General features: G+C 52.2%; 96 protein-coding genes, 1 tRNA gene and 5 pseudogenes (1 of these 102 running past the window's edge). 49 read left to right on the forward strand and 53 right to left on the reverse strand.

What is annotated here, in order from left to right; all coding sequences use genetic code 11:
- Positions 1–222 precede the first annotated feature (222 nt).
- From GO013_RS02345 to GO013_RS17490, 8 genes and pseudogenes are all read right to left on the reverse strand, one after another.
- Positions 223–4,965, reverse strand: coding sequence for a glycosyltransferase (locus GO013_RS02345; protein WP_203529344.1), 4,743 nt, complete (start codon positions 4,963–4,965; stop codon positions 223–225).
- Positions 4,958–6,268: an ABC transporter ATP-binding protein gene (locus tag GO013_RS02350; RefSeq protein WP_163808447.1), complete on the reverse strand. Its 1,311-nt coding sequence runs from the start codon at positions 6,266–6,268 to the stop codon at positions 4,958–4,960. Before GO013_RS02350 ends, GO013_RS02345 begins: the two co-directional genes overlap by 8 nt.
- The gene (locus GO013_RS02355; RefSeq protein WP_163808448.1) at positions 6,258–7,076 is read right to left on the reverse strand and encodes an ABC transporter permease; all 819 of its coding nucleotides are present in this window, start codon (positions 7,074–7,076) and stop codon (positions 6,258–6,260) included. Before GO013_RS02355 ends, GO013_RS02350 begins: the two co-directional genes overlap by 11 nt.
- A 95-nt stretch (positions 7,077–7,171) precedes the next feature.
- A pseudogene (gene rfbC / locus GO013_RS02360) lies at positions 7,172–7,615 on the reverse strand (dTDP-4-dehydrorhamnose 3,5-epimerase).
- A 107-nt stretch (positions 7,616–7,722) separates the two neighbouring features.
- Positions 7,723–8,635 (reverse strand): annotated as a pseudogene (rfbA, locus tag GO013_RS02365) (glucose-1-phosphate thymidylyltransferase RfbA).
- A 99-nt stretch (positions 8,636–8,734) separates the two neighbouring features.
- Positions 8,735–9,193, reverse strand: a complete 459-nt coding sequence (locus GO013_RS17480; RefSeq protein WP_343219523.1) for a GDP-mannose 4,6-dehydratase — start codon at positions 9,191–9,193, stop codon at positions 8,735–8,737.
- A pseudogene (locus tag GO013_RS17485) lies at positions 9,154–9,270 on the reverse strand (hypothetical protein); the annotation flags it as partial. The pseudogene GO013_RS17485 and the gene GO013_RS17480, both read right to left, overlap by 40 nt.
- A pseudogene (locus GO013_RS17490) lies at positions 9,233–9,710 on the reverse strand (GDP-mannose 4,6-dehydratase). The pseudogenes GO013_RS17485 and GO013_RS17490, both read right to left, overlap by 38 nt.
- Positions 9,711–9,860: 150 nt before the next feature.
- On the opposite strand from GO013_RS17490, the gene GO013_RS02375 reads away from it, so the two are divergent.
- On the forward strand, positions 9,861–10,856 hold the full coding sequence (locus GO013_RS02375) for a glycosyltransferase family 2 protein (protein WP_163808449.1): 996 nt from the start codon (positions 9,861–9,863) through the stop codon (positions 10,854–10,856).
- Positions 10,857–11,014: 158 nt separating this feature from the next.
- On the opposite strand, the pseudogene tnpA (GO013_RS02380) reads toward GO013_RS02375, so the two are convergent.
- Positions 11,015–11,440, reverse strand: a pseudogene (tnpA, locus tag GO013_RS02380) (IS200/IS605 family transposase).
- Between the two features lie 172 nt (positions 11,441–11,612).
- On the opposite strand from tnpA (GO013_RS02380), the gene GO013_RS02385 reads away from it, so the two are divergent.
- A protein-coding gene (locus GO013_RS02385) for an IS3 family transposase (protein ID WP_163808450.1) occupies positions 11,613–12,700 on the forward strand; the annotation gives its coding sequence in 2 pieces (ribosomal slippage) (positions 11,613–11,865 and positions 11,865–12,700; 1,089 coding nt in all).
- Between the two features lie 186 nt (positions 12,701–12,886).
- Here GO013_RS02385 and tnpA (GO013_RS02390) read toward each other — a convergent pair.
- A complete protein-coding gene (gene tnpA, locus GO013_RS02390; RefSeq protein ID WP_163808451.1) occupies positions 12,887–13,318 on the reverse strand; it encodes an IS200/IS605 family transposase in 432 nt (143 codons plus the stop codon).
- Positions 13,319–13,396: 78 nt separating this feature from the next.
- On the opposite strand from tnpA (GO013_RS02390), the gene GO013_RS02395 reads away from it, so the two are divergent.
- The 12 genes from GO013_RS02395 to GO013_RS02445 all read left to right on the forward strand — a co-directional run bounded on the left by GO013_RS02395 (position 13,397) and on the right by GO013_RS02445 (position 23,630).
- Positions 13,397–13,678 (forward strand): phage virion morphogenesis protein, encoded by a 282-nt coding sequence (locus tag GO013_RS02395; protein ID WP_163808452.1) that lies wholly within the window; start codon positions 13,397–13,399, stop codon positions 13,676–13,678.
- On the forward strand, positions 13,675–14,214 hold the full coding sequence (locus tag GO013_RS02400) for a hypothetical protein (RefSeq protein ID WP_163808453.1): 540 nt from the start codon (positions 13,675–13,677) through the stop codon (positions 14,212–14,214). Before GO013_RS02395 ends, GO013_RS02400 begins: the two co-directional genes overlap by 4 nt.
- Entirely contained in the window at positions 14,195–14,389 is a 195-nt protein-coding gene (locus GO013_RS02405; protein ID WP_163808454.1) for a hypothetical protein, read from the forward strand. The genes GO013_RS02400 and GO013_RS02405 overlap by 20 nt, the downstream gene beginning before the upstream one ends.
- A gap of 9 nt (positions 14,390–14,398) precedes the next feature.
- Positions 14,399–16,090 (forward strand): DUF2586 domain-containing protein, encoded by a 1,692-nt coding sequence (locus tag GO013_RS02410; protein ID WP_163808455.1) that lies wholly within the window; start codon positions 14,399–14,401, stop codon positions 16,088–16,090.
- Entirely contained in the window at positions 16,090–16,518 is a 429-nt protein-coding gene (locus GO013_RS02415; protein WP_163808456.1) for a hypothetical protein, read from the forward strand. Before GO013_RS02410 ends, GO013_RS02415 begins: the two co-directional genes overlap by 1 nt.
- 33 nt (positions 16,519–16,551) lie before the next feature.
- A complete protein-coding gene (locus tag GO013_RS02420) occupies positions 16,552–16,854 on the forward strand; it encodes a hypothetical protein (protein ID WP_163808457.1) in 303 nt (100 codons plus the stop codon).
- A gap of 35 nt (positions 16,855–16,889) precedes the next feature.
- Entirely contained in the window at positions 16,890–17,015 is a 126-nt protein-coding gene (locus GO013_RS17340) for a hypothetical protein (RefSeq protein WP_275406315.1), read from the forward strand.
- Positions 17,016–17,400: 385 nt separating this feature from the next.
- Positions 17,401–19,008 carry an AAA family ATPase gene (locus GO013_RS02425; RefSeq protein ID WP_163808458.1) on the forward strand — a complete coding sequence of 536 codons (1,608 nt, stop codon included), beginning with the start codon at positions 17,401–17,403 and terminating at the stop codon, positions 19,006–19,008.
- A gap of 7 nt (positions 19,009–19,015) precedes the next feature.
- Positions 19,016–20,065, forward strand: coding sequence for a hypothetical protein (locus tag GO013_RS02430; RefSeq protein WP_163808459.1), 1,050 nt, complete (start codon positions 19,016–19,018; stop codon positions 20,063–20,065).
- Between the two features lie 228 nt (positions 20,066–20,293).
- Positions 20,294–22,342, forward strand: a complete 2,049-nt coding sequence (locus GO013_RS02435) for a phage tail tape measure protein (protein WP_163808460.1) — start codon at positions 20,294–20,296, stop codon at positions 22,340–22,342.
- The gene (locus GO013_RS02440) at positions 22,342–22,845 is read left to right on the forward strand and encodes a hypothetical protein (RefSeq protein WP_163808461.1); all 504 of its coding nucleotides are present in this window, start codon (positions 22,342–22,344) and stop codon (positions 22,843–22,845) included. Before GO013_RS02435 ends, GO013_RS02440 begins: the two co-directional genes overlap by 1 nt.
- Positions 22,842–23,630: a hypothetical protein gene (locus tag GO013_RS02445; RefSeq protein WP_163808462.1), complete on the forward strand. Its 789-nt coding sequence runs from the start codon at positions 22,842–22,844 to the stop codon at positions 23,628–23,630. Before GO013_RS02440 ends, GO013_RS02445 begins: the two co-directional genes overlap by 4 nt.
- Positions 23,631–23,632: 2 nt before the next feature.
- Here the strand turns inward: GO013_RS02445 and GO013_RS02450 are convergent, their stop codons facing one another.
- The gene (locus GO013_RS02450) at positions 23,633–23,959 is read right to left on the reverse strand and encodes a hypothetical protein (protein ID WP_163808463.1); all 327 of its coding nucleotides are present in this window, start codon (positions 23,957–23,959) and stop codon (positions 23,633–23,635) included.
- Between the two features lie 25 nt (positions 23,960–23,984).
- Here GO013_RS02450 and GO013_RS02455 point away from each other — a divergent pair, with 25 nt between their 5' ends.
- Positions 23,985–24,707, forward strand: a complete 723-nt coding sequence (locus GO013_RS02455) for a baseplate assembly protein (protein WP_163808464.1) — start codon at positions 23,985–23,987, stop codon at positions 24,705–24,707.
- A 2-nt stretch (positions 24,708–24,709) separates the two neighbouring features.
- Here the strand turns inward: GO013_RS02455 and GO013_RS02460 are convergent, their stop codons facing one another.
- A complete protein-coding gene (locus GO013_RS02460) occupies positions 24,710–25,339 on the reverse strand; it encodes a hypothetical protein (protein ID WP_163808465.1) in 630 nt (209 codons plus the stop codon).
- Between GO013_RS02460 and GO013_RS02465 the strand changes: the two genes are divergently transcribed.
- From GO013_RS02465 to GO013_RS02495, 7 genes are all read left to right on the forward strand, one after another.
- A complete protein-coding gene (locus tag GO013_RS02465) occupies positions 25,338–25,772 on the forward strand; it encodes a baseplate assembly protein (protein WP_163808466.1) in 435 nt (144 codons plus the stop codon). The genes GO013_RS02460 and GO013_RS02465 overlap by 2 nt on opposite strands.
- Positions 25,750–26,940 (forward strand): baseplate J/gp47 family protein, encoded by a 1,191-nt coding sequence (locus tag GO013_RS02470; protein ID WP_163808467.1) that lies wholly within the window; start codon positions 25,750–25,752, stop codon positions 26,938–26,940. Before GO013_RS02465 ends, GO013_RS02470 begins: the two co-directional genes overlap by 23 nt.
- A complete protein-coding gene (locus GO013_RS02475; protein ID WP_163808468.1) occupies positions 26,940–27,581 on the forward strand; it encodes a phage tail protein in 642 nt (213 codons plus the stop codon). Before GO013_RS02470 ends, GO013_RS02475 begins: the two co-directional genes overlap by 1 nt.
- Before the next feature lie 9 nt (positions 27,582–27,590).
- On the forward strand, positions 27,591–29,546 hold the full coding sequence (locus GO013_RS02480; RefSeq protein ID WP_163808469.1) for a phage tail protein: 1,956 nt from the start codon (positions 27,591–27,593) through the stop codon (positions 29,544–29,546).
- Positions 29,546–29,896 carry a phage tail assembly chaperone gene (locus GO013_RS02485; protein ID WP_163808470.1) on the forward strand — a complete coding sequence of 117 codons (351 nt, stop codon included), beginning with the start codon at positions 29,546–29,548 and terminating at the stop codon, positions 29,894–29,896. The genes GO013_RS02480 and GO013_RS02485 overlap by 1 nt, the downstream gene beginning before the upstream one ends.
- A gap of 247 nt (positions 29,897–30,143) precedes the next feature.
- Positions 30,144–30,371 carry a Com family DNA-binding transcriptional regulator gene (locus GO013_RS02490; protein ID WP_163808471.1) on the forward strand — a complete coding sequence of 76 codons (228 nt, stop codon included), beginning with the start codon at positions 30,144–30,146 and terminating at the stop codon, positions 30,369–30,371.
- The gene (locus GO013_RS02495; RefSeq protein ID WP_163808472.1) at positions 30,301–31,038 is read left to right on the forward strand and encodes a site-specific DNA-methyltransferase; all 738 of its coding nucleotides are present in this window, start codon (positions 30,301–30,303) and stop codon (positions 31,036–31,038) included. The genes GO013_RS02490 and GO013_RS02495 overlap by 71 nt, the downstream gene beginning before the upstream one ends.
- 230 nt (positions 31,039–31,268) lie before the next feature.
- On the opposite strand, the gene GO013_RS02500 is transcribed toward GO013_RS02495, so the two are convergent.
- Positions 31,269–31,344, reverse strand: a tRNA-Ala gene (locus tag GO013_RS02500).
- 173 nt (positions 31,345–31,517) lie between these two features.
- On the opposite strand from GO013_RS02500, the gene GO013_RS02505 reads away from it, so the two are divergent.
- The 4 genes from GO013_RS02505 to GO013_RS02520 all read left to right on the forward strand — a co-directional run bounded on the left by GO013_RS02505 (position 31,518) and on the right by GO013_RS02520 (position 46,985).
- Positions 31,518–31,919, forward strand: a complete 402-nt coding sequence (locus GO013_RS02505; RefSeq protein WP_163808473.1) for a GNAT family N-acetyltransferase — start codon at positions 31,518–31,520, stop codon at positions 31,917–31,919.
- Positions 31,920–32,576: 657 nt separating this feature from the next.
- On the forward strand, positions 32,577–44,510 hold the full coding sequence (locus GO013_RS02510; protein WP_163808474.1) for a VCBS domain-containing protein: 11,934 nt from the start codon (positions 32,577–32,579) through the stop codon (positions 44,508–44,510).
- A gap of 88 nt (positions 44,511–44,598) precedes the next feature.
- A complete protein-coding gene (locus GO013_RS02515) occupies positions 44,599–45,384 on the forward strand; it encodes a hypothetical protein (protein ID WP_163808475.1) in 786 nt (261 codons plus the stop codon).
- A 266-nt stretch (positions 45,385–45,650) separates the two neighbouring features.
- The gene (locus tag GO013_RS02520) at positions 45,651–46,985 is read left to right on the forward strand and encodes a TolC family outer membrane protein (RefSeq protein ID WP_163808476.1); all 1,335 of its coding nucleotides are present in this window, start codon (positions 45,651–45,653) and stop codon (positions 46,983–46,985) included.
- Between the two features lie 419 nt (positions 46,986–47,404).
- On the opposite strand, the gene GO013_RS02525 is transcribed toward GO013_RS02520, so the two are convergent.
- Genes GO013_RS02525 through GO013_RS02540 form a run of 4 tightly spaced genes read right to left on the reverse strand, consistent with a single transcriptional unit; the run spans position 47,405 to position 53,869 of the window.
- Entirely contained in the window at positions 47,405–49,507 is a 2,103-nt protein-coding gene (locus tag GO013_RS02525; protein WP_163808477.1) for an HD domain-containing phosphohydrolase, read from the reverse strand.
- Positions 49,508–49,526: 19 nt separating this feature from the next.
- Positions 49,527–50,261, reverse strand: coding sequence for a transglutaminase-like cysteine peptidase (locus GO013_RS02530; RefSeq protein ID WP_163808478.1), 735 nt, complete (start codon positions 50,259–50,261; stop codon positions 49,527–49,529).
- Positions 50,262–50,268: 7 nt separating this feature from the next.
- Complete coding sequence (locus tag GO013_RS02535; RefSeq protein ID WP_163808479.1) at positions 50,269–51,597, reverse strand: HlyD family type I secretion periplasmic adaptor subunit; 1,329 nt, start codon at positions 51,595–51,597, stop codon at positions 50,269–50,271.
- A 7-nt stretch (positions 51,598–51,604) separates the two neighbouring features.
- A complete protein-coding gene (locus GO013_RS02540; protein WP_239057709.1) occupies positions 51,605–53,869 on the reverse strand; it encodes a type I secretion system permease/ATPase in 2,265 nt (754 codons plus the stop codon).
- A 469-nt stretch (positions 53,870–54,338) separates the two neighbouring features.
- Here GO013_RS02540 and GO013_RS02545 point away from each other — a divergent pair, with 469 nt between their 5' ends.
- Positions 54,339–56,168 carry a YgiQ family radical SAM protein gene (locus GO013_RS02545; RefSeq protein ID WP_163808480.1) on the forward strand — a complete coding sequence of 610 codons (1,830 nt, stop codon included), beginning with the start codon at positions 54,339–54,341 and terminating at the stop codon, positions 56,166–56,168.
- A gap of 7 nt (positions 56,169–56,175) precedes the next feature.
- Here GO013_RS02545 and GO013_RS02550 read toward each other — a convergent pair whose 3' ends face one another.
- Genes GO013_RS02550 through GO013_RS02570 form a run of 5 tightly spaced genes read right to left on the reverse strand, consistent with a single transcriptional unit; the run spans position 56,176 to position 63,005 of the window.
- Positions 56,176–57,243 carry a dual specificity protein phosphatase family protein gene (locus tag GO013_RS02550; protein ID WP_163808481.1) on the reverse strand — a complete coding sequence of 356 codons (1,068 nt, stop codon included), beginning with the start codon at positions 57,241–57,243 and terminating at the stop codon, positions 56,176–56,178.
- Positions 57,236–59,683, reverse strand: a complete 2,448-nt coding sequence (locus GO013_RS02555) for a PEP/pyruvate-binding domain-containing protein (protein ID WP_163808482.1) — start codon at positions 59,681–59,683, stop codon at positions 57,236–57,238. The genes GO013_RS02550 and GO013_RS02555 overlap by 8 nt, the downstream gene beginning before the upstream one ends.
- A 1-nt stretch (position 59,684) precedes the next feature.
- A complete protein-coding gene (locus tag GO013_RS02560) occupies positions 59,685–60,044 on the reverse strand; it encodes a response regulator (protein WP_163808483.1) in 360 nt (119 codons plus the stop codon).
- A 10-nt stretch (positions 60,045–60,054) separates the two neighbouring features.
- On the reverse strand, positions 60,055–62,109 hold the full coding sequence (locus GO013_RS02565; protein ID WP_163808484.1) for an ATP-binding protein: 2,055 nt from the start codon (positions 62,107–62,109) through the stop codon (positions 60,055–60,057).
- Between the two features lie 11 nt (positions 62,110–62,120).
- The gene (locus GO013_RS02570; RefSeq protein ID WP_163808629.1) at positions 62,121–63,005 is read right to left on the reverse strand and encodes a phosphate/phosphite/phosphonate ABC transporter substrate-binding protein; all 885 of its coding nucleotides are present in this window, start codon (positions 63,003–63,005) and stop codon (positions 62,121–62,123) included.
- A gap of 232 nt (positions 63,006–63,237) precedes the next feature.
- On the opposite strand from GO013_RS02570, the gene GO013_RS02575 reads away from it, so the two are divergent.
- Positions 63,238–63,750 carry a PH domain-containing protein gene (locus GO013_RS02575; RefSeq protein WP_163808485.1) on the forward strand — a complete coding sequence of 171 codons (513 nt, stop codon included), beginning with the start codon at positions 63,238–63,240 and terminating at the stop codon, positions 63,748–63,750.
- Positions 63,751–63,820: 70 nt separating this feature from the next.
- On the opposite strand, the gene GO013_RS02580 is transcribed toward GO013_RS02575, so the two are convergent.
- The 3 genes from GO013_RS02580 to GO013_RS02590 all read right to left on the reverse strand — a co-directional run bounded on the left by GO013_RS02580 (position 63,821) and on the right by GO013_RS02590 (position 66,165).
- Entirely contained in the window at positions 63,821–64,429 is a 609-nt protein-coding gene (locus GO013_RS02580; protein ID WP_163808486.1) for a hypothetical protein, read from the reverse strand.
- Positions 64,430–64,505: 76 nt separating this feature from the next.
- Positions 64,506–65,633, reverse strand: coding sequence for a sulfite exporter TauE/SafE family protein (locus GO013_RS02585; RefSeq protein ID WP_163808487.1), 1,128 nt, complete (start codon positions 65,631–65,633; stop codon positions 64,506–64,508).
- An 82-nt stretch (positions 65,634–65,715) separates the two neighbouring features.
- Positions 65,716–66,165, reverse strand: coding sequence for a 4Fe-4S dicluster domain-containing protein (locus GO013_RS02590; protein WP_163808488.1), 450 nt, complete (start codon positions 66,163–66,165; stop codon positions 65,716–65,718).
- A 271-nt stretch (positions 66,166–66,436) separates the two neighbouring features.
- Here GO013_RS02590 and GO013_RS02595 point away from each other — a divergent pair, with 271 nt between their 5' ends.
- Complete coding sequence (locus tag GO013_RS02595; RefSeq protein ID WP_163808489.1) at positions 66,437–68,524, forward strand: molybdopterin-dependent oxidoreductase; 2,088 nt, start codon at positions 66,437–66,439, stop codon at positions 68,522–68,524.
- Positions 68,525–68,617: 93 nt separating this feature from the next.
- On the opposite strand, the gene GO013_RS02600 is transcribed toward GO013_RS02595, so the two are convergent.
- The 4 genes from GO013_RS02600 to yedE are packed head-to-tail and all read right to left on the reverse strand — an operon-like array spanning position 68,618 to position 71,317.
- Positions 68,618–69,487, reverse strand: a complete 870-nt coding sequence (locus tag GO013_RS02600; protein ID WP_163808490.1) for an NAD(P)H-hydrate dehydratase — start codon at positions 69,485–69,487, stop codon at positions 68,618–68,620.
- On the reverse strand, positions 69,475–69,996 hold the full coding sequence (locus tag GO013_RS02605) for a DUF3343 domain-containing protein (RefSeq protein ID WP_163808491.1): 522 nt from the start codon (positions 69,994–69,996) through the stop codon (positions 69,475–69,477). Before GO013_RS02605 ends, GO013_RS02600 begins: the two co-directional genes overlap by 13 nt.
- Positions 69,997–70,029: 33 nt before the next feature.
- The gene (locus GO013_RS02610) at positions 70,030–70,248 is read right to left on the reverse strand and encodes a sulfurtransferase TusA family protein (protein WP_163808492.1); all 219 of its coding nucleotides are present in this window, start codon (positions 70,246–70,248) and stop codon (positions 70,030–70,032) included.
- 10 nt (positions 70,249–70,258) lie between these two features.
- Positions 70,259–71,317: a YedE family putative selenium transporter gene (yedE, locus tag GO013_RS02615; RefSeq protein WP_163808630.1), complete on the reverse strand. Its 1,059-nt coding sequence runs from the start codon at positions 71,315–71,317 to the stop codon at positions 70,259–70,261.
- Positions 71,318–71,598: 281 nt separating this feature from the next.
- Here yedE and GO013_RS02620 point away from each other — a divergent pair, with 281 nt between their 5' ends.
- The 4 genes from GO013_RS02620 to GO013_RS02635 all read left to right on the forward strand — a co-directional run bounded on the left by GO013_RS02620 (position 71,599) and on the right by GO013_RS02635 (position 75,919).
- Complete coding sequence (locus GO013_RS02620; protein ID WP_163808493.1) at positions 71,599–72,030, forward strand: arsenate reductase ArsC; 432 nt, start codon at positions 71,599–71,601, stop codon at positions 72,028–72,030.
- A 211-nt stretch (positions 72,031–72,241) separates the two neighbouring features.
- Complete coding sequence (locus tag GO013_RS02625; protein ID WP_163808494.1) at positions 72,242–73,645, forward strand: anion permease; 1,404 nt, start codon at positions 72,242–72,244, stop codon at positions 73,643–73,645.
- Positions 73,646–74,081: 436 nt separating this feature from the next.
- Positions 74,082–75,404, forward strand: coding sequence for a Na+/H+ antiporter NhaC family protein (locus GO013_RS02630; RefSeq protein WP_163808495.1), 1,323 nt, complete (start codon positions 74,082–74,084; stop codon positions 75,402–75,404).
- A gap of 104 nt (positions 75,405–75,508) precedes the next feature.
- Entirely contained in the window at positions 75,509–75,919 is a 411-nt protein-coding gene (locus GO013_RS02635; protein WP_163808496.1) for a hypothetical protein, read from the forward strand.
- A gap of 446 nt (positions 75,920–76,365) precedes the next feature.
- On the opposite strand, the gene GO013_RS02640 is transcribed toward GO013_RS02635, so the two are convergent.
- From GO013_RS02640 to GO013_RS02670, 7 genes are read right to left on the reverse strand one after another with little or no spacing between them, the layout of a single operon-like run.
- On the reverse strand, positions 76,366–76,794 hold the full coding sequence (locus GO013_RS02640; RefSeq protein WP_163808497.1) for a response regulator: 429 nt from the start codon (positions 76,792–76,794) through the stop codon (positions 76,366–76,368).
- A 29-nt stretch (positions 76,795–76,823) separates the two neighbouring features.
- Positions 76,824–77,471, reverse strand: a complete 648-nt coding sequence (locus GO013_RS02645; RefSeq protein ID WP_163808498.1) for a HAMP domain-containing histidine kinase — start codon at positions 77,469–77,471, stop codon at positions 76,824–76,826.
- A gap of 17 nt (positions 77,472–77,488) precedes the next feature.
- Complete coding sequence (locus GO013_RS02650; RefSeq protein ID WP_163808499.1) at positions 77,489–77,839, reverse strand: response regulator; 351 nt, start codon at positions 77,837–77,839, stop codon at positions 77,489–77,491.
- Positions 77,840–77,843: 4 nt separating this feature from the next.
- A complete protein-coding gene (locus GO013_RS02655; RefSeq protein WP_163808500.1) occupies positions 77,844–79,571 on the reverse strand; it encodes a cache domain-containing protein in 1,728 nt (575 codons plus the stop codon).
- 18 nt (positions 79,572–79,589) lie between these two features.
- Complete coding sequence (locus GO013_RS02660) at positions 79,590–80,807, reverse strand: response regulator (protein WP_163808501.1); 1,218 nt, start codon at positions 80,805–80,807, stop codon at positions 79,590–79,592.
- A gap of 24 nt (positions 80,808–80,831) precedes the next feature.
- Positions 80,832–82,958, reverse strand: coding sequence for a SulP family inorganic anion transporter (locus GO013_RS02665; protein ID WP_163808502.1), 2,127 nt, complete (start codon positions 82,956–82,958; stop codon positions 80,832–80,834).
- A gap of 15 nt (positions 82,959–82,973) precedes the next feature.
- Complete coding sequence (locus GO013_RS02670; RefSeq protein WP_163808503.1) at positions 82,974–83,558, reverse strand: TetR/AcrR family transcriptional regulator; 585 nt, start codon at positions 83,556–83,558, stop codon at positions 82,974–82,976.
- A gap of 549 nt (positions 83,559–84,107) precedes the next feature.
- Here GO013_RS02670 and GO013_RS02675 point away from each other — a divergent pair.
- From GO013_RS02675 to GO013_RS02685, 3 genes are all read left to right on the forward strand, one after another.
- Positions 84,108–85,430, forward strand: a complete 1,323-nt coding sequence (locus tag GO013_RS02675; RefSeq protein WP_163808504.1) for an amino acid permease — start codon at positions 84,108–84,110, stop codon at positions 85,428–85,430.
- A gap of 175 nt (positions 85,431–85,605) precedes the next feature.
- On the forward strand, positions 85,606–85,902 hold the full coding sequence (locus GO013_RS02680) for a hypothetical protein (protein WP_163808505.1): 297 nt from the start codon (positions 85,606–85,608) through the stop codon (positions 85,900–85,902).
- A 31-nt stretch (positions 85,903–85,933) separates the two neighbouring features.
- Positions 85,934–87,301 (forward strand): sigma 54-interacting transcriptional regulator, encoded by a 1,368-nt coding sequence (locus GO013_RS02685; RefSeq protein WP_343219524.1) that lies wholly within the window; start codon positions 85,934–85,936, stop codon positions 87,299–87,301.
- Between the two features lie 132 nt (positions 87,302–87,433).
- Here the strand turns inward: GO013_RS02685 and GO013_RS17150 are convergent, their stop codons facing one another.
- Together GO013_RS17150 and GO013_RS17155 are read right to left on the reverse strand one after the other, a co-directional pair.
- A complete protein-coding gene (locus GO013_RS17150; RefSeq protein WP_239057710.1) occupies positions 87,434–87,592 on the reverse strand; it encodes a hypothetical protein in 159 nt (52 codons plus the stop codon).
- Positions 87,593–87,617: 25 nt separating this feature from the next.
- The gene (locus tag GO013_RS17155; protein WP_239057711.1) at positions 87,618–87,938 is read right to left on the reverse strand and encodes a hypothetical protein; all 321 of its coding nucleotides are present in this window, start codon (positions 87,936–87,938) and stop codon (positions 87,618–87,620) included.
- Between the two features lie 174 nt (positions 87,939–88,112).
- Here GO013_RS17155 and GO013_RS02695 point away from each other — a divergent pair, with 174 nt between their 5' ends.
- The 3 genes from GO013_RS02695 to GO013_RS02705 all read left to right on the forward strand — a co-directional run bounded on the left by GO013_RS02695 (position 88,113) and on the right by GO013_RS02705 (position 89,572).
- On the forward strand, positions 88,113–88,475 hold the full coding sequence (locus GO013_RS02695) for a DUF5320 domain-containing protein (protein ID WP_163808508.1): 363 nt from the start codon (positions 88,113–88,115) through the stop codon (positions 88,473–88,475).
- Between the two features lie 111 nt (positions 88,476–88,586).
- Positions 88,587–88,961 carry a CGGC domain-containing protein gene (locus tag GO013_RS02700; RefSeq protein ID WP_163808509.1) on the forward strand — a complete coding sequence of 125 codons (375 nt, stop codon included), beginning with the start codon at positions 88,587–88,589 and terminating at the stop codon, positions 88,959–88,961.
- Between the two features lie 188 nt (positions 88,962–89,149).
- The gene (locus tag GO013_RS02705; RefSeq protein ID WP_163808510.1) at positions 89,150–89,572 is read left to right on the forward strand and encodes a hypothetical protein; all 423 of its coding nucleotides are present in this window, start codon (positions 89,150–89,152) and stop codon (positions 89,570–89,572) included.
- Between the two features lie 125 nt (positions 89,573–89,697).
- Here the strand turns inward: GO013_RS02705 and GO013_RS02710 are convergent, their stop codons facing one another.
- The 13 genes from GO013_RS02710 to GO013_RS02770 form a co-directional block, all read right to left on the reverse strand.
- A complete protein-coding gene (locus GO013_RS02710) occupies positions 89,698–90,021 on the reverse strand; it encodes a TIGR03905 family TSCPD domain-containing protein (RefSeq protein WP_163808511.1) in 324 nt (107 codons plus the stop codon).
- 17 nt (positions 90,022–90,038) lie between these two features.
- Positions 90,039–90,902, reverse strand: coding sequence for a YitT family protein (locus GO013_RS02715; protein WP_163808512.1), 864 nt, complete (start codon positions 90,900–90,902; stop codon positions 90,039–90,041).
- Positions 90,874–91,839: a DMT family transporter gene (locus GO013_RS02720; RefSeq protein WP_163808513.1), complete on the reverse strand. Its 966-nt coding sequence runs from the start codon at positions 91,837–91,839 to the stop codon at positions 90,874–90,876. The genes GO013_RS02715 and GO013_RS02720 overlap by 29 nt, the downstream gene beginning before the upstream one ends.
- A 523-nt stretch (positions 91,840–92,362) precedes the next feature.
- Complete coding sequence (locus GO013_RS02725; protein WP_239057712.1) at positions 92,363–93,835, reverse strand: sigma 54-interacting transcriptional regulator; 1,473 nt, start codon at positions 93,833–93,835, stop codon at positions 92,363–92,365.
- 146 nt (positions 93,836–93,981) lie between these two features.
- Entirely contained in the window at positions 93,982–94,248 is a 267-nt protein-coding gene (locus GO013_RS02730; protein WP_163808515.1) for a hypothetical protein, read from the reverse strand.
- 13 nt (positions 94,249–94,261) lie between these two features.
- Complete coding sequence (locus tag GO013_RS02735) at positions 94,262–95,281, reverse strand: DMT family transporter (protein WP_163808516.1); 1,020 nt, start codon at positions 95,279–95,281, stop codon at positions 94,262–94,264.
- A gap of 110 nt (positions 95,282–95,391) precedes the next feature.
- The gene (locus GO013_RS02740; protein WP_163808517.1) at positions 95,392–95,973 is read right to left on the reverse strand and encodes a hypothetical protein; all 582 of its coding nucleotides are present in this window, start codon (positions 95,971–95,973) and stop codon (positions 95,392–95,394) included.
- 54 nt (positions 95,974–96,027) lie between these two features.
- On the reverse strand, positions 96,028–96,459 hold the full coding sequence (locus GO013_RS02745) for an OsmC family protein (RefSeq protein ID WP_163808518.1): 432 nt from the start codon (positions 96,457–96,459) through the stop codon (positions 96,028–96,030).
- 23 nt (positions 96,460–96,482) lie between these two features.
- Positions 96,483–96,815, reverse strand: a complete 333-nt coding sequence (locus tag GO013_RS02750) for a DsrH/TusB family sulfur metabolism protein (RefSeq protein WP_163808519.1) — start codon at positions 96,813–96,815, stop codon at positions 96,483–96,485.
- Between the two features lie 11 nt (positions 96,816–96,826).
- Complete coding sequence (locus tag GO013_RS02755) at positions 96,827–97,228, reverse strand: DsrE family protein (protein ID WP_163808520.1); 402 nt, start codon at positions 97,226–97,228, stop codon at positions 96,827–96,829.
- 11 nt (positions 97,229–97,239) lie between these two features.
- Positions 97,240–97,521, reverse strand: coding sequence for a DsrH/TusB family sulfur metabolism protein (locus GO013_RS02760; RefSeq protein WP_163808521.1), 282 nt, complete (start codon positions 97,519–97,521; stop codon positions 97,240–97,242).
- Positions 97,522–97,708: 187 nt separating this feature from the next.
- The gene (locus GO013_RS02765; protein ID WP_163808522.1) at positions 97,709–99,592 is read right to left on the reverse strand and encodes an alkaline phosphatase family protein; all 1,884 of its coding nucleotides are present in this window, start codon (positions 99,590–99,592) and stop codon (positions 97,709–97,711) included.
- Positions 99,593–99,711: 119 nt separating this feature from the next.
- Positions 99,712–101,265: a BCCT family transporter gene (locus GO013_RS02770; RefSeq protein ID WP_163808523.1), complete on the reverse strand. Its 1,554-nt coding sequence runs from the start codon at positions 101,263–101,265 to the stop codon at positions 99,712–99,714.
- Positions 101,266–101,822: 557 nt separating this feature from the next.
- Between GO013_RS02770 and GO013_RS02775 the strand changes: the two genes are divergently transcribed.
- From GO013_RS02775 to GO013_RS02820, 10 genes are all read left to right on the forward strand, one after another.
- Positions 101,823–103,187: a sigma 54-interacting transcriptional regulator gene (locus GO013_RS02775; protein ID WP_163808524.1), complete on the forward strand. Its 1,365-nt coding sequence runs from the start codon at positions 101,823–101,825 to the stop codon at positions 103,185–103,187.
- 411 nt (positions 103,188–103,598) lie between these two features.
- Positions 103,599–104,525 carry a DMT family transporter gene (locus GO013_RS02780; protein ID WP_163808525.1) on the forward strand — a complete coding sequence of 309 codons (927 nt, stop codon included), beginning with the start codon at positions 103,599–103,601 and terminating at the stop codon, positions 104,523–104,525.
- A 165-nt stretch (positions 104,526–104,690) separates the two neighbouring features.
- A complete protein-coding gene (locus GO013_RS02785) occupies positions 104,691–105,182 on the forward strand; it encodes a (2Fe-2S)-binding protein (protein ID WP_163808526.1) in 492 nt (163 codons plus the stop codon).
- A complete protein-coding gene (locus GO013_RS02790) occupies positions 105,182–107,551 on the forward strand; it encodes a xanthine dehydrogenase family protein molybdopterin-binding subunit (protein WP_163808527.1) in 2,370 nt (789 codons plus the stop codon). The genes GO013_RS02785 and GO013_RS02790 overlap by 1 nt, the downstream gene beginning before the upstream one ends.
- The gene (locus tag GO013_RS02795; RefSeq protein ID WP_163808528.1) at positions 107,551–108,543 is read left to right on the forward strand and encodes an FAD binding domain-containing protein; all 993 of its coding nucleotides are present in this window, start codon (positions 107,551–107,553) and stop codon (positions 108,541–108,543) included. The genes GO013_RS02790 and GO013_RS02795 overlap by 1 nt, the downstream gene beginning before the upstream one ends.
- Positions 108,544–108,558: 15 nt before the next feature.
- Entirely contained in the window at positions 108,559–109,173 is a 615-nt protein-coding gene (locus tag GO013_RS02800) for a nucleotidyltransferase family protein (RefSeq protein WP_163808529.1), read from the forward strand.
- A 9-nt stretch (positions 109,174–109,182) separates the two neighbouring features.
- Complete coding sequence (yqeB, locus tag GO013_RS02805) at positions 109,183–110,001, forward strand: selenium-dependent molybdenum cofactor biosynthesis protein YqeB (RefSeq protein ID WP_163808530.1); 819 nt, start codon at positions 109,183–109,185, stop codon at positions 109,999–110,001.
- The gene (gene yqeC / locus GO013_RS02810) at positions 109,998–110,795 is read left to right on the forward strand and encodes a selenium cofactor biosynthesis protein YqeC (protein ID WP_163808531.1); all 798 of its coding nucleotides are present in this window, start codon (positions 109,998–110,000) and stop codon (positions 110,793–110,795) included. The genes yqeB and yqeC overlap by 4 nt, the downstream gene beginning before the upstream one ends.
- A 48-nt stretch (positions 110,796–110,843) precedes the next feature.
- Positions 110,844–112,424: a BCCT family transporter gene (locus GO013_RS02815; RefSeq protein ID WP_163808532.1), complete on the forward strand. Its 1,581-nt coding sequence runs from the start codon at positions 110,844–110,846 to the stop codon at positions 112,422–112,424.
- A 29-nt stretch (positions 112,425–112,453) separates the two neighbouring features.
- On the forward strand, positions 112,454–113,479 hold the full coding sequence (locus GO013_RS02820; RefSeq protein WP_163808533.1) for a molybdopterin-binding protein: 1,026 nt from the start codon (positions 112,454–112,456) through the stop codon (positions 113,477–113,479).
- 492 nt (positions 113,480–113,971) lie between these two features.
- Here the strand turns inward: GO013_RS02820 and GO013_RS02825 are convergent, their stop codons facing one another.
- Positions 113,972–115,018 carry an FUSC family protein gene (locus GO013_RS02825; RefSeq protein WP_163808534.1) on the reverse strand — a complete coding sequence of 349 codons (1,047 nt, stop codon included), beginning with the start codon at positions 115,016–115,018 and terminating at the stop codon, positions 113,972–113,974.
- A gap of 163 nt (positions 115,019–115,181) precedes the next feature.
- Positions 115,182–115,343, reverse strand: partial view of a sigma-54 dependent transcriptional regulator gene (locus GO013_RS02830; protein ID WP_163808535.1) — the 3' end only. The gene runs 1,233 nt beyond the window's last position; the window shows 162 of its 1,395 coding nt (coding positions 1,234–1,395); its start codon lies off the right edge, out of view — the gene reads right to left on this strand; the stop codon is at positions 115,182–115,184.

Below are 115,343 nucleotides of genomic sequence, written 5' to 3' on the forward strand. Positions count from 1 at the left end.
AACTGACTTCAATAACAAACTTCAATCTTTCATCCATAGGATTTACCTTTTTCCAGGTCATGGCACCTCCAAGCTGTATGCTTAAAAGTGTTACCAGTGTTCCCGGACTAATGTGTTACCTATGTACCCGGATTGTACCACCTCCTAGCTTTTCCCATAAGCATTGTTTGCAGTCAGACGTCACCGCGAACCGGTTATGAGCCTTAAAGAAACATTTTTGTTCTACTTTCGAATTTCAAGAAGGAGCTTGCTCCATTCCTCCAGATAACGATCCTGGTTGAAAACATCGAGAGCTGTCGTCAGGGATTCCTTTCGGATACGTTCCGCCTCAATGGGATGCGTTTCCAACCATAGAATCTGTTCGGCCAATTCTTCTGCCGAATCCGCATAAAAGCCGTTGACGCCGTTTTTAATAAACAGGTCCACATCGTTATTTTGCATGGAAACGGAAATAAGCCCGGCCATCATCGCCTCGCCACGAGACCTCGGCATGGGGGAACGAAGTGTCGGATTCAGGTAAATGCTGTGAGTTCCCACACTGCGAGCATAGTTCTGGTATTTAGCTACAGCCCAATCCTGCGATCCGACTGAGTAAAACCTGGGATCAGGAACGTCCAAATTGGTTAACTCGACCTTCCCTTCAAGCATGTCCCAGACGGTTTGCATAACATACAGACCGTTATAATGCGGTCGATTCAGGAGAGCATCCTTCCGCATCACGAGTACGCCTTGGTCATTACGTCCTTTGGGATACTCGTGGGGGGAGAAACCGTGCCAGATTGTCCGGCTATCATGAAATTGCCATTCGTTCTGCGCCTGGTAACTGTTGCACACCACGGAAACCGAAGAGAGGTATTCCACGAGTTCTTCTCGTTCACTCTTGAGAATCTGACCGAGGTCTGACCTCTTGTAATCCGGATCATACTGCCCTGCAAACTGCGGAGTTCCGTGGCAGATAGCCACTTTCGGCAGGTCGACATTCTTCATGAACCAATCAAATGTCTGTCCCCAGTCCATGGGAACCTTGCCCAGCCCCAACTCGGGATGAATAAGGTTTTCGTCAAAATGCATGATGGCCACGTCGTAGTCGCGTGCATCAATTTGATCAACCGGCACCATCTGCATATTTTCCGGCATGGGGCGCTTGGCCATTTCCCATTGTTCACACAAGCCGGTTCCGGCTCCAGTGACCAGCGTGAACTCATGTCCGAGCTTGTACAACTCGTACTGATGGGGTACATGCCAACGATGGGTCAAAATTTTTAGCTTTCGATCTTTATGTATGATGATGGGGACTTGGGTGTACTTCTTGAATTGTTTATCCAGTACATTCTTGTCTTCGGATTTTTCAAGGTCATGCCCTACAGACTCTGCCCAACTAATGATCGCGTTATATGTATTGACACTCCACTGTCGGGAGGCTGTCACCAAATCGGGATGTTTTTCAAACAAGCGCCTGTAATTTCTCAATGACCGGATCGGCTTTTCTTTCTCGTCTGCCGAAGAGGGATGAGAAACATGAATGGATACCGTCTCTTGCAAATACTTAATCCGTCCTCCAGCCTGATAGACGCGGTACCCCATCTCGACATCTTCCCAACCAAAGCCCGATTTTGGGTCAGCGGAATAGGCAAAATCCGTGTCAAAAAGATCACCCTTGATGCCCGCATTGAGGAATTTTCTGTTAATGGAAAAATTCCGAGTAATGCAATTAACGAAGCTGTCTTTGTTAGTTGGATCTTGAGGAACCGATTCATTCCTCGCCAATGTCGATGTGATCTCATGTCTGTTGAGCACGGACAAGGGAGGCTCTCCATTAGTCTCGATATTGATTGGTCCAATAGCTACGTCACAATCCTCTTTCATATGTGCCCAGTAATGCTCTGAGAGAAACGATCTGTTCAACATGCAATCCGCATCTACAACGATAATAACATCACCTTGTGCTTCACTGAGACCATAGTTTCTGGATCCGCAATTCCCCTTGTTTTCCGAGTTCTCCAGAATCGTTACTTCCATATACGGATTTGGCGCAGCGCATAACTTGACCCATCTGTTAAACTCATTAATGACATCAATGGAGTCATCGGTAGTCGCATCGTTTACCAAAATGACTTCATACGGCTTTTCGATATTCTGACGTCTCAATGACTCAAGAAAAAACCTGATTTCATTGGATTTTCGATAGACCACGGAGACGATTGAGACAACAGGCTTCTCGTGCTCCTCATACGTCCATGGCGGCAATTTCATGTTTTGCCGCAGTGTTCCCTTGAGCACGGTGTCGTATATTGCCGCCGCTTCATGAATAGTGGTCTTAATAGAATATCTCGACGCGATGATGTCCTTGGCTGCCTTTCCTATTGAGGCCCGCAATTCAGCATCAGAGACAAGGACGGAAATGCTCTCATACCATCCTTCTTCAGTATGGGCGAGATAACCGGTCTTGCCATTGTCGATAATTGCAGAAAAAGAACTTGTTGGAGAAGCCACGGTTGGAATTCCAAACATGGCTGCTTCAAATATTTTTAGCTCACTCTTGCAGTCGGTAAATAGATTGTCCAACTCAAGAGGAGCGAGATTGATATCGACCTCGGCAAGTTGCTCCAACATATCCTCATGCGACATCAATGGCAGTTGTTTCACCCTCGCGCCGAATTCTTTGAGTGACAAAGGAAAAGTCAGTTCCCCTACGAGCACCAGTTCACAATTGTCATGATCGCGCAATATGCGTAGCAACGCATCGCAGCATTGGGCAAAGTCAGTATCATGTGTGTTTGTTCCACTCATGTAGGCGATGGAAACAGTCCCCGAAGCAGCGTGTTTGTGTTGTTTCTTCCTAGCAAATTCAAGAGAAGAAAGCCCATTGTTATTGGGCAGCAGGAAAGCCTTCTTACCTTTTTTTTCGACTTGATTTTTCAGTTCAGGCGTCGATGTCGTCACATAATCTGCGACCATCATGGTTTTTTCTAGGCCCTCAAATAGATTTTCCAACCCAGCTCTTCCTTCCTCTCCCATGCCCTTGTAAGAACAGAGTAAATGCAAAAAATTTGAATCAAAAACAAAATCGTCGACATCGAAAATTACCGGACGTTCCTGACGTTTAAACTCTTCAACAAGCCAAGGGATGTTACCGCTCAAGCATATACGATTCAGTACGAGAATGTCAGCGTCGTAATTACTACAAACGTGAATCTCTCCGTCTTTCATGATCACGGACTCAAACCCATAATCAATCAGGAGCTGTGAATAATTATGCACACGGTACACCTGTGTCATGAGATCATGATCATTGACTATGTACAAAATTCGCTTGTTCTTTTTAGCCGGTAGAGAATCCATCTTTGCAGGCTGTGGGGTCTGGGCTACGGTTGGTCCTATTTGCGTGCGTTGCACTCTTTTGATTTTCGCCTTGCCCATGTCTTCACTTATGGCAAATGACTTGTAATCAACGCCTTTTTGGTAGACGCCTTTCAATCCTGCCGTACGCAAAGTTTGATATACTCTTTTGCAAAGCCCCAAATATCCCCAACGCTTGACTGCAGCGGGGATATCCATGAGGATTTTTATTGACCGACCGAATCCACTAAAGGCTCTCCAGTTGATTCGCGGACGTCCCCGGAGAAGATCAAAGGCCTTCCTAAGTGGTGCTGTCAGTCGCCATGAAAAAGAATTCTGTAAGGCCAACACGCGAGCCTCACTTTCATTTAACCTGTGCTGAAATGAGAGAATCTGCCTGTTGAGGGCTGCGGAATTAAAATTCAGCCTGCCAAGTTCTCTGCCTCGTTCTTCCAACTTATTGACCAGATTACTAAAGGCCGCCTTCTCAGTATCCAATTGACCGACGAGGCCGACCATTTCTTCACGGAGTTCTAGTATGCTTTCACCCCGCTCAATAGACTTTTCGTTAAGGTCTGAAATAGTGCAGTCACGTTCGCCAATTACCTGATGAAGAGTATGAATGCAGGAATCCCTATCGGCGATTTTCGCATTCAGGGTTTCTACCAAGCTCTCGCGTTTTGCTATTTCTGCATTCAGGCTTTCGATTTGGCCAATCTGTTCCTTGATATATGTGTCAAAGCTGACGAGCAGAGAATCCTTTTCGACAATCGCCAATTCAAACTCATTGATTTGTGTCAGCCTGTTCTCAAGTTCTTTTTCAAGAGACATCAAGGCCCAATGATTATTTACCTGGTTAGGCAATGGGTAATCTGTTCCGTGAAGTTTGAGGTGCCCTGTGACCACATCCTCCTTTTTGCCTGCAATGAAACGTTTCCCCACCATATTCCGTTGCGGATTTTCCTTCATGATTAGGCAAACAGAATTAAAAAACTGCACGGAATGGATATGCGTCAGCAACTCTTCATCAATTTCCAAACCATATTGCTGAACAAAGTCATTCAATAGCGTGTGACGCTTTTTTTTAATGCCCCAGCTTTGATGGTTGATGATATCGGCAAATCTCTTGAAAAAAGAAATCGAGGAATGGGGAAAATGCAGTCCGCCTTCGAATTCCTCCCAGTAGGAACACTGCAAGTCTTCAACAATGTACATCCCGCCATCAGAGAGATGTTTGAATAAAAGAGTAAATGTTTTGGTAATATCCGAGGAACGGTGTGATCCATCATCAATGATGAGATCGAATTTTGAAGAACGGCGCAGAATTTCTTGTTGAATATCCTTATTATTGACATCACCGACAATGATGGAAATTGCTTCATTGGTAAAAGACAACTTCGCGCAATCCGCATTAATATCGCATCCGATGATTTTTTCGGCGTTTTTGAAATATTTCCCCCAAATCTCCAGCGACCCGCCATTCTGGACACCCACTTCCAAAATACTGAGCTTCCGATTTCTCCGCGAAGCGAATATACTGTCATACAGGTGAATGTTATTCACCCATTTGTCAGAGACTTTGCCATCATGTTTTTGGTAAATCTGCCACAACATTTTTTTAGCCATTAAAAACCTCAAGGGAAATATGTTCAAACGGAATACCTACCACCCCCCATCGAACTTTACTGGATGATACATTAATTACCGCTGCGTTATGAACATAGTGATGCTGGATATTATCGTGCAAAGTTCCATCTGCCACTGCTGCCATCACCACATATTGACCATTGGGCAGCATCGGTAACGTAAATTCAAATCGGCCGACAAGATGCCGCCCGGCGACGGCAGGAACAGAAGTTTTGTCGGTAAAAGGCAATGTGTTCTCTCCAAAGAGATCCTGACCTAGTCGGTCCTTCACGATAAAACCAAGTATGGGGGAAGTCATATCTTCATGCACCAGGGCTTCTATCGTCAACCGAACTCTTTCACCCCCCTCAAAAACTTCCGCAGAACTGGAATCGCAGTTCTCCATTCGTACCGAGAGGATTTCACCTCTTCCAGTTTTCCAGGAAGAGCTTTCGCTCAGATTGTCTTGAAACGTTACCTTAGCTTCATAATCGATAGCGAGGACATTATCCGCGCTATTTTCACACTCTGCCTGATCTTCTTCAAGAATAACTTCATCACCATATCTGTGCTGAAGCGTGTACCGGAGATAAGCTTGGGCCACCTCTTTGGAGGGGCCGATCTGACGCACCCGCCCCTGATCAAGCCAAATAGCCTTTTCACATAGGTTCTGGATAGACGCCATGTCATGACTGACGAAAAAGAGTGTTCCATGTTTTTGAAATTCACGAATAAACCGCATGCACTTCTGAGCAAAAATGGCATCACCGACAGCCAAAACCTCATCGACAATCAAGATGTCAGCATCGACATGGGCAACAACTGCGAATGCAAGTCTGACATACATACCGCTTGAATATGTCTTGACAGGCTGCTCAATAAAATCTCCGATGTCGGCAAATTCAACAATTTTGTCGTACCTTTCGTCGATTTCTCCTTTAGTCAACCCCAGTACGGATGCGTTGAGATATATGTTTTCTCTGCCTGTAAATTCCGGGTTGAATCCGCTCCCTAACTCAAGCAGTGCGGCCACGCGCCCCGTTGCATTGACCGTTCCGGTTGATGGCCGGAGAGTGCCGCAAATCAATTGGAGAAGCGTAGACTTACCACTGCCGTTGCGCCCGACAATGCCAACAGTTTCTCCCCTGTTCAGGGAAAATGTGACATGACTAAGTGCCCAAAATTCTTTGAAAAAGCACTTTTTACCCAAACATAACATTTGGTAGAGTCTGTTGCGCGGAGAGTTGTAGATATTATAGCATTTGCTCAAACTATCGACGGAAATGACTGTATCAGAGGACATCGGCAAACCCCCCCCTTGACTTCTGGAACCAGCCGAAGCCCAGCCACATCGTCAGCAACGCCACACCGCTGTATCCACCAAGCAGATACATATCCGGCAATTGACCCAAAAATAGAACTTTCCGCATCTCTTCAATTATGAAAGTCAATGGATTGATGTACAAATAGCTCCTAAATGGCTCGGGAATATCCTTGAGGGCATAAAACAAGGGAGACATAAACATGACGACGGTGACTATGACGCCAACAGCCTGTGATATGTCTCTGAGGTACACTCCCAACGATGCTAGGAGCCAAGAAACCCCCATCACGACCATGAGAAAAGGGGTGATCAAAAGTGGCGTCAGCAAAATATGGATATCCGGAACACCCAGTATAAAGAAATATGCAACTAGCCAAACTATAAAGCTGATAACCGCATGAAAGAGGGAGGAAAGAAGCGTGACCAATGGCAGTATTTCCAAGGGAAATATCACTTTTTTCACATAACTTATGTGTGAGAGAATCAACGTTGGCCCTCGGGAAATGCATTCTGAAAATACGTTGAACACGATGAGGCCTGAAAACAGCACAAGAGGAAATTCCCCGCCGTTGCCTGTTCCCCCTCGCCAACTCGTTTTGAATACAAAACCAAAAACAAAAGAATACACCGCCAGCATTAGCAAGGGGTTAACAAAAGTCCACAGCGCCCCCACAAGTGTCCCTTTATATCGGGCCAAAATGTCTCGCTTGGAAAGCTCAAGGACCAGTGAACGATTTCGCCATGGACTGGCAACCATCTCAAATGGAGAAATGGAGAATACTTGCAATTCTACCTCTACTAGCTATTCAATTAAAAAACCAAAGACTCCTGCGTCCGTATCAAAGATAGGTAGGTCCTGTAAGCACAAAATGCTCCCACAAGTCAGGGTGTGACTTTTGGTAATGTATTCTTATCGAAATCTTCGAGTCGAGGGGCATTTTTGTCTTTGTCGGGAATAACTGGCTCTCCAACAACGGGCCACTCAATACCAATATCTGGATCATCCCACTGTATTAAGGCATTATATTCAGTGCATTTGTAAGCAAAGTCAACTTATTCAGAAAATACACAAACCCCATAAGCAAACCCCGGAGGAATCCAAAGCTGGTTATAATTTTCAACCTCATGGGTGGTCCCGAACCACTTGCCATAATTTGGAAAATCCGGTCGAATATCAACTGCGACATCAAACACCCTCCCCCTTGTTACACTGACAAACTTCCCTTGAGGGCGATAAGTCTGAAAATGAATTCCCCGCAAAATGCCACGACGGGAACGGGAATGGTTGTCCTGAACAAAAAAGGATATGCATACCGTGCTCGGCATGTTGGTGTGTTCAAAATGTCTCAAGAAAAAAACCGCGCTGGTCGCCAAAGACCTTAGGTTTTACAAGCAAGCCCCCATCAAGTGGTGTTTTGACAACTTTCATTTCTCTATACACCTTTTCGCTTGACAAGCTCCAACAGGTACTGACCATAGCCCGTCTTGGCCAACGGATTTGCCAACTCCTTGACTTGATCAACGTCAATATACCCCATGGAGAATACGATTTCTTCAAGACACGCAATCTTTAATCCTTGACGTGATTCGACCGTCTCTACAAAATTACCAGCAGCCAGCAAAGATTGATGCGTTCCGGTGTCCAGCCAAGCGACACCGCGACCAAGGAGTTCAACCCACAAGTCTCCACGCTCTAGGTACACCTTGTTAACGTCGCTGATTTCCAGTTCGCCACGCGCGGAAGGCTTAATACTACGGGAAATGTCCACAACTGCGTTGGAGTAAAAATACAAACCTGTGACAGCAAAGTTGGATTTGGGCTGCTCTGGCTTTTCTTCAATATTGACTACATTCTGGTTGTCGTCGAAAATGACTACTCCATATCGCTCCGGGCTGCTGACATGATACCCGAAGACGGTAGCTCCTTCCTTGATATTTTCCACAGCACTCGCTAAAGTTTCGGTTAGGCCATGCCCCCCAAAAAATATTGTCCCCGAGAATCAGGCTTACATTGGAATCTCCAATGAAATTGGCCGCAATAACGAACGTCTGCGCAATCCCTTCTGGCTTGGGCTGCTCTGTATATTTTAAGCTGATCCCCAACGCTTCTCCATTACCGAACAATTCCCGGTAGCGAGGAAGATCGTGAGGGGTGGAAACAATGAGAATGTCCCTGATTCCGGCCATCATCAGGACGGAAAGAGAGTAGTAGATCATGGGCTTGTCATAGATTGGCAGCAATTGCTTGCTCGTTGTCTTGGTGATCGGATACAGACGTGTCCCCGACCCTCCAGCCAAGATTATCCCTTTCCAATTCTTAGCTTTTTCACTTGAAGTTATGATCATAACAGCGCTCTTTATAGCTTTGCTCAACCCAATTGACGTATTCGCCACTAAGAATTCTCTGAACCCATTGGTCGTTCTCCATGTACCATTGGATTGTTTTCACCATGCCCGAATCAAATGTCTCAGAGGGGTCCACCCAAGCTCGGACTCTATTTTGTCACAATTGATTGCATATCTAAAGTCATGCCCAGGACGATCCTTAACAAAAGTGATCAATCCCTCACGCGGATCGCCATCAACCGAGGAGCAGATTTCATCCAAGGACCCACAAACCATCTTTACGATGTCGAGGTTTACCTTTTCACATTTGCCACCGACATTGTATGTCTGGCCAGGGGTACCCCTCTCAAAAACGGCAGCAATGGCAGTACAATGATCAGCCACATACAGCCAATCGCGGATGTTTTGCCCATCACCGTAGACCGGCAGCAGCTTTCCAGCCAAGGCATTAATAAATACCAGCGGAATAAGCTTCTCAGGAAACTGTCGTGGGCCGTAATTGTTGGAACAATTGGTGATCAGGGTGGACAGGCCGTATGTGTGATGATATGAGCGCACGGAATGGTCGCTGGAAGCTTGGAGGCCGAGTACGGACTATTAGAGGCGTAGGGAGTTGCTTCTGTGAAAGGAGGAGCATCTAGGCCAAGTGTCCCAAAGACCTCGTCTGTTGAAACATATAGGAACCGGAGTTTTTCCTATGCCTCGCCCTCCAGAGTGTCCCAATACTTCATTGGACTCATCAAGCAGCTTAAACGTCCCTTCCACATTGGTCTCCACAAATAATTCAGGCCCGACAATCGAACGGTCAACATGGCTTTCCGCAGCAAAGTTTACAATGACATAGGCCCGTGTTCTACTAAAAGCTTTCTACCAACTCCCGGTCACCGATATCCCCGCACACGAAAACATGGTCCGGATCATCCTTAAGTCCATCAAGGTTGTCCATATTTACCGCATATGTGAACAAGTCAAGATTGACAACCCACAACTCCTGCTTGCGCAGTCCGTGAACTAAATTTGACCCAATAACCCCGACCCCACCGGTTACAAGAATAAGTTTGCATATAGTACAAATCCCAAACTGTTTGACAAATAGTCAAGACCAATTTAAAATTTTATACTAACTTATCGTCAAACCAATACTCCAAAACAAAAATGAAATCTATCAAAAAAATTGGTGTTCGGTTTAGTTTGACAACCTACAGCAGCCCCAAAAAGGAAACAAATGTCCACCAACATATCAACCTTCGTCCTAATCCTGAATTACAATGGGCTCAAATTCAATAAATTCTGCATAGATAGCATCCTTAAGCAGGATGTGAAAAATATAAAAATTCTGTTTCTTGATAACGGATCCAAGGACGGCTCACTTGAGGCGTGCAAGCGTGATTTTGGAAACTCGGTGACGTATATCGACAACAAGAAAAACCTCTACTTTGCAGCTGGGAACAACGTCGGCATCAAGTACGCACTGGATGCCAAGGCTGACTACATATTTGTTTTGAATAACGATACTATTTGTAGCGCAGATTGCATCCAAAAGCTGACTGATTTTATGGAGGCCAATCCCAAAACCGGCGCATGCCAGCCGTTATTGGTTGAAATGGACAATCCGGATCGAATTGCTTCTGCTGGGTGCATCGTGTCTTTAACTGGCAGAGCATGGGATGCGAAAATGGGTGAACAAGCATCAATGCTTCCCCTTTCGCCGATAAAGACTTTCGGAGTAACAGGAGGAGCGATGTTTCTCCGTGCCGAGGCTCTTCGACAGGTCGGAATGTTCGACGAATCTTACCAAATGTATTTTGAAGATGTGGAATTGTCCTTCCGACTCACCCTTGCCGGATACGATCTTCATGTCGTTCCGAACACCAGGGTGCGACACGTTGTTGCCGGAAGTTCTAGTAAGATCAGTACTCAGCGCATTTACTTCTGTGAGCGCAATGCCTATCGCTTGGTAGGCACATATTTTCCTAAAAAAATAAGGAGGCTTTCCCTGCTGATGAATCTTCTTTTTCTCGCTCCCGCAGCAATACTGCTGAACGTTTTACACAAAAAGCCAGACTGTAGCTTGGCTGTCTTCAAAGCAATGAAAGAGGGGTGCAAGCAACTCACATCCCTCCCTCCTCGCACGAACCCTCAAGCAGAGGCTTTGATTACTTCTGCCATCGAAACAAAGACCATCGTTCCGCCGATCAGAAAATCAAGAAAAAGTTCGTGACACACCTGCACTCCCCTCTTTACAAAGGTCCTTTCAGAGATGATACCCAACCTTTCAATATTTTGTATTATCTATCAGCATTTATCCAAAGGCAGAGTACCCTAGGCAAACCCGGGGGCTTGAATTTGTGAGCCACTCAAAGTGGCTTTAAGAACCGCCTAAAGGCGGAATTTCAGTTGCTCTATCCGCTTGTCCTCGTGCCCTTGCTTGCGGATATATTCCCTTATCACCTTTTCGTCTCACCCCACTTTTGTGGCGTAATATCCACGCGCCCAAAAGCTTTGCCCTGCACCCCCTTTTGCCCGGCCTTGGACTTCTCTCGCTATGTGGATTTCTTCCCCTTTATGTAACCAACCACTTGGGACAGCATATTTGGACGGAATTGCAATATACATATGCACATGGTCGGCACACAGGTGCCCTTCCAATATTTTGCTTTCTCGTTGTTCTGCCAACTTATGGAACACATCGCCCAAGCAGTTTCTCAGTTTTCCAAACAACACCTTACGTCGATACTTAGGTGTCCAAACGATATGGTACTTGCAGTCCCATTTTGTCTGACATAGGCTTGAATTGCACTTCATTGAAGCCTCTCCCTTGCTCACTTTGAGCATCTCACAAGGGGGAGGCTTCATGCTACTCCCACATAAGTCAAACTTCTATAGCCGCCCCAGCAGAGCTGGGGGGTAATCCCCCCGAAAAAAAGTAGTTCTGAAAAGTAGAATTTTCTCGTAATCAAAACGCAGGAGATTTTACATGAAGAAGTCCCGTTATTCCGACAGTCAAATTTTGAGTATTTTGAAGCAGGCCGAAAACGGCGTGCCCGTGGTTGAGCTTTGCCGTGAACACGGTATGAGTAGCGCTACCTTCTATAAATGGCGTTCCAAATATGGCGGCATGGACGCTTCTCTGATGGCTCGCATGAAGGAGCTGGAGAAGGAAAACCGACTTCTCAAGCGCATGTATGCCGAAGAAAAGATGAACGCCGAAGTCGTTGCAGAGGCACTTGCAAAAAACTGGTAAGGCCATCTCGTCGCCGCGAGATGGCCAAAAAAGCCGTGAAAAGGAAACGGTTAAATATTCGGCAGTCCTGTAAAGCTTTCGACATTAGCCAGACATGCTACAGGTACGAACCAAAATTGTCGGCCGAGAATGAACGTGTGGCGGATTGGCTTATTCGTCTGACCACCAATCAGCGCAACTGGGGATTCGGACTATGTTTTCTATACCTGCGTAACGTCAAAAAGTTTGGCTGGAATCACAAACGCGTGTACCGGATTTATTGCGAACTGGAATTAAACATGAGAATCAAGCCTAAAAAACGTCTAGTACGCGAGAAGCCTGAACCGCTCGCCCAACCTAAGGCGATCAACCAAGCGTGGTCTATGGATTTCATGCACGACCAGTTGCGGGATGGCCGCAGCTATCGATTGTTCAATGTGATTGACGACTTTAACCGGGAAGGCTTGGGCATCGAAATGGACTTTTCATTGCCAGCTGATCGGGTGATCCGCTCCTTGGAACAAATCATTGAATGGCGTGGTATGCCACAGGCAATTCGTTGCGACAATGGTCCTAAATATATTAGCCATCGGCTTCAGGTTTGGGCGAAGAAAAAGGATATCCGGTTTGATTACATCCAGCCAGGCAAGCCACAGCAAAATGCATATGTTGAACGATTTAATCGGACTGTGCGTTATGACTGGCTCAACCAATATTTGTTTAAAAGCATACAAGAGGTTCAGGAGCATGCCACCAAGTGGCTTTGGACATACAACAATGAACGACCGCATCTTGCCCTTGGGGGGATCCCCCCAAGGGCAAGACTGACCGAGGTAGCGTAGTCTCTACTTTTCAGACTGACTAGAAAGGGGAGGATTACCTTAACAGTTCGAAATCATTTCCTTTTGAATTGCTGATCATCCCAACCTCCTTCAATTGAATCACAGATGAAGGGAAAAAGTCATAGTACCCCCGGCAAAGCCGGTGGCTTGAGTTTGTGAGCCACTCAAAGTGGCTTTAAGAACCGCCTAAAGGCGGAATTTCAGTTGTTCTATCCGCTTGTCCTCGTGCTCTTGCTTGCGGATGTATTCCCTTATCACTTTTTCGTCTCGACCGACTGTCGTTACATAGTAACCACGCGCCCAGAAGCTCTGCCCTGCAAATCCTTTTGCCCGACCTTGGACTTCTCGTGCTATGTGGATTGCACTCTTACCTTTTATATAACCAACCACCTGGGACACAGCGTACTTAGGCGGAATTGCAATATACATGTGCACGTGATCGACACATAGATGCCCTTCCAGTATTTTGCTTTCTCGTTGTGCTGCCAACTTATGGAACACATCACCCAAGTAGTTTCTCAGCTTTCCAAACAGCACTTTACGCCGATACTTAGGTATCCAGACGATATGGTACTTGCAGTCCCATTTTGTATGACATAGGCTTGAATTGCACTTCATTGAAGCCTCTCCCTTGCTCACTTTGAGCAGCTCACAAGGGGGGAGGCTTCATGCTACTCCCGCATAAGTCAAACTTCTATGGCCGCCCCAGCAGAGCTGGGGGGTCTCTCATTGGGACTAGTCGATAAGGGGGCTAGTGGTCTGATGGGAAGTATAGGTTACGAGGCCAGCACCAATGATGTCGTGTGGGGAACCAACAAAGTTTATGCCCGCATTCATCAGCTGGGCGGCGAAACCGGACGCGGCCACGCTGTCACGCTCCCCGAACGCCCATACATAGGCATTTCCGAAGACGACATTGACGAAGCCCGCGCCATCCTCGCCGATCATCTTGTGGGTGTGCTCGGAGGTTCAAAATGAGATCAATTGCCACCGATATCATTACCGCCGCAGCCGTGGCCGCTGGCCTGCCCGAATCGAACGTCATGATCGAACCGGAAAAGGACGGCGTGACGCTCCCGAAACGGCGTGTAGAAATTTCCTATCTGACAGAACAATACCGCCGCACCGGACGGCCTGTTCGTAAGAGTCCCACTCCCGGCAAGGAAGCCACACACCGTACCCTTGCCCGTGAAAAACATGCCGTGCGTCTGCCTGTACGCGCCGCGATCCGCGCCGACGACGAAGCGTGGCTCAAAGAATTTTCCCGCTGTTTTGTCGCGGCCTTGCCCAAGCGCATGACCGATAAAAACGGCAACACGGTCACGGTGGCCGTGGAAAAAGCCGAATACGGCGGCTTCACGAAAAAGGCCGTGGAGGTGTTCAAGAAACGGTCAAAGACCTTTCACATTACCTTCACCGGCATGACCACCATTGAAAACGAGATCCCGCTCATCAAGAGCGTGGACATTATCCCCAGTTATAGGGAGGCAGGAAATGAGCAAGAACACGATTAAGGCCCCGCTGATGCCCGTTGAGACATTGGCTGACACTGCGAAACTTCCATCGTGGGAGCTTGCCGCACTTCGTCAGGCAACCGACTGGGCAGACGGCAAGCAGGTCACCCAGAGCGAATTCGACACCGCGTTGAACCGTTTGCGTACCCGCCCCCAGGGCGGCGGCACCATATAGGGGGACGCCATGAATGATGTCATTGAATATCTGGTCGACGGAACCAGCGGCCTCGCCCCCGGCAGCGTCTCCGGCACCGCGCTCATCGCCGGTGTCTGCTCCAAAGGCGAAATCGGCAAGGGCTACCTACTCGGCAAGCGCAGCGACCTGAACGGCCTGCTCGGTGTCGGTCCTCTTGTGGATCGTCTCCGCGACATATTCGCCACCGGCGGACAGGAACCCGTGGTTATCGCCGTGCCGATCGAAGGTATGCCCGGAGGCTACATCGGCAACGTCAAACACACAGGCACCGGCCCGGACGCACTGACAAGCGGCCTCGGCAGTACCAATGCGGACGCCATGGTCCAGATCGTGGTTGCCGGTCAACTCGGAACCGCCACATACAAACTGTCGCTGGATGGCGGCAAGACATGGAAAAACGCCACGGCCACTCCCGCCAACGGGCAGATCGCACTCGGCGAATCCGGTGCCTATCTGGTTCTGGACGATGGCGCACACGTCAAAGACGACACCTATGCCGTCATTATTCGCGGCCCCATCGGTCCAGTGGAAAAGATCGGCAATGGTCCCGACCTGACCGTCACCGGCACAGTCAAAGCCGGAACCGAACTCTGCCTACTGGTCACCAGCGCGGGAGGCCGCAACACCAGCACCTATCAACTCTCTGAGGACGGCGGCGACAACTGGGGTTCCATCCGCACCATTCCGGTGGACGGCACGATCCCGGTCCTTTCCACCGGCGTGACCATCACCATGCCGGATGAAGCCTTGAACCTCGGCACCGAATACCAGTGCCGACTCAACGCGCCCACTCCCTCCATCACGACAGTCATGACCGCATTGGAAAAACCGCTATCTCTGTATGACATGGAATTTGTCTACATTGTCGGGCCGAGCGATTCCGTGGACTGGGCAGCCTGTGGAGCCAAGGCGGACGAACTCTGGAACCTACACCGGCCCACCTACTTCAAAACCGAATTCCGTCTGCCACATGACGGCGAAGACCTGAACGACTGGGTGGCCGCATGGCTGGCCGAACGTGCCAAGTATGCAAACCGTTTCGTGCAGAACATCGTCGCCTTTGGAGAGGTATCGGACACCACTGGTCAGCGCAGGGAACGCAACTGGGGCGGCTTACAGGTCGGACGTGTGCTGTCCATCCCCGTACACCGTGCAACCGGACGCGTTCTGGATGGCGGCATCAGTCAGGGCGTTCTGCCCGAAGGCTGGACCGAAGGGCATCAGTTTGCCTTGGAAAAGGCCGGGGCCTGCACGGCCAAGACCTACGCGGGGTTGAAATCTCCCTATTGGGGTGATTCCCGTACTCTGGCCGATGCAACCAGCGACTTCCAATATGAGGAAGTCGTGCGAGTCACCTTCAAGGCGGTTCGTCTTGCCCGTATCGCGGCCCTCAAAGGATTGTACAACGAAGCAGGCGATCCGGCGGCTGAAGGCGGCGCATCTGGTCTTGAATACCTCAAAGGCAGCATTGAAAATGCCTTGGATACCATGACCAAGGCCAAGCCCAAGGAAATGGTGGATTACATCATCACCATCCCGCCGGGGCAGGATATCGCCAACAACGGCGTGGCCGTGGAACAGGAGCTGATCGGCATTCCCATCATCCGCAAGATCAAGCTCTTCACGAGCTACACCTATGCCGGGTCCAAATTCGACCCGCGAATCAAAGAGGTGGCATAATGTCAGTCAACGGTGTGCTGTATGACTGGGAGAGCGTCGAAGTGCAGCTGCCCGGAGGCACTGCGGTCGGCATCACTTCCATCAGCTACAGCGATGAACGCGGCGTGGAACCGCGATACGGCAAGGGCAATACGCCGCGCGGCTATGGTCGAAAGAACTACAAGGCCAGCGGCAACATGGAGCTGGACCGTGACGAATTCGAGACGCTGAAAAAGGCTCTCGGCGGTTCCGTCTACAAAGGCGAGCCGTTCCAGATCGTAACCAGTTACGGCGATGAAGGCCTGCCTACAATTACGGACTCGCTCCCGGCGGTCAAGATTACCAAACAGGACTCCGGCGCAAGCCAGGACGACGACAACGCTGGCAAGGTCAAGTGCGACTTCGCCATTCTCGCCCCCATCAAATGGGGCGGCACTCCGGCTCTGTAAACCGGACACCCAACTTGAGAAAAAGGACCACTCATGGACAAGCCAGAAAAGGACACCCAATACGTGGAGCTGAAGCACGAATTCTTTGACCGTTTCGAGGACAAGGACGTAAACTTCAAATTCCACTTCAAACGGCCCGGTACACCGCAGGTCAACCGCGTGCAGAAAACCGCACTCAAAAACGCGGGACAGGCCTTCCGCAATCTGATCATGGAAACCATCAAGCCCGACGAAAAGAGCGACTTGAAAACCGCTTTGGACGATTACCCCGGCCTCGCCTCCACGTTCGGCGGCGCACTTATGGCCTCCTGCGGATTTGGTGACCTGGGAAACTGATCCAGCGCAACCTGCAAAGAATAGACGGGGACGGTATGACTCAATTCGCCGTGCTGATAAAGCACTGGCTCCATGAGTCGCCGTCCCCGTCTGTTGAGGTCTTTGCCCAGCAGGCTGCGCAAGCCATTTGGTTGGAGAAGCGGTATGGGAAGAAGGAGTAGAGTTACATATTATTTTCCTTGGAATACTGCCATAAATTTCGGTCTACTGTACGCATATCAAAATTGTTATGTTGCGTTAATCCTATTGAGATATCCCCCAATTTTGCCGGGGGGGGGCACGGCTTAGGTTAATTATGAAGAAACAGGGTATTGCGTCCCCTAATTCTCGGCTTACCCCATACTAGATTTCACGCTTTATATGAGAAAACAACTGGCTTCATGCGGTATCCCTTCTATTTTGAGAATAATTGACAAATATATACACAAGTATGATAGACAAAACTGTTGGTAACAAATATAAGCTGATGGATTATATTGAGGTATCTTTGTTAACACCTCTCTACTGGTAAAGAATTCTATTTGGGATTTAAATGAAGGACTAGCTATGCTTCGATCTATCGAATTGGACAGCTTCAAGGCATTTGGGACGGCAACCTCAATTCCTCTTGCCCCAATTACGCTTCTTTATGGTCAGAACAGTTCTGGGAAGAGTTCCATTTTACAGTCATTAAATATGCTGAAACAGACTAGAGAAAGTCGCGACTCAGGGGCTGTTCTTCTTCCAAGAAGTAAAAATGGAGTAGTTGATCTTGGTAGTTTTCAAGAATTAGTTTTTGATCATGATTTAGATCGCAGCTTTTCAATTAAACTCGAATATGATTGGGAGAAGCCCATATATCACCCCATACGTCGAGTTATAAAAAACATTGGTGAAAAATCATCCGTTAAAATTACATTCAGTCGCCCGACCCAGGAGGATGAGGTTTCAATTTCCTCAATTGATTTCTACACAGGAGATGGAAAGATCTTTGCTTCCTTCGAACCAGCTGAAGCGACGAAAGAAATGAAAAGGGATCTTATTCCGTATAGAATGGAGAGGCGCATTCCTCTTGCTGCTATAACCGTAGCGAAATGTAGTTACCTAACTCGCGATGCGATGTTGTGGGAGTCCGGGTTCGAGTTCTCACAGAACAATAAAGAAAACATAATCGACGCACTACAAAATTCACTGAATAGACAAGACTACAAAAACAATGAGCAACATAGCCTTCTTACAGATGATCTTTACGAAACAACTAAAGATGAACTTTCACAACTGAGGAAGGCCCTCCGTTTTTATCAAAGTAATTTTTCATTAGAAGATTACATCGAACGGATGCATTTCTTTGAATCAAAAAGTTTTATTGGCCTTGATGGCTTTATTCCCTTCGGTGCGCCCACAAATAGTTGGAGTGCCCCTGAAATCAGATACTTCAAAAGCATTCGAGGAGAGAGCCTTACGTTAAACGTTGGGAGAATTGCCACATTCTCTGGGCGAGTGTTGGATTCAACTTTAGAACGAGTTTTCCCTCTTGGTCCTTTTAGGCGTCCTCCTGAACGATGGTATCTATTTACTGGCTCAAACCCTCGAGATGTCGGCTACCGTGGCGATTTGATGCCTGATCTTCTTTTTCGAAAGCCGAAAGTACTTAGAGAAACCAACGAATGGCTTAAGCGTTTAGATATTGGGTATAAAATAAAAATTGTCCCTCTCGCAAAACGAGTGAGCGATCTTTTCGAAGTGCGACTCGTAGACACAAGGCGTAGTAAAGAGGTGGAAGTATGCTTATCCGATGTTGGATTTGGGATTAGTCAGTTGCTTCCATTTGTTGTTCAAAGTCTTGCCGCGAATAATCAAGTCATTACGATTGAGCAACCTGAAGTTCATATCCATCCAAGGCTTCAGGCCGACTTAGGTGACTTACTTGTCGAAGCAATATCATCTCGGAGAGATAACCAGTTCATAATTGAAACCCACAGTGAGCATTTAGTATTGAGGATACAAAAGTTAATTAGGAATAAGCAATTGACGCCAAACCAAGTCTCTGTTTTGGCTGTCCATAGAGGAAAAGAAGGTTCCGAAGTTCGAAAGCTGCGACTGGATGAACAAGGAGACTTCATAGATGAATGGCCTGGCGGATTTTTCCCTGAACGTTTAAACGAGTTACTGTAGGTTCCCCATGTTGATATCTACAGTACTTGAACCCAGTATTTTCCATCTAGATTTTATCAAACAAGACTCAAATGCTTTGGAAGCATTCAATTTAATAAGAGGTGTTCACACGAATGGATTAATCTTGGTTGAAGAAAAAGGGGGTCTGCTGGCTACTATCAAAAAAAATCTTCAAGAACTTCCTACTAAATATGGGCAAAAATTGACGATACTTTTTGAAGAAATTCTTAAGAAACCCAAAAGGATTCTTCACGTTCGTATTGATAATCCAGAAGAAAAAAAAGTAGATAAAATCTTAGCTGGTCTTAATAATCAGTATAACCCGGATGCGGCTATCGTTTGCAATGTGGGAGAGGAATGTTACCTTAACTGTTCAAAAAAAAACTACATTTGTTTGTCCGAATATACTTACAGTGGGACCGAGACTCTACGCTATAAATATGCCCAAGGGTTACCTCCGATCGATCAAATTGATGATGATGAATTTACTGAAGCCATCACTAGAACGGTGAAGTATGCTACTTGGATACGTTTTTATGATAAGCAGATTGGGCAGGGTGGAAATCTTAAAGGGTGGTTTGACACACTCGATTTAATTTTGGATATTTGGAAAAATGAAGGTTGTTTTTATGGCAACCCGAATGCTTTTATTCAAATAATTACAACAGAAAAGCATGGATTAGATAAGGCAGGAAGTGATCAAATCAGAACAAATTATGTTAAAGATAATTTTGTTGTAGCCAAAAAGGTTCATAACAATCTTATTGCTCCTCTAAGCCGAAAGTATAATAAGGTCTCTTTAATAGTAAAAAAATTTGATTCAAGAAATATCTTTCATCCAAGACACTTGCAAACACAAAATGCAATAGTTCAATCAGACAGAGGCTTTGATCTTATCAAGGAAGATAAAACTCGAAAGCGATCCATCATGAAACTTGATTATCCTGCAAGTTTACACCTTCAGGAGTGTAGAGGATTGCCAGATGCAGAATGGTGGGCAAAATTGCAAAACTACTCTGCTAAAGATTGGGATAAAGTTAATCCTGAAATTGTATAATATATTGCTCTTTTTAGTGTTTATAAAGGTGTCTCTGAGTTAAGAGCTTAAAATAAGCTCTTTTTTGTCTAGGATTTACAGCCCACTACATCCTCCTTGCGAGGTCATTTTAAAATACAACTTCCACCTAAACAAGAAATCAAAATTCAGGGGGAAGCGCGCTAATAATATCACCCACAGCTCCCACAGATTCCTGAACTAAAGTTTCCATGCGGCTATTCTGGCTCCATGGAAATTTTCAGCGTCATGGCATCCATGTCACTCATCGACATGATCACGGCACCGCTTAGAAGCATCGGTGCGCAGATGAATGTCACCAACAAGGCAGCGGCATCGCTTAGTAGCGGTGCTCTTGCGTTGGCGAAGTCGCTGTTGCCCATTGCGCTTGCCGCCGGGATTTTGCTTGCGGCCCTTGCGCCGTGTGTCTCCACGGCTGCCGACTTTGAGGCGGCCATGGCGAACGTGGGCGCGGTGTCCCGTGCCACACCAGTTGAGATGCGTGAGCTTTCCGGCGCGGCCCGAGAGCTGGGAGCGACCACCGCCTGGTCAGCCATGCAGGTGGCCGAGGGGCAGAAGTACCTCGCCATGGCCGGTTTCTCTGTCCGTGAAAATATAGCCGCGCTGCCTGCCGTGTTGAACATGGCAAGCGCAGGGACCACCGAGCTGGGCCGCGCCGCCGACATTTCTTCCGATATCCTTTCCGCCTTCAATATGGAGGCAGCACAAATGCCACGTGTCGCGGACACGTTGACCGCCGCATTCACGACCTCGAATACCTCGCTTGAATTACTCGGCGAAACCATGAAATACGTGGCTCCTGTCGCAGAAAAGGCCGGGGTGTCCCTTGAAGGGACCGCCGCCATGGCCGGGTTACTCGGTAACGTGGGCATCAAGGGATCACAGGCCGGTACCGCGCTCCGGGCCATGCTCAACGGGCTGGCCGCGCCGTCTTCCGAGGCAGCGAAATCCATTGCCGCGCTCGGCATTACCACCACGGATGCCATGGGCAACCTGCGCAATCCCATCACCATTCTCGGCGATATGGCAAAGGCCACCGAATCCATGGGCAGCGCACAGAAAATGGCCTTCACAAAAACCGTTTTCGGCACCGAGGCCATGAGCGCGGTGCTGGCCCTGTTCGATCAAGCCGGAGCGGGTGGCATCACCGAATATGCCAAGCAACTTTCTGCCGCCGGAACCGCTGCCGAAGTCGCCGCCCGTCAAAACGACAATCTGGCCGGTGACCAAAAGGCCCTCGGCAGTGCTTTCGAGTCACTACAAATCACCATTGGTTCGCTTTTCCTGCCAGCCATGCGCGGATTGGCACACGCCACCACATGGGTGGTCCGTGGCCTTGACGTGCTGGCCGGAAGTCCTGTGGGCAAGTTCCTGCTGACAACCGCCGCCGTCCTCGGTGTGACGGTCATTGCAGTGACCCTTATGTCGGGAGCAGTGTGGGCCGGAACCGCTGCATGGGCGGCCTTCAATCTCGTGATTCTCGCCAATCCCATCGGCATCATCGTCCTTGCGATCGTCGGACTCGTGACCGCGCTCATCGCCCTGTACAACCACTGCGACACGGCCCGTGAACTCATGGACAACTTTGCCACCGGTGTTTCAATGGCGTGGAAAAACATCAAGGGCATAGCCTCGGCGATCGGGGACTTCTTCTCCATCCTTTCCGGCGTGGGCGTCATGGGTGTATTCGCTTATTATTTCACTGATATTTACAACGCTGCCGGTGATCTTTGGGACCGACTGACATCCCTGTTCGATTTCGACCTGACCGAATCCGGGCGCAAACTTTTCATGACGCTGGCCAACGGTATCAAATCCGTCATCACCGCGCCGTATGATCTGGTCAAGGCGGGATTGTCCAAGGTCCGACAGCTCCTTCCGTTTTCCGATGCACACGAAGGGCCGCTTTCCGCGCTGACTCTTTCCGGCACCAGGATCATGGACACCCTCGGCTCCGGCATCCGTGCCGCTGCCCCGAATCTGCACGCCACCGCATCCACAGCCTTGGCAGGCGTGGCCGTGGCCGCGAATCTTGCGGTCGCGCCGCCTGCCCCTTCCTCCCCTCCGACTCTGGCCCCGATTCCGGCGCACGCCACCGCGCCGGATCGGGCCACGACCCGGCAGGCTGGCAACACCATCACCATCCAGCACCTCACTGTGCAACTGCCTGACGTGCAGGACGCGGACGGCTTCATGACGGCGTTGCAGGAACTCGTTGCCCAGCATGACGGCTCCGGCGAACCAGAAGGAGACGCATAATGGACGGCATGTTGACCTTTGAACACGGCGAAGTACGGCTCGGTTCACAGACCGTTCCCGGCATTCTCAAAAGTATGCGCGTGCGTGGTGCTGTCGTCTTTGACGAGGCTGAACCGGACGGCATGTCCGGCAAAACCAAAACCCCCAAAGGCTGGGACGACTGCGCAATCACTTTGACCATAGACTTGCTCACCGACGACCGCGCCACTTGCTACGATCGGCTGGCAAAACTGAACGCACTTTTTAAGGGATATGATAACGGCGCAAATCCCCGCGTCTTGGACGTGGCAAACCCGCATATCTCGGCTCGCGGCATTGAACGCGTGGTCTTTGCCGGTCTGGATTCCACTGAATCGAATCAGGACGACGTGGTTATGGCCAGTCTCCGTTTCACCGAACATCGGCCCACCATAATCAGGGCAGAAAAGCGTGTCGGCACACTGGCCGTGAAAGTGGGAATAGGTCCCGGCCTTGATATTTCAATCGGGGAGCGTTCACGATGATTTCCGGCATCCGTTTGCATATAGAAATAGGCGACACCATCATCGAACGGTGTCCGCGTCTGGAGATCATCTCGACCCGACACCGCCCCCTTGATCTGGCGCATATCCATGTCCCGGACCCGACCGGCGAGGTCGAAAACCTCTTCACCTATGGCGACCAGGTACGCATCGAGTACGGCTATCGCGGCGGCGAATCCGCCGTGTGGCAGGGAACCCTGCGCGCAACCGAGCGCTTGTCCCGCGATCAAGTCTGTCTGACCGCCGACAGCTTGGCACTCCCGCTCGTCAGCACACACGTCACCGAATGTTACACCGACGATTTCAGCCGGTTCATGGTCAAGGACATCATCAAACATGCAGACATGCCCATTGGCCGTATCGACATCCCCAACGAACCGTTGGCGCGTTTGCCCATTTCCACGCTCCCCATCTGGCAGGCCGTCCTTCAGGTGCTTCACACCGTGCGACTGGCCTACGGTCACGACATCAGCCGGATCGCGCTTTGGCTTGGAGCCGAAGGCGTGAACCTCGGCGACTTCGACGAACCCGGCGATGTGCCGGTTATAGCGACCGGAGAGAACCTGATTCGCCACTTGACCGCCACAAAAAAGAACGGCCTCCACTCGGTGGAAACCGTCCTGCTTCCGGGCCTGTCGCATTCCCGGTTATTTCATCTAATGGATTCTCGTCTCGGCGTTGACCGAGAACTTCGCGCCTTGCACGTCAAGCACGCCATTACGCCTAACAGCGTGCGAACCTTCATCAAATACGGGAGGGAAAGATGATGTTACTTTTGACTATATCCAGTAATTTCAATTTTCTTATTGCCGTCCTGAAGCCTCTCTTCTTCATTTGGACCACAAATTCTAGCTTTTTCTATTATCAACGGTTCCGCATCAGTGCGTATTTCAATTGTTGTATTTCCTGCTATCGGCAAAGTGTCCGCAGTAACCGTTTCTTCTTTTGCCAAAGAGAAAGCAACATCCATGTTTGGCAATTCCTCATCACTAAGAGAACTAAGCTCCCCCCGTTCAAATTCTTTTTTTACATGCAAAGACTCTGCATCAATCAAATACTCACTGCCATCTTCCAAAATCAACTTAGCATTGCTCATTATGATAACTCCTTGAGTGTTTTATATGTCTAACTCAAACTTATTACGCCTCATTCAACGCGCTGTCGAAATCGCCATGCCCAACCTCCGCACCTACTACCGCGTGGTGCGCAAGGCCCGGATCGTCGCCACATATCCTGCCGAGGGTGGTCGCTACTGGGCAGACGTGCAGCCGCTTCGCAATGACGAATCCGTAGCCGAAAAAGAGCCGGTCATTCCGCGTGTGGAAATTCCCATCATGTGGGCCGGACCGAATCGCGGCGTGGTCTGTCCGCCGTTGGTCGATTCGCTCTGTGACCTTGAATATTACGATGGCGACCCGAACTTCCCACGTATCTCGAATTTCCGCTGGACCGGCAACGGCGCACCCGCCTGCGAGGTCGGTGCCTACGTTATCCAGCACAGCGACGGCACGTTCATCAAGATCGACGCCGAGAAAAACATGATCCAAGTCACCCCGGCCAACAGCACGGTCAAGATCGGCGACAGCAAAACCGAAACCATCGGCACCGTCTGGACCCTCAAATGCCCGCTCATCATCCAGCAGGGCAATGTCCAGTCCTCTGGTCCCGGTGGTCAAATCGGCAACGTCACCTGCAAGGCGAACACCCAGCAGGAAGGCAGTTATCAATTGGCCGGTCCCATGATCTGCACGCGCCTCACGGTGCTGGACGACGTGGACATCGGCGGCGACATGAACATCACCGGCAACAGCAACGCCGGAAGCCGGAGCGGGGGGACGATATGACGTTAGCAGGCCTTATCCAAAACTTCGCCAAGCGTCTTAATAACGATCATCGGATCACTAACGGCTTTCTCAATCAATTTGTCTATAATTTTTTTCAATACGCTCCCGGAAGCATTTTTCATCATTTTGACAACAGTTGTTTTCTTTTCTTCAGGGATATCGGCCTGAAGAACTTTTGCTTCAATCAAAGACCGAATGTTTTCAGTATCAAATTTGACGGTCACAGTATTGAGGATAGCGGAAAGGCCGCCGTCGTCTTCAATAAAATCAATTCCTCGGGCGGAGATAATGGAGTCAGGAACAATTTGTCCTGGGTATTCCAGCTTAATATGGATCAATCCATGCTCTTCAAGATATTGCATATTCGCCATCAGCTTATGCGGAGGCTTGTCAACAACATCTTTTTTTATGGCTCCGCCAGCATCTGTATCATAGCTGAAAAGAATTCTATTTTTCTTCGTATAAAACTCTTCAAGATTTTTCTCGGTCATACCAAGTTCATCATCTGGATAAAACGTATAATAAAGCTTCAAAACTGCTTTCCAGTTCAAAGAATTGGGATAAACGGCATAACTTTCTTTCAAAAGATCTTTTTGAAACACGCGATCCAAAACGCCCCCCTTTTTTATCATGACTGACATCTTCGCCCAAGACATAGCCCTCGACGAAACCATGCAGGCCCGTGTGGCCGCTAATGGTGAGCTGGTGCTCACTGACGGACCCGCCACCGGCGTGCAGGATATTAAACTCAGGCTCTCCACATATCTTAGTTCTCTGTTTTATGACAAGGATTTCGGTTCCCTACTGCCGAACTGGGTTATGGACGACAACAGCGAGACCGCCCGTATCGGCTTTGGAGCCGAGGTTAAACGGAGATTGCATGAAGACCCACGCGTCCAGCCCGGTTCCGCGTCCTGTTCGATCACGCATTGGGATGAACTCTCCATCCGAGCCGATGCTTCGTTCCGTTTCATTACCGAGGACCACGCCCGCAATCTCGTGATCGAAACCGACCGCTCCAAAAAGGAAATGGTGATCAAGGATGCCGACCCCGCAGTTATCTAAAACCCTCGACGAGGTGCGCTCCATGGTCTTTGGCCATGTCGAAGACGTGCAAGAGGAATACGCCGCCAAAGGCTGGCTTCCCACGCGGTTGAATCTCAACAAGGGCGTGGTGCGTGGCTTGCTGGAAATCTATTGCTGGGGACTCTATCAGCTCTACCAACTCCTCGCCGCCGTGTTCATTCAGGCCGCACCCAAAGAGGCCACGGACGACGAATGGATGGAATGGCACGCCGAACAGGTGGAGGCACCGAGGAAGCAATGGACCAAGACCAAGGGGCGTGTCCGATTTGCCCGCGTTTCCACCTCAGGCAACGTACCAATTGCCAAGGGGAAAATCGTCCGCACCAAACCGGACGGCACCGGCAACGTCTACCGCTATGTTACCACCGAAAAGGCAGTCATTGCGGACGGTCAAAACGAAGTGTCCATTCCGGTTGAATCCGAAGAATACGGAGCAGCCTCGAATGCGTCCGCCGGTCAGATCACCGAGCTTGTTACAGCCGTTCCCGGCGTGGACGTTGTGGGCAACTCTGCCGACTGGCTTGTCAGCGAAGGCGCGGACCTCGAACCGCTTGACCGACTCCGCGAGCGGTATGTCCTGCGCTGGAACGGCAACAACGGCATGACGAAACACGCCTATGCTTCATGGGCTCTCGGCGTCACGGGCGTAGTCGCGGTCAAGGTGCTGGATCAGCATCCACGCGGCCAGGGCACGGTCGACGTCATCGTCAAAGGCGCGGCAGGCATCCCCACCGACAACCTGCTTGAACAGGTTCGCCACGCCGTTGCTACCGGCGCACTTCCCGACGATGTGCAATCCGGTCCACCCGTCAACGATGATTGGCAGGTTCGTGGTCCTGCTCCTGTTCCCCTGACCATTTCCGGCGAATTGGTCCTTGCCCCCGGCACCCACACCGAGACAGCCAAGGACGAAGCCGAGCAACGTATCCGCGCCATGTTCACGGACCCATCCACCGTACCGGGAGTGGCTCCACTTCAGATCGGGGAAGACGTTCCGCTCGACCGCCTGACCGGCGTGGTCATGGCAGCGCGTGGCGTCAAAAAGGTCAATTGGACGTCTCCAACAAATGATCAGGCCGTGCCGGTTGACGGCCTTGCCGTGCTCGGTTCCCTCACGTTGACCACAACCGAGGCGACGGAGGCGTAATGTCCATTTTCAAGGAGTACTTTTTCAAGACCCTGCGTTGGCCGCTCATCCACCGCGCCGGTCCACTGGCCGTGATCGTGGAAGGCCTCGCCAGAAGCATGGACGAAGTTCGCCGAGACATCATCTGGCTTCGCAATCAGTTCAATCCATGGACCTGCGACGAGACCATGATTGCCGCCCACGCCGAAAGCCGTGGCATCATCAGGCACCCCTCGGAATCCGAGACGAAATACAAGGACCGCTGCATCCGCGCCTTTGCATGGCACCGGCTCGGCGGCGGGCAAATGGGCATGCCGCGCATCCTGGACCATTTCGGCTACCCGGACACAAAAATGCTCAACGTCCGCACAGAAGACCCTGACCGCTGGGCAGAATTCAAAGCACGAATCCCGGCACTCGAAGGCATGAACAGCGAGGACTACCAGCGCATCGGCTGGATCGCAGGTGAAACCAAGCCCGCCCGGTCCAAATTGGCAGGCATACAGGCAACCAGTAACGTCCCGGTGACCATCTCCGCAGGTGGCACAACCATTTCCATCGTCCGCATCCGGTTGCTCCCGGAACGAGTAACGGCAATACACATCATCACCAATGTGCATGGCGGCGGTTATACCCACACCGTTGCCCGCACTCACGCATAAGGAGGAAGAATGTCTCTGATTCTCACGAAAGCCGGACTCAACGCTTACGCGCAGGCAGAAGTCACCGGCACCAAATTGCAGGCAACGCATATGGCCACGGGCGATGGCAATGGGCAGTCCGTTTCTCACACGTCGCAATCAACAGAACTCGCTCATGAAACATGGCGCGGAAGTTTGCAAAGAATCGAAATCACGGCATCCGGCGAAGTCGAATTCGAAGGTCACGTCCCCCTCACCGTGGGCGGCTGGTACATCCGCGAAGTCGCGATCTACGCGGGCGAAGTCCTGTTGGCGATCGGCAGCCATCCCGAGGTATGGAAACCGGACCCGGAAGCCCCGGAAAAAGTCGAGTTGGTCATCACCGCGCCGGTCAAATTTGACAACGCGGCCATCATCAATCTGACCGTGGACACGACCAAGGTGCTGGCCAGTCAGGAAATGGTGGTTGGCACGGTTGCGCAACATAATGAGGACAACAATGCCCACGCCGGAGCATTGTCCACGTTAAAGGATCATCCCGCTGATCCAAACGCTCACGAGTTGCTGTTTCAAGCGATGGCGCAGGCTATCGCCAATCATACCAGTGCCGAGGATGCTCACGCCGCTTTATTTCAGGCTATTATCAACCAGCTTCCGGGCAATGCCTCGACAACGGGCAAAGGGCTTGTTGAGCTGGCGACTCTTACTGAAACCCTTGCGGGGACAGACGCCGCGCGAGCTGTCAGCCCAAAGGGGTTAGCTGCGGCCTTGGCAGGCAAGGCCGCAATCAACCACAGTCATGATATCGCCCCTCTCCGGCAGGCGATCATTGCCTGTTCGACAGATGTGAACGGCCTCCCCAATTTCCTCACAATCAATGGTGATGGAGTGACAGTCCAGGCCGCTGCTGATCCGTTGGTGCTGTCAATTGCTGATGGCGAAAAGGATTATGTTGAGCGCATCAACACGGACAGACTCATCCCTTCAAACAATTTGGGCGAAGGTGACAATTATATCTATGCCGAACGAGCCGAAGATGGCTCGGTGATACTTGGAACGACGCAAGATCGGCCTGTCTACAATACGACAGGTTTGGCCGAAACACTGGATCTTTTTGCTCCCGCCAATGGCTATGTTTGGCCGGGGGTAGGAATAATTTCTGCCAGCACAGAATGGGACAATAACAATGGGGCGTGGAAGGCCTTTTCCCAAAGATGGTATTCTGCGAATTATGATGATTGGTCAGCAACAGCCAAATCTGGAACGCTTAAGGTCGTTTTCGATAAGACTCGCAAACTGACGGGCTACGCCATTATCGGCACTCCTTTGACCTACACATCACGAAAAGAACCAAAAACGTGGAATTTTAAAGTTGGAACAGGGGATACACCTGACACGGTTGTTGATTCTCAGACAGATCAAACAGGTTGGACAGCTGGCGAGCGCAGGAATTTTATGTTTGCTTCTCCGGTTGATGCCAAATCCTTTGAGATAGACGTTACCGCTTGTAACGGTACGAACTTGATGATTGCTGAATTGATCCCCATTTTTGAACCTGACTGGTCATTTGACCCTACTCTCTACAAAGGCACTTCTCAACGCATCTATTTAGGAAAAGCCGTTGTATCTGGCGGTACCATGATTGAGGTGTATCCCTATGCTCCTGGAATCTATGCAGTGCGCGATGTCAACGGTGGGGCAAATATTACAACAAATTCGAGGTATGTTGAGCTGAATCCATTTGGGCAAGGGGTTCCTGCAAATGTTGTGGCGGAAATCTACCATAATGGAGTGTGGGCCAATACTTCCTTTTCGCAGACTACTAAAGGATATGGTACTTTTGCCAGTACCGTTAGAGGTGCGGTGGTTGTTCAAACCGGAGATGGTGCCGTCTCTACTGTAAGCAATAAAGCTGGTGGCGGCCATGGTAGTAATGACACAGCTTGTTTCGCACTTTGCCGCATAACAATTGGGAGGACTTTTTAATGGATATTTACGGTAAGATCGACGGCTCTCTCCAACAAATCGGCGGCAAGCACCCCGGCAAGGGCTGGGTGAAAATGACCGAACAACGTCCACAGAGCGACATGATTGCCCAAGCGGATGGTACATGGGTGCTCCCTGTTTCGACAGCGAATGAACAGCGTGCCGTCCGTGACGCCAAAATAGAGAATGTGCGTTGGCGCATCGAGCGTCATCAATCGGAAACACGGCTTGGACTGATTCCCACCGAATCTATCGCTCCTTTGGACGCATATATACAGGCCCTCCGGGATGTGCCTCAGCAGCCTGGCTTCCCCGAGGCCGTGGAGTGGCCGGACGAACCCTCAGAGTAATTTCTTAAGTTCTTTGACAATCGAATAGGCCAAGAAAAGACACAGACCCGCCGGACGAATCCGACGGGCCGTTCTCAAGAGGAACAGGCAGGGGCCTTGAACCGCCCCTACCGGCGCGATGTACCACCACCGCACCACGGCCCCACGGATGGCAGCAACCATTCCGCAAAGTATCCGCTATTCCATGTACCTGTACAGGCACAAAGGAAATAGCAGGAGACCGGGGCAATCGTAAAGATAGTGAAAGATGAAAAATGAAATTCGTTGTGGCAATTGCAACCGCCTGCTCGCCAAAGGGCAGGCGGTTAACCTTCAAATCAAGTGTCCCCGTTGCGGAACACTGAATCACCTGAAAGCCACGAGCATCAACATAGAAAGCCAACGAGCCTCCACCGAGGACTCACATGAAGATTCAGATTGGAAATGCCACGATGTGTCAGGGCGAAGCTCTGGCAACCCTGAAAACGCTGGATGATTGCAGCGTCGATGCCGTCTTGACAGATCCGCCGTATTGCACAGGCGGCTTGACAGTCGGCCAACGGCAACAAGCTCCATCAAAGAAGTACCAAAGCTCAGCCGCACAAAAGAAGTTCGCAGACTTCCCCGGCGACAACCGGGACCAGCGGTCATTCATCACATGGGCCACGCTTTGGCTGTCCGAAGCCTACCGCGTCGCCAAACCCGGTGCGCCCATCATGATGTTCACCGACTGGCGACAACTCCCGGCCATGACCGACGCCTTGCAAGCCGGAGGCTGGCTCTGGCGTAATATAGTGATATGGGACAAGCCGACAGCCCGCCCCAGCAAGGGAGAATTCAAGAAACAATGCGAGTTCGTCCTCGTCGGCAGCAAAGGCAAACTGGCCCCGGCAACCGACCGATGCCTTCCCGGCGTCTTCCGTCACTCCATAGTTAGCGGCACCAAACGCAAACACCTGACCGAAAAACCGGTCCCGCTTCTTCGTGACCTCCTCCAGATCACCCCGGAAGGCGGCACCATCCTCGACCCCTTCGCAGGCTCCGCCACCACGGCCCAAGCCTGCCTCGAAACGGGCCGACACTTCATAGGCATGGAACTCTCCAACACCTACTTTGAAGTAGCCTGCACCCGCCTCAAAGACCTAGCAGGCTGGACCATCTAACTCAAACCTTCAACACGCACGCGTAGCAGAGGGTGTGCCAAACAAGAAAATGGGCCGTGCAACTTTCTCAAGTTGGGTGGCCCATTTTCTCAAGTTGAGTGATAGCTTACAACACTACAAAAACACAAAAAAAATCCAAATAGGACATATTGGGGACACGGAACCGTTTTCCAGCCCCAAACAAAAGAAAAAGGACTTCAAGTAATCACTTGAAGTCCTTAACTTTCTTGTGGTGGAGCTGGAGGGAATCGAACCCACGACCTCTTGAATGCCATTCAAGCGCTCTCCCAACTGAGCTACAGCCCCACGCTGTTGGGACTGCCAATTTGCTCAAAGTGTCGTTCATTGTCAACAAAGAATTTAAATTATTTGCAATAAACCAGACCAAATGCATATTCCTCCATATAAACAAGGTATTGGACAGCCTTGCAAGCCTGAATTATTGTGAAAGCATACACCGAAAAAACACAGGATAGACCATGTACCGCTACGCCGACAACAAAGACCTGGATATGCTCGCTTTGCAAGAACTCTTCCTTGCGCTGGACTGGGACTCGGGCAACCACCCAGAGCAGTTGACTCAGGCCATTCAGTCTTCCACCTCCGTTTTTACCGCCTGGGATGGCGAAAAACTCGTCGGACTCGTCAACGTGTTGTCCGATGGGCACATGGCCGCATATATACACTATATGCTCGTTCACCCAGCGTATCAGGGACACGGCATTGGGAAACACCTCATGGACACCGTCGCGGAGAAATACGCCGACGTTCCCCACAAAGTCCTGGTCGCCTACGGTGAGGCCATCGGATTTTATGAGCAATGTGGCTATCACTGCGCTGAAGGAACTGCTCCCATGTTCATGACCTCACTCAAAATCTAACCATCAGCACAAACCACTGGCCTTCAATCCCCTATTCGCCTGGGGAATAAAGGCCGCAATCAGCCCCAATAGATGCGGCACAATACTTTTGAATACTTGAATATTTATTCTAAATATTCCTGCTGATTCATCACGTCTTCATTCACAAGCCCCTGCACTTGCCCCACGGATTCACACCGTTTCCGAGACCCCACTCCCGCTTTGATAAAAATCATTCCCAGAATCATCCACCCCTGACAAAATACGCAAGAATCGACCGCTATCAGAAGCTCGATACTCAACGTCTGACCCGATACATCACAAGTCGACTTTCTTTTGAAAAAAAACTGAGTTCTGCCGCTCTCGTTTTTTTATGGTGATATATGAGACTGTTATTTTATACCTCTCTCAGGGGATAATTCATGTCTAGACAAATTATTTTCTAACATACACCTGTTTAAAACTTTAACTTAAGTCTTGTAAAAGACAATAATCGTCTTTTTTATATTCCGCTGTACGCCGGGCCTTTCGAGGGTGTTCTTCTTATTTATCCACACTGTAAGTCATTGGTTTCACGCTTCTTTACTTTATTGACTATAAACTGTTTCATCGTTATATAATAAAGTAACTAGATAGATTTTTTTTTATCGCTGCATAGATCAATTTTAGGAGGACATCATGGCTGATTCCACGACCCAAATGCTTCAGGTTTCACTCCCTGGCGCAGGACAGACCCAGACGTATCAGCTGACACCTGATACCCCGGTCAGATTCGACTTCGACATTGCCGAAGCCGTCTTTACCGGCAACAATGGCAACCTTGAAATCGCCCTTGAGGGCGGTGGAACGGTCATCCTCCAAGATTACCAATCGCTTGCAGATGCCGGTTCTCTACCAACCTTCGAAATGATGGATGGCGAACAAGTGGCTGGCGATGTCTACCTCTTTGCATTCTCCGAAACGGCTGATGGCGAAGAGACAGAGCTTGAGACAGCAGCCGACGGAGCAACGGGCGGCTCAGGGGCCGGACAATACTCTGATGACCCAGGCCAGCTCGGTGACGGCCTTGACGCGCTCGGCGGTCAGGGTGAAGTCTATGCTCAAACTTCACTGGATGAACTGCCCGGCGTCGATGAAAACACCCTCCCCGTAACCAATGACGATTTCGATGACATTACCGAAACCGGCGATGTGGATTTCGATCCGGCCTCGCACGTCTTGCGTCCTGGAGACGAAGGATATGCCGGAGCCGAATCAGAGGGCGACTTTTTCGCAATTGGAACGGAAGGCGACGGCTTTGTCCTGGACATCCCTGACGATGGAAATCCTGGCGAAGGGACCATCAACGGCAATCTCATTGCCAACGATTTCGATGCCGACCCTGCCAATCCCAATGAATCGCTGCGCATGAATACCATTGACTACGATGGTGTTGATTCCGCTGGAGAAAATCCAGGTCCGGTCGAAATTCCACCAGAAGGTCAGACTGTCGAAGGATTGTACGGGACACTGTTCATCGAACCGACAGGTGAGTATACATATACCTTAAATGAAGAACTGGCTGACCGGCTTGAAGAAGGCGAGACCTTCGAAGAAGTCTTTGACTACAATATTGTCGATCCGATTGGCGGCGTCAGCAACACCTCCCAACTGACTGTCACGGTCTTTGGTAGCAATGACGCTCCGTATGCTGTTGCCGATACCAATATCGAAGCCATTGAGCAGGGCGATTCCACTGGGTACCAATACCCGGATGGCTATCCCGTCTCCGGCGAAGAAGATGAAGGCTCGGCAGCTCAGATGGTGCTTGAACCCGGCAGTGATCTGGTTGATCCCACGCCCGGTGTTGAAGGATACGGCACGGAAATTCTGACCGGTGAAGACGACGAGGCACTCCAGCTTGACCTGTCTGCTGTCTTCACCAATGGACTGAATTTCTATGGCACCAACTATGACGCAGCGACAGACATCTACGTTTCCACCAATGGGTTGATCTCCTTTGGTCATGAAAACACCTCCTATCTCGCGGATGGCATTGCCGACTACACCGATGGTCCGCTCATTGCCATTCAATATGATGATTTCAGTCTCGATCCCAGTGACACCGGCTTCCTTGAAGGCGGAAAGATGTACTCGCACGTCGATACGGAAAACGGCATCGTCACGATCACCTGGGAAGGCGTTGGTTCATATGACACCCCGGACATCAGCCAGGGTGAAACCGGCAACTTCGTTCAAATCAGACTGCACGACCTCGGCAACGGGGATTTCGGCATAGAATACCGCTATGACGATGTGACCTGGCAAAGTGGGTATGACGATAGTGATCCCACGGCTGGCTGGACAGCTGGCGACGGCTCCCATTTCGGTCTGGTCATGGGGTCCGGCACTGGCGATTTCGTCAACGTGGAAGATACCTCCAATGTCGGCCAAAGCGGCGTGTATGCCTGGGAAGTCCGTGACGGACAGATCGGTGCGGAACTGCACGACTACACCGTGGCAGTTGGTGCGACCGGCAACGTGCTGATCAATGATTCCGATGTGGATGACAATGATCTGGTCAACGAGCCCGGCGAAGAAACCGACCTCTTTGTGATGGGTCTCTATGCCCACTTCCTTGAAAGCGACAATCAGATCGATTTCCCGCTTGTGGAAGACACCTTCGACGGCGAAATTGATCCCAATATCGACCCGACGGCCCAGACGACCTTCACGGTTCAGGGACAGTACGGTTCCCTGACCGTCAACGCTGACGGGACGTATATTTATACACTGGATAACGACGCTGAAAACACTGATCTGGAAGGTCTCAATTACGAGAACCCCGGGACCGATCAATTCACCTATGCCGTGATGGATGATTCAGGGGCCATGCACTATGCCAACCTGACTTTCACGGTCAATGGGGCCAACGATGCGCCCGTGGCGTATTCCGATGCCAATGCGGTGCAGGAATTCGGTGACAGATTCACCCTGCCCGGCTCCGAGAGCGAACCATACACCGATACAGTGTCCGGCAATGTCATTGCTGGTGACGCAGAAGGCGGCGTCGCTGACACCGATGCGGACGACACGGCCATTTTCGTCTCTCGCGTCTACACCAAGGGCGAAGGCGATTCAGTCACCGAAGAACATGATGTCTACAACGACACCGACACCTCGGACGGTACGGCGGCGCAGGAAGTCATCCTTCAGGGATTGTACGGCACGCTGACCATCAGCGCGGACGGTTCATACGAATATGTCGTGGATAATGAAAATCCCGAGGTGGACGCCCTCAATTATGATGGCACCCTCACGGACACCTTCTATTATACCGCGCGCAATACCTATGAAGATGGCGTGGAGTCCAATGAAGTCACGTTGACCATCACGGTCAACGGCAACAACGACGCACCCGTGGCATTCAATGACACGGCGGCTGTCGAAGAACTCGGCGGCGTGCATCTGTTCCCCGATGAAGCCGAACCGTATTCCGACACGGTTTCCGGCAACATCATCATGGGCGACATGGTCGGCGGCACCCCGGATACCGATGTCGATGATATCGACGCTGTTTTCGAACCCGGTCAGACACCGCAGGGCATCTTTGTCTCGCATGTCTCCACCAGAAACGGCGCAGAAGGGGCGGTCGATCAGGACGTTGATGTCTATAACGACACCGATACCTCGGACGGTACGGCAGCGCAGGAAGTCATTCTTCAGGGGCTGTACGGAACACTGACCATCCAGCATGACGGCTCATACGAATACGTGGTGAACAACGAAAATCCCGATGTGGAAGCCCTCAATTATGACGGCACCCTCACGGACACATTCTATTACACCGCGCGCAACACCTATGAAGATGGCGTGGAGTCCAACGAAGCCACACTGACCATCACGGTCAACGGCAACAACGACGCACCCGTGGCATTCAATGACACGGCGGCTGTCGAGGAACTCGGCGGCGTGCATCTGCTCCCCGACGAAGCCGAACCGTATTCCGACACGGTTTCCGGCAACATCATCATGGGCGACATGGTCGGCGGCACCCCGGATACGGATGTCGATGATATCGACGCTGTTTTCGAACCCGGCCAGACACCGCAGGGCATCTTTGTCTCGCATGTCTCCACCAGAAACGGTGCAGAAGGGGCGGTCGATCAGGACGTTGATGTCTATAACGACACCGATACCTCGGACGGTACGGCAGCGCAGGAAGTCATTCTTCAGGGGCTGTACGGAACACTGACCATCCAGCATGACGGCTCATACGAATACGTGGTGAACAACGAAAATCCCGATGTGGAAGCCCTCAATTATGACGGCACCCTCACGGACACATTCTATTACACCGCGCGCAACACCTATGAAGATGGCGTGGAGTCCAACGAAGCCACGCTGACCATCACGGTCAACGGCAACAACGACGCGCCCGTGGCCTATAACGACGCCAATTCCATCATCGAATACGGTGCGTCCCAGCTCAATGACGGCATTGACATGCTGGCCGCAAGTACCATTACCGGCAATGTCGTTGGCGGCGATGCGTTCGGCGGTGTGGCCGACACGGACGTGGATGACACCCAGATATTCGTCTCCGACATCTCCACCAAGGATGATGGCGGAAGCGTGCTGGAAACGATCAACGTGTACGACGACACTGACACCTCGGACGGGACCTCGGCACAGCAGGTGGTCATTGACGGTGAATACGGCACCCTGACCATCCAGGCCGACGGCAGTTACACTTACGTCCTTGATAATGACAATGACGCAGTGGACGCGCTGAATGTGGATGACAGTGTCACGGAAACATTCTACTACACCGCACGCAACAGCTACGGTGACTCCGTTGAAAGCAACGAGGCCGAACTCAACATCACCATCTTCGGCAACAACGACAATCCCACCGTTCGCATCACGCGGCCCAACCGGCCTGACGGTGAGTTTGTTGAAGACGGTGCCCACGAAATCGGCTCCGGTGCCGTGGACATCCTCGGCAGACACGGAGTGCAGCTCTCCGACGTGGACAACATCGGGGCGGAACTCTCTGTCACCGTGACACAGGATGTCCGGTTCGACGGCGACGTGCTCGGCTTTGATGTCCTGCGCGCCAACGGAAACCCCCATCCGCGTATCCAGACCATTGACGGCGACGACTCCGACGGCATCACGGTCTTCCAGTTCAGGGGTGTGCTTGTCACCATCGACAACAACACCGGATCGGTCGTCATGGAAGCGGCCGACGGACGCACGCCCGGATTCAATCAATTCGAACGCGCCATGCAGCGGATCACGTTTGAAATAGACAGCGAAGACGACACCCCGAACACCACGGATCGCGACTTCACGGTCACGGTCAGGGACGACAACTCGAACCCGACTGATCCATACGACATCGATGGTCAGGGCACCATGAGCGACGAAGGCGAGGCCTCCACGACCTTCACCCTGCATGTGATTGCGGCCAACGATACACCAGTCGCCGAAGACGACGGCATCTTCCAGGTCACCGAACTGAGTGACGTGACCGATGGAAGCAGCAGCCATCTCTTTGACGGATTGCTTCCCGCCATTCTGGGCGATCTCTCGGACTTCGAACCGGGTGACCTGCCCTCCAACGTGTCCGCAGGAAACGTTCTGGATAACGATTGGGACCCGGACCAGTTTGCCTATGGTGAAACAGGTGCTCCGGATACCGAAAACAATGCCAACGACCTCACAGACTTGCAGGTTATCGGTCTCTCAGTTGACGGCGATACCTTCCTGCCCGTGGGCGACTCGCTGAGTGACGGCGTTTTCGTCCAGGGTGTTTACGGACGCCTCTACATGGATGACGAAGGCAACTTCCGATACATTGCGGATACTGAAGCGACAAACGCGCTTGCTGAGGGTGTCACCGCCACGGAAAGTTTCACCTATCTGCTTACGGATGGTGACGACTTCCTGTCCACCGACCCCAATGCGTACAATGATCCGGACACGGACACCGCAACAGTGACCTTCCAGGTGACCGGCAGCAATGACATGGCCACCATTATCGCCGAACCTGGCGCGGATCAGGGAACGGTGACAGAAATCCAATGGATTGAAACACCTGTTGACCCCAATGACCCGTCTACCTGGGCCAGTGGCACTGACGCTCCGGATGACTTCACGGACAGCGACGAAACCGTGCTCGACGAGTTCGGCAACATCGTGGTCCAACCGGCTGCCGAAATGTTGGAAACCGGCGGACAGTTGTCCGTGGACGACCCGGATGTCAACCCGACCGATCCGGCGACCTTCACCAACCTGGCTGGCAATCCTGTCCAGATTGATATCGAGGACACCTTCCAGCCGGCCACGGAAAACACGGCCAATGGCGGCACATTCTCCATCAACGAACTTGGCGAATGGACCTATGAAATCGACAACACCCTGTCTGTGGTCCAGGAAATGGATGACGGCGAGTCCTTTACCGAGACCTTTGAGGTCACGTCCTATGACGGCACGGACAGCCACACCATCACCGTGACCGTGGAAGGGTCCAATGACGCGCCCGTCATCACCAGCATCACCGCCCCGATTGCTGACTTCGAAAATGGTTCCGAGGGATGGGAAGTCATCACCTGGACCGGCGTCGAAGACGCACCCGTGACGGAAACAGACGGTATCATGACCGACTTCATGGGGCGTTTCGGCAACCTCTCCGGCACATCGGATGCCTTCAAGGACTTCCCGGTGGCCGATCAGGCCGATTCCGTCACCCTTGAATTCGATCTCTATGAAATCGACTCCTGGGACGGCGAATGGTTCGGCGTCTCGGTCAATGGTGAAACCGCGATGTTCCCACTGCACCACGGTTCTCCTGACGGCCCGATTCCCGGCGGTCCCGCATACGTGACTCCGGGCATCACCCTGACCGTGACTCCGGTCACCCCGGACGGACAGGACCTCGGCTTCCGTGGTTGGTCCGACCAGATTCACCATGTCACCATTACCATTGATGATCCCGGACAGAATCTGTCCGTGGGTTTCCTCAACACCCTGAACCAGAGCGTGATTGACGAGGCCTATGGCATCGACAATATATCCGTGGCCTCCTACGACGCGGACGGTCTGCCCATGTTCTCGGTCATCGAGAACACCCCCGGCGACACGGCTGTCGCACAACTCGGCTCCGAAGATGTGGAAGGACACGCTGTCCATTACGTCATCGATGGAGTCGAACTCGACGGCGTGGCCGTTGACCCGGCCCTGTTCCGCATGGACGGCGACACACTGATCGCGGTCGGCGGCGAAGAAGGGTTCGACTATGAAGACGGTGGCGAATATGTTGTCACGGTTTCACCAGTCGATTCCTCCGGCGCGGTTGGACAGGACGTCCAGATCACCGTGACCGTCGGCAATGTGAATGAAGCGCCCACCGGCGAAGACTTCACCATGACCGTCGGTCTGGAAGGTGCTCCTGTTCCGTTCCTCGGCGAAGACGATGTGGTGTCCGGCGACGATCATGTGACCGACCCGGAAGATCCGTCATACACCGGCCAGGAACTGGATATCATGATCACCGATCTGCCCGACAACGGCCAGCTCGTCTACGGTCCGACACAGACACCGGTCACTCAGGCCGATGTGGACAACGAAACGCAGTTCGACCTCAATCAGCTCTCGTACATCCCGGACGGGGAAGCCATTGACGGCGTTCTCCTCGGTTCCCGGGTCGCGAGTGACGCGGACCTGAGTCGATGGGGGACCGAACAAGGCGATGGATCGTATGAATTGACACTCGACGGCGTGACCGTCACCACCAGTGTGACACGCGACGGCGATCCAGCCGAACTCACCCAATACAACCAGGAAGCCGGCCATATCGGCTTCGGTATCGGCGATGAAACAGGCAACGGTCTCAACGGCACGACTGACGATGTCCTGACCGTGTCCTTCAACGGCGCGGAAGTCTCCTATGCGGAAATCGGCTTTGACGGACTTGGCGGGTACTTCAACCCCGGCAGTTCTCAGCAGGCATTCGCCACCTGGACCGCATACGATGCGGACGGTGCCGTGGTTGCCAGCGGCGAAGTCAACAATTCCGGCGGAGACATCTTCGAAGCCTTTGTGCTCGATGCCAGTCAGCTGGGCGAAGGCAACACCTTCTCCTCCATCGAATTCAGTACCGTTGAGTACGGTGCGCAAAATGGTGCCAACTGGGAACTCCGCTACATCGATGCCGAGTTCACCAACACCGACACCTTCGATTACATTCCCATCGATTCCGGTCTGCCCGGAACAGACGGCGAACTGGTCGATCCTGCCGGTTCATCTACTGTAACCATCAAGATTCTGCCCGACGCGCCCGTGGATCAGGACCCAACCGCTGTCGCTGACAGCCAATCCGTGTACGAACCTGACACAGGTTCCTTCGCCGGAATGGCAAGCGTCACGGCCAATGTCCTCGACAACGACCTCGACCCGGATACCACCGCAGGTGAAATGTCCCTCACGCAGGTTGAATTCGACGGCACCACCTACGACTTCACCGGTGCAGATCCGCTCACCATCACGGGTGCCCATGGCACGCTGGTCATAGGATCGGACGGCAATTACACCTATACCGCCACAGACGAGACACTGCCCGAGGGCGTGAATCCGACTGAAACCTTCAGCTACACCATGACCGATGGCGATACCGTGGACAACGATCCTGTTGCCCAGACCGCCAACCTGGTCATCGAAGTCAAGGGATTGAACGACGCTCCTGTCGCACTTGACGACGCCTATCAGGCCGACGAAGTGAATGACGGCGGTATCGTGACCCTCGGCAATGTGGGCGATGGTTCCGGTGGCGGCGATGACTATGACCCGGATACCGGCGAGACGGTCCCCGGGACAACTCCTGACGCCATCACCTCATTCAGCGTCGTGGGCGACCTCCCGGACGGCGTCACCCTGACACCGACCGGCGATGTCCAGTTCGATCAGAACAATCCCGCCTATGACCATCTGGGTGAAGGCGAGACCATGGACATCTCCTTCCAATACGTTGCCAATGACGGCGACGATGACTCCAACGTTGCGACCGTCACCATCACGGTGAACGGCGACAACGACCCGCCCGTCGCGGTCAATGACTTCGGCGAGGCTTCCGGCCACTTCATTCCCGTCGAGCCGCTCCCGGACGGCACCCCGCCGTACACCTTCTCCGCCAATGTGGGCGACGTGTACCAGTGGGCGACCGGTGGCATCACGCATACGGGTATCAAGACAGCCGGTGAAGGCAACAGCATCGGTGACAGGGCCGTTGACAACCAGGGACCGGATGAGGCCCTGACCATCAACTTCGTCCAAAACCAGTCCGCTGTTGAATTCGACATTCTGACCCATGGCACCAGTGATCCGGTCTTTGAAGCGCAGAGTGGCACCACCACCCTGACCACGGACACTTCGCAACCCACGTACCTCATCGTCACTCCCGGTACCGGCAACAGCTATACCGTGACGACCAACGATGGTACGCCCTTTGACAGCCTGACGCTGTCGCCCGAGACCGAAAGTGATCGGTTCTCGCTCAAGGGTGATATCGCTCTGACTCCGGTCACAACCGGCGTCGGCGACCTGCCCATCGTGGAAGGCAACGTGCTTGCCAATGACTGGGATGTTGAAGACATCGATTACCCCGAGGGTGACAACCCTGCTACCCCGGAACTCGAAGGGACCACGGAATTAGTGGTGACCGGCATCGCGACTGGCGATCTGGACAACCTCCCGGATTACACCGGCATTGACTTCACCCCCGACTCCGGCACCTTCAGTACGACTGATGACAGCCAGGGTGCCTTTATTCAAGGGACCCATGGAGTCTTGGAAATCGGTGCTAACGGAGCATACACCTATACCCCGAATCCGGACCAGACAGGTGAAATATCCGAAACATTCACCTATCAGATCACGGATACGGACGGCGGCGTGGATTACGGTCTGCTCAACGTCAGTGTGACGATCGAAAACGCGGCCCCAGTGGCTGGCGACGATATGCAGGACGTGCCGGAAGGGACCGCCACCACACTCGATGTGCTGACAAACGATTCCGACCCGGACGGCGATCCGCTCTCCATCGAATCCTTCGATGCAGTTGCCACGGCCAATGCCGACGGTTCGGGCGGCACTGTTGGAACCGTCTCGGAAGTCAACGGCCAATTGGTCTTCACTCCCGAAGATGGCTACACCGGACCGGCGCACTTCTCCTACTCCGTCACGGACGGCGGATTGTCAGACAACGCGCAGGTCACACTCAACGTCTTCTCGACCAACGACGATCCAGTGGCTGTTGATGACCTGTACGATATCGATCTCAACAGCGACACCTATGGGTTCAACGTGGTCACCGAAGGCGGGACCAACTTCGAGACAAACCCGGTCAACTATCTGTTGATCGTGGACACCTCAGGGTCCATGAGAACCAACAACAGGATGGGCGAAGCCAAGGCCGCGCTTAACGAAATGTTGGAAAGCCTCCAGGAACAGGTCACCATGAGCGGCGGCTCGATCAAGGTCGGACTCATCGACTTCGACGGCAACACCGTCACGCGCACCTTCACGTTGACAGACGATCCGAGCACCACGGAATACCAGGGTGCCCGCAACTTCGTGAACTCCTTCAACGCGAGTGGTTCCACTGATTACGAAGACGCCCTGAGTGCTGCCAATACCTGGGTAGCCAATGAAGGCAACGGCATCGAGACCCATGCCATCTTCATGTCGGATGGTCGGCCCAACAACACCGGCAACTGGCAGGATGAGCTGGCGACGCTGCACGGTGACGCCGAAGTCATCGGTGTCGGTATCCAGATGGGCACCTCCAACATGCAGTACATCAACCAGATCAATGAAGTCGGTGACGGCATCGACCTCGACGACCCGGCTGATCTGAACAGCCTGTTGCAGAACATCCTGACCGAAACCAGTACCGCAGGCACCACAGCCACAGGCAATGTGCTTGATAACGATTCCGATCCGGACCCGTCCGACGCCCTGACAGTCGTTGGCATCGCGCTCGGTGACGAATCCAGTCACGATCCGTTCACTCAGCTCACCGACACGGCCAGCGACGACGCTGACACCTCCGTGATAGTCGGCACGTATGGAACACTCACCATCAACGCGGACGGCACGTATGAATACGACCCGGATCAGCCGCAGGCCGATGCATTGGGCATTGGTGAGACCGGCACCGAGGCATTCACCTACCAGATCAGCGATGGCCAGGGTGGCTTCGATGAAGCGACCATCAGCTTCCTGATCAACGGTGCGGACGACGCGCCCGTGGCCGTCAATGACGTCTACGCGGGCATGGAGTTCACTCCGGGGTACTGGCAGACCTCAACGGAATCCACCGACACCGTCGATATGACCTTTGACGGGACCTTCTCCAATGGAGAATACAACGGAGCGGGCTTCACGATCAGTGCCGACGGCTGGGGCATCATGCCTATCAATGTCGTCAAGCTCCCGGGCGGCGACGGTCTGGGTGTCATCAACACCAATGAACCAGGTGGTGATTCTGATCCCAACATGGACGGCTGGATATACGAGACCATGATCATCGACTTTGACGAGGCTCAATCCACAGTGACCCTCTCGCTTGGTGATCTTGATCCCAGCGACATCCCCACGTTCTCGGTGACGGGTGGCTCCGGCTCCTTTGCCAACGGCGTCTTCACTGCCACCGGCTCCATCACGAGTGTCGAGATTCAGACACATCACAATCTGCTGAACTCCTTCCACCTCGATTCACTGAGTTCCAACCGAACCGCCACCAGCACGGTCTGGATCGCGGCAGCGCTGATACCGGGAGGCATGTCTGGAAACGTCCTCTTGAACGACTTCGATGCGGAAGACGTTGACCATGTCGAAACCTCCGGTGCCAATACGGACCTCGTGGTCCTCGGCGCCACTGGAACAGACGGCTATGTCTCCCTGGCCGACACCACCAGCGATACGGCTGATACAGGCTCGATTCAAGGTGAATACGGAACCCTGACGCTCAATACGGATGGGTCATTCCAGTACACCGCAGACCCAACTCTGGTCGATCAGATGAACGGTCCCGGTGTGGAAACCTTCGAATACCAGATCGCCGACACCGATGGCATGACCAGCACGGCGACATTGGAATTCCCGATCACCCAGGCCGGTGATAACTCGGTCATTGTCGGCACAGCCAGCAATGACACCCTGTTCGGCGATGACACTGACAACGTGATCTTCGGCCTGGCCGGAGACGACGAAATCTATGTCAGCGGGGGCGACGACATCGTCACTCTGGGCGATGGAGCCGACACCATCACCATTGACCCGGCCTACATCGGCGACGATGGCACACTGGAAGTCACGGACTTCGACATCACGCACGGCGACCAGCTCGATCTCAACGCACTTGGCGACCGCAGTCTGATGATCACATCGGATTCCGGCAGCAGCGACCTCGTTCTGACTCTTGAGGACGTCTCTGGTAGCAATGATATCGTGATCACCTTGAACGGCGTGGTCTCCAGCCACGACGGCATCAGTGCCAATGTCGATCTTGCAACTGACAATGTGAACGATGTGATCCAGCAGATCATCGACTCACCCGACCAATTCTAACGCAGAAACCCCGCCTCCGGCCTGACACATCAGGCCGGAGGCGATTTTCCTGGCTAGCACGAGAATTCTCCTTGCGAAGGAGAGCATTATGACTGACGATACTTCAATGCAAAAGACGACGATGCTCGGTACATACACTCTCGACGGAGATGTACCGGTCGAACCGGAAATTGTCCTTGCCAACTGTACTGATACGGCCATGCTCGGCCAGCTTGTTTCCGTTTTCCAGGACACCCCGGACATTCGGTTCTTTCTCATTGCCAATGTATCGGAAGATGCCGTTGACTTCTCAAGCGACCTGCATTTTCTCAAAGACGACGGGAACTGGGTGCTGGCCAATGAAAATTCACTCCTCACCGTACTTTTTGACACCGCGCACTTCAATCAACATGGCACTCAGGAAACATTCAGTCTTATACAGGAAAATGATGGAGCCTGGTCAATCGTTACCGACGACATCGTGGACATGGCAGACACATCTTCCACCAGTCATCTCCTTGTCGATCTGGAAGAAGACACCCTGTTGACCACTGTCTCGCTCGACGAGACAGACTCGGATCAAGACAGTTTCTTCATTGATCCTTCCGTCCTGGAACACGGGGAAAACGAGATCATCGTGTCCAATTTCACCGTGGGCAGCCACACTCTGGAATTCCCCGAAGGCATGTCCGTCAAAGATGTTATCGTGGATACAAAACATGACCTGACCGAAGTCATTGTCAGTCAAAACGACACGGACACAGACGATATCGTCGTCAAACTGCTTGGCGTCTCACAGCCAGACCTCCCCATGCATGACTATGGTCTCGACACCGACTCCACAACGGACGATCTCATCAATCACCTGATACAGTCCGGCATGAACACCGACTGACTATCTGTTTCTGCCATTCTCTCAATGCACAATCTGCAAAAAACATCCTGCTTTTTCCTCTGAGAACAATTCCTGCCTGCCAACAAAACCGGGAGAAAATCCCGGGTAAATACGTTGCGTCGAATTAAAAGATTTCAATAGATTCAAAGCAGTTGAACAAGAATAACACCAAGGACCTATTCATAGCAAACGCCTTGACACATTTTTATAATTGTGGCTATAACTTTTCCAGTAAGGAATTGAATTTTAATTAGATGGGGATCATCATGAAAAAACTTGTTCTCGCAACACTTTTCTTTTCCCTTGTTTTGTCTGTTCCAGCAATGGCTCAGACGGACACGGGCATGACGGTGAAAGACAGTGTCGTTGCCGCTGTCAAACAACACCCGAAAATCAAGGCCATGCTGTTTAACAGGGACGCCGTATCCAAGGCACAACTGTCCGCATTGGGCCGTTTCTTTCCGTCTCTCAACCTCACAGGTGAAGCCGGTTGGCAGGAGTACAGCAGTGCCCTCACTCGTTCCACCAACGTGGACAGACACACCCGGACACCCACCGATGTCACAGTCTCTGTCTCGCAACCGATTTTCGACGGCTTTGACCGTTGGAGCGATTACAAACGGGAAGGTGCCCGCCTGACATCCGCTGAAGGCCGCTTGGTGGACAATGTCGAAACCGTGGCACTGGATGCCGTCCGCGCCCATGTGGACGTGGTTCGCATCCGTCGACTCGTGAATCTGGCCGGTGAAAACATCACCGCGCACCAGCAGTTGCTCGATTCCATTACCGAACGCGTTGAAGGTGGAGCCGGTAACAAGGCTGACGAAATGCAGGCAAAGGGCCGTGTCGCCCGTGCCGAGACCACACTGGTCACGTACATCGGCCAGCTTCGGGCAGCCGAAGCCGACTACGCCCGCACCGTTGGTGTGACGCCAAAAGTCCTTGATGATCCCGAATACAATCCCGAATACATCCCGGCTACCGCTGAGCAAATTCTGGATATCACCTTGGAAAACAACCCCAAGATCGCCGTGTACAAAGCCGAGATCGAAGTGGCTGAGCGCACCAAGGGTGTTCTTGAATCCTCCATGTATCCGGAAATCGACGTGTATTACGCCCATCGCAACACCGATGATCTGGACGGATCCGATTCCTGGGTGCAGGATGACAAAGCCATGCTGCGCGCCAACTGGAACCTGTTCAACGGAATGAGTGATTACAACGATGTCAGGACAGCGAGTGCCCGTGTTCGCGAAGCCAAATCGACTTTGCAGGACACCACGGACGATCTGATCCGTCAGGTAGCCGCAGCTTGGGCCGAATACGAATCAAGCATCGGTCAGATTGAAAAATATCAGGAAGCACTCCAATACAGCCTGGAATCCCTGGATATGTATCTGATGCAGTTCAACGTCGGTCAGCGTTCCCTGCTGGATGTGCTGGATGCAACCAACGAAGTTTTCAGCAACAAGGTCCAGCTGGAAACGTCCACCAGCAATCGCAATTTCACCTTGTACAAATTCCTGGCTCTTGAAGGCCAGCTCATGAAGACCCTGGAAGTCGCCTCAAACACCTACGACGAACTTCCTGCTGAACAATAAGCGACCTTACACGCGAGAACATCAGGGGACAGTCCACAGACTGTCCCCTTTTTCGTGGCTAAAATCCCCCCACGGCATCTCTCTACAACTTCGTTTCATCCTAAAAAGGCCTTTGCCGCATGCCCTTGTACGCCCCAATCTCGCACACGTTTTCGGTCGCTCTGTCCAGAAACATTTCCCGTCGTCGCTTCGTGCTTCGTTCCTCCCCCGAACCATCTTGACTCTAGGCCACACATGCCGCAGGGTACTTCTCGATAAAATTGACAGTCCCTCTTTTCCATCGCCCACACACTGACACCGAACTTCTCCTCCGGCTCCGCACGAGCCTTTGCCCCTCACTCGACCCCACCCCCTCCTTCTCAAAAAGAAGGCCCTGACGATCTCTCGTCAGGGCCGGACAACCAGATGGATATGATGGACTATTCTTTTGGTGTGAGCAATTTCTCACCTGTGGGAGTCTTGATGACATCGGCCAGAGCCTGGACCACGGCGCTGTCAAACTTCGTCGTCTCACTGGACAGAATCCCCAAAGCCTGTTCAGGCTCTTTGGCACCCCGATAAGATCTTGGACGAATCATGGCGCAGAAAACATTGAGAACAGACAAAATACGCGCCAGCATGATCGTGTCGTCCCCCTTGAGCTGTTTGGGATATCCGGACCCATCCAGACGCTCGTTCATCTGATAAATGGCCAGCAGCACTCCTTCGTCGATATCAATATCCTTGAGAATACGATACGCGTGTTCGACATGCTCTTCCATGAGAGCCATTTCGTCATCGGTGAGTTTGCCGGGCTTGGTAAGAATCTCGTTCGGCACAAACATCTTGCCGATCTGGGACAAATTAGCCGCGGTTTCGATCTCGGCCACATCCATTTCAGGCAAATGTAACGCCTTGGCAACTTCAACAGACAAACCAGCCAACAACTTGGTATGCCCACCAAGATACGGGTCAGCCGCCTCAATGGTACTGCCCAAGGCCTCCATGGCACTCTTGATGAGTCGTTTATTCTGTTCCTGAGCCGCGACGAATTCCGTAATATCCCGGTACACTTCAACCAATCCTGCACACGTTCCGTCACTGCCACAATATGGAGACTTGGAAATCTGGAACTGATGCCGCTGCGAACGCAGGAAAATAGGTTCATTGATAGTTTCTTTCCGGTTTTCCCGCATGACAATCTGATCGATTGATTCCAGTCGTTTCGCCGTGTCAAAACCAAAAACCGCAGCAGCATCCATGCCGATCAGCTCTTCCCTACTCCGCCCGACAGCATGGGCAAAGGCATCGTTGACATAGGTATACCGTCCTTCCGCATCCTTGAGGGTGATAAACTCATCGATATTGGCGTTGATGGAATCGATAAACCGTTTCTGATCATCAATCTGCGTTGCCAAAGCCTTGAACTCTCTGGCCACTCGTTGGCTTTGAACTCCAGTCAAAATCCACCAGGCCAAACCGGCCACGAGAAATGCCGTCAAAATCCCCAGACCAGCCACGATATACACGGTCCGGGTGAAATTATTGATTGGCGCAACAGCAGCATCATAATCGATTTCCTGAATCAGCCACCACTCCAATCCCGGAATCTTCACTCCCGAAGAATACACTTTCTGATTCCCGTTATCGACACTCGGACGGATGCCAAAAGGCAAATTCCCATCGGCATCAAGCGTAATGCCTTTAGGGACTTCCTTGAATCCTTCCACATTCCAAGGAGTCGCTTCCCGATAAATATCGCCATCCTTCTGGACAAGCCGTATTTTCTGGCCCTTGGTGTCCAAAGCTGAATTGGACAGCATTTCCGTAATCTTGCCGGACACAAGCCGGGTCATCATCAGGACACCGACCGCTCCTTCCGGTGAAACTTCATCAGTTCCGCCAACCGCATCCGGAGGGTAAATAGGGACATACACGTCCATCACAATGCCCTGCACGGTTTTCCTGAGCGGCGAAAAACGCGGTCTGTTGGTTTCAATCGCGGCCTGCGCATCAGTAATTTGCGAATCCTTCATGGGAGGCAAATACCCGTCAGTAGCGATATACGCTTCACCACTCCGGCTCAAAATACGCGCATTGATGAACCCGGCATACGTTGAAAACTCCCTGAGCATGTTCTCCATCATGGGCAACTGCTCAGCGAGGACAACGCCACTTTCATCGACTTCGTCCTCGGCATAAATCGTCCCGAAAAGGCTCGATAAGTCGCCGTCAAATTCATCGATTTCAGATGCGTACAACCGAAAGAGATCCGATTTGATAAGCCGGTCACCATGGTGAGACAAATTGTCAAGGAAGGAGCTGATAACCTCGCTCCTGACATGGGTCAAAATGTCGAATCGTTTTTGCAAATTGTCCAGAACCCCGACTTCCTTGCCAGTGACAGCCCGGTTGGCAAGAAGGAGGATCCCCAATGAAATGACCAGAACAAAAGAAAGGACAACGCCTATCTTGACGCCCTGCTTGGCTCCCCCAATGGACTTCGGGACCTCGGAAGCGGTTTGTGTTGTGTGTTCAGCCATAGTCAATTCTCCATCTGGTTTATGGTGTCGCCTTCTTTGGGGAAGGCGTGCCTGACTTCTTTCTCTTGGCGAATGTACTTTTCTTTTTGGGTGCAACGTGCATCCATCGATATTTTTCATTCACGGAATACTGCGGAATATAATGTTTATACTTTTCGTGCGACAGCACCATGTTCGTCTGGTTATCAAGGATGTAGATATCGTCACCGACATAGACCGCCAAAACAGCATGTCCTATGCCTCGAATGGAATCCTTGACTGCAACAATACGCATATGATCCTGTGAAAAACCAAGCTCCTGAAGCGCGTAAAACTTGGCGATTGAATAATCTTCGCAATCACCTGATTTTCTCAAGAATTCCCACGGAGTCGCCCAATACTCGCTGACGCCCCAGTTGGCCTTGTCCAACCGATAGGGCCATTGATTGAAAAACTTGGTTACCGCCTTGAGTTTATCCTTATCTGGTTTACTTTTGAGCTGTGTCTTCACGGCGTACCACTTGGATTTTGACGGATGGTTGGCGGTCTTGGCGTCCTGAAAATATCCTTTCCACGACTTCATTTTTGTCACCACTCGCGACCACTTGGGCAACTTCTGAATTTTTCCCTTGAATTCCATGGTCCCCAACAGTCGGGGTTGTTTTACTTTTTGTGCGGCAAAACTCACACCAGTTCCCACCCCAAGGACGAAAACGATGCACACAGCGCACACAACGGCTCTGGTCACCGTATGGCTTCCCAGTTTCCCCGTCATGAAAAAATCAACGCTCCCTCAACGCGTTCTGCTTTGCCTTGAGAATAGGTTTCAACAAATAATCCAGAACGGATTTCTTTCCGGTCAGGACATCAACACCAGCAGTCATACCCGGAATAATCGGCAATCGTTGGCCCCGGTACACGATGGCGTTCTGTTTGGTCCGCACCTTCACGAGGTAATGATTTTCACCCTTTTCATCTTCAATCGTATCCGCGCTGATATTTTCGACAGTCCCTTCAAGGCCTCCATATATGGAAAAATCATACGCTGTGATCTTGACCTGCGCCTTTTGTCCAGGATGCAGGAAGGCAATATCCGACGGCTTGATTTCCGCCTCGACTAATAACGAATCATCCAGCGGCACCACTTCCATGATGGACTCGCCGGGACGGATAACACCGCCCAACGTATTGACCATGATATGTTTGACAATTCCCTTGACCGGCGACCGCACATCGGTCCGAGTCACACGATCTCCGCCCGAACTGAGATTTTCTGTCAGAGAATTCAGTTCAAGCCGACGCTCGTTGATTTCTTCCAGCGATTGACTCCGAAACTCAGCCTTGCGTTGCTCGATCCGACCAAGCGCCTCCTTGGCAGCCCGCTTTACCCGGGGAATCCCCAAAGCCAAGGCCTCGACATCACCACGCAATTCGACAACACGCTGCTCCAACGCCAGATAATCCAATTCCGAATGGATTTGTTTTTCAACCAAAGGCTTGGTAATATTCCGCTGCTTGATGGCGACGTCCAGACTGCGCTGCAATTGACGTTTACGCCCGGCCATCTCGCTCACTTCCTGCTGTTTCTGCTCATACTGATCGCGCAACAACCCCAACTCAATTCTGAGTTGCTCCTGCTGTGCCCTGGAAATTCGCGATTGATCTTGTACCAACTGTGGGGCTTCCTTTTTCAGCTCCTCGCTGAAAATCGGTTCCCTGTCCTCGACTTCGGCAAGAAGTCGGGCGATAGCGGCCTTGTGTTCCAAAGCCTTGGCATAGGCATCTCGATAGTAACTGGCAGCCTGTTCGTTATGCAAACGACACAATATATCGTCCTTGTTCACTGTTTGCCCTTCTTGAACAAACAATTCACTCAGGATCCCCCCTTCAAGGTTCTGTATTTCCTGAATACGCTGAGAAGGAATAACTCGACCAAAGCCACGAGTGACTTCATCCAACACCGCTAATTTAGCCCAAATAACAAAAAAGATGATCAACAACACAATCGCTGTAGACATGATATACGCGAACCGGCGACCCTTGCCATACATGGCCTGGTCCACTTCACTCATGAACAGCAGAACTTCTCTATCTTCTTTATGCTTGCTCATGACGACCTCACAGGGAAACTTTGATTTTACCGGATTTCAAACCATCGAGAACAGCTTTTTTCGGGCCATCCACCACGATCTTCCCTCTGTCCATGATAACCAGCCTATCAACGAGATCAAGCATGGAATGCCGGTGGGTAATAACGATCAGGGTCTTATCCTCCACAAAAGGCCGAAGCCGTTCCTTGAGCCGGAATTCAGACTGGTTGTCCATGTTGCTTGACGGTTCATCCATGATGAGAATTTCCGGATCAGGCAGGACGGCCCGGGCAATGGTCACGGCCTGGCGTTGCCCGCCAGACAATGAAGAGCCACGCTCACCGACCATCATGCCGAACCCTGCTGGATGATCACGGACAAAGTCGTTCACCCCGGAGATATCCGCCGCAAAATTGATGGATTGGTCATCAGCCTCGGGCAAGCCAAAAGCGATATTGTCTTTCAAGGTGCCATAAAAAAGCAGGCTGTCCTGTGAAATGTACCCGACCTTTCGGCGCAAGTCCGCCACATCCATCTGGCGCAAATCGATATCACCGAGTTGAACAGCACCTTCAACCGGCTGGTACAACCCGACACACAATTTGCCCAGCGTGCTCTTACCGGCTCCGGTCCGTCCGACAATGCCCACTTTTTCACCGGGGGCCAATTTAAAATTGACATCATGCAGCACGGCCTTGTCCGTGCCGGGATAACTGAACGAGACATCCGTCATAGTCAGGGAAGGTTCAATTTCTCCATAATGAAATGTCTCTTTCTCATCTGGCCGCTCACTGGGCATCTCCATGAGCATATCAAGTGCGTTCAGCGCCATTCTGGACTGTTGGAAACGAGACAGCAATCCGGCCACGGCACTCAATGGGGCCATGGCCCGTCCGGACAGGATATTACAGGCAATCAGCCCACCCACGGTCAGTTCTCCCTTGGAAATCAGAAAGACACCGATAATGACCACAGCCACCGACACCATCTGCGTGATAAACACGGAAAATGAAATCGAGATATTAGCCATGATTTTGGCCCGGCTATTGGACAAGGCGGACATCCCCACCACACTTTCCCACCGCGCCTGCATACGGCCCTCGGCCATACTGGTCTTGATGGTTTCAAGTCCCTGAACAATCTCGAACAACAGGGCGTGTTTCTGGGTGGATTCCTTATAATGATCTTCAATAATCCGCTGAAAGGGAATCTGAAGAAACAACCCAACGAGAATCACGATGGGAACCGCGATGAAAATGGGATAGGCAATCGGGCCGCCAATGAAATAAATGACGAAGATAAACAAAAATAAAAACGGCAGATCAATCAACGCAACCAGCGATGACGATCCAAAAAATTCACGCAGCGACTCGAACTCACGAATATTGTTGGCCACGGCTCCAGCGGATTCCGGCATGTGATCGAGCCGGGCCGACATGAGATGATTCATGATCCGGCTGCCGATGATGACATCCGCGTTTCGACCCGCGACATCCACGAAATAGCTGCGCAAATTTTTCAACAAAAAATCAAAAACATAGGCGATGGCGATTCCAATGGCCAAGGCCCACAGCGTTTCCATGGCATTATTTGGAATGACCCGGTCGTACACGTTCATGACAAACAATGGCGACGCCACGATAATGATGTTGGTCATGATGGACGCGCCCACAACGTGTTTGTAAATGGGCCAAAACCGTCCGATCACACCCCAGAACCACCGCTTTGTCTTGAGCAATTTCAGTCCGGACACCCGCTTGTCGAGCTTGGAATGTCGATGACAGAAAATGGCATAGCCGGTGTATTCTTCTTCAAGCTTTTCCAACGGAATTTCCGTTTCATCCATTCCGTGACCAGGCAGAACAACCCGGGCGGTCTCATCCGATGTTTCCAAAAGCACACAGGCATTGCCGCCACGCAACAACAGGATGCACGGCAAAATGAGGCGAGTGATGCTCCGCAATTTTTCACGGTACACGGTCTTGGCCCGAATACCGATGCGTTCTGCGGACCGGACAATGGAAGCCGCGGTAATCACGCCTTCCTGTTGGGGAATCCCGGCCTTGAGCGTGGCCGAAGAGACCGGCTTGCCAAGCAGACGGCTGATAATGGACAGACAAATCACCAATGGAGGCTGAAAATCGATATCCTTGGGCGATAACCGTTCGTCCGCCTCAACCTTGATCGGCTCTGGCTGGCCAGGTTGTCCCGGCATGGGTTGCCCTGATTGACCGGGCTGACCGGGTTGGCCGGGTTGGCCGGGTTGGCCGGACGCATTTTCGCTTGAAGACAATTTTTCTTTAATATTTTCAGTGATATCCGATTGAGATTCAGAATGTGAAGACGGCGAAGATTGACTCTTTTCCCTGCCCGAAGAATCCGCGGATTCAGCGTGAACAGTGGTTCCAGAGCCCCCCCCGATCGGCGCCTTGGTCGAAATGTTTTCCGATTCAGTCGGCTTTGAAGCGTTTTTTGACGCGGCTTTTTTATCAACTGACATATGCACCACTTGGAATAAAATGAAAGCAAGAGGAATGACCACGCCAAATACGGGTCACACACTTCTTACAATATACTATAATAATCTTTCCTCTGAGAGGTATTTTGTCAAGAGTCAATTATTTAAGACAAGCTATCCCGATATGTTTGGATATTTTTCTCACATTTTTTTTCAAAAGGGCACACCGAGCCTAAAAAATCCGCCAAAAAAAGGAGGAAAAACGGTGGACCTCACAGGGGGTGTGCGTCATGATGCGCGCACAATGCAACATCAAACAAGACATATCAAACAACCGTCTGTCCTGCCCATGTCCCGTGAAGAAATGGACCACCTGGGTTGGCACGAATTGGATATACTCCTCATTACCGGCGATGGCTATGTGGATCACCCCTCATTCGGCGCGGCTCTCTTGGGCCGCTGGCTGATACATCACGGGTTCCGAACCGGCATTATCGCCCAACCCGCATGGGATAAACCCGACGATGTCATACGCATGGGCCGTCCTCGACTGTTTGCCGGTGTAACCTCCGGTTCACTGGACTCCATGCTCGCGCACTACACCGCATTTCGAAAAAAGCGGTCGGACGACGCGTACACCCCCGGCGGCAAGGCCGGTGCCCGTCCAAACCGCGCATCAATGGCCTACACCAACGTGGTCCAACGCGCCTTTCCCGGGCTCCCGGTCATTCTGGGAGGCATCGAAGGGTCGCTCCGTCGAATTTCCCATTATGATTTTTGGTCTGATTCAGTCCGCCGTTCGATTCTTCTGGACTCAAAGGCCACAGCCATCACCTATGGCATGGCCGAAAATTCCATCGTGAACCTCGCGGAAACCATTGAAACAATTCTCCAAGAATCCGGCGAAATAAACATCAAGGCTCTTCGGCCACAACTGCTCGGCGTTCCCGGACTGGTGGTCGCAGGCTCGGCCAAAGATGTTCCCACAGATATCCCAATTATCACGCTGCCCTCGCATGAAGCGATACTGGCCAACCCGCAAGAGCTTATCAAGGCGACGCAACTGTTGGAAAAACAGGTGCATCAAAACAAGGCCATGGCCGTCCAGGAAACAGCGGGCCGCATGGTCATGCTCACCCCGCCCGGCCCCCTGCTCGACACTGCGGGACTGGACGAACTTGCCGAACTGCCATTTTCCCGATTGCCACATCCGTCCTATACCCAACGCATCCCGGCGGCGGACATGATTCAAACCAGTGTGACCACTCATCGAGGCTGTTCCGGCGGCTGTTCCTTCTGTACGTTGGCACTCCATCAGGGACGCACCATTCGTTCCCGGAGTAAGCGGTCCCTTCTCAAGGAAGTCACGGCCATCACCAAAGTCAAGGGCTGGAAAGGCTCCATTTCCGACGTGGGCGGTCCCAGTGCCAACATGTGGGGCGCACACTGCGCCGGAGATCAATCCACCTGTACCCGTCCGAGTTGCATGACACCGAAGATATGCAAGCATTACCGGGTAGCACAAAAAGATTTCGTCAATCTGCTTCGAGCAGTCAATGACGTACAATCCGTCAAACACGTCCGAGTGGCATCAGGCTGGAGAATCGACCTTGCCGTGACAGACATGCCCGCGCTCACTGGCATGATCCGGGAATTCGTGGGGGGACAGGCCAAGGTCGCACCCGAGCATCAGGTCGACCATGTGCTCAAACTCATGCGAAAACCTGGATTTGAAACCTTTGAAAAATTTCTGGATCTTTTCTGGAAAGAATCTCGCAAAGCCGGAAAGCAGCAATATGTCATTCCTTATCTCATGTCCGCCTTTCCCGGGTGTACAGAGGACGACATGCACACCTTGGGCGACTGGCTCAAATCCCAAGGCTGGAAACCGGAACAGGTGCAGTGCTTCATTCCCCTGCCCGGAACGGCGGCCGCAGCCATGTTTCATGCCGAAACCGACCTGAAAGGCAACCCCATTCACGTGGCCAAGACCGATGCCGAACGGCTCCGGCAACACGCCATTCTCATGCCCAACACGGGAAGACCTCCCAAAGGGAAATCGCACGCACACAAGCACCATGACCACCCGCAAAAAGGTGACATGGACAAACGCGGACGATCCAGGAAAAGATAGGGAAAACCTACTCCAATCCCTGCTCCATCATGTACTTGAAAATCGTTTCGACAAACTTGCCGGACACCACGTCCGGCAAGGCGAAATGCGGCATTTTGACATGGGCCATGGACCCGGTATAGGCAAACCAAATTTCCGAAGAAATCTTGTCCAGAGCCGGGGTGAGCAGCTCTCCCCAGAGTCCACCATCCTCACTCTGGTCCAGCCCGAACGCCCGACACTGCAACGGACGGTGTTCGAACAACATGCACTGATCATTTTTAAGAAGCGGACAGACAGCACCGACTTCGGACAGGCAATATTCGCCCCCCTGATCCTCATCCAGATCATTGACGGCACTGCGTTCTGCCTGTGCGGTTTTCACGGCCTTTTCAATGACTGCGAGCCGTTCTTCCCCGGTCAATTCCAAATTAATCCGATGGCTGATGTGAACCGCTTCGGCCAATGTCAGGCTGACTGGCGTAGTACAACATTCATGATGGTCCAACCCGCAGGCAATACCGTTCACCGTCTCGACCTGCTCCTCCAGACGCTGCGCCAATTCTTCATAATCATTGAAAAAGGGGGAAAGATCGACCAATCGCTTAAATTCAAGCGACGGCTCCCGAATATTCAATCGACCAGATTGTTTGCCATATTTCCGAACGGTTCTCCACTGGACAAAATTGGCGGGTTTACTTTTGAGTCGCTTGAGCGCACGACCTGCCAACTTATGCCCAAGCCCACGTCGCAACAGATACGCATTCAAGACGGTTCCGGTACGGCCGATGCCGTGCCGACAATGGATCAAGACCTTTTTACCGAGATAAATGGCTTCATCCAACCAGGCCAAGGTCTTTTCCAACTCGATGAGACTCGGAGCCTCTTCGTCATCCAGCGGCAAATAATGAACTTCGAACCCTGCTTCCTTTTCAATATCATGCAAATCGCAGAATTCACCACATAAATTAAGAATTGCGTCCACTCCCTGGGCATGAATGGCTTCCAACTGGGGATGGCTCATGGGAGCGTGTCCCACCCCAAGCTGGTCTGTCACCCATGTCACTTGATAAGCAAACGAACCCTTTTTACTCATCGCGGTTCTCCGCTTCCTTGACGAATTTCTTCACCTCGTCAAGGATCTGTTCCTCGCTGGTCAAACGCATATCCATCAGTCGAGTCACTGCCATCAGATACCCCAACCGAACGAGCATCCGTTGCGTCTCATTTTCATTCAGACGGGCACACCGCGCATCGATCATGTCGCCTCGGGTTTCAGTCTCGAATCCATAACACTCCAAAATCTGCCGAATGAATTCCAGTCGCAACAGCCGTTGATCAAACCCGGCACCACCGCCTTTGAAACGGAAATTCACATAGTTGGCACCGGCATCGGGGCAACACATGGCGTCAACCACGGAAAAATGATATCCGAATCGGACCATCAAATGCAGATAGTCTTCGGAAATAAGTGCGTAGCTGGCCAACAGTTTCGAATCAAAACTGAAAATGCCACCAGAGACCTTGTCGAATTCCTCCCAATCCATGTGCGTCAATTTGTTCGACCATTTCACACGTTCATCAGCCAGACCGTACCAGAGTGCCCACATGGGACGACTTTTGATGTCATATGGAGAGATGGTCTTCCCTTCCTTGGCATTGCCAAAAATACCGCCGCCCAAATCGAGAATATACATGACCAGCGGAAGGTTCGTCTGCAACCGTTTGGCCGCATGCAAACCCCGTCCCCGCTTGTCCATGATGGAAAACATCTCATTGACGGCCCGTTCATGGCAAAACCGCACCACATCATGCAGACTCTTGCATCCCATAGGGGAAAAATCATCGGCCTGGGGATCGGTCAAATTCAACTTGACCGCAATGGGCGCAACTTTGGCGTATTGTTCGACCACCCGCTTCGAGACCTGCTTGGCCTTCTGAGACCGGGTCATGATGACTTCGACACACCCTTCATATACCGCGCCGTGCGTGCCATCCACCGTCACCAACTGCCCGGATTTCAACGCCTCACCCAGATCACCCACCAGCACAGGCACACCGCATTCACGCGCCACCGAAGCAAAATGACTGGCCCGGCTTCCCGTGCGGGAAATCACGCCATTCATATGCCCGATAAAGGTCAACAACGACGGTTTCAACGACGGCGTCACGACCACGGCTCCCGGCGGAATCATGGCAATACGCTCGCCAGAGGACGCATAATAAATTTCACCACAGCCCACACCCGTGGACGCGCACTCCAACTCATCCAATAATGGGGTGACCGACAGAGATTCATGATCAGAAACCGCGTCTTCACGCTCCAACTGCAAGGGACGACTCTGCAAGATGAACAGTTTTCCCGTCACATCTTCGGCCCATTCAATGTCCTGTGGAGCTCCCAATGCCGTTTCCAACTGCATGGCCAATTGGGCCAATTTGACCAGAGTCTCCTCTGATGGCAAACCGCGTGTATCCGGCGAACACTCGTTGTCGATACGCGGTGTTTCCTCACGAGTGAGAATCGCCTTGTCCGGCGACACACTGCCATCCACCAATCCGTGACCAAGTCCGCTGACCCCATAGACACCAATCGCTTCCTTGCCCCGACAATCCGGGTCCTGCGAATACACCACTCCAGCGGTATCGGCATCCACCATGGGCAAAACCAGCACCGCCATGGCGGTCTGGCTATCTGTCAGCCCGTTGGAAATCCGGTACGACACGGCTCGGGGACAATATTTCCCCGCCAAAACTCGTTTATACGCCTCCAAAACATCATTCGGAGGAACATTCAATTCCGAAGCATACTGCCCGGCAAACGAAATTTCACCGTCTTCAGCCAACGCACTGGATCGCACCGCAATGCAGTCGTCACCATCAATGATTTCAGACACGCCAAACCGAATGCCCCGAGCAATTTCTTCCGGGACTTCCGATGCGAGAATCAACTCCTGCATCTCGGCGGTCAACCGCGCCAAAAGATCCCGATCACCGACTTCCATCTGGCGAAGTCGCTCTTCGATGTGTTCGTTCAATCCATTGAAATCAATGAAATAGTTAAAAGCATTTGCCGTGATGACAAATCCAGGAGGAACCGGGACTTTACCATGGACTTTGGCCCGACCAAGGTTGGCAGCCTTCCCGCCTGCCAACAGAGGAAATGAGGCGGCTTCTTCCAATGAAAGGATGTATGGCGGTCCCACTTCCGGCTGTTCAAGCTCCATGCCCATACGCACGTAAAAATCAATTTTACGAAAATACTCGGGCAGGTCCATGTACCGGGTCGGATTCATTTCCATCAGCTGGCCCGCCATGGTTCCCACGGCATTGGACAACTGGTTGGTCATCCATACCGCCCGCTGCCGATCAGCCAGACGTTTTCCATAAAACATCTCTTCAAGATCCGCTATCAGTTCCAAGGCGATAGCGTCCTGCGCCAACAGGGATTTGAAGGCTTCATATTTGCGTCGCAGCAATGTTCCAGGGGCAAAGACCTGGTACGTCCAGTGCTTGAAGAGTTGTTTGAAATACATGCTATCCTCCCAGGACTTCCGAAACCTTGGTTTCGAGTTCTTCCTTGTTGATGGGCTTGACGCAATACTCTTCTGCCCCAAGACGCAACGACTCGCGAGCTGTCTCCAAGGTGGGATAGCCCGTCAACATGATCGCCTTCATGTCCGGGTTGATCTTTTTCAGTTCCTCCAAGGCCTCCACCCCGGTCATCTTCTTGAGCTTGATATCAAGAATAGCCAATTCCACCGGATTGTTTTCCGCATACTTCAGCGCCTCTTCCTCTTCCGTGAAGTTGAAAACACTGTGCCCCTTCCGCTCCAGAATACGCTTGACCAACACTCCGGCGTCCGAAATGTCGTCCAAGACCAGTATATTCGCCATGCCTAACTCCTTAAGCTTCACTACTCCCTTCATGAAACTGGTGATCCAAAGGGAGATCAATTTCAAAGACCGTTCCGGGTCCATTGGCTGCCTCGCATTCCGGAAATTCAAACCCCTCCGGAAGCGGACTCGTCACTGTTATTTCCCCGTCATGATCTTCGATAATACCAAACGAAACAGAAAGCCCCAATCCTGTTCCCTGCCCCACGGCCTTGGTACTGTAAAAAGGATCAAAAATATTTTTCATCTTGTCTTTGGGAATACCCACGCCGCAATCGGCCATCCAAACAGACACTATCCCGGCAGGGGTATCCAACTTGGTCCGAATGAATATGATCCCGCCATCGGTCCCCATGGCATCCCGGGCATTGGTGAGCAGATTGATCCAGACCTGCTTCAATTTTTCCGGGTCCCCATAAATGATGGGATACCGATCATCCATATCCGTCATGATCTCGACCTTGTCCAATCTGAACGTATGCCGAACCAGACTGACCGCCTCAAGGACCGAATTGTTGAAACACATTTCCCGTTTGGCAGAATCCGTCTGCCGAGAAAAGCCCAACAGGTCAGCCACGATTTTCTTACAGACCTTGGTCTGCTTTTCTATAATGATAAGATCCCCGTGAATCTGGCTGTCAGGCTCAACATCTTCCTGTAAAAGCTGCGAATATCCAAGAATAATCCCGAGCGGAGTGTTGATTTCATGCGCAACACCACCGGCCAGCAATCCCAGAGATTCCATTTTCTGAGCCTGAATAAGCTGATTCTCGTACCCCTTGATATCCGAAATATCACGATCCGTGCGCAACAAACCATCGATGCGCCCATCAGCATCAAAAACCGGCACACAAACAACATGAAACCACTGTTGTTTTCCTTCATCCTTAATCTGAATCTGCGTATCAATACGCCGTCCTGATTCCAGAATATCTCGGGCCGCCATGTGGCGTTCCTCAGCCTCAACTTCATAAAAAAGGTCGAAATCCGTCTTGCCGACCACTTCCGGCACCGGCACACCGACGGAATCGGCAAAACTTTTGTTACACGCCTGATACCGCATGGTCGCATCCAACAAAGAAACCCGATCCGGTGTCATATCCAGAATAGTGCGCATAAGTCGTTGCTGATCTCGAAGGTTCCGATCTGCGGAACGCAATTCATTGATATGCGTCTTGAGCGACACCGCCATGACATCAAAGGTTTCAGCCAAATCCTGAATTTCGTCTCCGGCATTCTGCCGATACACACTGCACGCCCGACAGGACTGCAACCGGCACTGAAAATTGCTTTCATTATCGCAATCAGGGCACATGGTTCCGGCGATATACCAGCATCGACGCCGCGTTTCCCCATGAGCAGGACATTCCGTGAGCGTACAATTTCGCCGTTCCCAACAATGTACACCGCCTTCTGGCGAGGATTGGATATTCAAATTGCCGGTCAACATTTCTTCAGCATGAGCGCGCAGCAACCCCAGCCTGACCGTCACACGCCGGGCAAAATACGTCCCGATGGACGTAGCTATAATCAATGCCCCGGCAAACAGCCCCGCCATGAGCGTTATCTGATGCTGCACAGTCCGGCTGATGCGTGTCGTCGATAATCCGATACGGACAACCCCGAGCTGGCCGTCCGACACCTGAACAGGTACCGCAAAATCATACATTCGACGGGACCCGTCTTCCAAAAGCTGAATATGCAATGCACCGTTTTCTCCCACACCGTTAGCAGTCAGAAGATCAACCGGAAATCGCCGCTGAAACGTATGAGCCATGACATGCCCGTTACGATCCTGCACAAAAGCGTACAAGACATCCTGCACGCGGCTCTGTTCATCCACCATGTTCTTCAACCGCAAAAAATCCCGGGCCAAGATGGGGTCCACCGCCCGAACAGCCAGACTCGCGGCCAATGACGAACCACGCATCTTGCTCTCTTCCACCAGAGATTGTGCACTCATATACCCAACCATCGGCAATAACAGCAGAGCCATGACAATAAGGATGGCCGCCATGCCCATGTTGAGCTTGTTGCGAAATCGAAGTCTGGGGAAAAGTCTCATTGAATATCCGCCTATTGGGTCAACCCAAGTTTACCAACCAATTCCCTGACCGGATCGTACTCTGAATCCTGCACGGGAATAATGCCATGCATTCCGGCCGAAGCGAGAATCTCCCGATCTGGTTCATGATTAAAATTCAAAGCGAACATCGCCTCGGAAATGACCCGAATCACTTCCGGATCAAGCCCTTTTCTGGCCGCGTACACCCACCCCGGATACAGTCTGGTTTCCGCAAGTACTCGAATATCATCGAGATTGATTTTCCCGGAAACCACATCCAGCGTGCCCTTGCGAATCGTCCCGATATCATAGGCTCCAGCATGAACCGCCAAAACGACTTTCTCCTGCTTGCCCCCTGGTCCCGGAGCAAAATCCACGGTTTCAAAATCACTCACAGTGATATTGTTGTCATAAAACAACCCCAGCGGGAACAGATACCCACCGGCAGATTCCGGGTCCACGGCAACCCACCGTTTCCCTCGGCAATCGGAAATATTCTTGATATCAAAACTATCCCGACGACAGATGATCTGCCCCTGGAAATCCGGATTACCCGACGGCTCAACAATACCGGCAAACGCCGTGGCTCCGACTTTGGCTAATCGTATATAAACAAAAGGATTTGAATAGGAAATATCGATTTCTCCCCGTTCCACCATCTTGATATGCTCATCAAAGGTATCGGGAAAAATCTGTCGAAGCGGCAACCCTGTGAACTTGCGCAAGTATTCAAGCAACTGGCGATGTCTTTGATAGGAAATTGTATGTGAATACTGTGGCAGATAGGCGTAGGTAATGGCCTTGACCTGCCGAGGAGCGACCAGGGTTTTCCGTTTGGATAAGTCCACCTGAAGGGCTTCTTCATCAGAACACCCCATGAGGACCGCCGGCACCATGGTGAGCAGCAGGATCACTCCTGCAACCAGACGCCCGAAGCCTTCATACTGAAATCGCCTTTTCTTCTTTGCTGTCATCATGCACTACCCATACGCTGTTTATCACCGAATGCCCTTGCAATCATACAGAAATTTCTCATGCCGTCCAACCAATGATACCACTTGGCAACCGACGCCATTGCCAGTATGAATATCGCAACACATACCAACGGCACACCCAAGGAGAATCTATATGGCAACGACATACAAAGTCCCCATGCACAAATCCATTATTGCGCTTTTTCTGCTCACAGTAGCAGGCATTGCCGCGGCTGTGGCATGGAGCTTCAATTCCGGATTGCAGTGGACCGCCATCTGCATGATAACAGTGGCAGGTCCGCTCGCCATATTCTATTGGTACATGCTCTATATTACACCAAAACGCGCATCAATCACTGTGGCCGACGAAGGGATTCTCCTGGCGGCACCACCCTTTGCTTCCGCAGTCATCCCTTGGGCCAGCGTGGAAAAGACTTTTCCCGCCAACCTCAAGACCGATGAGGCTTTCCAAATCGTCAAGGCCAAGAAGCACATGAGCTTCGGTGGATACAAATCAGGCATCGTCATCGTTCAAGATGAAAAGGAAGCGGTCATTGTTTCTAACCGGCCCGATGTCATGTGCATCCAGACAGCAGATCGAGTTTACCTGCTCGGCCCTTCCGATTTGGAAGGATTCGAAAAGAGCATCGAAAAAACAGCTCCATAAGAATTCACATATTTCCATTTCAAAGAACAAAGCCGCCCCATCAAGGGCGGCTTTTTTATGGTCTCGAAAATCAGGATTTTTCCGGTATCGGAGAGTCGCCCTGTTGGTCGCTGTCTTTGACTAAATCCATAAAAGTCATCATCTCATCCCCGGCTTCGTTTTCCTTGACCTTCTGTTTGATGGTCTTGAATAACGGCAGCCATGGTTTTGCCTTGCAAAACAGGACACGAATAACGATATATGCAGGGATAAAAACAAATGCAGGGCCGACATTCCCAAGATATGGAACAACGAAATCAACGTGTCCAAAACGGAAAAACATCCACCCTATGACAAAAGGCACGACCCACAAAGAAGATGCGAACAGTGCCATCCGAGAAAAGAAATTCTTGCCGAATGCGTCATTGGCAATGGAGTTACAGGCTTTCCAAGCAGTTTTGTCCTTGTATCCCAAAGCTCTGACAGAAAGATTATGATGATCGACCATATCACGGTTGATCGTCGCAAAATGTTTTTTGTTCAGGAAATAGACACCAGCCATACACAATTCGCCTATGACTGTTGCCACAAGGCTTGCCCAAATCAAACCAATGACAAACCCGACATATGGATTACCACCGATGCGGAATGCCCAGATCATACAGGGATCCATCAATTCATAAATAACTTGGCCGGTCATGGTCTATCCTATTTAATACGGTGAGGAGACCACCCGAAACGGGTGGTCTCCATTGAATGAGTATTGTTTTCGCGACTTAGAAGGGGGGAACCAGGGAGTAACCCAGGAAGCCCTTGGAGGTGTAACGCACGCCAACATACACAGCCAGAACGATGAAGATGTACTTCAGGACTCTGTCCGGGATGAACTTGGAGGTCTTCGGTCCAACGATGGAACCAATGACGATACCAATCAGCTCGGCGCCGATCAGGCCCCATGCAACCGGAGTCTGCTTGAGCAGCATGTAGGAAGCGATGGAGTTCAGCATACCGATGAAGACGGCCAAAGCGGACGTACCGGCGACCAAGTACATGGGCAGACCAGCAACGGAGGTCAAGAACGGCACCAGGAGGAAACCACCACCAACGCCGAGGAAGGAAGCCAGGGCTGCGATGAAAAAACCACCAACAACAGGAATCAGCGGATTGAAGTGGAATTCCACACCAAAGAAGGTGAACTCACAAATGGTGGGGGTGAACTTCTGAACCTTGACGCCCATTTCAGCCATGTCAATCTCAGCACCTTTCTGCTGTTTCTTGACGGATTCCTGAAAAGCGGCGGCAGCTTTTTTAGCAGCCTTTTTACCAGCCTGACCTTTCGGGGTGGTCTCATAAGTGAGATAGCAACCCAGGAACAGGACGAACAGACCGAAGTAACCAAGGTAGGACTTCAGGCTGATCTTGCCTGCGGTCAACCAAGGGACCAACCAGGAACCGGCCACGGAACCGATAGCCAGAGCGATACCGAGAGGCAGCACCAGACGACCGGCTTTATAGTAGTTGAAAGAAGACAAGGCTGCGGAACAACCGACCAACCACTGGTTCGATACGCGGATGGAGTCGGTGATGACCTTGTTCATGTGGGAACCTTTACCGAAGCTACTTGCGTAGTCGCCAAGGCCGTAAATGGTAATATGACCGACACCGGACATGATACCACCGAATGCGCCAACAGTCGAAAAGATCCAACCAACCCAGATGGCCCACAAGAAGCCAATGACGATGTTGAGCTGCGGACCACCGGGGATGCCCAGATATCCAGGCTCACCCTGGGGTTTGGCTTCTGCAATAGCGTCAGCCAGACGATCGGCCCAGGCAGGTTCTGCCACGAGACACGTGACAGCTACCAGAGCCAGCAACAGAACTGCTTTTTTTGAACGTAACACTGTTACCTCCTCCTCTTGAATAATGTTTAAAAGACCCCAAATTTTCCACTCCCCGGCAACCCCGCCGGAGAGAATGACCAATCTATTTCCGAATGAAGGTCAAAGCCTTGGCCGTACATCCGGCTACGCAAGCGGGGATGCCACCAGCATCGACCCGATCAACGCAGAAATCACATTTCATGATCTTGCCGCTTTCTTCATTGAACACCGGGACCGACCACGGGCAGGCTTCGACACATGCCTTGCAGCCATCACATTTGCTCGCGTCGACAAGAACAAGTCCATCCTTTTCGCGCTTGTACATGGCCCCTGTGGGACATGCTGCTACGCATTCAGGATTTTTGCAATGCATACAGTTTTGATATTTGATTTTTGCCGTGGGCTTTCCATTCTTATCTGGAATGGGACCTTCCACGGTCAAACGGTTGAGGGAAATCCCTACAGGCACCTTGTTTTTCACCTTGCAATGAATAAGGCACGCATCGCAGGCAATGCACCTGCTTTTGTCAAACTTAATTCTATAACTGGCCATTTTTACACCTCGAAAAAAACTTCAGTTGGTCGCGCAGTTCCGTAATGACCCTTGGTTTGTGGAAAAAAGCGCAATCGGTCAACTGCATACACGCTTGTGATTATTTTCCCAATCCGGCTTCATAATAACTCAAATCGAACCAAAAAAGGGTGATAAATATTGTGATCTATTTCACATATGGGGAATTTGTTGCTATAAAGCTCACAGCGAAGATAGGTTCCGGTCTACCAAAAAGCGCAAAAAAAAGTTCCGTCTGTTCAGGAGGAGAAGCATGAAGAAAGAATATGTGAAAAGCATTTGTGGCATGTGCACCGTGCGCTGCCCTATAGAAGTCGAAGTAGTCGATGGCAAAGTCGAGTATATTCAGGGAAATCCGGATGCATCGGGCATTGAAGGATCTCTCTGTGCTCGCGGAGCAGCCGGCACGGCCCTGACTTACGAAGAAGAACGCCCCCAATACCCCATGGTCCGCACTGGCAAACGCGGTGAAGGCAAATGGAAACAGGTTTCTTGGGATGAAGCGCTGGATTATGTGGCCGATGAACTGAAACGCATTCAGGAAACCTACGGAAAAGACTCCGTCATGTTTTCCGATCGCGGCGGACCGTTCCGTGATTTCTATCGGGCCTTCCTGCGTGGTATCGGCACTTCCAACTACAATAACCACGACTCCGCCTGTGCTCGGAACGTCCAGAACGCCGCCCTGTCGGTCTTCGGATTCGGCCGCAAGGGAGTCTCCTACGACTTGAAGAACGCCAAGCACGTCATTCTTCAACAGCGAAACATTTTCGAAGCCGTCAACGTGGCTGAAGTCAACAACCTGCTCAACTCCATGAGCAAGGGCTGCAAGCTGTCCGTCATTGATATTCGGGCCAATGTCCCGGCCACCAAGGCTGACAATTTCTTCATGATCCGTCCCGGTACGGACTATGGTTTCAACCTGGCTGTCATCAATGTCATCATCAACGAAAAATTGTATGACAAAGACTTCGTTGGCAATTGGGTGGAAGATTTCGATCTGCTGAAAGACTTTGTCCAGCAGTACACCCCGGAATGGGCCGAAGAAGAAACCGGCATCAAGGCCGACGACATTCGTGATTTCTGTCACCAGCTGGCAGAAGCCGCCCCGTCCATCCTCTGGCATCCGGGTTGGATGACCGCTCGATATACCGATTCTTTCTACATGTCCCGCACCATCTACATCATTAATGCCCTCATGGGTGCCATCGGTGCCAAGGGTGGCCTGCCGTTCATGAACAAGCCGGGCGATGTCGGTGCCAAGGGATTGAACAGCTTCATGAACCTCTATCCCAAACCCGAAGGCAAACGTGCTGATGGCGTGGGTTGGATGGATGGCCGCAAGCATCTCGACGCTGGTCCCGGACTGGTTCACCTGTCCTATGAGGCCGCTGTCGAAGAAAAGCCCTACCCGGTCAAGGCGTACATTTGCAACCGCCATGACCCGCTCATGGCTTTCCCGGACGCTCCCGACATCCGCAAGATGTGGGACAGCATTGAACTGCTCGTTTCCGCGACCTTCACCTGGTCCGACACCGCATGGTATGCCGATGTCGTGCTGCCGATCTCGCCGTACTTGGAACGAGATGACACCATCATGACCAAAAATGGTCCCAAGCCCGCATTCCAGATCCGCAAACGCGCGGTTCAACCCGTGTATGACACCAAGGCCATCTGGGAAATCTACTCCGGCTTGGCCAAGCGTTTTGGCTTGGAAGAACTGGTCTACGAGAATGTGGAAGACATCTGGAATTTCCAGTTGGACGGCACCGGTGTGTCCTTGTCCGATTTCGATGCCACCGGCATCGTTCCTCTGGCAGACGGCCCGTTGTACAAGCCCGTCAAGGAAGGCTCTTTCAAGACGCCATCCGGCAAGGTCCAGATCATAGACGCCAAACTGGAAGCCGACGGCCTGAAATCATTAAAGCCGTATGAGTCTCCCGAGCGTCCGCCCGAAGGCAAATTCCGCATTACCTTTGGTCGTTGTGCCCTGCACACCCAGGGACATACATTGAACAACAAGCTGCTCTTTGAGCGCATGTCCGAGAACGTCCTGTGGATCAACACCAAACGGGCTGAAGAGCTGGGCATTGAAAACGATGAATATGTCACTGTCTCAAGCATTGACTATTCATCCAAGATTCGGGCGTTTGTCACCGACTTCGTCCATCCCGAATGTATCTTCATGCTCCATGGCTTCGATCACAAACTCAAGGTCGAATCCCGCGCCATAGGCCGCGGAGCCGCAGATAACCTGCTCCTGTCCAAAGGGATCAAGAAGTGGGACCGTGGCGGCGGAGCTGTCGCCATGCAGGAACACTTCGTGACCGTTTCAAAATAAACCAACAACCACCTCTCACCCCCAAACAAGGAAAGGCCGATATCGCCCCCGATATCGGCCTTTCTCCGTATGCAATCCCAATCATGCAAAAAATCATATTTCAGCCACATGCACCCCGGCCAATCGCATGGCCTCGGCAAGAAACGGAATAAGCGCACCAACACGCGTCGCCGGGCTGGGTTGTGCCAAAAATCCCGAAAGCCTGTTGGCCTTGATCGCATAGTGGGCCGCAACATCCACCGACAAGCCGGACTCGATCAACGCAGCAACCATTCCCGTCACGGTATCGCCCGTGCCACCCATGGCTTCCATGGGCTCGGACACTGGCTCTGCCACGGAATACCGAATACCATCTCTGTCAGCCACATAATCGACAGTGCCTTTGACCAATAGCATTTCTGCCGCATTCTCATGGGCATATGCACGTGCGATCAAATCCGGGGTATGGTTGTCATCATGCAGAATAAATCCCCGCGTATAAAAAGGATGTGGCGCGGTTTCATCCGCCAGAAAAGCCAACTCTCCGGCATCCGGGGTAAACAGATCATAGGCCGGTGCCTGTCCACTCATTTTCGCCGCGTACATGAATCCCGCATCCGCAATGAGTCTGGGGGGATGCTCCATCTCCTGAATGGCCAGCAAAACCTTGTTGTGCCAATCCACATCTGGCTGAAGATAATGAAAAACCATGGTTGAATACTGTCGCTTTGGCAACACCGTGGCCAGATGCGCATACAAGGCACGACTTCCATCGCCCACCCCCTGATCGCCCACCAAAAAGACATGGGGCATGGGCTCATTCAGAAGTCGGGCAGTCTCAACCGCTGCAGCCAGCAGGGCTGCCGTCCCTCGATCCGGAGATATCATCCGACCATCAACCACCAAATCAGCACCATCGACCACCACCGGTGCATCCAGAACCGGCACATCCAGATCCGGCACAGTTCCGACTATTGCGAGCATAAACGCCTCACTTCCTGATACGCCAAATCAAGTGCATAACCGCACAAGGTATGACCAATTTCACGGGGCGCGGGCGCGTCGTCCAATGTATGCCCGATCATGTGGACCGCCAAATACGGTACATCGGGACAGCCTCCGCCAGAAATATTGACTATTTTTCGGGTGGACTTCTCGACCGTCAATTTCATGTTGGCCGCACGAACCATCAGGTATTCACCAAAATCCTTGACCTGATACAGATCAACCGGAGCGAGCAACGGGCCAGTGACCGGCACAACATCCAATGGCGAAGCACTCTTCTCTTCCAGACTCCGAAGGATATTCAGCCCCTCGATGAGCGGAAATTCGATGACCAGATCACAGCCGGTTTGAATCTCCGGGGGCGGTCCCATGACCTTGATATCCCACCCATTCCCCTGAAGGATACGCTCAGCCCGAATCACTTCGCTGGTATTCTCAAAAACGAGCAACCCGCGATCAGCGCGTTGCTCGTTCTGTGTACCAAACATTTTTTTCGTGAACTTCTCAAGAAATCCCACGTATTACCCCTTGGATAATTCGATCCGATATTCCTCGTCCGACTCGGCAACCACATTCACGGCCCATCCCTTGGAACCAGCGGCGCGTGACACATTTTCCATGGATGTCTCGGTATCCACCAAGATATCGACGGCACCTGATCCCATGGCGTCTATTTTTTGCAACATAACCAATACAGGCTGCGGACACGACAGACCGCGCGCATCTACGACTTCATTCATGACTCACTCCTTACGCCTTTTTGCGCATGGTAAAACCGATCAACAAACACACGGCCAATCCGATGAAAACAGCGGCAATGCCATGAGGACCAACCCCTTTGGGGGAACTGGCCAAACCGAAATTGTGGGCAAATGCCGCGCCGACAATCATGCCGAAAACGAAAACAGCGGCATCGCCATCCCCTTCACCGGCCATGAACAACTGGCGTCCGGGACAACCGCCTGCCAGGGCAAAACACAGACCGGCCAAAACCATGCCCATGAAATTCCACAGGGCCTGGGTATGTGCCACGGGCTGTCCCGCAAATCCCATGTTGAATTGTCCAAGGACAAGATTCACGACAAAAGCGGCGATCAACAACGCAATCAGGCCAGTCAGCAAATGAATCTGTTTGAAAAGCAACAGATCCCGAATCGCTCCCATGGTGCAGAACCGGCTCCGCTGCGCCAAAATGCCCACCAGCAAACCAACACCCAAAGAAATCAATAATGGAGCATGGTTGGCACCGGGGCCTTTGAGACTATAAAATAGCACACCGGACTTGGCTTCACCTGTAATCTGCGGATACACCACGGCCAAGACGAGCAACCCGAGCATAAACAACGGCATGAGCAGTCCGGCGGAGGTGTATGTTTTGTGACTCCGGCCCAACGAATATCCCTGCTTGAAAAAGAAGGTTCCAATACCGATACCAACAAACAAGCCGAGCAATCCGATAATCGCATTCAGATCACCACCAGCCAGCCGCAACAAGGCGCGCCACGGGCAACCGAGAAAGACCAGCGCACCGATCATGGCAAAAATGCCCAAGAAAAAACGGACCAGGGGTGCCGATCCAGCCCGAGGCCGAAAATCCTTGGCCGCAAAGGCCGCAATCATGGCACCCAACACAAAACCGATAATTTCAGGCCGCATATATTGCACGACCCCGGCCCGATGCATACCGATGGCTCCTGCGATATCCCGCTCGAAACAGGCCACACAAATACCCATGTTGCCGGGATTCCCCAAGTATTGCAGCAAAGACGCAAATACCCCAATAATCAACCCAACGCAGATGATCCCCATCCGCGATGAAAAGAAATTCTTCACATTACCCTCCAAATATCAATATTTTCAATATACCCCATACACACAATCAATAACCCCGCTGAAAAATATCGGAATTATGCCACAAGAGCCAATTGATAATATTGAGCATTTTTTTTTGAAAGATTGATTTTATCAATACTAAACGAAAGATGGCACGAAAACGTCACACAATGCCTCTTGCCTGCACCCTGAAAAAGCTCATACTCTGGCCACCTGGCAAAGTGTACTGCGAATTTCACCACAAAAGGGACGCTTTCATGAATATCCTTTTCCTTTGCACGGGCAATTCGTGTCGGAGCCAAATGGCCGAAGGGTGGGCACGACATCTGAAAAAAAACTCGCTGAATGCGTATTCAGCCGGGGTTGAAACCCACGGTATCAACCCCCATGCGGTCACTGTCATGGCCGAAGTCGGCATAGATATTTCCCATCACACCTCAAAGCTGGTTCAGGATCTCCCCAAGGAGATCGAATTCGACCTCGTTGTCACGGTCTGTGGGCACGCTCATGAGCATTGTCCGTATTTCCCCGGGCGCTCGAAAATCATGCATGTCGGTTTTGATGATCCGCCGACCCTCGCCAACGACCTGACTGACACGAACGAAATTCTGGATATCTACCGCCGAGTCAGGGACGAAATCGGCACATTTGTGAAATCTCTCCCCAAAGTCACTCTCTCTGATTCATAAGATTCAAATCAAAGACCACACCAAAGCGTGAAAACACCTGGAGAAAGCGTTGTTTTCACGCTTTTTTCATGCCCATATTCCCACTTCACTGCCATGTATCCCTTTGCAAAAAAGTCCCGATGAATTGACCACATATTTATATTATGTGTATAGACCATACTAAGCTTTGGAAGAATCACTCACCTTTTACCGCTGAACCAAAGGGATTCCCATGCATCGAATCGTCCAGTTCTCCCCGGTTATCGTCACAATTCTCATGGCTCTTCTTCCAATCCCCGAAGGGCTTTCACCCGAAGCGTGGTATTATCTCTCCATCTTTGTCGGGGTCGTGGTCGGCCTGATCGTCGAACCCGTTCCCGCGGCCTTGGTTGGACTGGCTGGAGTGACTGTTGTCGCCCTTCTCGGTCTGGTCGATCCAAGCCCGACAGCCAGTCGAGCCTGGGCCTTGTCCGGTTTTTCGAACAGCGTCATCTGGCTCATATTCGCCGCATTCATGTTCGCACTGGGGTATCAAAAGACCGGCCTTGGCAAACGAATCAGTCTCATCCTCATCAAATATCTCGGAAAAAACACGTTGGGCTTGGGCTACGCCATTGCCTGTGCCGATGGAATTCTCTCACCCTTCATGCCATCCAACACCGCCCGAAGTGCCGGGACCATTTATCCGGTCGTCAGCAACATTCCACCCATGTTCAACTCCACCCCGGACCATGACCCACGCAAAATTGGTGCGTATCTCAAATGGGTCGGCATTGCCTCGACCTGTGTGACCAGCTCCATGTTTCTGACCGCGCTGGCACCGAATCTGCTCGCCGTGGACATCATTCACAAAGCCACCGGGCTGCACATCAGTTGGGGAGAATGGGCCTCTGTCATGCTTCCTGCCATGATCCCGCTCTTTCTGCTCACCCCATGGCTTGCCTATATTATCTATCCGCCCACCCAAAAGAAATCACCCGAAGCCCCTCACTGGGCCGCATCCGAACTCACACGCATGGGACCAATCACTCGCAAGGAACTCATGATGCTCGGATATGCACTCCTGGCCCTGACTCTTTGGATTTTCGGGAAAAGAGTCGGCGTGGATTCGACCATGGCCGCCATCCTCGTCCTTACGCTCATGGTCCTGACCCGTATCATTTCCTGGGAAGACGTCATCACCAACAAAAGTGCCTGGAATGTTCTGGTCTGGTTTGCCACGCTGGTCGCCATGGCCTCCGGTCTCGACAAAACCGGCATCCTGCAATGGCTCGGTGCCCTTGTAGCCACCGATCTCCAAGGACTTCCCCCGGCAACAGTCGCCCTGATGCTGGTCATCCTCTTTTTCGTCCTGCACTATTTCTTTGCCAGCACCACGGCCCATACCACGGCCCTGCTTCCATTGGTTCTCGCCATTGCCGCACCGCTCATGCCAGCACTCATGTTGCAAAAACTCGCCCTCATGCTCGCGGCCTCACTCGGCCTCATGGGCATCATCACCCCCTATGCCACAGGTCCCGCGCCCATCTGGTACGGGTCCGGCTTTATCAGTCAGGCCAGGTGGTGGGGACTCGGCGCGATTTTCGGCGCCATCTACTTGGGAACTATGGCTGTTCTCACCAGCATTTACATCTAAACATCCCCCCAAAGACCATTCACAGCCCCGGGCGTATATGTCCGGGGCTGTACAATGTTCACGCTATTGTTGACTCTCTCGCCATTTCACGAGAGAAAGAGCCTTTTGGATGCAACGAACACAAGATTCGGACCATGGAGACCGTCTTTTCAACGTTCTTCACCGGAGAAGTGACCTCACGGGCCAAACAGCTATCCGTTTGCAATCACTGACACGCATGACGAATTTCCTCTTTTCATGATGTGATCGGTCTTTGCATTTCGACCATGTCTTTTTCACTGTGAGAAAATGACCACCTGATCGTTCTGCACACACAACTTCTTTGGTTGCCATGACACGTTCCCCTTCAGAACCGGAGGCACGGACTCATTTTGACCAAACCAACACACGGACTCCCGATGACATCTTGTCCCGGGACAACAGCAAGGATACATCCATGAACCAACACATCCCACCTCGCGGGAGCGCATTGCTTCCACTCCTCTTCTTTCTCGTCCTGTTTATCGGCACCGGGGCTTACCTCTCTGCACAAGGTGTCAGCATGGCCTTCTATCAGCTCTCGGCTGCCGTAGCGATTCTCCCGGCTATCGCCATTGCCCTGGCCATGGGCAAAGACAAACTTGACAGCAAAATAAACATTTTCCTCAAAGGTGTCGGTGACATCAACATCGTCACCATGTGCATCATCTATCTGCTCGCTGGCGGATTCGCCTCTGTGGCCAAGGCCATTGGCGGCGTCGATGCCACGGTCAATCTCGGTCTGACTTTCATCCCCCCCGAGCTTGTCTTACCCGGGCTTTTCACCATCGCCGCATTCGTTGCCACCGCCATGGGAACATCCATGGGAACCATCGCTGCCATCGCGCCCATCGCCGCCGGTGTCGCCCAGCAAACAGATATTTCCAGCGCGGTTCTCATGGGGACCATCGTCGGTGGTGCCATGTTCGGTGACAACCTTTCCATGATCTCGGACACGACCATCGCCGCCACCCGCACCCAGGGATGTGCCATGAGCGACAAGTTCAAGATGAACATTCGCATCGTCCTGCCCGCTGCCATCGTCACCCTCATTCTGCTCGGTCTGTTCGGTTCATCCGGCGGGGTCACCCACGTTTCCGACTGGCAGTTCATTCGCGTCGTTCCCTATCTGGTCATTCTCGGACTCGCCGTGGCCGGGGTGAATGTTTTTGTCGTCCTCGCATCCGGCATCGTTCTGGCCGGAGCTGTCGGACTCTTCATCATGCCCGACTATTCCCTGCTCACCTTTTCCAAAGACATCTTCAGCGGTTTCACCGGAATGCACGAGATTCTCGTTCTCTCCATGCTTGTTGGTGGACTCGGCGAATTGATCCGCTACAACGGCGGGCTGCAATGGTTGCTCGAAAAAATCAACGCCCTTGCCGTCAAAGCCGGACGCGGCAACAAACGTCGGTCCGGAGAATTCGGCATCGCCGCCCTCGTCTCCCTGGCTGATGCCTGCACCGCCAACAACACCGTTGCCATCATCCTCACCGGCCGACTCGCCAAGGAAATCGCCAATGATACCGGCGTCGATCCCCGTCGAAGTGCCAGTTTGCTCGATATCTTCTCCTGCATCGTCCAGGGTATAACCCCCTATGCAGCACAAGTGCTTCTCGCCGGGTCCATCGCAGGGATCTCCCCCGTCGCCGTCGTCACCAGCAACTGGTACTGCTTCGTCCTCGCCGCTATCTCCATCGTCGCCATCTTCACCGGCTGGCCTCAGTTGAAAAAGAAATAAAGCATGTCTTCGACGACCAGAGAGGAACCTCTTGGAAGAGGTTCCCCTCTGGACTTCCCTCCAGAACTTTTTGCCGCGCCTTCGGCGAGATCCCACGACATTCGTTGAGTGAGATTGAAAAGAATGTCTTCGACGACCAGAGAGGAACCTCTTGGAAGAGGTTCCCCTCTGGACTCCCTTCCAGAACTTTTTATCGCGCCTTCGGCGAGGTCCCACGACATCCGTTGAGTGAGATTGAAAAGAATGTCTTCGACGACCAGAGAGGAACCTCTTGGAAGAGGTTCCCCTCTGGACTCCCTTCCAGAACTTTTTATCGCGCCTTCGGCGAGGTCCCACGACATCCGTTGAGTGAGATTGAAAAGAATGTCTTCGACGACCAGAGAGGAACCTCTTGGAAGAGGTTCCCCTCTGGACTTCCCTCCAGAACTTTTTGCCGCGCCTTCGGCGAGATCCCACGACATTCGTTGAGTGAGATTGAAAAGAATGTCTTCGACGACCAGAGGGGAACCTCTTGAAAGAGGTTCCCCTCTGGACTCCCTTCCAGAACTTTTTATCGCGCCTGCGGCGAGGTCCCACGACATTCGTTGAGTGAGATTGAAGAAACAAGAGGGATAAAAAAGACGATGGGGAAAAGGAAGAGAGCCTTGCACAAAGTATTTCTTTTAAGGTTGTTTCAAAAAAGTCTGTAAAAAATACATTTTTTTTACAACGCTCTCCCAAGAGCCGCACGAACAAATGCCGCCGACAGCCCTCGCGAAGCGACCCAAAAAGTTTAGGAGAGTCCAGAGAACCTTTTTCAAAAGGTTCTCTGGCAGGTCCAGGACAGCGTCCTGGTCCCGCTGAAGGCGACCCCCGGTAGGGCACCAAAAAAGGCTGTCATGCGCGTGCATGTCAGCCTTTTTTTGGGGATCGATAATATCGAATTACAGTCAGGACTGAGGGGTTTCAGCCGAAACGTTTTTTACCATCCGCGAGTTTGAAGGATATCGTGAACCTTGTCAGCGGTTTTCTTTTCCACGATAACCATCTTCTTGGCTTGGGCCTTGCGGATTTTTTCAGTGAGTGATTCGATGTCAGCGGGCTTTTCCATGAAATCCATGGCACCGAGCTTCATGGCCTGAATACCGGCTTCAAGAGTGGCCTGGCCAGTGAGCAAAATCACTTGCATTTCCGGGTGGCTTTTCTTGATAACTTTCAGCATATCAATGCCATTCATATCGGGCATTTGCAGATCAAGAACAATCGCATCGTATTCGTTGGAATCCAAAGCGGTCACGGCATTTCCGGCTGTTTCGGCGGTGGACACATCCATGCCACGCAGCTTCATCCGTTCGGACAATGTTTCCAAAAACTCAACTTCGTCATCGATAAGCAATACTTTTTCAGCCATTGTATTTCTCCTGAGAGGTATGAATGGTGTTAGTCGGTTGCGTCCTGAGCTGGAAGGAACAGCTCGGTAGTTCGCAGATTTTCATCGACCGTCACGGTGACGTTCATGGTCTGAAGCGTCGATGAAAACACATGGTCATTCTTCAGCGGTGCATCCTTTCCGGGGACGGAAAGGGAGAACGATGCTCCACCATTTACGGGTTTCACACTCAAAACCAGGGTATCGTCAGCGTCCATGGAGTCGATTGCCGCGAGAATCGAGGAATGCAGCAACTGCATCAGATCAAAAGGGTTGGCCAACTGGGAAACTGGTTCACAGTCTCCGAGTATCAGCCTGATCTGTCGCATATCGGCAAGGCGGGCAGCCAGTGCTCTGGTCAAATCGAGAATCTCCACGAAATTCACTTCGCGGACAGTCTCATCCGTTGAATGCGCAAAGGCGTTCATGTTCTTGATAATTGTATCGCCGCGTCGGATCTGGCCCTGAATGGAGTTGGCGACCCCTTTCAACCGATCCGGCTGAAGTGGAATGCCGCGTTCTGCCATCACCGTCAAGTCCTCGATCAATCCGGCCGCTTCGTTGATAACGGCAAAAACGTTCTTGATTTCGTGCGAAACCGACGCACTGACGCGGCCGAAAAATTGCAGTCCTTCGCGGGTATCGAGAGTCTGTGTCATGCTCAAATCTCCTTGTCTCAGCCTTGCGCTTCCTGAATTTTCGCCACCAGATCTTCAATCTGAATCGGCTTGATCAAATAGCTGCATCCAGCGGCGCATCCGGCCTTGAAATCAGTTTCGGAACCGTGTCCCGAAAGAAAAACATACTTCATGGTGGGATGATCTTTGGCGAGCAGCTCCATCAAATCAAGACCGCTCATTTTCGGCATTTTCATATCGAGAACAGCCACGGCGTATTCGGTAGAGGCGGCCATTTTCAAGGCTTCCTCCCCGTTATCGGTCCAATCCGCGTCTATATCGCGAAACCCGAGTCGTTCTGCCATGGCGGAAACAAGTTCCACCTCATCGTCAACCAACAATACTTTCATGGATTTACGCCTTATGTGGACCCTGAAGGGGCATTATTATGGTAAACACTGTTCCTTTTCCAACTTCACTTTCCACAGCCATGGTGCCACCCAGTTCCTGAACAAGCCCATAGGTAATGGACAGTCCGAGACCGGTGCCACCCCGTTTTTTCTTGGTTGAAAAAAACGGGTCAAAAATACGTTTCATATCAGCCTCCGGGATGCCGCATCCATCGTCATCCACGGAAAAAATCAGCCGATTTTCAGTAATTTTGCGAGCGGCAATGTACAATTGTCCGCCATCATTCATGGCCTGGAACGCGTTGTTGATCAGGTTGAGAAAAATTTGTTGCAACTTGCCACGATCAGAAACAAATGGCGGCAGGTTTTCCGGAATATCCATGGTAATGGTAATTGACCGATATTCGGCTTCCTTTCGCAGGAAATCGACCACTTCATCAGCCAAATCCTTGAATTCGATGGAATCCTGTTCCACATCGATATGGCGAGCAAAACTCAATAACCGCTTGGTAATCTTGCCACACCGCGTCACTGAATCCAAAATGGACTGTATATTCGAAAGCAGTCGATCGTCGTGCGCGTATTCCTTTTTGAACACGAACAGATCTTTAATCAGCCCAGCCTTTTCGTTGATGATCGACAAGGGATTGTTGATCTCATGGGCCACACCGGCAGCCAGTCGTCCGATGGAGGCCATGCGGTTGGTATGCTCCATCCGGTGCAACGTCCGCGCCCGGGTCTGGTCCGCAATGTAAATTTTGTTGACCATATAGGTCGCGACTCCCACGATAACCAAAAGAATCACAATGATACTGGAAACGAGTATCCACAGCAATTCCATGCGAATCGTCTCCAATGGTTCCATCAGGGTCGCAGTTTTTTTCACAATCAGGACAATAAACGGCGTTCCACGAACATAGGCATACCCCACGGTATAGTCGGTACCGTCCTTTGCCAGAATCTGATTCACACTGGTCCGTTCGGAATAGGTGGGCAAGAACAGATCGACCTTGGAAAAGACATCCCCGTGTTCACGAGACGGCGTCTGAATAACTCCCTGCGTGTCCACGACAAAGGCGTCTCCGCCTCCGGGAAGATCAATGGAGGAAAGAATGGCGTTAAACTTACCAGTATCCAATGTTGCCCGGAGGACAAAATCCTCTCCGGTTTTTTCGTCACGAACCCGCCGAGCCACCACCAGATGCGGTTCATCACGAAATCCGAGAAACACATCACTGGTGTAGGTTCCGCGCTCCATGGTGCCGGTGAACCATTCCTGTCCACTGTAATCAATGCCGAGAAAATCGTGCGGTCCGATATACGCCACCTGCCGTCCCTGACTATCGATGATGCCGATATCCACGAACCCACCGAAACTATTTTTCAGAGAGGCAAACACCCTTTTGAGGGTCTGGCTTTGACGCAAGGTGGACAGCCCCTGATGCTGGGCGATAAAGTCGAGAGCATTGGTGCGCTCTTCGAGAAAGTAGGCCACGGTCCGACGTGTGTTGGATGTCGTTCGGGCCGTGCGCAAAAGATTTTCCGATTCAAGAGAACGCTGGGTGACGTTATAGTCGATGCAGGCCATGACCATCAGGGGAACCAACGCAACCACCGCCAAAATAACAATGGCGATCCGCCAAATGCGTCGATAGTTGAACAGATTCTTCCCCGGTCCGGTTCCGGAATCGGTGTCCCAGAACTTTGGTCTGATTTTTTCGTATATATCCATAACGTCACCCAGGCTTGCTTACTTTGTTTCCTGAACCTTTTCGTTCGCGGCCTTGAGAGTTTCACTCAAGACATCAATATCTACAGGCTTGTGCAGATAGGCAAACGCGCCCAGTTCCATACAGATCTGACGGTCCTTTTCCGAACCATGACCGGTCAGAATGATGACCTGAATGTTCGGATGATCGGCCTTGACCCGACGCAAGACCTCGATCCCGTCAATACCGGGCATCTTGAGGTCGAGAATCATGACTTCAGGCTCGTCGTCGCGAACCAGATTCAACGCGGACTCACCATCAAAAACCACCGCAGAGCCCATGTCACGCATCATCAGACGCTCGGACAAGGTCTGGACAAACTCCCGTTCGTCATCGACCAGCAGCACCTTTGACGGGATATCGAAATCCATCTTGCGATAGATATCAGTCTGATGAAACCCCTTGCCAACCATGGTCTTCACGGAATCAACCCCGTCAACAGCACTGACGATATCGGTCAATTCACGTTCAAGACGCTCCAGCATGAGAACATGCTTGTTGATCGTCAAGGTCACTGCCCGATCTCGTGCCGTGACTGAAACGGTATGGCCCTCGGTGGCCAAAACGGTCCCGACCTTGGCCGCCAGCATGAAGTCAGCGGCACGGGCCTGTGAAATCTCCGAGACCTGAACCGCGTCATTGGCGAGCTGCTCCACAATGAGATCAGCACTCCGGTCCACGCCCACAGACGCGACAGGCACCACGATGTCGTACAGCGACTCGGCCCACGGGTCCTTCACACCTTTCAAAGATTCAACCCAGGTCGCACGGTCGCCGTCATCCTTATGAATAAGCTTCAGGGCATGCTTTTCTGCAAATCCTTCAGCCTTTTCCGCGACTGCCAACCGTTCTTTCATTGAAGAGACAAGGCAGACCTTGAGGATATGATCGATATCAGGTGCTGGCAACTGTGAGGCAAACCCTGAAAACAGCAATTTGTCCTGTTCCATGAGCTTCTGGGCCATGGCGAATCGAAGCCAGGCAACCGCCCGCTCCTTTTCATGACTGAACGTGTTGAAAACCGACCCCTTGGCCTGAAAAGACCGGGTAATCTTGTCTTCGGACATCCCGGAAAGTCTTACGGCCTCGGCCACAATTTCCTGATCGGTTACCAAACGGTATCCCGTGGCATCCACCACACGCTTGACCACGACACCAGCTTCCGAAAACAAACCGTTAAAAACAGTAATAACAGACATTGTTTACTCCTCGTTCGTCGCGTCTCACGCAAGACGGCACACGGTTGTCAGTGGGCAGTTGTCTTCCTGACCGTCTGCGTGTGCACTCTCATGCGTCGCGCAAATAGCGGTTTCCATGGTCGGGTAGACGTGGTCTCTGCCAATCTTTTCCAACAGGTGGGTCCGTTCGAGCACAGCCATGACCGCCTCATTCACCCCACACAGAGACATGTCCAAACCAGAGGCACGAACACGATCCACAATCAGGGACAGGGCTTCCTCGCCCGAAGCGTCCATATCGTTGATCCCGTTGGCCACGATAATGATATGCCGAAGTTTTTCGTTACTCATCATGCGATCCGTAATCTGATCTTCCAAAAAGCTCGCATTGGCAAAAAACAGCGGGCCATCGAACCGGACCACGGCGATATGCTGACATTCCTTGAGACCGAAAGCCGTGGCGTCACGCAAAGATTCATCGTCCGAGCGGGACAGGTTGGCGACCTTCGGACGCATGGACTTGTACAGGAAGACAGCCAGCGACAACGTGACGCCGACCATGATGCCTTTGTCCAGATGTGGCGCAAAGCCCAGGGTACAGAGGAAAGACAGGACCGAGATGGCACCATCATACCACTGCGCCTTCCAGGCATGAATGAAACCGGACGCATTGATGAGACCAATGACCGCCATCATGATGACTGCGGCCAATACCGCCTGGGGCAAATGATATAACAACGGAGTGAAGAACAACAGGGCGATGACGACCATCAGCGACGTGAAGACGCTGGACATGCCGGTCACGGCTCCTGCCTGCAAGTTGACGGCAGACCGCGAAAACGACCCGGATGCGGGATAGGATTTGCCACACGCACCAAGGATGTTGGCAAGCCCCTGACCGATAAGTTCCTGATTCGGATCAAGCCGTTGCCCGGTTTTGGCAGCCATGGCCTTTGCAATGGAAATGGCCTCCATGAACCCAAGCAGGGAAATGATGGCCGCAAATGGCAGGAGATGCAGCATTACCTTGAGATCAAGACTCGGTGCAGAAATGGCTGGGATACCGGAAGGAACAGTGCCGACAACCGCGCCTCCGCCCATCATTTTCATCCCGGCGGTATCGATTCGAGTGTTGCCGACCTTCAACCGCCACGTGCGGCCATCCGTCACCATCCCGGCAGGGACGGTCCCCTGCGTGTAAAAAGCCATGCTCCCATTCGCTTCTTCGACTCCGTCAAACAATGTGGCACGGAGTGCGGCCCGCTGATTATGGGCCTCCAACTTCAAACGGGAAATCTGCACGTTAATCACATTGAGGTCATGTTCGGCATCCAGAATGCCCACAGCATCCTTGGCCTTCTTCGCCTCGTCCATACGACCATTGAGGACGGTCCTTTGAACAGCCAACTGGTCAATGCCTTCGATGGCCGTGTTGAAAGAAGCGATTGATGTCCGGACTTCAGAAGACTGGACAGTATCCATGGAAACCGATGCGTCATGATTGAACCCAACCGCCCATGACAGGGCCGTGGTCACCACGACCGCTACCAGCACATTGGGAATTTTCGGATTGATCCGTTTCAACACGATCATGATGGCAAAAGCGAGCAACCCCATGGCGAGCGTTGGCCAGTGGGTATAATGAAATGCCCCTTCGACCACTCGAATAATGGTTTCATAGTGGTGTTCGGCCTTATCGACTGACACACCAAACATCTTGGACAACTGGGATGAAGCGATGATGATGGCGGCCGCATTGGTAAATCCGTTGACGACCGGGTGAGAAAGGAAGTTGACCACCAGGCCCAACTTCAACACACCGAGCATGAACTGGAAAAGCCCCACCATGAGCGCAAGAAGAATTGCATACGCGATGTACCCCTCGCTACCAGCGGTTGCCAACGGTTCCAGCGAGGCGGCCGTCATCAGGGAGACCACGGCCACCGGGCCGGTCGCTAACTGACGGCTCGAGCCGAATAATGCAGCAACAAGAGGGGGTAAGAAGGAGGCGTACAAGCCGTAATACGCTGGCATTCCAGCGAGTTGTGCATACGCCATAGATTGAGGAATGAGTACGAGAGCAACAGTCAACCCCGAAATGGCATCAGCGCGAAGCGACGCCATATTGTACCCTTTGAACCAGTCAATGAAGGGGAGTATTTTCGAAAGCATTCAGCCTCTTCCTTGCTATGGAACCTGTAACATCCTGCGGCATGTCAGCATCAATTCGTTAAACAATGCACCCGCATCGTACAGATTGAAGTTTTTGAATCGAACCAAACCATCCACCATGGTAAACAGAATGAGTGCTGATTTTCGGGGGTGAATTTCATGGTTGATGGACCCGTCTTCCTGTCCTGTCACAATCGCCTTTTCGAAAATATCGACCAGGCAGTTGTATATCGCTTCCAGATTTCCTCTGAATTCCGGATTTGACTCGGAAAATTTATAGAGAAAATGTCGATGCAGGAGTAAAAACTTGTCTTCCATCAAACCCGCCAGATACAGATAGAACGAGACGACCTCCTCCGCCATCTCCAGCCCTGAATCAAACGGTCTGTTCTCAAAGAACCGTTCGAACTGGTCCTCAATCTCATCTCTGGTCTTTTCCAAAATGGCCAGCAGCAATCCTTCCTTGCTTTTGAAGTGATAGAAGATCGTCCCCTCAGCCACACCGATCACCCGAGCCAATTCCTGACCCGAGGTGTCTGCGAACCCTTTATTCGCAAACAAAACCGTCGCGACACTGAGTATTGCGTCCTTCTTCTTCATGCTGTCAAACCATCCTTTTCCGAAAACCGAGTAATCACTCAGTTTTCGATTTATACTTTTCAATCATCTGGAATGTCAAAACAAACGGCAAAACTGAGTGTACACTCAGTTTCATATTCAATCAACCCAAAATCATTGAACAAATTGAGAGAATTTTCACATGCCGTCGCATAAAAAAATAAAAAAAAAGCGAAAAAAGTGACACTTTGTGAAAAATCACGTCAGCAATGACACCTTTTCCTGACATCTTTCTCAGCAAGACATTATGAGATATATTATATTGTAATATACTGTGTCTTTTGAATTTAATTCATAATTTCCTGCAAAATTAGCAGGTTAGTTCTTCAAAAAAGAAAAAGAACTGGACTTTTCCAAGAGAAGAGAGCAAAAAAGGACGCTGAGATTCGTTCGGGGGGAACGAAACCCACCCCGCCACATCTCAAAATGCCATAAGCACCATGACGCATACACGTATTCGCCATGGTGTTTCAGCAAGGTTATTCTGATCGTCATTTCATTTCGACAATACAACAAAGAGTGTCATTTCCCATGGACAAGTTACAAAAAAAGTATGGTTTTTGGACGGCGACCGCCATGGTCGTCGGCATTGTCATCGGCTCCGGGGTCTTTTTCAAGGCGGATGACGTACTCAAGGCCTCCGGTGGAAGCCTGACAACCGCCCTGACAGCCTGGCTGATCGGTGGGTCCATCATGGTTGTCACGGCCTATGTCTTCTCCAAGATCGCCACACGCATCGAACGCGTCAACGGCGTGGTGGACTATTTCGAACAGGCCTATGGCAGAAAAGCCGGATACATGGTGGCCTGGTTCATGACTTTCATCTATTATCCGACGCTCGTCGCAGTTCTGGCCTGGGTCTCCGCCAACTATACCGGTGCCTTGCTCGGATCAAGCGATCTGGTCTGGCCCATTTCCTTCGTCTATCTGACCGGATTTTTCCTGCTCAACTATTTCTCGCCGGTTCTGGCCGGAAAATGGCAGGTCACATCCACAGTGGTCAAACTGATTCCCCTGGGACTGGTCGCCATTGTGGGCGGCTTTGCCGGTTTGTCCAGCGGCATGACCATGGACAACTTCACCAACGCCGCGCAAACCGTTGCCGGCAGTGGCGGCGGATTGGCCGTGGCCACCCTGTCCACTGCATTTGCCTATGAAGGATGGATCATCGCCACGGTCATCAATGCCGAACTGAGAGACGCCAAACGGACCCTGCCCCGGGCATTGGTTGTGGGGACCATCGCCGTCGTCTGCATCTACATGCTCTACTATCTGGGAATTTCCGGTGTGCTCACCAACGATCAGGTCTTGGCCGCCGGTGACGACGCGCCAGTCAAGGTCATCGCCCTGATCTTCAGCAAACTGAGCGGCACGGTGCTGACGCTTTTCGTCATCATTTCCTGTCTGGGCACCCTCAACGGTCTGATCATGGGATCAGCCCGAGGCATGTTCTCCATCGCCTCGCGCAACATGGGCCCCAAACCGGACTACTTCAACAAGATCAACCCGCAGACCAACAGCACCACCACCTCGGCCATCATGGGCTACGTCCTGTCCTGTTTGTGGCTGATCGTCTGGTATGGCAACTTCATGGGCTGGTGGGGTCAATTCATGGACATCTCTGAATTGCCCATCGCTTTCCTGTACGTCATCTACATTTCCATATACATCTGGGTGATGAAGACGTTCACCGACCTCGGTGCCTTCAGCCGATACATCTGTCCAGTCCTGGCCGGATGCGGATCGCTCTACATCATCTGGGGTGCGATCCAGAAGGACATGTTCACCCATTTCCTCATCCTCTCACTGCTGATCCTCGGCTCCGGATACGCGCTGATGAACACCAAGCGATAACCCAATCACGACCCATTACAGCGGGCCGCACTTTCGGATTCTTCCGGGAGGCGGCCTGTCTTTTTTGGGACGCCTTCCTTCATGTACAAGGGAGTTGACTCAGCGAAATTTCAATGCTTGAGTACAACAGACCGAACGAATGAATATATATTCACCTTTCATACAAGGATACATCATGTCTCAACCAACCTTTTCCGACATCGAATCAAAACTCCACTCCCTCCTTGGAGAAGCCATTCCTGCGACTCCCATCAGCAATGTCAATGAAGGCCTGCGTGTGGCCGACGCCCTGGAAGCCAAAGGCTACTCCTTTGCCCTGAAAGACCTGTGCGCAAAAAGCCTCAGCGATTCCTCGTGGCGGGCCACCTTTTCCCTGAACGGACAGGATGCCATGGCTGAAAACGCCGACGCCGCAGTCGCCATCTGTGTCGCAGCCCTGGCCGCACTGGAAAACCAGACAGCCGAGGCCTGATCAGATTTCACCCACGTCCAAGGAGTTCACCGTGAGCCACACCGCACCGTCTTCCGCGCAATACCAGGCGATTCTGGAAAGCATTTCCGACGGTGTGTTCACGGTCGATCAATCCTGGCACATTCTGTCCTTCAACCGTGCGGCTGAAGAAATTACCGGCATTCCCCGAGAGGAAGCCATTGGCCGACGGTGTTCGGACGTCTTCCGGTCCACCATGTGTGGCGATCAGTGCTGTTTGCGAGAGACCCAACGGACCGGAAAACCACTCATCGGCCGAACCGGGTACATCATCGACGCCAACGGCAATCGGATTCCCATCAGCTTATCCACCGCAGTCCTCAAAGAAGCGGACGGCACGGTCATCGGCGGGGCCGAGACCTTCCGGGATCTGAGTGAAGTGGAGGCATTACGGGATGAACTCGAAGGTCGCTTCCGCGTCGGAGATCTGGTCAGCCGCAGTCCGCTCATGCAACGGGTCTTTTCCGCACTCGAACCAATCGCAGCCAGCTCAAGCACTGTGCTCATCCTTGGCGAAACCGGCACGGGCAAGGAATTGATCGCCCGAACCATTCATGCCCTCAGTGACCGAAGCGACCACCCTTTCATCGCCCTGAACTGTGGCGCCCTGCCGGAAACATTGCTCGAATCCGAACTGTTCGGGTACAAGGCCGGAGCATTCACCGGCGCACAAAAAGACAAACCCGGACGGTTTTCCCTAGCTGCCGGAGGCGTGCTCTTTCTGGACGAAATCGGGACCATCAGCCCGGCCATGCAAATTCGCCTGCTCCGGGTTCTTCAGGAACAGACCTTTGACCCGCTCGGCAGTGTCACCCCGGAACACGCGGACGTGCGCATCATTGCCGCCACCAACAGCGATCTGGCCCAACTTGTTGACGAAGGTTCTTTCCGCGAAGACTTTTATTACCGGATCAACATCGCTCGCGTGGACCTGCCCCCCCTGCGACGGCGCAAGGAAGACATCCCTCTACTTGTTATGGACTTCATCCAACATTTCAACGCACTGCAAGGGAAAAAGGTAGAGGGTCTCGCTTCTGAGACTCTTTCGCTCCTCATGATGCATGACTGGCCCGGCAACGTCCGCGAACTGCGAAATGCCGTTGAACGTGCGTTCATCGTCTGCCATGAAGGATTGATTGAACCAACCCATTTGCCCGATCAATTCCTGGGGCCGAAAAAAACACAACTTCCCGGAGACGCTGGGCTGGAAGCCACAGTGCAAACGGTTGAAAAACAACTGATTCACGATGCTGTCGTCCGCAACAACGGCAACCGGCTGGCTGCGGCAAAAGAACTCGGAATCCATAAAAGCACCCTTTTCCGCAAGATCAAACAACTCGATATTGACCTCCCCCATCGCGACGGCCGATCCTCGGAATAAGCCTCCATACAGTCGCTAAAAAGCGACCCTTTTCCACCGATAGAGTTGCATAACTAGGACTCTTCGTCGATCCCACCCTTTTCTCGAAAATCAATTTAGTCTGTAAAAACAATATGTTTTATGACTTTTTGTTCAGCCCACCGAATTGGCATGATTAATGCTTTTATGCAGGGAAAGGAGCAAGGCAACCATGAATGCGGCTTTCAGCGTATGGGAAAATCGGATCGCCCCTGTTTTTGACGTGACCCCGGAATTAGTCATTGTCACCCAACAGGCGGAGCGATTCATCATGAAAAGACTCCCCATACAAGACAACTCACCGTCCACTCTGGTCGAGACCCTTTTGGGAAAACATGTGTCCGTCCTGGTATGCGGTGCGATATCTCGTCCGCTCCAGAACGCGATCACGACACGAAATATTGTCATTTTCCCATTCATTAGTGGACAACTCGACACAGTCGTCAACGCATGGCGAACCGGGGACCTTGAAAACGACCGTTTTCGAATGCCCGGTTGTGGACACCGACATGGCCGTTGCCACGGAAACCAGGAGACGACGCCAGGCCAGCGTGGGGCGGGTCACATGAATCGCCATGGAAGAAAGCGAAACGACCACCCCATCACCTTCATGGCCCACGCCAGATATTCCGGGTCTCTCCCCGACACAGCGACAGCGAACGAACCAGTATGTCGCTGTCCACGATGCGGGCTGGTCATGCCCCATGTGCCGGGGGAGCCTTGCGCCCAAAGACGATGTCCCAATTGCCACGCACCCATGGTGCGGGCGTAATAACAGACGAAGGAGGCACTCATGCCAGGAAGAAATGGAACAGGCCCGATGGGAATGGGCTCACGGACAGGCCGAGGGCTTGGAACGTGCACAGGGACCACAACCACGGTCAACCAGCCATATGGACAAGGATTTGGCCGGGGTTTCGGAATGAGAAATGGTATGCGAAACGGTATGGGGATGGGCGGCCAGGGCTTTGGCTATCGCCGAGGCCGTGGCGGCGCAGGGTATGGATGGGGCATGAATCCCGGATTCAACACCCAATACGCCCCGATTCCCCAGGACGATCAGCAGGCTTTGGAAGAACAGGCCGCGTTTCTGGAAGCTGAACTCAAAACGATTCAGGAACAGTTGGCAACGCTGAGAAGCGAGCCGCAGGAATAACTGACCTTCCCTCACACACAGACGGCCACGAGACTCGATCTTGCGGCCGTCTCAAACTATGAATGGCAGGGCATTGGACCGCAAAACGCCTCATGCCACCTGGAGCACCCCATGACAAAAATCGGTATCATTCGCTGTGAAAAAAATGAAACAACCTGTCCGCTGACCGGCTGTCTCACCTGCCTGCATCAAAAAAAGCAGGCATTTTCATCCTATGACGACCCTGAAATTATCGGCGTGTTCACCTGTCGATGCCCCGGGGACACCATCGAAAACATGGCCAAGATTCTCAAGGCCAAAGGCGCGGAAGCCATCCATATTCCAACCTGCCTGTTCTCAAGCAAGACAGACGGGAAATGGTTTCTGGAACCGGGCGGTTTCTGTGCGGACATTGACGAACTGACAGACCGCATCAACAAGGCGACCGGACTTCCCTGCGTCAAGGGGACTGCCCATCTGCCAGAAGGCTATACGCCCGCAGTGTGACGCACGTTTTTTCACGAAAAACGACATAAACAACGACCAGATATCCCGGCAAAGAAGTTCGCGTCATAACCATGGAAAAAGCACACGATATAGCGTACTTTCTTGAGGAATTTGTCGAAATGATCCCTTGAGCCTGATCTGCTCTCGCGCTTCAGCTCACGAAAACACCCAACAAGGAGGCTCTTCCGATGGACACAGCACTCACCGAGGAACTGACGAAATTCCTCGACACCTGGACGATCGACCCCAACAAGACCAAGACCTGTTTTGAAAGTTTCAAGGAACATTTGGAAGGATTGGACGGGGTTTCCCTTGATTTCGTCGCCCGTCCCGGCATCACGTATTCTCTCCGGGCAAAACATGCCAACCAAAAAAAACGCACCCTGTTTGCCATGGTTGACATCATTGACGACGATCCCGCCGATCGATGGCTGTCAGTCTGTTTCTACAAGGAACTGGTCGATGATCCCGATGAAATCGGCGATGAAGTTCCCGAAGGGTTGCTGGGAGAAGACGCCAAGTGCTTCGACCTCTACGAAGGCGATGACGCCAAAGTCAGCTATATCAAGGACCGGCTCAGCGCGGCCAGTGCGTCGGCTGCTGCCGAATAGACGGACTCCACCAACCAAATGTGGCGCGAATCTTTTTCAAAGATTCGCGCCACTTTCGTCATAGTCCCCTCAGATCGGGGTCCATGACGACCTCGGAAACGTGCGGCGACCAACCGCACAAATATTTACACAGTCCCGACTTTCTCGATCAGGGCCTTGCACAGTTGATCGGCACAGGACGTGGGTTTCTTGCCACAGGTAATGCCACTGAGCTTCTCCACGATTTCGGAAACATCCATGCCTTCAACCAGTTTGGCGATGGCCTTGAGGTTGCCGTCACATCCGCCGGTAAAACTGACATGCTGCAATATGTGATCTTCCACGACAAATCGAATCATCTTGGCGCACACGCCCTTGGGGATGAAGGTATCAGCATCGCCCGGCACAGTGCTCGCAGACACGCCCTCACGTGGGGCCAACGGGGCCAATTCAAAAAGTGTTGTATCCATTTTCGATCCTTTTTTACTTAATAATCTTTGCGTCTGGCGAATGAACCACCCGTGACGCTGAAGGTATTTTCGACCACGAAAATCGCATCGGGGTCCACTTCGAGCACTCGTTGCTCCAATCCGCGAAGCCGCAGGTTATCGGTGATGGAAAAGATCATGTCCACATCCTCCCCCGAATACCCGCCAACGCCTGGAAAAACCGTGGCGTGATACATCCCGGACCGAGTTATCGCCTTGACCAACTTGTCAGCATGGCGACTGACGATACGCACGGCCTTCCGCTGGTTAAACAGGGAAAGAACATACTCGGTAATAACGGAACTGATAAACAGCATCACCAGTGACGCGATTATCGTATCCGGCATGAACCGGCTCAACGCGAATCCCATAACCACCGTGTTGGTGGAAAAATAGAACACGCCAAACCGAATTCCGAACTTCCGGTTCAAAATGATCGCGACGACATCAAGTCCACCGCCGCCACCATAGGACCGAAGAATGATACCGCAGCCAGCTCCCATGATCGCACCGGATGTGATGGCCGCATAGATTTCATTCTGTATACCGAGATCGACCTGCACGAATGACGTCATCAGAGAGACCACGCCCATCGTGAACAGGTTCAGAAAGAAAAACCGTCTGCTGACCCCTTTCCATGCCAAAAGGAACAAGGGGATATTCAGTATCACATACCACCATGCCAGTGATAGTTCCGGATTCAAATTCTGAAGGACTACCGCCAGACCATACATTCCAGCGGGGATAAAATCATGATGGGCCGCGACTCCATTGTAGCCGACAACAAAAACAAACGACCCCATCACGAGCAGAAAGACATTCCACATCAGTGAATCAGTAAGTAACCTCAGACGGTTGGCCATAGTTTCGCTTCTCCTGCCTCCGAAATTTCGGGGAGCCACCATATAGAGCAAACAGGATACCTGCAAGAATAATCGTACCACTCAAAACCTGGATCAAAGTGACTGGTTCATCAATGACAATCCATGCGATCAAAGCACTCACTGGAGGCAATGTATAATAGAACAACATGGCCTTTGGCGCGCCCATGATCTGGACGGCTTCGTTCCAGAACAGACAGCACAGGATGGAAGCGCACACAGCAAGATATCCAAGTGACCAAATCAGGTCTGTGGTGAATACTGGCATGGTCAATTGGCCACCTGTTTCCCATAAATACAGAGGGATGATATACAGGGTTCCAAAAAGACACAGCGACATCAACAAACTGATCGAACTGAGTTTTCCGGTAATCCGGCTGATGGTCGTATTATACACGGCAGACATAATGGCCGAACTCAAGATAAGCAGATCACCTGTGGCAAATCGCAGGGCCAACAAGCGGCTCAATTGGCCGTCTGTCACCAACAGGACAATGCCAAACGTACTGACCACAATTCCAACATACATGCAGGGACGAATTTTCGTCTTGAAAATGAACTGGGCAATCAATGCCGTCAACAGTGGGGACAACGTGGCAATCAATGACATGTTCAAGGCCTCAGTGGTTTCACCAGCCATGAAAATCACGGTGTCGTACAGTGAAACTCCTGTCAAAGCGATGAAACTCAACTCCTTCCACAAACGGGCCACAACGTGCCGTTCCCGCCAAAAAGACCGAATTCCAAAAGGCAGAAAAATAATGGTGGCCACACCCCACCGAAGCAGATTCAGTGTTGCCGGCTCGACCATGTCCGCCAACCCACGAGCAGCAACAAAGTTCCCACTCCAATTCAAAATCCCAACAATGATAAATACGTACCCAGCAACTTGCGTTTTCCTAAAAGCATTCCAAGTCATAACAATACCCTCAAAATATGAGGCCTACCCGCTCACAATGATCGGATAGGCCTTAAACCCCACTTACAGAGAATTTCAGAGAAATCTCTGGTGAGGATGTCGGTCAATCACAATTGAACCGGATAAGCCCTTGGGCGGAACCTGCTTCCTGCGCAGGGCGGGATTCTTTCACAAAAGAATCGGGGTCAGGAGGCTCAATAACCCAAGGCAATAAGGTTATCCCCTGCTGCGCTCGCACGATCCCATCCCAAGGGCTACTTTTCGAAGCGACGTTCTCTGCCAACTTCGAAATCCGTTTTGCACAATCACGGCGCATTTAGCACGACTCGTGCCAAACGCGTAACTATATGAAATTAAATAACTTATTATCATAATTACCCACTCCAACCAACAAAAGACGACATTGTCGTCGCCTTTCATAGGATTTGTGGGCCTAACCCCTCTTTTTTATTGGAATTATATTTTTACGACATTCATGACGCTCCACACGTCTTGTTTGTCGTCTCTTCTCGGAGCCTCCCGGCTATAACCCGTGCTTTTTCAACTTGCGTTGCATGGTTCGCATATTCAACCCCAGTTCCTTGGCGGTGAGACCTTTTTTCCAATGATTTTTTTCCAAAGCCTTCAGCAACAGATGCCGCTCGATCACATGCATCGCCTCCGTCAGCGTGGCGCATTCCGAGGCCTCGCTCATAGCTCCGTCCAAATCGGTCTGTCCATCAATTGTTTGAATTCCCAAATCGCTGAACACCATTTCGCCAAAAGTGAGATATCGTTCCAAGACGTTCTGAAGTTCTCGAACATTGCCCGGCCACGGATGCCCATCCAGTGCTGCCCGGATTTTACTAGGGATACGCGGCACGCCTTTTTCGGAACCAAGGTACCGAACCATGAATTCATTGATCAACAAAGGCAGATCTTCCAAACGATCACGCAAGGGAGGGATATGGATAGGCAGAACGTGCAGACGATAGAAAAAATCCGACCGCATGCTTCCCTGCTTGACCAGCTCGTTCAAATCCCTATTCGTTGCGGCAATAAGCCGAAATTTCGAAGAACACGGCTCATTACCGCCCACAGGGGTATACAATTTAGATTCCAAAGCACGAAGCAACTTAACCTGAAGCGACAAATCGATTTCACCAACTTCATCCAGAAACAACGTGCCGCCATCGGCTGCGCCCAAATACCCTTGTCGATCAGTTGTCGCACCGGAAAACGCGCCCTTCTGATGTCCGAAGAATTCACTTTCCATCAAATTGGCCGGAATGGCGCCGCAGTTCACCGGCACGTATGGTCCCAAGGCACCGGACTGTTCGTGGATGGTCTGCGCGACCAAATCCTTGCCAGTCCCGGTTTCTCCAAAAATAATAACATTTGCATCGCGCTTGGCGGCCTTCATGATGAGTTTGAAGACATCCCGCATTCCCTGGCTCTTCCCGATAATCGGACCGAACTTGTACCGATCTTCCAATGAGCCTTGAAGACGTTGATTTTCCTGCAACAGCTCGTATTCACGGAGCTTCTGGGCACTGACATCCATCATGATGCCTTCCAGTGCCACGGGATTGCCCGCCTTGTCGTAAATACATTCGCCCTGATCCGAAATCCATTTCCGCTGATCCGATCCGAGACACACCCGATACAACAGTTTGTATGGCTGCTTGTTCAAAATGGCCGAGTTCTGCGCCTTTCGCATACTGTGCAAATCGTCGGGATGCGCGAGTGTTTCCATGACATTGGTTCGCTGGTCGGTAAAAAACTCCGGCGCAACAGCAAACAGGTCGGTACATCCCTTGCTGACGAACTCCAATGTCGGATGCAACTCGGCATCCAACGAACACCGATACACCATTCCGGGCAGATTGTTGAAAAGCCGCGTTAATTGCTGCTTACTCTTCAACAATTGGGTCTTGGTTTCCGCACAGGCTCCCACCTGTCCTTCCAAAGTATGACACCGCTCAACCAGTTCATCATAGTTCTTTTCACTCATCATCTCGGACTCCCATCTCGCGCTAAAAATAACGACATTTTTGTCGTGACGCCACGACGGTTATGTCATCATACTCAAAAGGACAAGAAGAAAAATCACCGCCTCTGCCAAGAGGAAATGGCAGGGACACGAGGTGCCCCAGCCTTCCATTATTCGCTGTGCGTCACCTTGTTCAAACCGTAATCAGAAATTCGATACTGAGAAACAAGCATCCCGGCATCATTCAGAAACGAACTATCCTCACGAAGGATTCCAACCGCTTTCAGGGACTTCAAATGATCGGCGACCGTGGGCACCGAGCAATATTTTTCCCCACGATACAGGGACTCGATCTGTGCATGAACCGTTTGTGCATCCAATGTCTCGCCCGTGGCAAAGGCCTGAGCGATCATGGCTTTGAGTGGTTTGACTGCCATTCTGTACCTCCTGTTAATCCACGTTTCTCAAACTGGTCATTTCCTTGGGATTCCCCACAACCAACAACATGCCGGTCGTGATGACCAACGCGCCGATGATAATATTGGCGGTGATCTCCACATCCGTGAAAACCGCGCTAAAGAAAATCCCCCACAAGGAATACGTGATATTGATGGCCATGGCCCGACTCACACCAGTCATGTTCATTGCGCGGTACCAGCACACATAGGAAAAGGCGCCTGTCAACGCGGCCACCGGGAACACCCAGCCAATGGAGTCCATCAAACCAGGAACGAGCAACATGTGCCCTCCGGCCAATGGCAGAACAACCAGCAGGTACACCGTAGACGAAGTCAACTGACGGACATTCAGCGCCACGGCCGGATCAAGCAGATCCATACCGGATGTCGCCAAGACGCCCTCAGTTCCCCACCCGAATGTGGCGATACAGGCAAACCCGATTCCAAGATAGAATTCCGTGCCGAGCGACCCTTCTGGTGGAGTATAGCCGATGATGACACCACCAACGATACAGAGCACCAAACCGAACCAGGCTCGGGGACAGATCTTTTCCTTAAGGTAAATTGAAGCAAAAACCGATGCTACAGCGGGATATAACGCGGTGATGGGCATGACATATGCTGGGCCAGCAAATTTGACACCCAACATATAGGACGACATCGCGATGGGACCGCCGAACAATGCTCCGATAATCACTGGTCGGGCGGATTTGCTGCGCAAAGTGCGACCCAGTTCCCTGAGACGACCTGTCGATGCGTTGAAAATCAATAACCACAAGGCACTAAATGTATCGTGCAAAGCCCCGACGGTCAGTGGAGCCAAAAGCCAGTATTCTTCGTTAAGAAAAACAGCCGCCCCAAACGCCAGGCTGAGAATGACGCCGTTCAAGCCCCAGCTCATCCCGGAAAAGACCGCAAAAATGAGTCCTTTTTTGGCAAAGGCCACATCCTGATGCATCTTGAGTTGGTCGAGCGTCGCTGATGATGCGTTTTTCGCAGTTGCAGTAGTCATGTTTATTCAGGTCTCCAAAATGGCTTGCAGACAAGCCGGTGCGTCAAAAGTTCGCGAAGGACCGGCTCCGAAAAGTCGGTCCTTCGTTGAATTTTCAGAATGAACTGAGCTTACGCGCAGTCGTGCTTATCCCAAGGCTCACGGTTGTCACGCTGCAAGGCGACTTCCATGCGGCCAATGGCTTCTTTGAGCTTGCCGATTTCCTTCAGCTTCATGTTGGGATCCTTCAGAGCCTGATAGAGGACACCGCCCATGCAGTCTGCAGGAACGACCAGGTCGGCGACGTAGCACACGGAGGCAACGATGTCGGCTGCAACCACGGAACGTTCGATGGTTCCGGCCTTCTTGTTGATACCCAGGCCACCAACATACAAACCGGCATCGGTTGCAAGAACCAGCAGTGTCCGGCGATCCGCTGCGTCGGCAATCAAGGCCAGAGCGGCTTCGAGAGCATCGGCATCAACGTTGCCCAGTTCAACGATGGCAAAAGCACCGTCTTCTTCGAAGACCTTGGCAACACCGTCGGCAGCAACGGTAGCGGCACCTTCGATCTTGGCGGCTTCGGCAGCGATACCAGCATTGTCATAGCCAGCAAATGTGCAGGTTTTCTTCATGAATTTCTTGGTTGCGGAACCGCCACCATTCACATCAGCTTCACCACAAACAACCAATACTACTTTCTTGTCAGCCATTGTAATTCTCCTTAAAATTAAGGACATTGTGTCCTTGATGTATTCAGAAGCTGCTTAGACAGCCTTCATTTCAATATTGTAATCGACTTCCATTCCCTCTTCGAGAGAGTAGGTCAGCAGGGAACCGTTGAGCATGTTGTCCTTGACGGTTTCAAAGACGTCACGATCCTTCTCGTCCAAACCAACTTCGATATGGATTTCCAGTTCAGTGTACCGCGTCCGATTGACTTCATCCTTTTCCTTGGATGCCGCAGCGGAACCAGTCAGGGATTTGACCTCGACATCGTTGCGCTTGAATGCGTTGACCATGGTGTTGCAGTAGCAGGACAGGGCGGCTACGCAGAGGATACGAGATCCCATGGATTCCTGGTTGCGCTCTTCCGGAGTGATGGAAGAAAAATCCATGATGATTTCGGGGACGGCTTTTGCACCGACCACAAACTTGTCGCGATTTTCGTCCAGACGTTCAAAAAGTACTTTCGCCATTATTCTTCCCTCATGAAGGTATATTAAAAGTAGTTGACGGTTTCAGCGTCTTCGCACAATTCAGCCACATCAGCGGCATCGATGATCTCAACGCCGTCAACCAGGTTTTCCTCGGTCAAGCCTTGCTTGGCGAGATCTTCCCTGACAGCGAAGACTTCACCTTCTTGCTCGATGAAATCAGTCAGCAAAGACGTGTGATAGCCGGGGTTTCCGGTCAAACACCACACACCCTGTTCTGAATAGATGATCTTGGATTCAAACCCGTTCTGGTGACAGGCCCATGCGGTCCGGATGCCAAGAGCACCCTGTTCAACGCCCAACGGTTTGGACACGACAAAACACGCAGAATTAATCATTGTGCGCCTCCTTAGTGGCCCACGGACAACAGAACGTCCGAGGTCATGAGATACTTTGTGAAGGAACCACCCACATCGCCCCACTTCACGCCTTCGACATACTCGCGGGACTCGATGCCACGGGCGTGTTCGTTGGTGTGACAGGTGGAGACATCGCCGCCCTTGGCAATGATGTCGCCCAGCCGGTCAAAGCTTTTGGTCGGTTCGATGTGATCCAGAAGACGACCCTGAATGTGCAGGTCATCACCGTCGATGGGGATTTCCTTCTTGGAAATATTCACGGCATTTCCAAAGAGATACATCTGGACTTTATGGCCTTTTTCCTGAGCTGCCTGGGCGAGACGGGTTGCGAATTCCGCATCCTCGTTCTCGGCAGAGCCGGACAGCAACATAATGGTCAGTGTTTTTGACATGATGAATCTCCTTAAAGCGACACGACTTTTTCGTCGCTACCAAGCAGCAGGTCCACGATCTCGTCGTAATCCACCACTTCGCAGTTGTCGCTCAGTTCGATGGAGCGGGCATCCACGGCACTTTTGGCCACGAATATATCTTCCACATCCATATCTTCCAGTTTTTCTTCCCAATGTGCGGTGCCAAAACTGATGGCATCGCCAACCAGGAGCAGGGCCTTGTCCTCGTCGCCGCCGATAAGAGCGATTCGGTCAAGAATCCCCTCTTCCGGCTTGTTCACGAAAAAGAGCATATTTGCTGTCTCCGTTCGTTTATCCCTGCCTTGCCTCGTCGTCTCAGGCTGCGCGGGATGGGGTTCATACAGACGACGTCACTCACGGGGCCTGCCAAACGGGCCGAAGTTCCGATGCCATTCCCCGGAATGCGGGAACGGTCAAATGATGGGGCTGACCGTTCCCGATTCTCAGGAGTGAGAGTGACTATTTATTGTGATCCTCGAAGATCTGGTAACAAATTGCGCCCTCGGTATCTGCGGGGACCGGGTTGCCGGTCGCGTGGCAGAAAGTGGGAACAACGTCGGCCAGCCAACGGGGGTTCTTGTAGGTGAAGCCTTTCTTGACGCCGGGACCACGCCACATCATGACGTTCTTCAAGGAACCGCATCCGGACTCGCCGGTGGGGAAGCCATAACCGTGTTCGGCCATGTACTCGGGCTTGAGGACGTACACGACGTCGCCGGACTGCTCGCCACCCATGCCGAAGACCTTGGCGTCTTCCTTGGGCAGGGCGCACATGACAGGACGTTCGCCGGTTTCGGGGTGCTTGTAGTCGTACAATGCGTCGATGATCTCGTTACGAACCTTTTCGTAATCTTCATCCTCGACGATACCGCCGGGGTACTTGGATTTCAGGTTGACGTAGACGAACATGTACCGCTGGGGAACGGCCTTGGACTTCTCGGGGATCAACTCGTAGTTGTAGCCTTCGGATTCGTCAAAGAAGTTACCTTCACCTTCGCGGGCTTCGTAGGCGGTGAGGCCAGCCTGCTTCAGGGCGTCAGCGGTGTTGAGGATCGGTCCGATCGGGGTCGCACCGTGGTCGGAAATCAGGCAGGTCAGGGTATCTTCGGGAATGAGATCCATCATGATACCAAGATATCTGTCTTCGATCTCGTAGATGCGACGTTCCAGATCCATACCATGAGCGCGCACTTCAGGATCGTCGCTGTCCATCTGATCCAGGAATCCATGATAGAACCAATCGACCAGGTGCGAGTGCATGTACAGCAGGTCCCAATCCGGATTGTCTTTCATCAGGGTGGTCACGATTTCCGTGTTCCACTCGGAGTGGAACTGTGCCATCTCGATCAGGGTGTCATCATCAATAATGCCGTTGGCATGACCGACAAAGCCCATGTCATTGGCGAGAATGGCCTTGGTGAAATCCACGTTCTTGAGAGCATCGGCAGGAGCGCAGTAACCCTGGGTGCCGTTGATACCGGACATGTACAACTTGAACTCTTCGGCATCGTCGGACAGGGTCATCAATTTGCACCGGAAGTAGCCAGGCTCGACACGGTCATCGGAAATGATGGGGAACTGATGTTCGATGACATCGGACCATTCACGCACCTTGATGGTGAAGAAGGCCTTGGAATAATCTTTTTCGGGGCATAAAGCGAAAACGTCATAGCCGTCATCACCGGATTCCCAGGTCAAACCGTACCAGGTCTGGGGCTTCAAGGGGTCCATGGCGTGCTTGAATTCCATGGGAATGACCATTTCCAAAGGCTCGTTGTCTTCGATTTCTTCAGGCAGGTTCTCCCAGCCGTCAGCGTCTTCGAAACGGGCCTGAACACCGATGGGATAGTAATCGGTGGCAACACAGGATTCGGCGCACAGCCATTCCTTGTGCTCGTAGCCTTCAATCTGCCAGCGATGCTCGGCAGCGGAAAGGCCTTCACCCTGCACCATGATGCCATTCTCCATCTTGGAGGGCCAGGATGTGGGATAGTTGACCACGAGGGATTTCTTGCCAGCCTTGTCCCAAGCATCCCAAATCGTCTGTGCGGTCAGCATATCGGAACCGAAAGCCTGGACGCACTTGGAGAAATGCAGGGATTCACCCTCATTATAATAGTAATAGTCCTCGACACCGTGGGTACGCGGGAATGCGCCGGTGCAGATCGTTGCCCAGGAGGGCGGAGTGACTGTCGGCATGTTGTAGCCTTCAGTCATGTACGAACCTTCTTCGGTGAACTTCTTGAAGTTAGGCAACGCACCTTCGTCCATCAGCGCTTCCAAGCGCTTGGGGATGGCGCAGTCAAAACCGAGAAGAGCGACTCTTTTAGCTTTGGCAGACATAATTTTCTCCTTTTATTTCAACAACTTAACTTATACTTTTCGCGTAAGGGGAGAACCCGCTCAAGGCATGGGCCTTTTCGGTAGTCAGGGTTCCCCCCGGGAAGTCTACGCGAGAATTGCTATTTTTCTGGCGAGCAACAATTCGCCAATGCGTTGTCCTCTTTGACCATTTTGAACCATGCGACCACCACGAAGGCGATGGGAATCAACATGAGTGCGCCGGAGAAGTTCGCAAAGATACGAACTGGTCCAAGCCCTCCCATGGTGATAGCAGCCAAAGCCAATCCAGCTTGAATAGCGGCCCAATAGAAACGGTGACCGCGAGTCGGTTCGGAACCAGGCGCCAGTCGAGTGGTCGCTGCGCAGGAAATAACATACGCGCAGGAGTCCACACTGGTTGCCAGGAAGATCGTTGAGAAGACACAATACCCAATCAGGACCATAGTCCCGGCTGGCAGGCTGTGCAGAATGGCCACCAATGCGGCAGGACCACCACTGGCTTTCAAAATGCCAACCGCATCAACAATGCCGGTGAGCTGGGCATACATGGTGTACCCGCCGAACACGGCGTGGATCATGTATGAGCCGGCGATACCGCCAGCCAATCCAAGCGCAATAACCTGACGGACAGTCCGACCGCGAGAAATGCGGGCAATGAACAGCCCCATGAACGGACCATATGAGGCCATCCACAAAGCGTAGAAGATCGTCCAATCCTGCGGGAATGTCCCTTCGGTGTATGGGTCAGTCCAGAAGATCATGCCCCAGAAGTTGTTCACCATGTTCCCGAACGAGTTCGTGAAGTTATCAACGATAAAGACGGTCGGTCCAACAACGAAGCAGAAGAAGACCAGACACAATGCGATGATGACATTGGTGTCGGACAGTATCTTGATGCCCTTTTTCAAACCAAGCGACACGGAGACGGTGAAAATCACGGCACTGATAGCGAGAACGATCATTTCAATTGTGAAGCTCGGTTCAATTCCGAGAGTGGCAGCCAGGGCATGGTTCACGATGGGAACCGAAACCCCCATGACAGCCGCATTCGAAAACATCAATCCAATGATAAAGAAGATTTCGATACCTTTGCCGATCTTACCGTTGACTCTGTCACCCAAGACGGGTTCGGCCGCGGTGCTGATCCGAAGCACAGGCTTTTTGCGTTTGTAGAATATATAACAGATGGGCAGTGCGGTTACGACGTACCAAGGCCACGTCACCGGACCCCAGTGCAACAGGACATACGACATGGCCCATTCAAAGGATTGCCGTGATAACGGTTCCGCGAATTTGGGCGGGTATGCCAGGTTGAACAGGGGTTCGACGATGGACCAGAACATGACGGCTCCGGCAACACCGGAACAGAACATCATGGCGACCCATGAATAATTGTTGAATTCGGGTTTCTCATCCTCTTCGCCGAACTTGATATTCCCATATCGACTACACATAAAGTAGACAGACAGGATCATCATAGCGACCGTAACCCAAAGATACCATGTTCCCGTCGTATGGGTGAAAACCGAATACGTTGCCTTGAGAACCTTTTCACTTGCCTCGGTGAACAGAATCGAACACGCGATGATAGCAATCAGTACCAATGTTGCAGGAATAAGAATTTGTTTATCAGGACGAAGGTCTGCGCCTTCACTCTTACCATTTGTAGCCATACTTCCTCCACGGTGAGTACGCGTACAACTCGTGAGAATCCTAGCTCTTCATATCACGAGTACAGTTGATTGTGCTGCCTCCGGCCCCGGTGATCAGTCGGTGGATTTCTCCTTGTGCCGGTCGCTGCTGGACACCCAGCAGCCTTCCCTCAAGTGCATTCTAAATGCGGATGCGTCTGCAGAGCACGAAACTCCTTGAGCAAGATGCAGGCCAAACCGCTCAAATCGGACGAAACCCTTATGGCCTTTGTGAAAAGTCGCGCAAGGCCTTTCGTCCAAGATTTCACAAAAGACGACATTGGTGTCGCGACAAGTCAATATCGTGGCTTTTTCCCCCTAAACCGTATAGTTTTCGGGAGGAGCGACAAAAATGTCGTTAGCACGCAACCTTTGTCATATTTTTCAACAAAACTGACATTGTTGACTTTTCGGCACATTCAAAAACACCATGGGGAAAGGGCGTAGTTTTTCCGTGCGGCATTTGCTAGAAAGACGGGACATCTTGAAGAAATCAGCCTTTACTGTGAAAGACTCAGTGAGTAAAGCCCAACACCATCATGACAAAAACAGAACATTTCGGCCTCGACTTTGAAACCTTTGCGCGGCTCATCGACAACCTGCACGACGAAGTCATTATCTATGACGACAATTATCGCATGTTGTATGTGAACAGGGCGTGTGAACGGCATTACGGTTTTACCCAGGAACAAATGGTTGGTCTTCCCTTCTGGGAAGTCATCCGTGAGCACGCAGCCTGGAACCGCCCTGCTCTTCCCGCTGTCTATCAATACAAAAGAGCCATCAAACAGGAACAGAAGACATACCTCGGTTTGGATGTTTTAACCATTGCGAACCCCATCTTCGACGAAAACGACGAGATTGAATATGTTGTCCTCAACATACGAGACAGCGTGCACAAAGGCCAAATCCCGAGTCTTGATGAACTGGATGACGCCTTGGAAATGACAGAAGAGTCGCATCCACAGGACTTGATCTATCATAGTGTCGCCATGGGGAATGTGGTTCAATCTGCACGCAAGGTCGCCAGCCTGACCGCCCCGTGCCTGCTCTTGGGCGAATCCGGGTGTGGCAAAAGTCTGTTGGCAAAATTCATCCATACCAACAGCACACGGAGAACCAAACCATTTGTGGTGGTCAACTGTGCAGCCATTCCTGATCAGTTGTTCGAATCAGAATTGTTCGGTCACGTCAAAGGGGCCTTTTCCGGAGCCACGGCCGCCCGAGGTGGCTTATTTGCCAAAGCGGCGGGCGGCACACTGTTCCTCGACGAAATTTCAGAATTACCCTACCCCATGCAGGCCAAACTGCTCCACGCAGTTCAGGAAATGGAATATCGCCCGGTCGGCAGTTCCCAGACCGTCAAGGCCAATGTCCGCATCCTTGCCGCATCCAACCGAAACCTCGAACGTATGGCCGCTGACGGCACGTTTCGACAAGACCTCTTTTTCCGACTCAATGTCTTTGACATCACGATTCCCCCGCTCCGTGACAGACGAGAAGACCTGGTGCCACTCATTTTCTACTTTCTCAATCACTATGGGAAAAAACATGGCGCTGCCAAACGATTGTCTCCCGAAGCCCAATCGCTTTTATGCCAACACTCCTGGCCGGGCAACGTTCGCGAAGTTGCCCACCTCATGGAACGACTTGTGGTGACCACGGATACCAACGCAATCACCATCGAGCACCTGCCCACCACCTTGTATCAAACTGCCCCGACACTCCCGGAAAGCGTCGGCCACAAATCACTTGATATGGTGCTGGAATCCGTCGAAAGAAAAATCATCCTCGATGCACAGGTCATGCACGGAAGCACTCGCAAGGTTGCCTCCGCTTTGGGCATCAGCCAAAGCAGAGCCTCTCGCCTCATTCGAAAGTACACGTCTTCTTCTGAGTCATAAACAACTCGCCGAGTTAAAAACAACTCACATCTCTTTATGCCAGTGCCCCTGCCGTTTTTAACATATTTGTGAGTCGGTGTTGACTCACTTTCCTTTTGCAAATAAATTGAACAATCAATCAACCTATACTCTCAATACTCCGAAATACTTCGCTTTAATTTATTTTTTATCATCTTTTCGCTTTGGCATATCCGTTGCTTCTATGGAACTTAGGACGATTTCACATAAAAATCGATCGTTCATTATGCCAAGGAGGGGCCATTTCGAACTGACAGAGGGAAGGAATTTTCGACATTCACCGGGTCCAGCATCTTTTGTATCTATTCGTTTTCCGGCATGGGGGCATATCGGTTCACACACCGACGGACGACGAATCAGGACCCGGTGAATAAACACTTTCGAGGAGAAACAATGCCTAAAAACCAAGTATTTGTTGGATTTCTGTACGCCTTGCTTGCCACCATCCTGTGGGCAGGAGCTTTCATCATTGCCCGATTGGCAGTCGGCGAGATCTCACCCATGACACTGGGAGCCACCCGTTGGGCCATGGCGTTGGCCATTCTCTCGACATTCATGCTGCCCAGAGTCAAGCGGGAGTGGCCAATTGCCAAAACATTCCTGCCACAAATCATCGCATCCGCCCTGTTCGGTATCGCCGCGTACTCTCCCCTCAGCTACTTTGCAGCGCAAACCACCTCGGCCATCAACCTGTCGCTGATTTCCGTCACGACTCCGATCTTCATCGTCATCATTTCCTCCATGCTGGGCCAACGTCAGTCCCTGCACACCTGGTCAGGCTGTATTGTCGCCCTGATCGGCTCTTTCTATCTGGTCAGTAAAGGTGACATCAACCAGATCATCGGAATGCACTTCGCTGCCGGTGACATCCTCATGCTCGCAGCCGCTGTCGGTTTCGCCATCTACAGCCTGTTGCTGAAAAAGACCCCGGAAGGCCTGTCCAGCGGCACCATCATGTATCTGATGACAGTGTTCGCCGTGCTGATGCTCATTCCCTGCGTCATCTGGGAATCCACGCTCCCCACCGCAGTCTTCAACATGAATGGCATCGTCTTCTTCTCCATCACCTTCTCCGCAGTCTGTTCTTCGATCATCGCATGGTGGACTTGGAATATCGGCCTGGAAAAAGCCGGTCCCTCACTTTGCGGCATGATCTACTATTCCCTGCCTCTGTGGGGCGGCATCTTCGCCTTTGTCTTCCTTGATGAAAAAATGACGTCGGTCCACTTCATTTCCGGGGCCTTGATCATCGGCGGTATTGTCTGGGCTAGCCGAGGCAACAAGAAGCCTGCCAAAGACGCCACACCAAACGAAGCATAACAACAGAACAAGCTCCATACGGGGTGGGCCTGCGGGCCTACCCCAACAAATTTCTCCCATGGATAGCCTGTGGGACATGAGCGACCACGCTCAAATAACGCATTACATCTCAATACATCCGGCCGGATACAGGCCGACCGAAAACGTTCGACAAAGGGAAGCATCATGACTGAACAACGAAAAAAGCTCATCACATTGACAGTGAACGATGAAATTCTGTCAATTCCGGTGGAGTCGCATTGGACCCTTTCCAAGGTCCTTCGGATCGAATGCGGTCATACCGGAGTCAAGGAAGCCTGTGGCGAAGGTGCCTGTGGCGCATGTACCGTGCTCATCGACGGCGTGGCCGTTCCTTCCTGCATGGTTCTGGCCGTGGAGCAGGACGGAAAAACCATTGAAACCGTTGAAGGACTGTCCAAGGACGGCAAGCTCCACCCCATTCAGGAAGCATGGCTCGAAGAATACGGCGCACAATGCGGATTCTGTTCTCCCGGCATGATCATGACCACCAAGTATCTGCTGAGCAAGAATCCGGATCCCACGGATGACGAAATAAAGGAAGCGCTCGGCGGCAACATCTGCATCTGCAACAACTATGAGCACATTTTCAACGCCGTGCGCAGTGCGGCCAAGAAAATGGCAAAGGAGCGGAACTGATGGCTGAACTCAAATCCATTGGCAAATCGTTCCGGCAAAAAGATGGCCGCGCACGGGTCACCGGCGAAGCGAAATTCTATGCCGACTTCATTCTGCCCGGAATGCTCCAGACCCGCATTCTGCGGAGTCCGTATCCCGCAGCCGACATCATCTCCATCGACACGACCGAGGCCGAAGCCCTGCCCGGTGTGCGTCTGGTCATGACGTATGAGAATTATCCCAAGGCCTTCCGCCAGTCCCTCTATTATGTCGGGGACCTTGTCGCTGCCGTTGTCGCAAACGATGAGACCATCGCCGAGGAAGCCACACGACTCATCAAGGTCGAATATACAAAGAAAAAATTCGTGGCCAGCATCGAAGCCGCCATGAAGGACGGGGCACCGCAGGTTTTCGACGGTGTGGATAACTGCCAGGACTGGGCCTTTCACGCCATTCTCAGTGATCGCGACCCGGAAACCGGCCTGTTCAAAACCAAAACCCCATCTGATTACAACGGATTTGGTGATATTGAAAACGGATTTGCCGAAGCAGACTATATCGTTGACCAGAAGAATCTCAAATACGCCTATTGCAAAGGTCCGGCCATGGAACCCCGTGGCTGCACCATCGATTTCGACGGTTCCAAACTCAACGTCTACACCCACTCGCAGGGAATGCACGATGAAAAGCTGTGCCTGGCTCAGGCCCTTGGCGTTCCGTCCAGCATGGTCAACTATGTTTCACCCTTCACCGGCTCCAGCTTTGGCGGCAAAAACGCCTTTCCCCTGGATCGCAATATCGCCTCCCATTATCTCATGGTCGCGGGTCTCGCCTCTCTCGATCTGAAACGGCCAGTGCATTGTCCGTATTCCCGTGAGGAAGAAATGGTCAGTGGCTGGTCCCGAGGCAGTGTCACCGATGTCAAAATCGGTTTCAAAAAAGATGGCACGCTCACGACAATGGATCTGGCCCACTGGCAGGAAACCGGAGCTGGCGGCGACAAGTATCCGGCCAAAAACGCCATGCTTGCCACCGGAGCAGTGCTCTACTCCCACAACTGCAAGAATCAACGCGGCAAAATTCACTATGTGAACACCAACCGCCAGCCCGCCGCAGGATGGCAGGGATACGGTGCGCCCGAAGGCACCTTTGCCGTGGAAACGACCATGGATATCGCATCCTATGAGCTTGGTATCGATCCGGTCGAACTCCGCAAAATGAATTGTATGCGCGCCGGAGACATCGATGCTGGATGGGATCCGCTGGTCTATAAATCGGGTCTGATTTCCTCATCCGGCATCCGGGATTGCCTCGACGCCGGAGCCGAACGACTCGACTGGAAAAACACCTGGCAGCATCCCAGTAAGAAAAGCGGCCGTATTCGTCACGGCATGGGCGTGGCCATTTTTGCCATGGGCGCTGGCCGTCCCGGTCCCGGCAATTCGTCGGAAGCCATGGTCAAGGTGTACCCGGACGGTTCTGCGGCTCTGGTTTGCGCCGTGGCCGACATCGGTCAGGGACAGCACACCGTCCAATGCCAAATCGTTGCCGAAGCCTTGGGCTTGCCGTACAATAAAATCGGCATTGTCTGCCACGACACCGATTCGACTCCCTTCGCCACATTGGTGGCAAACAGTTGCGGAACATGGATTCAAGGCTGGGCCACCTATGAAGCCGCAGTTGACGCCAAACGGCAGATCCTCGAACTCGCGGCAGGCGTCATGGGCGTCACCTCGGCAGAATTGGATTTGAATGAAAACGGTATCTTCATGACCAGTGATCCCAACAAGGGCGTTTCTTTTGCCGAAGCCTTCGGCACACGCGGTCATTACGGCGGTATCCATGAAATTACCGGATACTACGTCAACAACTGCCCGCATCCCAAAGGTCTCAAAGACGGCAAAAAGGATCAGGTCTACATTCCCAAGGAGAAGGGCGCACAGTTCATTTCGCTGGATATCGACACGGAAACCGGCATGATCGAGAATGCTCGCGTGACCATGGCCCAAAACGTCGGCAAGGCCCTGAACCCGAAAATCGTCGAGGGTCAACTCTGCACCTCACGTCACGGCGTGGACAACGCCATGCTGGGCAACGACTGCATCATCGACAAGCGCAACGGCTGGCTCATGACACCCAACTGGGTTGACTACCGCCACACCACGACCATGGACTGCGATGTTGATCCCATTGTCATTGAAAAACCGGGCGATCCCACCCATCCGTTTGGCGCAACAGCCTGCGGTGAAGGCGCGGCCTGCCCCACTCTGGCGGCTTTTTCCAATGCCATCTACAACGCCATCGGCGTCCGTTTAACCGAAACACCATACACCCCGGAAAGCATCCTCATAGGCCTGGGCAAGATCAAGGCCAGAGGGAGGAAAAAATAATGAAACGTTTTACTCATCTTGACGCCACTTCCTTGGAAGAGGCGGTTTCTTTGCTCAACGACAGTACAGGCCCGGCATATGTCATTGCCGGGGGAAGCGACCTCATGGGATGTCTCAAGGACAACCTTTGGATGGAAGCCCCGGAACGCATCATCAATCTCAAGACCATCCCCGGTCTCACGGATATCACCGTTGAAGACAATGCGCTGCATATCGGTGCGCTGGTCACGCTGACCGAAGTCGCCGAGTCCGAAACCGTGAAAAAGAACTGGCCCGGACTGGCCGAAGCCGCCCGACGCACCGCCTCGCCGCTGTTGCGCAACATGGGCACGATCGCCGGAAACATCTGCCAGGAAAACCGTTGCTGGTATTATCGGTATCCCGACAAAATCGGTGGTCGCATCGACTGCGTTCGCAAAGGGGGCAAACGGTGCCTTGCAGTACCGGGCGATCACCGCTTTCACTCCATTTTCGGCGCGGTCAAGAAATGCATTGCCGTCAATCCGAGTGATACGGCTCCGGCCCTTGTCGCACTCAACGCAACGGTCCTCACGACCAAACGGTCCATCGCCATCGACGACTTCTTCTCCGCTGAAAACGGCGCGCAATCAACGATCCTGGATCGCGATGAAATCGTCACGGAAATCGTGGTGCCCCGTCCCGCGACAGGCCCGACCAACGCATTCCGCAAAATCGCGTACCGCAAGTCCATCGACTTCGCCCTGGTCAACTGCGCGGCGTCTCTGGACATCGCGGACGGCGTTATCACCGGCGCAAGAATCTGTCTCAACGCAGTCCACAACCTTCCGCGTCGCTGCGAAGCCTCGGAAGCCTTGCTCATCGGCAAGGAATTGACCGAAGCACTTGCTCAGGAAGCCGGAAAAGCCGCTGTAGCCGAAGCCAAACCGTTGCTTCAAAACGGATACAAGGTGCAGATGGCTCAAACCATTGTGGGCGATACGCTCATGGACTGCATCAACCAACCTTCATAACCAAGGATGCCTGGCATGAACCATCACCTCGCCAAGGTTTCAGGTGTTATCCTCGCCGCTGGCCAGGCCTCCCGAATGGGCAGGGACAAATTGTCCCTGCCCTTCAAGGGGCTTCCATTACTGCACCAGGTCGTCGATGCCGCGCGCAATTCCACCCTGACCGAAGTCATTGTCGTACTCCCTGAAGATTCCGAACTTCGGCGGACGGTCGATCTTTCGGGCTGTACCGTGGTGACCAGTGTTGATCGCGACAAGGGACAAGCCGAATCGCTCAAGGCCGGTTTGCACGCCATCGACGAAACCGCTGCCGGATGCATGGTTCTTTTGGGAGACCAACCACTTCTGACCACCGAGACCATCGACATGCTCGTGGGGGCTTTCGCCCAACAACCGGAATGTTGGGTCGCCCCGGTTCAAGAAGGAATGCGTGGCAATCCCATCACCATCCCGTGTGACTGGTTCCCCAAAGTCTTCGAACTTGAAGGCGATACGGGTGCCCGTCCCATACTCGGCTCGCCCGGACTGGCCTTGCGTCTGGTCCGCATCCATGAAGTCGGTCCCTTCATCGACGTGGATACCGAACACCATTACCAACGACTTCTTGCCAAATACGACACGAAGCCCGCTTAGGAGCACATCATGAGTGCCATACATACTCCGACAATCGCCATTCGTGGCGCAGGCGATCTCGCCACTGGCGTCGCCCTTCGATTGTATCGGGCCGGATTGACCCGAATTATCCTGTTGGAAACCGCCCACCCTCTGGCCGTCCGCCGGACCGTGGCCTTTTCCGAAGCCGTTTCCCTCGGCAAAATGACCGTGGAAGGCATCACTGCCACCCACATAGCCTCAACCGAGGACATCGAAAAAACCTGGGAAGACAAAAGACTTCCGGTCCTCATTGACCCGAAGGCCGAATCGCTCTCCACGCTCCGGCCCGACGTTCTAGTGGACGCCATTCTCGCCAAACGCAATATCGGGACATCCCGGGATCAGGCCGAGTTGGTTCTCGGTCTCGGACCAGGTTTCACAGCCGGAGAAGACGTTCACCGGGTCATTGAAACGAAACGGGGGCATCACCTTGGCCGGGTCATTGAACACGGGCAGGCTGCGGCAAACACCGGAATTCCCGGGGTCATCAAGGGATATTCCATCGAACGCGTCCACTGGGCCGATCACGACGGCACCTTTACCACGCCATTCGACATCGGCCACATGGTCGAAAAAGGAGACGTCATCGGCATGGTCAATGACACGCCGGTCAAGGCGTCGCTCTCCGGTGTCATCCGAGGGCTGCTCAAGAACAATACACCGGTCACCACACGAACCAAACTCGGAGATGTGGACCCCAGAGGCACGCTGTCCTATTGCGGTGAAGTCTCGGACAAGGCCCTTTCCGTCGGCGGCGGCGTGCTGGAAGCCATTTGCGCACACCTGTTTGCTCCGGAACAATCATGAAAACACACCCGGCCATCGACACAGCCGTCTCTTTCATCGAATCGAGACACCAGGTCATCACCGCCATTGGAGCGGGGGGAAAAACGACACTCCTTCACTGGATTGCCCAACGGCGACTTGCTGCCGGACACCGTGTTGTCCTCACGACAACGACGAAAATCTTCCCGCCCCGAGACCGTATGACCATTTTGTTGGCCGATGGTCCCGGTTTTTTTGATACAATTGCCGAAACACTGAAGCACACGCCGTGTATTGTCGTGGCCAAAGACCGTGATCGCACCACCGGAAAGCTCCTTGGTCTGGCCCCCACAACCGTGGACGCACTCCACGCACTTCGCATCGCGGACACCATTCTGGTCGAAGCGGACGGAGCGGCCCAAAAACCACTCAAGGCACCGGCCGACCACGAGCCAGTCATTCCCGACTGCTCCGACATCTGTGTCGCCGTCATGGGACTGGATGCCGTGAACCAACCGTTGGCCGAACAGCTCGTCCATCGTTCCGAACGTTTTGCCGCCATCACAGGGGCAATCATGGGATCCCCCATCACCCCGACGCACATGGTCAAAATGGCGACGGCCCCGAACGGGTTATTCAAAGGCTGTCCGACCCGCTGTGAACGCAGCGTTTTCCTCAACAAGGCAGACATCCCCGGCGGGCATGACTTGACCAAAGAGTTCAGTTCCTTCTTGGACAAAAATGGAGGGGCATCCGCTCTCTCATGGTTTGTAGGGAGTTGTTGCAGACACCAATTCCACCCGATCCATCTTCAACGCGTGACGGCACACGCTTAAAATACCCCTCTTGAATTTTCTTCACAAATTTGAAAAAAGGAAACAACTATGGCTACAGAAGATCAAACAACGACATCACTTCCACGCTGTCCATCGGACAAAGGTGGTATCTGTACAACCTGTTTCTTTGGCGCGTTGTCCATCATTCTTGCCGCATGTATTCCACTGATGCTCTATCCCGAAGCCGGAGAAAAGGTCATCAACGTCATGTTCCAGTTCATCACCATTAAGATGGGATGGCTATACATGCTGTTCGGCCTCGGCACATTCTCCCTGCTCATGTGGTTTGCTTTTGGGCCATTCAGTCATAAACGGCTCGGCGACACCATTGAATATTCCACTTTTTCCTGGATCGGCATGTTGTTCTGTGCCGGAGTGGGAGCCGGGATCATGTTCGGCGGGTCCATTGAATGGGCCTACTACGCGGCCTATCCCATGCACGGTGCTCCTGTCGGTTCTCTCAAGGCCGCTGAATGGAGCACGGCATACGGCATGTTCCACTGGGGTCCCATCTGTTGGTCCATCTACGCAGTTCTGGCCGTGCCCATCGGCTACAGCTATTATGTCAAACGCATTCCCATTCTCAATATATCCCAAGCCTGTACCGGCCTGCTCGGAGACAAGGTCAACGGCTGGCCCGGCAAAGTCATCGACATCTTGTTCATGACCGGTCTTGTAGCCGGATCAGCCACGGCACTGGGGTTGGGTATTCCCATCGTCGCCGCTGCCATCGCGTCCGTCACCGGACTTGAACACTCTTTCTGGCTCGAATTCGGCACCTTGATCCTCGTGACCTCGATCTTCTGTATCTCGGCCAGTCTCGGTCTCAAAAAAGGACTGAGCAAACTCTCCGACTTCAACGTCATGATCGCCATGGCCCTGCTCTTGTTCGTCTTCATTGTCGGTCCGACCGTGTTTCTCACCGATATGGCCATCACCTCCATCGGGCTGATGTATTCGAACCTGATAACCATGGCCACCTGGCTGGACCCCACCAATGCCAACGGATTCACCAAGGACTGGACCGTTTTCTACTATGCATGGTTCGTGGCCTACGCGCCTTTCATGTCCCTGTTCATTGCAAAAATCTCTCGTGGCCGCACGGTCCGCGAAGTCGTGCTCGGTCCTGTCCTCATCGCTTCGCTCGGCTGTGGCTGTTTCTATCTCGTCTTCGGCAACTTCGGATTACATCTCCAGTTGACCGGCCAGCTTGACGTGGTTTCCATGGTCAAATCGGTCAAGGGTGCCACCGCCATCATGGCCATCGCCGATTTCATTCCCATGGCGTCACTCTACAAGGTCGTTTTTGCCAGTGTCACCGCCATTTCCATGGCCACCACCTTTGACGCCGTCTCATTCGCCTTGGCCGCCACGACCACACGCAAGCTCACTCCGGATGAAGAACCGGCTCGCTGGAATCGCCTGTTCTGGGCCATGTCTCTAGGACTGGTCCCCACCGGCATCATGTTGATCGATGGGCCACTGTCCGTCCTTCAAACCGCGTCCATCGTGGTCGGACTGCCCGTCCTCGGCGTCATCGCTCTTGGTGTCTTTTCCTTTCTCAAGGAATATCGCCGCACCGGCTGGATGGAACACGACGCCACGATCTGCGCCCCGCGCGACATCTAACGCACTTTTTGCACGATACGGAGAAACTCATGAAAACCATGCATGTTGAAAATGCCGTGGGAACGGTCCTGTGTCAGGACATCACCCGCATTGTCCCCGGAAAGGAAAAAGGCCCGGCCTTCCGCCGTGGTCACATTGTCACCGAAGCCGACATCCCGACACTTCTCGATATCGGCAAGGAACATCTCTATGTCTTTGATCCACAGGATGGCTACGTTCACGAAGACGACGCGGCCCGCCGTATCGCCACAGCCGCCGCTGGTCAGGGCATCGAACTCAGCACGCCTGTCGAAGGCAAAATAACACTCCGTGCCGCTCAGGACGGATTATTGGACATCAACACCTCGACCCTTTTCAAACTCAACTCAATCAAGGATGTCATTTTCGGCACCATTCACACCAATCAGCTCGTCCGGACTGGACGAGCCATGGCCGGAACCCGTGTCATCCCGCTCGTCATCCCAGACGAACTCGTCTCTCAAGCGGAAACCGTGCTTCGTGAAAATGCGCCACTCATTCAGGTTCGACCTCTCAAACCCGCCCGAGTCGGCATTGTCACCACGGGCAGTGAAGTCTACCACGGACGGATCACCGACAAATTCGGCCCCGTCATCCGCAAGAAATTCAAAGACTACGGTTCGACCACCATCGGTCAAAAACTGGTTTCAGATGATCCGGAAATGACCAAGAATGCCATTCTGGATTTCATCGGGAACGGTGCGGATTTCGTCGTCATCACCGGCGGCATGTCCGTGGACCCCGATGACCAGACGCCTGCCGCCATTCGCATGGCCGGTGCAGACATCCTCGCCTATGGCGCACCCACCTTTCCCGGCGCGATGTTCATGCTCGCCCGAATCGGCGATGTGCCCGTCGTCGGACTGCCCGGCTGCGTCATGTATTATCGGGCCAGTATCTTCGATCTCATCATTCCGCGATTGCTCGCAGGCAAAGACGTCACCCATGAAGATATCATCAACCTCGGACACGGCGGCTTCTGCGAAGGCTGCGACACCTGTCGATACCCTGTCTGCGCTTTCGGAAAAGGTATCTGAAAATAAGAATGTCTCCGACGGCTGGGGGAAAGGGAGGAAAAACCCTTTGAAAAGGGCTTTTCCTCCCCTTCCCCCAGACCCTTATCCCTTTCTTTTCCTAAACTTTTTATCGCGCCTTCGGCGAGGATATACGTCAGCGTGAAGGCTCGATGTGAAAGGTCTCCGACGTCCAGAACTTTTTGGTCCGCCTTCGGCGAGGTTCCACGACATCCATTGAGTGGGATTGAAGAAGTCAGAAAAAGAAAAGAGGGGATGATTAAAAAACTGAAAGAATTTTGCCCAAAAAATACGTTTTAATTTTTTGTATCGAGTCTGTAAAAAATGCAATTTTTTACAACGCCCTCCCAAAAACCGCACGAACTCACGCAGCCGACAGCTTCGAGCGAAGCGAGCGATAAAAAATTTCGGGGAGTCCAGAGGCCCCTTTTCAAAGGGGCCTTTGGCAGGTCCAGGACAGCGTCCTGGTCCCGCTGAAAGCGCCCCCCGGGAGGGTTATCGTTTCAATGCGTCTTGATTCTTGAGAGTATTGATAAGGTATTCGCCGAGCCGTTGTGCGGAGCTGATGAAACCGAGCACTTGAAAAAGTCGCTGCGCACCGAAACGGTTGGTGACTCCTTGACGGCGCAATTCGATAAAACGTGTTTCGATATGGCTGACAGCCTTTTCGAGCCGTTCGGTATCGTGCGGAGTTCCGGTTCCGATAGCACGAAGCGCATTGGTGGTTGCCCGGGTCAACTCGGTCAACTCGGGAGCCATGATGATATCGAATCCCACGCCTTCCACCTGATTGAGCAGGGTCAACATGGATTGCAATCGTTCGAGTACGGACCGCAAGACATTGACCTGCGTGGAAAGCAAATTCACGTCATCCCTGAAAAATCGTCGTTCCACGGAAAAAACCTTGTGGAACATTTCCTTGTTCTTTTCCGTTTCACCGGCAAAATCATCAAACAAGTCGGCATCGGTTTTTTGTTGCAGGGACAAGAAATTATCCATGATCCGTGTGTAGCGGACAGCGACTTGCCCGTATTGGTGTTCAAGTCGTTCCCGCAGGGCGGCACCGGCCCGTCTGGGCCAGAGAATGACGGAAACGAGAAACGCACACATAACGCCGATACCGATTTCAGCGACACGGGACAGGGTAAAAAGAATACGATTCTCATCGGTAAGACTGGTCAGATAAACGATGGCCACAGTGATGGCAGCCATGCGAAACCGCACATTGTATCGCGTGAGATAGGCGCAAATTCCGGTTCCAACGAAAATACCCAAAAGGGTGTACATAGGCGTTGCCGGGAAAATCAAAATCAGCAGAATTCCCATGCCCGCGCCAAGAGCGGTTCCGGTAAATCGGTATAAACACATGTGAATGGAATCCGCCACATGGACCTGCATGACGATAACCGTGGTAATGACGGCCCAATAGGCATAGGGCACGCCAACAAAGCCTGAAATGACATACGCCAACACACTCGCCACGCCGACTTTCAGACCGTGACGAACTTGACTACTTGCAATGAGTTTCTTGATATAAGACATAATCTCAGCCGGATTCGATAATTTATTGGTCAGCGAAAACCGCCACCCATGATGAACACCGACGCCCGGCTCTCTCACATTGTGATCGATCGGTCAATCATTAAAGCCGGAACAATATTCAGAGGCCGCTATCATCCGTGTAACCAGCCCCCATAAAAGCCCCTTATTTATACGTTCCAGCCACCACATCCAGCCGCTTGAGAATCTTTTGCAACGCGACCCGGGATAACCCGCTTTGCCGGGCGGCCTCGGACACATTCCCCCGCGTCTCGGCCAAAAGTTCTTCCACATACGCCCGGGTGAAATCATCCACGACCTTTTCCTT

Origin of the sequence: Pseudodesulfovibrio sp. JC047, from assembly GCF_010468615.1 — a bacterium.
Lineage (GTDB): Bacteria > Desulfobacterota > Desulfovibrionia > Desulfovibrionales > Desulfovibrionaceae > Pseudodesulfovibrio.

Excerpts from the sequence above, each read along its gene's own strand:
- GO013_RS02440 (WP_163808461.1), top strand. The coding sequence starts at position 22,342 with ATGGACGGCATGTTGACCTTTGAACACGGCGAAGTACGGCTCGGTTCA.
- yqeB (WP_163808530.1), top strand. The coding sequence starts at position 109,183 with ATGAGTGCCATACATACTCCGACAATCGCCATTCGTGGCGCAGGCGAT.
- GO013_RS02580 (WP_163808486.1), bottom strand. The coding sequence starts at position 64,429 with ATGACCGGCCAAGTTATTTATGAATTGATGGATCCCTGTATGATCTGG.
- GO013_RS02565 (WP_163808484.1), bottom strand. The coding sequence starts at position 62,109 with ATGAGACTTTTCCCCAGACTTCGATTTCGCAACAAGCTCAACATGGGC.
- GO013_RS02375 (WP_163808449.1), top strand. The coding sequence starts at position 9,861 with ATGTCCACCAACATATCAACCTTCGTCCTAATCCTGAATTACAATGGG.
- GO013_RS02415 (WP_163808456.1), top strand. The coding sequence starts at position 16,090 with ATGTCAGTCAACGGTGTGCTGTATGACTGGGAGAGCGTCGAAGTGCAG.
- GO013_RS02350 (WP_163808447.1), bottom strand. The coding sequence starts at position 6,268 with ATGTCCTCTGATACAGTCATTTCCGTCGATAGTTTGAGCAAATGCTAT.
- GO013_RS02450 (WP_163808463.1), bottom strand. The coding sequence starts at position 23,959 with ATGAGCAATGCTAAGTTGATTTTGGAAGATGGCAGTGAGTATTTGATT.
- GO013_RS02665 (WP_163808502.1), bottom strand. The coding sequence starts at position 82,958 with ATGCTTTCGAAAATACTCCCCTTCATTGACTGGTTCAAAGGGTACAAT.
- GO013_RS02675 (WP_163808504.1), top strand. The coding sequence starts at position 84,108 with ATGGACAAGTTACAAAAAAAGTATGGTTTTTGGACGGCGACCGCCATG.
- yedE (WP_163808630.1), bottom strand. The coding sequence starts at position 71,317 with ATGGGGATCATCTGCGTTGGGTTGATTATTGGGGTATTTGCGTCTTTG.
- GO013_RS02795 (WP_163808528.1), top strand. The coding sequence starts at position 107,551 with ATGAAACGTTTTACTCATCTTGACGCCACTTCCTTGGAAGAGGCGGTT.
- GO013_RS02555 (WP_163808482.1), bottom strand. The coding sequence starts at position 59,683 with ATGTATTTCAAACAACTCTTCAAGCACTGGACGTACCAGGTCTTTGCC.
- GO013_RS02820 (WP_163808533.1), top strand. The coding sequence starts at position 112,454 with ATGAAAACCATGCATGTTGAAAATGCCGTGGGAACGGTCCTGTGTCAG.
- GO013_RS02765 (WP_163808522.1), bottom strand. The coding sequence starts at position 99,592 with ATGTCTGCCAAAGCTAAAAGAGTCGCTCTTCTCGGTTTTGACTGCGCC.
- GO013_RS02490 (WP_163808471.1), top strand. The coding sequence starts at position 30,144 with ATGAAAAATGAAATTCGTTGTGGCAATTGCAACCGCCTGCTCGCCAAA.
- GO013_RS02455 (WP_163808464.1), top strand. The coding sequence starts at position 23,985 with ATGTCTAACTCAAACTTATTACGCCTCATTCAACGCGCTGTCGAAATC.
- GO013_RS17340 (WP_275406315.1), top strand. The coding sequence starts at position 16,890 with ATGACTCAATTCGCCGTGCTGATAAAGCACTGGCTCCATGAGTCGCCG.
- GO013_RS02610 (WP_163808492.1), bottom strand. The coding sequence starts at position 70,248 with ATGAATGAAGTCGTAGATGCGCGCGGTCTGTCGTGTCCGCAGCCTGTA.
- GO013_RS02650 (WP_163808499.1), bottom strand. The coding sequence starts at position 77,839 with ATGAAAGTATTGTTGGTTGACGATGAGGTGGAACTTGTTTCCGCCATG.
- GO013_RS02605 (WP_163808491.1), bottom strand. The coding sequence starts at position 69,996 with ATGTTTGGTACACAGAACGAGCAACGCGCTGATCGCGGGTTGCTCGTT.
- GO013_RS02620 (WP_163808493.1), top strand. The coding sequence starts at position 71,599 with ATGAATATCCTTTTCCTTTGCACGGGCAATTCGTGTCGGAGCCAAATG.
- GO013_RS02595 (WP_163808489.1), top strand. The coding sequence starts at position 66,437 with ATGAAGAAAGAATATGTGAAAAGCATTTGTGGCATGTGCACCGTGCGC.
- GO013_RS02410 (WP_163808455.1), top strand. The coding sequence starts at position 14,399 with ATGAATGATGTCATTGAATATCTGGTCGACGGAACCAGCGGCCTCGCC.
- GO013_RS02800 (WP_163808529.1), top strand. The coding sequence starts at position 108,559 with ATGAACCATCACCTCGCCAAGGTTTCAGGTGTTATCCTCGCCGCTGGC.
- GO013_RS02680 (WP_163808505.1), top strand. The coding sequence starts at position 85,606 with ATGTCTCAACCAACCTTTTCCGACATCGAATCAAAACTCCACTCCCTC.
- GO013_RS02640 (WP_163808497.1), bottom strand. The coding sequence starts at position 76,794 with ATGGCTGAAAAAGTATTGCTTATCGATGACGAAGTTGAGTTTTTGGAA.
- GO013_RS02445 (WP_163808462.1), top strand. The coding sequence starts at position 22,842 with ATGATTTCCGGCATCCGTTTGCATATAGAAATAGGCGACACCATCATC.
- GO013_RS02575 (WP_163808485.1), top strand. The coding sequence starts at position 63,238 with ATGGCAACGACATACAAAGTCCCCATGCACAAATCCATTATTGCGCTT.
- GO013_RS02785 (WP_163808526.1), top strand. The coding sequence starts at position 104,691 with ATGACTGAACAACGAAAAAAGCTCATCACATTGACAGTGAACGATGAA.
- GO013_RS02550 (WP_163808481.1), bottom strand. The coding sequence starts at position 57,243 with ATGAGTAAAAAGGGTTCGTTTGCTTATCAAGTGACATGGGTGACAGAC.
- GO013_RS02515 (WP_163808475.1), top strand. The coding sequence starts at position 44,599 with ATGACTGACGATACTTCAATGCAAAAGACGACGATGCTCGGTACATAC.
- GO013_RS02495 (WP_163808472.1), top strand. The coding sequence starts at position 30,301 with ATGAAGATTCAGATTGGAAATGCCACGATGTGTCAGGGCGAAGCTCTG.
- GO013_RS02600 (WP_163808490.1), bottom strand. The coding sequence starts at position 69,487 with ATGCTCGCAATAGTCGGAACTGTGCCGGATCTGGATGTGCCGGTTCTG.
- GO013_RS02695 (WP_163808508.1), top strand. The coding sequence starts at position 88,113 with ATGCCAGGAAGAAATGGAACAGGCCCGATGGGAATGGGCTCACGGACA.
- GO013_RS02780 (WP_163808525.1), top strand. The coding sequence starts at position 103,599 with ATGCCTAAAAACCAAGTATTTGTTGGATTTCTGTACGCCTTGCTTGCC.
- GO013_RS02425 (WP_163808458.1), top strand. The coding sequence starts at position 17,401 with ATGCTTCGATCTATCGAATTGGACAGCTTCAAGGCATTTGGGACGGCA.
- GO013_RS02430 (WP_163808459.1), top strand. The coding sequence starts at position 19,016 with ATGTTGATATCTACAGTACTTGAACCCAGTATTTTCCATCTAGATTTT.
- GO013_RS02505 (WP_163808473.1), top strand. The coding sequence starts at position 31,518 with ATGTACCGCTACGCCGACAACAAAGACCTGGATATGCTCGCTTTGCAA.
- GO013_RS02475 (WP_163808468.1), top strand. The coding sequence starts at position 26,940 with ATGTCCATTTTCAAGGAGTACTTTTTCAAGACCCTGCGTTGGCCGCTC.
- GO013_RS02405 (WP_163808454.1), top strand. The coding sequence starts at position 14,195 with ATGAGCAAGAACACGATTAAGGCCCCGCTGATGCCCGTTGAGACATTG.
- GO013_RS02700 (WP_163808509.1), top strand. The coding sequence starts at position 88,587 with ATGACAAAAATCGGTATCATTCGCTGTGAAAAAAATGAAACAACCTGT.
- GO013_RS02770 (WP_163808523.1), bottom strand. The coding sequence starts at position 101,265 with ATGGCTACAAATGGTAAGAGTGAAGGCGCAGACCTTCGTCCTGATAAA.
- GO013_RS02735 (WP_163808516.1), bottom strand. The coding sequence starts at position 95,281 with ATGACTACTGCAACTGCGAAAAACGCATCATCAGCGACGCTCGACCAA.
- GO013_RS02630 (WP_163808495.1), top strand. The coding sequence starts at position 74,082 with ATGAACCAACACATCCCACCTCGCGGGAGCGCATTGCTTCCACTCCTC.
- GO013_RS02395 (WP_163808452.1), top strand. The coding sequence starts at position 13,397 with ATGGCCGCCCCAGCAGAGCTGGGGGGTCTCTCATTGGGACTAGTCGAT.
- GO013_RS02470 (WP_163808467.1), top strand. The coding sequence starts at position 25,750 with ATGCCGACCCCGCAGTTATCTAAAACCCTCGACGAGGTGCGCTCCATG.
- GO013_RS02560 (WP_163808483.1), bottom strand. The coding sequence starts at position 60,044 with ATGGCGAATATACTGGTCTTGGACGACATTTCGGACGCCGGAGTGTTG.
- GO013_RS02730 (WP_163808515.1), bottom strand. The coding sequence starts at position 94,248 with ATGGCAGTCAAACCACTCAAAGCCATGATCGCTCAGGCCTTTGCCACG.
- GO013_RS02755 (WP_163808520.1), bottom strand. The coding sequence starts at position 97,228 with ATGTCAAAAACACTGACCATTATGTTGCTGTCCGGCTCTGCCGAGAAC.
- GO013_RS02775 (WP_163808524.1), top strand. The coding sequence starts at position 101,823 with ATGACAAAAACAGAACATTTCGGCCTCGACTTTGAAACCTTTGCGCGG.
- GO013_RS02530 (WP_163808478.1), bottom strand. The coding sequence starts at position 50,261 with ATGACGGGGAAACTGGGAAGCCATACGGTGACCAGAGCCGTTGTGTGC.
- GO013_RS02715 (WP_163808512.1), bottom strand. The coding sequence starts at position 90,902 with ATGGCCAACCGTCTGAGGTTACTTACTGATTCACTGATGTGGAATGTC.
- GO013_RS02790 (WP_163808527.1), top strand. The coding sequence starts at position 105,182 with ATGGCTGAACTCAAATCCATTGGCAAATCGTTCCGGCAAAAAGATGGC.
- GO013_RS02460 (WP_163808465.1), bottom strand. The coding sequence starts at position 25,339 with ATGATAAAAAAGGGGGGCGTTTTGGATCGCGTGTTTCAAAAAGATCTT.
- GO013_RS02525 (WP_163808477.1), bottom strand. The coding sequence starts at position 49,507 with ATGGCTGAACACACAACACAAACCGCTTCCGAGGTCCCGAAGTCCATT.
- GO013_RS02740 (WP_163808517.1), bottom strand. The coding sequence starts at position 95,973 with ATGGCTGACAAGAAAGTAGTATTGGTTGTTTGTGGTGAAGCTGATGTG.
- GO013_RS02570 (WP_163808629.1), bottom strand. The coding sequence starts at position 63,005 with ATGGTGCCGGCGGTCCTCATGGGGTGTTCTGATGAAGAAGCCCTTCAG.
- tnpA (WP_163808451.1), bottom strand. The coding sequence starts at position 13,318 with ATGAAGTGCAATTCAAGCCTATGTCATACAAAATGGGACTGCAAGTAC.
- GO013_RS02465 (WP_163808466.1), top strand. The coding sequence starts at position 25,338 with ATGACTGACATCTTCGCCCAAGACATAGCCCTCGACGAAACCATGCAG.
- GO013_RS02590 (WP_163808488.1), bottom strand. The coding sequence starts at position 66,165 with ATGGCCAGTTATAGAATTAAGTTTGACAAAAGCAGGTGCATTGCCTGC.
- GO013_RS02660 (WP_163808501.1), bottom strand. The coding sequence starts at position 80,807 with ATGTCTGTTATTACTGTTTTTAACGGTTTGTTTTCGGAAGCTGGTGTC.
- GO013_RS02485 (WP_163808470.1), top strand. The coding sequence starts at position 29,546 with ATGGATATTTACGGTAAGATCGACGGCTCTCTCCAACAAATCGGCGGC.
- GO013_RS02400 (WP_163808453.1), top strand. The coding sequence starts at position 13,675 with ATGAGATCAATTGCCACCGATATCATTACCGCCGCAGCCGTGGCCGCT.
- GO013_RS02420 (WP_163808457.1), top strand. The coding sequence starts at position 16,552 with ATGGACAAGCCAGAAAAGGACACCCAATACGTGGAGCTGAAGCACGAA.
- GO013_RS17150 (WP_239057710.1), bottom strand. The coding sequence starts at position 87,592 with ATGATGAATCGCTCCGCCTGTTGGGTGACAATGACTAATTCCGGGGTC.
- GO013_RS02435 (WP_163808460.1), top strand. The coding sequence starts at position 20,294 with ATGGAAATTTTCAGCGTCATGGCATCCATGTCACTCATCGACATGATC.
- GO013_RS02535 (WP_163808479.1), bottom strand. The coding sequence starts at position 51,597 with ATGAGCAAGCATAAAGAAGATAGAGAAGTTCTGCTGTTCATGAGTGAA.
- GO013_RS02745 (WP_163808518.1), bottom strand. The coding sequence starts at position 96,459 with ATGGCGAAAGTACTTTTTGAACGTCTGGACGAAAATCGCGACAAGTTT.
- GO013_RS02345 (WP_203529344.1), bottom strand. The coding sequence starts at position 4,965 with ATGGCTAAAAAAATGTTGTGGCAGATTTACCAAAAACATGATGGCAAA.
- GO013_RS02710 (WP_163808511.1), bottom strand. The coding sequence starts at position 90,021 with ATGGATACAACACTTTTTGAATTGGCCCCGTTGGCCCCACGTGAGGGC.
- GO013_RS02645 (WP_163808498.1), bottom strand. The coding sequence starts at position 77,471 with ATGACACAGACTCTCGATACCCGCGAAGGACTGCAATTTTTCGGCCGC.
- GO013_RS02520 (WP_163808476.1), top strand. The coding sequence starts at position 45,651 with ATGAAAAAACTTGTTCTCGCAACACTTTTCTTTTCCCTTGTTTTGTCT.
- GO013_RS02725 (WP_239057712.1), bottom strand. The coding sequence starts at position 93,835 with ATGATGAGTGAAAAGAACTATGATGAACTGGTTGAGCGGTGTCATACT.
- GO013_RS02510 (WP_163808474.1), top strand. The coding sequence starts at position 32,577 with ATGGCTGATTCCACGACCCAAATGCTTCAGGTTTCACTCCCTGGCGCA.
- GO013_RS02760 (WP_163808521.1), bottom strand. The coding sequence starts at position 97,521 with ATGCTCTTTTTCGTGAACAAGCCGGAAGAGGGGATTCTTGACCGAATC.
- GO013_RS02655 (WP_163808500.1), bottom strand. The coding sequence starts at position 79,571 with ATGGATATATACGAAAAAATCAGACCAAAGTTCTGGGACACCGATTCC.
- GO013_RS02720 (WP_163808513.1), bottom strand. The coding sequence starts at position 91,839 with ATGACTTGGAATGCTTTTAGGAAAACGCAAGTTGCTGGGTACGTATTT.
- yqeC (WP_163808531.1), top strand. The coding sequence starts at position 109,998 with ATGAAAACACACCCGGCCATCGACACAGCCGTCTCTTTCATCGAATCG.
- GO013_RS02670 (WP_163808503.1), bottom strand. The coding sequence starts at position 83,558 with ATGAAGAAGAAGGACGCAATACTCAGTGTCGCGACGGTTTTGTTTGCG.
- GO013_RS02750 (WP_163808519.1), bottom strand. The coding sequence starts at position 96,815 with ATGATTAATTCTGCGTGTTTTGTCGTGTCCAAACCGTTGGGCGTTGAA.
- GO013_RS02480 (WP_163808469.1), top strand. The coding sequence starts at position 27,591 with ATGTCTCTGATTCTCACGAAAGCCGGACTCAACGCTTACGCGCAGGCA.
- GO013_RS02625 (WP_163808494.1), top strand. The coding sequence starts at position 72,242 with ATGCATCGAATCGTCCAGTTCTCCCCGGTTATCGTCACAATTCTCATG.
- GO013_RS02705 (WP_163808510.1), top strand. The coding sequence starts at position 89,150 with ATGGACACAGCACTCACCGAGGAACTGACGAAATTCCTCGACACCTGG.
- GO013_RS02825 (WP_163808534.1), bottom strand. The coding sequence starts at position 115,018 with ATGTCTTATATCAAGAAACTCATTGCAAGTAGTCAAGTTCGTCACGGT.
- GO013_RS02815 (WP_163808532.1), top strand. The coding sequence starts at position 110,844 with ATGGCTACAGAAGATCAAACAACGACATCACTTCCACGCTGTCCATCG.
- GO013_RS02545 (WP_163808480.1), top strand. The coding sequence starts at position 54,339 with ATGCAACATCAAACAAGACATATCAAACAACCGTCTGTCCTGCCCATG.